Annotated in this window: 99 protein-coding genes, 2 pseudogenes and 1 CRISPR repeat array (2 of these 102 cut by a window edge); of the genes and pseudogenes, 63 read left to right on the top strand and 38 right to left on the bottom strand. The window is 66.3% G+C overall.

What is annotated here, in order from left to right; translation table 11 throughout:
- The 5 genes from lpxA to L2U69_RS02980 all read left to right on the top strand — a co-directional run.
- Positions 1-660, top strand: partial view of an acyl-ACP--UDP-N-acetylglucosamine O-acyltransferase gene (lpxA, locus tag L2U69_RS02960; protein WP_236104851.1) — the 3' portion only. The gene continues 144 nt to the left of window position 1, outside the view; only the last 660 of its 804 coding nucleotides appear in the window; the start codon falls outside the window, past its left edge; its stop codon occupies positions 658-660.
- Positions 647-1,501, top strand: a complete 855-nt coding sequence (locus L2U69_RS02965) for an LpxI family protein (RefSeq protein WP_236104852.1) — start codon at positions 647-649, stop codon at positions 1,499-1,501. The genes lpxA and L2U69_RS02965 overlap by 14 nt, the downstream gene beginning before the upstream one ends.
- Positions 1,498-2,700 (top strand): lipid-A-disaccharide synthase, encoded by a 1,203-nt coding sequence (gene lpxB / locus L2U69_RS02970; protein WP_236104853.1) that lies wholly within the window; start codon positions 1,498-1,500, stop codon positions 2,698-2,700. Before L2U69_RS02965 ends, lpxB begins: the two co-directional genes overlap by 4 nt.
- Before the next feature lie 68 nt (positions 2,701-2,768).
- The gene (locus tag L2U69_RS02975) at positions 2,769-3,848 is read left to right on the top strand and encodes a helix-turn-helix domain-containing protein (protein WP_236104854.1); all 1,080 of its coding nucleotides are present in this window, start codon (positions 2,769-2,771) and stop codon (positions 3,846-3,848) included.
- A gap of 58 nt (positions 3,849-3,906) precedes the next feature.
- Positions 3,907-5,292 (top strand): serine hydrolase domain-containing protein, encoded by a 1,386-nt coding sequence (locus L2U69_RS02980; protein ID WP_236104855.1) that lies wholly within the window; start codon positions 3,907-3,909, stop codon positions 5,290-5,292.
- Between the two features lie 9 nt (positions 5,293-5,301).
- Here L2U69_RS02980 and L2U69_RS02985 read toward each other — a convergent pair whose 3' ends face one another.
- The 3 genes from L2U69_RS02985 to gltX form a co-directional block, all read right to left on the bottom strand.
- Positions 5,302-5,517: a hypothetical protein gene (locus L2U69_RS02985; protein WP_236104856.1), complete on the bottom strand. Its 216-nt coding sequence runs from the start codon at positions 5,515-5,517 to the stop codon at positions 5,302-5,304.
- A gap of 15 nt (positions 5,518-5,532) precedes the next feature.
- Positions 5,533-6,828: a citrate synthase gene (gene gltA, locus L2U69_RS02990; RefSeq protein ID WP_236104857.1), complete on the bottom strand. Its 1,296-nt coding sequence runs from the start codon at positions 6,826-6,828 to the stop codon at positions 5,533-5,535.
- A 245-nt stretch (positions 6,829-7,073) separates the two neighbouring features.
- Positions 7,074-8,489 carry a glutamate--tRNA ligase gene (gene gltX / locus L2U69_RS02995; protein WP_236104858.1) on the bottom strand — a complete coding sequence of 472 codons (1,416 nt, stop codon included), beginning with the start codon at positions 8,487-8,489 and terminating at the stop codon, positions 7,074-7,076.
- 123 nt (positions 8,490-8,612) lie between these two features.
- On the opposite strand from gltX, the gene L2U69_RS03005 reads away from it, so the two are divergent.
- Positions 8,613-10,679, top strand: coding sequence for a ComEC/Rec2 family competence protein (locus L2U69_RS03005; RefSeq protein ID WP_329605357.1), 2,067 nt, complete (start codon positions 8,613-8,615; stop codon positions 10,677-10,679).
- Here the strand turns inward: L2U69_RS03005 and lexA are convergent.
- The 6 genes from lexA to L2U69_RS03035 all read right to left on the bottom strand — a co-directional run bounded on the left by lexA (position 10,673) and on the right by L2U69_RS03035 (position 16,573).
- The gene (gene lexA / locus L2U69_RS03010; RefSeq protein WP_236104859.1) at positions 10,673-11,392 is read right to left on the bottom strand and encodes a transcriptional repressor LexA; all 720 of its coding nucleotides are present in this window, start codon (positions 11,390-11,392) and stop codon (positions 10,673-10,675) included. The two genes, L2U69_RS03005 and lexA, sit on opposite strands and share 7 nt — an antisense overlap.
- Positions 11,393-11,510: 118 nt before the next feature.
- Positions 11,511-12,461 (bottom strand): prolyl aminopeptidase, encoded by a 951-nt coding sequence (gene pip / locus L2U69_RS03015; RefSeq protein ID WP_236104860.1) that lies wholly within the window; start codon positions 12,459-12,461, stop codon positions 11,511-11,513.
- Between the two features lie 14 nt (positions 12,462-12,475).
- Positions 12,476-13,678, bottom strand: coding sequence for a molybdopterin molybdotransferase MoeA (locus L2U69_RS03020; RefSeq protein ID WP_236104861.1), 1,203 nt, complete (start codon positions 13,676-13,678; stop codon positions 12,476-12,478).
- Complete coding sequence (moaC, locus tag L2U69_RS03025) at positions 13,675-14,151, bottom strand: cyclic pyranopterin monophosphate synthase MoaC (RefSeq protein ID WP_236104862.1); 477 nt, start codon at positions 14,149-14,151, stop codon at positions 13,675-13,677. The genes L2U69_RS03020 and moaC overlap by 4 nt, the downstream gene beginning before the upstream one ends.
- Positions 14,148-14,951, bottom strand: a complete 804-nt coding sequence (gene trpC / locus L2U69_RS03030) for an indole-3-glycerol phosphate synthase TrpC (protein WP_236104863.1) — start codon at positions 14,949-14,951, stop codon at positions 14,148-14,150. The genes moaC and trpC overlap by 4 nt, the downstream gene beginning before the upstream one ends.
- Complete coding sequence (locus L2U69_RS03035; protein ID WP_236104864.1) at positions 14,948-16,573, bottom strand: bifunctional anthranilate synthase component II/anthranilate phosphoribosyltransferase; 1,626 nt, start codon at positions 16,571-16,573, stop codon at positions 14,948-14,950. The genes trpC and L2U69_RS03035 overlap by 4 nt, the downstream gene beginning before the upstream one ends.
- 224 nt (positions 16,574-16,797) lie before the next feature.
- Between L2U69_RS03035 and L2U69_RS03040 the strand changes: the two genes are divergently transcribed.
- Positions 16,798-18,168 (top strand): divergent polysaccharide deacetylase family protein, encoded by a 1,371-nt coding sequence (locus L2U69_RS03040; protein ID WP_236104865.1) that lies wholly within the window; start codon positions 16,798-16,800, stop codon positions 18,166-18,168.
- On the opposite strand, the gene trpE is transcribed toward L2U69_RS03040, so the two are convergent.
- Complete coding sequence (trpE, locus tag L2U69_RS03045; protein ID WP_236104866.1) at positions 18,116-19,627, bottom strand: anthranilate synthase component I; 1,512 nt, start codon at positions 19,625-19,627, stop codon at positions 18,116-18,118. The genes L2U69_RS03040 and trpE overlap by 53 nt on opposite strands.
- 12 nt (positions 19,628-19,639) lie before the next feature.
- Positions 19,640-21,547 carry a SurA N-terminal domain-containing protein gene (locus L2U69_RS03050; RefSeq protein ID WP_236104867.1) on the bottom strand — a complete coding sequence of 636 codons (1,908 nt, stop codon included), beginning with the start codon at positions 21,545-21,547 and terminating at the stop codon, positions 19,640-19,642.
- Positions 21,548-21,670: 123 nt separating this feature from the next.
- Here L2U69_RS03050 and L2U69_RS03055 point away from each other — a divergent pair, with 123 nt between their 5' ends.
- The 6 genes from L2U69_RS03055 (at position 21,671) to eno (ending at position 27,941) form a co-directional block, all read left to right on the top strand.
- A complete protein-coding gene (locus L2U69_RS03055; protein ID WP_236104868.1) occupies positions 21,671-22,675 on the top strand; it encodes an NAD-dependent epimerase/dehydratase family protein in 1,005 nt (334 codons plus the stop codon).
- A gap of 105 nt (positions 22,676-22,780) precedes the next feature.
- A complete protein-coding gene (gene tpiA, locus L2U69_RS03060) occupies positions 22,781-23,527 on the top strand; it encodes a triose-phosphate isomerase (protein ID WP_236104869.1) in 747 nt (248 codons plus the stop codon).
- A 158-nt stretch (positions 23,528-23,685) separates the two neighbouring features.
- Complete coding sequence (gene secG, locus L2U69_RS03065) at positions 23,686-24,084, top strand: preprotein translocase subunit SecG (protein WP_236104870.1); 399 nt, start codon at positions 23,686-23,688, stop codon at positions 24,082-24,084.
- A 66-nt stretch (positions 24,085-24,150) separates the two neighbouring features.
- Complete coding sequence (locus tag L2U69_RS03070) at positions 24,151-25,776, top strand: CTP synthase (RefSeq protein ID WP_236104871.1); 1,626 nt, start codon at positions 24,151-24,153, stop codon at positions 25,774-25,776.
- Positions 25,777-25,794: 18 nt separating this feature from the next.
- The gene (kdsA, locus tag L2U69_RS03075; RefSeq protein WP_236104872.1) at positions 25,795-26,643 is read left to right on the top strand and encodes a 3-deoxy-8-phosphooctulonate synthase; all 849 of its coding nucleotides are present in this window, start codon (positions 25,795-25,797) and stop codon (positions 26,641-26,643) included.
- Between the two features lie 23 nt (positions 26,644-26,666).
- A complete protein-coding gene (gene eno / locus L2U69_RS03080) occupies positions 26,667-27,941 on the top strand; it encodes a phosphopyruvate hydratase (protein ID WP_236104873.1) in 1,275 nt (424 codons plus the stop codon).
- Between the two features lie 100 nt (positions 27,942-28,041).
- On the opposite strand, the gene L2U69_RS03085 is transcribed toward eno, so the two are convergent.
- Both L2U69_RS03085 and L2U69_RS03090 read right to left on the bottom strand, forming a co-directional pair.
- The gene (locus L2U69_RS03085; RefSeq protein WP_236104874.1) at positions 28,042-28,581 is read right to left on the bottom strand and encodes a DUF6436 domain-containing protein; all 540 of its coding nucleotides are present in this window, start codon (positions 28,579-28,581) and stop codon (positions 28,042-28,044) included.
- The gene (locus L2U69_RS03090; RefSeq protein WP_236104875.1) at positions 28,578-29,078 is read right to left on the bottom strand and encodes a hypothetical protein; all 501 of its coding nucleotides are present in this window, start codon (positions 29,076-29,078) and stop codon (positions 28,578-28,580) included. Before L2U69_RS03090 ends, L2U69_RS03085 begins: the two co-directional genes overlap by 4 nt.
- Positions 29,079-29,229: 151 nt before the next feature.
- On the opposite strand from L2U69_RS03090, the gene L2U69_RS03095 reads away from it, so the two are divergent.
- The 11 genes from L2U69_RS03095 (at position 29,230) to L2U69_RS03145 (ending at position 39,319) form a co-directional block, all read left to right on the top strand.
- Positions 29,230-29,814, top strand: a complete 585-nt coding sequence (locus L2U69_RS03095) for a TetR/AcrR family transcriptional regulator (protein WP_236104876.1) — start codon at positions 29,230-29,232, stop codon at positions 29,812-29,814.
- A 163-nt stretch (positions 29,815-29,977) separates the two neighbouring features.
- On the top strand, positions 29,978-30,454 hold the full coding sequence (locus L2U69_RS03100; RefSeq protein WP_236104877.1) for a hypothetical protein: 477 nt from the start codon (positions 29,978-29,980) through the stop codon (positions 30,452-30,454).
- A 100-nt stretch (positions 30,455-30,554) separates the two neighbouring features.
- On the top strand, positions 30,555-31,412 hold the full coding sequence (locus L2U69_RS03105; protein WP_236104878.1) for a hypothetical protein: 858 nt from the start codon (positions 30,555-30,557) through the stop codon (positions 31,410-31,412).
- On the top strand, positions 31,409-32,329 hold the full coding sequence (locus L2U69_RS03110) for a hypothetical protein (protein WP_236104879.1): 921 nt from the start codon (positions 31,409-31,411) through the stop codon (positions 32,327-32,329). Before L2U69_RS03105 ends, L2U69_RS03110 begins: the two co-directional genes overlap by 4 nt.
- Before the next feature lie 11 nt (positions 32,330-32,340).
- Positions 32,341-32,658, top strand: a complete 318-nt coding sequence (locus tag L2U69_RS03115; RefSeq protein ID WP_236104880.1) for an FtsB family cell division protein — start codon at positions 32,341-32,343, stop codon at positions 32,656-32,658.
- 183 nt (positions 32,659-32,841) lie between these two features.
- Positions 32,842-33,846: a pyruvate dehydrogenase (acetyl-transferring) E1 component subunit alpha gene (gene pdhA, locus L2U69_RS03120; RefSeq protein WP_236104881.1), complete on the top strand. Its 1,005-nt coding sequence runs from the start codon at positions 32,842-32,844 to the stop codon at positions 33,844-33,846.
- Positions 33,847-33,872: 26 nt separating this feature from the next.
- Positions 33,873-35,207, top strand: a complete 1,335-nt coding sequence (locus L2U69_RS03125) for a pyruvate dehydrogenase complex E1 component subunit beta (protein WP_236104882.1) — start codon at positions 33,873-33,875, stop codon at positions 35,205-35,207.
- A gap of 12 nt (positions 35,208-35,219) precedes the next feature.
- Positions 35,220-36,497, top strand: coding sequence for a pyruvate dehydrogenase complex dihydrolipoamide acetyltransferase (locus L2U69_RS03130; protein ID WP_236104883.1), 1,278 nt, complete (start codon positions 35,220-35,222; stop codon positions 36,495-36,497).
- 10 nt (positions 36,498-36,507) lie between these two features.
- Complete coding sequence (lpdA, locus tag L2U69_RS03135) at positions 36,508-37,905, top strand: dihydrolipoyl dehydrogenase (RefSeq protein WP_236104884.1); 1,398 nt, start codon at positions 36,508-36,510, stop codon at positions 37,903-37,905.
- Between the two features lie 9 nt (positions 37,906-37,914).
- Complete coding sequence (gene lipA, locus L2U69_RS03140) at positions 37,915-38,859, top strand: lipoyl synthase (RefSeq protein WP_236104885.1); 945 nt, start codon at positions 37,915-37,917, stop codon at positions 38,857-38,859.
- Between the two features lie 13 nt (positions 38,860-38,872).
- A complete protein-coding gene (locus L2U69_RS03145; RefSeq protein ID WP_236104886.1) occupies positions 38,873-39,319 on the top strand; it encodes a type II toxin-antitoxin system RatA family toxin in 447 nt (148 codons plus the stop codon).
- Positions 39,320-39,513: 194 nt separating this feature from the next.
- Here the strand turns inward: L2U69_RS03145 and murI are convergent, their stop codons facing one another.
- Genes murI through L2U69_RS03165 form a run of 4 tightly spaced genes read right to left on the bottom strand, consistent with a single transcriptional unit; the run spans position 39,514 to position 42,505 of the window.
- Positions 39,514-40,338 (bottom strand): glutamate racemase, encoded by an 825-nt coding sequence (murI, locus tag L2U69_RS03150; RefSeq protein WP_236104887.1) that lies wholly within the window; start codon positions 40,336-40,338, stop codon positions 39,514-39,516.
- Positions 40,335-40,841 (bottom strand): CinA family protein, encoded by a 507-nt coding sequence (locus L2U69_RS03155; protein WP_236104888.1) that lies wholly within the window; start codon positions 40,839-40,841, stop codon positions 40,335-40,337. Before L2U69_RS03155 ends, murI begins: the two co-directional genes overlap by 4 nt.
- A 5-nt stretch (positions 40,842-40,846) precedes the next feature.
- Complete coding sequence (locus L2U69_RS03160; RefSeq protein ID WP_236104889.1) at positions 40,847-41,308, bottom strand: phosphatidylglycerophosphatase A family protein; 462 nt, start codon at positions 41,306-41,308, stop codon at positions 40,847-40,849.
- Positions 41,309-42,505 carry a bifunctional 2-C-methyl-D-erythritol 4-phosphate cytidylyltransferase/2-C-methyl-D-erythritol 2,4-cyclodiphosphate synthase gene (locus tag L2U69_RS03165; RefSeq protein WP_236104890.1) on the bottom strand — a complete coding sequence of 399 codons (1,197 nt, stop codon included), beginning with the start codon at positions 42,503-42,505 and terminating at the stop codon, positions 41,309-41,311. It lies immediately after the preceding gene.
- A gap of 154 nt (positions 42,506-42,659) precedes the next feature.
- Between L2U69_RS03165 and dusB the strand changes: the two genes are divergently transcribed.
- The 7 genes from dusB to hflX all read left to right on the top strand — a co-directional run bounded on the left by dusB (position 42,660) and on the right by hflX (position 51,966).
- Entirely contained in the window at positions 42,660-43,664 is a 1,005-nt protein-coding gene (gene dusB / locus L2U69_RS03170; protein WP_236104891.1) for a tRNA dihydrouridine synthase DusB, read from the top strand.
- Positions 43,665-43,726: 62 nt separating this feature from the next.
- Complete coding sequence (locus tag L2U69_RS03175) at positions 43,727-44,815, top strand: two-component system sensor histidine kinase NtrB (RefSeq protein WP_236104892.1); 1,089 nt, start codon at positions 43,727-43,729, stop codon at positions 44,813-44,815.
- A gap of 15 nt (positions 44,816-44,830) precedes the next feature.
- Positions 44,831-46,300, top strand: coding sequence for a nitrogen regulation protein NR(I) (gene ntrC, locus L2U69_RS03180; RefSeq protein WP_236104893.1), 1,470 nt, complete (start codon positions 44,831-44,833; stop codon positions 46,298-46,300).
- A 120-nt stretch (positions 46,301-46,420) separates the two neighbouring features.
- Positions 46,421-48,676 (top strand): sensor histidine kinase NtrY-like, encoded by a 2,256-nt coding sequence (locus L2U69_RS03185; protein ID WP_408065796.1) that lies wholly within the window; start codon positions 46,421-46,423, stop codon positions 48,674-48,676.
- Positions 48,666-50,060, top strand: coding sequence for a nitrogen assimilation response regulator NtrX (gene ntrX, locus L2U69_RS03190; RefSeq protein WP_236104895.1), 1,395 nt, complete (start codon positions 48,666-48,668; stop codon positions 50,058-50,060). Before L2U69_RS03185 ends, ntrX begins: the two co-directional genes overlap by 11 nt.
- Before the next feature lie 323 nt (positions 50,061-50,383).
- Positions 50,384-50,638 (top strand): RNA chaperone Hfq, encoded by a 255-nt coding sequence (gene hfq, locus L2U69_RS03195; RefSeq protein WP_236104896.1) that lies wholly within the window; start codon positions 50,384-50,386, stop codon positions 50,636-50,638.
- Positions 50,635-51,966 carry a GTPase HflX gene (hflX, locus tag L2U69_RS03200; protein ID WP_236104897.1) on the top strand — a complete coding sequence of 444 codons (1,332 nt, stop codon included), beginning with the start codon at positions 50,635-50,637 and terminating at the stop codon, positions 51,964-51,966. Before hfq ends, hflX begins: the two co-directional genes overlap by 4 nt.
- Positions 51,967-51,988: 22 nt before the next feature.
- Here the strand turns inward: hflX and mazG are convergent, their stop codons facing one another.
- Entirely contained in the window at positions 51,989-52,810 is an 822-nt protein-coding gene (gene mazG, locus L2U69_RS03205) for a nucleoside triphosphate pyrophosphohydrolase (protein WP_236104898.1), read from the bottom strand.
- Between the two features lie 147 nt (positions 52,811-52,957).
- Here mazG and L2U69_RS03210 point away from each other — a divergent pair, with 147 nt between their 5' ends.
- From L2U69_RS03210 to L2U69_RS03220, 4 genes are all read left to right on the top strand, one after another.
- Positions 52,958-53,767: a class I SAM-dependent methyltransferase gene (locus tag L2U69_RS03210; RefSeq protein ID WP_236104899.1), complete on the top strand. Its 810-nt coding sequence runs from the start codon at positions 52,958-52,960 to the stop codon at positions 53,765-53,767.
- A gap of 240 nt (positions 53,768-54,007) precedes the next feature.
- Positions 54,008-54,751, top strand: coding sequence for an aspartate/glutamate racemase family protein (locus L2U69_RS03215; RefSeq protein ID WP_236104900.1), 744 nt, complete (start codon positions 54,008-54,010; stop codon positions 54,749-54,751).
- On the top strand, positions 54,751-54,876 hold the full coding sequence (locus L2U69_RS19110) for a hypothetical protein (RefSeq protein ID WP_268967206.1): 126 nt from the start codon (positions 54,751-54,753) through the stop codon (positions 54,874-54,876). Before L2U69_RS03215 ends, L2U69_RS19110 begins: the two co-directional genes overlap by 1 nt.
- 10 nt (positions 54,877-54,886) lie before the next feature.
- Entirely contained in the window at positions 54,887-55,783 is an 897-nt protein-coding gene (locus L2U69_RS03220) for a haloalkane dehalogenase (RefSeq protein ID WP_236104901.1), read from the top strand.
- A 9-nt stretch (positions 55,784-55,792) separates the two neighbouring features.
- Here L2U69_RS03220 and L2U69_RS03225 read toward each other — a convergent pair whose 3' ends face one another.
- Positions 55,793-56,122 (bottom strand): sterol desaturase family protein, encoded by a 330-nt coding sequence (locus L2U69_RS03225; RefSeq protein WP_329605369.1) that lies wholly within the window; start codon positions 56,120-56,122, stop codon positions 55,793-55,795.
- A 55-nt stretch (positions 56,123-56,177) separates the two neighbouring features.
- Entirely contained in the window at positions 56,178-59,150 is a 2,973-nt protein-coding gene (locus tag L2U69_RS03230) for a Tn3 family transposase (protein WP_236104903.1), read from the bottom strand.
- 637 nt (positions 59,151-59,787) lie between these two features.
- Here L2U69_RS03230 and L2U69_RS03235 point away from each other — a divergent pair.
- The 13 genes and pseudogenes from L2U69_RS03235 (at position 59,788) to L2U69_RS03300 (ending at position 72,976) form a co-directional block, all read left to right on the top strand.
- Positions 59,788-60,581, top strand: a pseudogene (locus tag L2U69_RS03235) (IS5 family transposase).
- Positions 60,582-60,833: 252 nt separating this feature from the next.
- The gene (locus tag L2U69_RS03240) at positions 60,834-62,372 is read left to right on the top strand and encodes a hypothetical protein (RefSeq protein ID WP_236104904.1); all 1,539 of its coding nucleotides are present in this window, start codon (positions 60,834-60,836) and stop codon (positions 62,370-62,372) included.
- Positions 62,373-63,625: 1,253 nt separating this feature from the next.
- Positions 63,626-64,627, top strand: a complete 1,002-nt coding sequence (locus L2U69_RS03250) for a ferredoxin--NADP reductase (protein WP_236104905.1) — start codon at positions 63,626-63,628, stop codon at positions 64,625-64,627.
- Positions 64,624-65,373 carry a MerR family transcriptional regulator gene (locus L2U69_RS03255; protein WP_236104906.1) on the top strand — a complete coding sequence of 250 codons (750 nt, stop codon included), beginning with the start codon at positions 64,624-64,626 and terminating at the stop codon, positions 65,371-65,373. The genes L2U69_RS03250 and L2U69_RS03255 overlap by 4 nt, the downstream gene beginning before the upstream one ends.
- A gap of 5 nt (positions 65,374-65,378) precedes the next feature.
- Entirely contained in the window at positions 65,379-66,620 is a 1,242-nt protein-coding gene (locus tag L2U69_RS03260) for a ferritin-like domain-containing protein (protein WP_236104907.1), read from the top strand.
- Positions 66,621-66,764: 144 nt separating this feature from the next.
- A complete protein-coding gene (locus tag L2U69_RS03265) occupies positions 66,765-67,433 on the top strand; it encodes a transglutaminase-like domain-containing protein (protein WP_236104908.1) in 669 nt (222 codons plus the stop codon).
- 190 nt (positions 67,434-67,623) lie between these two features.
- The gene (locus L2U69_RS03270) at positions 67,624-69,822 is read left to right on the top strand and encodes a DUF1302 domain-containing protein (RefSeq protein ID WP_236104909.1); all 2,199 of its coding nucleotides are present in this window, start codon (positions 67,624-67,626) and stop codon (positions 69,820-69,822) included.
- A gap of 257 nt (positions 69,823-70,079) precedes the next feature.
- Positions 70,080-70,376 (top strand): type II toxin-antitoxin system TacA family antitoxin, encoded by a 297-nt coding sequence (locus L2U69_RS03275; RefSeq protein WP_236104910.1) that lies wholly within the window; start codon positions 70,080-70,082, stop codon positions 70,374-70,376.
- Between the two features lie 3 nt (positions 70,377-70,379).
- Positions 70,380-70,856, top strand: a complete 477-nt coding sequence (locus L2U69_RS03280; RefSeq protein ID WP_236104911.1) for a GNAT family N-acetyltransferase — start codon at positions 70,380-70,382, stop codon at positions 70,854-70,856.
- 44 nt (positions 70,857-70,900) lie between these two features.
- Positions 70,901-71,052: pseudogene (locus tag L2U69_RS03285) on the top strand (IS3 family transposase); the annotation flags it as partial.
- A gap of 126 nt (positions 71,053-71,178) precedes the next feature.
- Complete coding sequence (locus L2U69_RS03290) at positions 71,179-71,679, top strand: PaaI family thioesterase (RefSeq protein ID WP_236104912.1); 501 nt, start codon at positions 71,179-71,181, stop codon at positions 71,677-71,679.
- The gene (locus L2U69_RS03295) at positions 71,676-72,161 is read left to right on the top strand and encodes a PaaI family thioesterase (RefSeq protein ID WP_236104913.1); all 486 of its coding nucleotides are present in this window, start codon (positions 71,676-71,678) and stop codon (positions 72,159-72,161) included. Before L2U69_RS03290 ends, L2U69_RS03295 begins: the two co-directional genes overlap by 4 nt.
- A gap of 236 nt (positions 72,162-72,397) precedes the next feature.
- Positions 72,398-72,976: a recombinase family protein gene (locus L2U69_RS03300; protein WP_236104914.1), complete on the top strand. Its 579-nt coding sequence runs from the start codon at positions 72,398-72,400 to the stop codon at positions 72,974-72,976.
- Between the two features lie 52 nt (positions 72,977-73,028).
- Here the strand turns inward: L2U69_RS03300 and L2U69_RS03305 are convergent, their stop codons facing one another.
- Entirely contained in the window at positions 73,029-73,637 is a 609-nt protein-coding gene (locus L2U69_RS03305; RefSeq protein WP_236104915.1) for a sterol desaturase family protein, read from the bottom strand.
- 86 nt (positions 73,638-73,723) lie between these two features.
- Here L2U69_RS03305 and L2U69_RS03310 point away from each other — a divergent pair, with 86 nt between their 5' ends.
- The 10 genes from L2U69_RS03310 (at position 73,724) to L2U69_RS03355 (ending at position 89,045) form a co-directional block, all read left to right on the top strand.
- Complete coding sequence (locus L2U69_RS03310) at positions 73,724-74,734, top strand: AraC family transcriptional regulator (protein WP_236104916.1); 1,011 nt, start codon at positions 73,724-73,726, stop codon at positions 74,732-74,734.
- A 72-nt stretch (positions 74,735-74,806) separates the two neighbouring features.
- Positions 74,807-75,571 (top strand): ImuA family protein, encoded by a 765-nt coding sequence (locus L2U69_RS03315; protein ID WP_236104917.1) that lies wholly within the window; start codon positions 74,807-74,809, stop codon positions 75,569-75,571.
- Positions 75,465-77,033, top strand: a complete 1,569-nt coding sequence (locus tag L2U69_RS03320; protein ID WP_236104918.1) for a Y-family DNA polymerase — start codon at positions 75,465-75,467, stop codon at positions 77,031-77,033. Before L2U69_RS03315 ends, L2U69_RS03320 begins: the two co-directional genes overlap by 107 nt.
- The gene (locus L2U69_RS03325; RefSeq protein WP_329605358.1) at positions 77,030-80,227 is read left to right on the top strand and encodes an error-prone DNA polymerase; all 3,198 of its coding nucleotides are present in this window, start codon (positions 77,030-77,032) and stop codon (positions 80,225-80,227) included. Before L2U69_RS03320 ends, L2U69_RS03325 begins: the two co-directional genes overlap by 4 nt.
- 588 nt (positions 80,228-80,815) lie before the next feature.
- Complete coding sequence (gene cas9 / locus L2U69_RS03330; RefSeq protein WP_236104919.1) at positions 80,816-84,019, top strand: type II CRISPR RNA-guided endonuclease Cas9; 3,204 nt, start codon at positions 80,816-80,818, stop codon at positions 84,017-84,019.
- Complete coding sequence (gene cas1 / locus L2U69_RS03335; RefSeq protein ID WP_236104920.1) at positions 84,016-84,915, top strand: type II CRISPR-associated endonuclease Cas1; 900 nt, start codon at positions 84,016-84,018, stop codon at positions 84,913-84,915. The genes cas9 and cas1 overlap by 4 nt, the downstream gene beginning before the upstream one ends.
- 79 nt (positions 84,916-84,994) lie before the next feature.
- The gene (gene cas2, locus L2U69_RS03340; protein WP_236104921.1) at positions 84,995-85,300 is read left to right on the top strand and encodes a CRISPR-associated endonuclease Cas2; all 306 of its coding nucleotides are present in this window, start codon (positions 84,995-84,997) and stop codon (positions 85,298-85,300) included.
- A gap of 73 nt (positions 85,301-85,373) precedes the next feature.
- Positions 85,374-87,124: a CRISPR direct-repeat array (repeat unit 36 nt; unit sequence ATTTTAGCGGTCTGGTGACTGGGGGCCAACCGCAAC).
- 288 nt (positions 87,125-87,412) lie between these two features.
- A complete protein-coding gene (locus tag L2U69_RS03345; protein ID WP_236104922.1) occupies positions 87,413-87,877 on the top strand; it encodes a MaoC family dehydratase in 465 nt (154 codons plus the stop codon).
- The gene (locus tag L2U69_RS03350) at positions 87,874-88,365 is read left to right on the top strand and encodes a MaoC family dehydratase (protein WP_236104923.1); all 492 of its coding nucleotides are present in this window, start codon (positions 87,874-87,876) and stop codon (positions 88,363-88,365) included. Before L2U69_RS03345 ends, L2U69_RS03350 begins: the two co-directional genes overlap by 4 nt.
- Positions 88,362-89,045, top strand: coding sequence for a dienelactone hydrolase family protein (locus tag L2U69_RS03355; RefSeq protein WP_236104924.1), 684 nt, complete (start codon positions 88,362-88,364; stop codon positions 89,043-89,045). Before L2U69_RS03350 ends, L2U69_RS03355 begins: the two co-directional genes overlap by 4 nt.
- Positions 89,046-89,082: 37 nt before the next feature.
- Here the strand turns inward: L2U69_RS03355 and L2U69_RS03360 are convergent, their stop codons facing one another.
- The 4 genes from L2U69_RS03360 to petA form a co-directional block, all read right to left on the bottom strand.
- Positions 89,083-89,949, bottom strand: coding sequence for an S-methyl-5'-thioadenosine phosphorylase (locus L2U69_RS03360; protein WP_236104925.1), 867 nt, complete (start codon positions 89,947-89,949; stop codon positions 89,083-89,085).
- Between the two features lie 91 nt (positions 89,950-90,040).
- A complete protein-coding gene (locus L2U69_RS03365) occupies positions 90,041-90,811 on the bottom strand; it encodes a cytochrome c1 (protein ID WP_329605359.1) in 771 nt (256 codons plus the stop codon).
- A gap of 17 nt (positions 90,812-90,828) precedes the next feature.
- The gene (locus L2U69_RS03370; RefSeq protein ID WP_236104926.1) at positions 90,829-92,061 is read right to left on the bottom strand and encodes a cytochrome b; all 1,233 of its coding nucleotides are present in this window, start codon (positions 92,059-92,061) and stop codon (positions 90,829-90,831) included.
- 8 nt (positions 92,062-92,069) lie between these two features.
- Positions 92,070-92,618 (bottom strand): ubiquinol-cytochrome c reductase iron-sulfur subunit, encoded by a 549-nt coding sequence (gene petA / locus L2U69_RS03375; RefSeq protein ID WP_236104927.1) that lies wholly within the window; start codon positions 92,616-92,618, stop codon positions 92,070-92,072.
- A 184-nt stretch (positions 92,619-92,802) separates the two neighbouring features.
- Here petA and L2U69_RS03380 point away from each other — a divergent pair, with 184 nt between their 5' ends.
- Positions 92,803-93,273, top strand: coding sequence for a tRNA (cytidine(34)-2'-O)-methyltransferase (locus L2U69_RS03380; RefSeq protein ID WP_236104928.1), 471 nt, complete (start codon positions 92,803-92,805; stop codon positions 93,271-93,273).
- The gene (hemF, locus tag L2U69_RS03385) at positions 93,270-94,115 is read left to right on the top strand and encodes an oxygen-dependent coproporphyrinogen oxidase (protein WP_236104929.1); all 846 of its coding nucleotides are present in this window, start codon (positions 93,270-93,272) and stop codon (positions 94,113-94,115) included. Before L2U69_RS03380 ends, hemF begins: the two co-directional genes overlap by 4 nt.
- A 2-nt stretch (positions 94,116-94,117) precedes the next feature.
- Here hemF and L2U69_RS03390 read toward each other — a convergent pair whose 3' ends face one another.
- From L2U69_RS03390 to L2U69_RS03400, 3 genes are read right to left on the bottom strand one after another with little or no spacing between them, the layout of a single operon-like run.
- The gene (locus L2U69_RS03390) at positions 94,118-95,356 is read right to left on the bottom strand and encodes an aspartate aminotransferase family protein (protein WP_236104932.1); all 1,239 of its coding nucleotides are present in this window, start codon (positions 95,354-95,356) and stop codon (positions 94,118-94,120) included.
- On the bottom strand, positions 95,353-96,396 hold the full coding sequence (locus L2U69_RS03395; protein WP_236104935.1) for a phosphotransferase: 1,044 nt from the start codon (positions 96,394-96,396) through the stop codon (positions 95,353-95,355). The genes L2U69_RS03390 and L2U69_RS03395 overlap by 4 nt, the downstream gene beginning before the upstream one ends.
- Entirely contained in the window at positions 96,393-97,571 is a 1,179-nt protein-coding gene (locus L2U69_RS03400) for a cytochrome-c peroxidase (protein WP_236104938.1), read from the bottom strand. The genes L2U69_RS03395 and L2U69_RS03400 overlap by 4 nt, the downstream gene beginning before the upstream one ends.
- Positions 97,572-97,721: 150 nt before the next feature.
- Between L2U69_RS03400 and L2U69_RS03405 the strand changes: the two genes are divergently transcribed.
- Both L2U69_RS03405 and L2U69_RS03410 read left to right on the top strand, forming a co-directional pair.
- Positions 97,722-98,057: a hypothetical protein gene (locus L2U69_RS03405; protein ID WP_236104940.1), complete on the top strand. Its 336-nt coding sequence runs from the start codon at positions 97,722-97,724 to the stop codon at positions 98,055-98,057.
- Between the two features lie 4 nt (positions 98,058-98,061).
- Complete coding sequence (locus L2U69_RS03410; RefSeq protein WP_236104941.1) at positions 98,062-99,273, top strand: hypothetical protein; 1,212 nt, start codon at positions 98,062-98,064, stop codon at positions 99,271-99,273.
- 5 nt (positions 99,274-99,278) lie between these two features.
- On the opposite strand, the gene L2U69_RS03415 is transcribed toward L2U69_RS03410, so the two are convergent.
- The 6 genes from L2U69_RS03415 to L2U69_RS03450 all read right to left on the bottom strand — a co-directional run bounded on the left by L2U69_RS03415 (position 99,279) and on the right by L2U69_RS03450 (position 111,293).
- Entirely contained in the window at positions 99,279-100,568 is a 1,290-nt protein-coding gene (locus tag L2U69_RS03415) for an HlyD family type I secretion periplasmic adaptor subunit (RefSeq protein ID WP_236104942.1), read from the bottom strand.
- Positions 100,565-102,307 (bottom strand): type I secretion system permease/ATPase, encoded by a 1,743-nt coding sequence (locus L2U69_RS03420; protein ID WP_236104944.1) that lies wholly within the window; start codon positions 102,305-102,307, stop codon positions 100,565-100,567. The genes L2U69_RS03415 and L2U69_RS03420 overlap by 4 nt, the downstream gene beginning before the upstream one ends.
- Positions 102,304-103,773 (bottom strand): TolC family protein, encoded by a 1,470-nt coding sequence (locus L2U69_RS03425; RefSeq protein WP_236104946.1) that lies wholly within the window; start codon positions 103,771-103,773, stop codon positions 102,304-102,306. The genes L2U69_RS03420 and L2U69_RS03425 overlap by 4 nt, the downstream gene beginning before the upstream one ends.
- 125 nt (positions 103,774-103,898) lie before the next feature.
- A complete protein-coding gene (locus tag L2U69_RS19115) occupies positions 103,899-105,749 on the bottom strand; it encodes a cadherin-like domain-containing protein (RefSeq protein WP_268967208.1) in 1,851 nt (616 codons plus the stop codon).
- A 159-nt stretch (positions 105,750-105,908) separates the two neighbouring features.
- The gene (locus L2U69_RS19120) at positions 105,909-110,348 is read right to left on the bottom strand and encodes a choice-of-anchor I family protein (protein WP_268967209.1); all 4,440 of its coding nucleotides are present in this window, start codon (positions 110,346-110,348) and stop codon (positions 105,909-105,911) included.
- A 114-nt stretch (positions 110,349-110,462) separates the two neighbouring features.
- The gene (locus tag L2U69_RS03450; protein WP_236104948.1) at positions 110,463-111,293 is read right to left on the bottom strand and encodes a metallophosphoesterase; all 831 of its coding nucleotides are present in this window, start codon (positions 111,291-111,293) and stop codon (positions 110,463-110,465) included.
- Positions 111,294-111,371: 78 nt separating this feature from the next.
- Here L2U69_RS03450 and L2U69_RS03455 point away from each other — a divergent pair, with 78 nt between their 5' ends.
- Positions 111,372-111,986: a tetratricopeptide repeat protein gene (locus L2U69_RS03455; RefSeq protein WP_236104950.1), complete on the top strand. Its 615-nt coding sequence runs from the start codon at positions 111,372-111,374 to the stop codon at positions 111,984-111,986.
- Here the strand turns inward: L2U69_RS03455 and L2U69_RS03460 are convergent.
- The 4 genes in view from L2U69_RS03460 to L2U69_RS03475 are tightly spaced (at most 4 nt apart) and all read right to left on the bottom strand, a layout consistent with a single transcriptional unit that may run on beyond the window.
- On the bottom strand, positions 111,965-112,669 hold the full coding sequence (locus L2U69_RS03460; protein ID WP_236104952.1) for a hypothetical protein: 705 nt from the start codon (positions 112,667-112,669) through the stop codon (positions 111,965-111,967). The two genes, L2U69_RS03455 and L2U69_RS03460, sit on opposite strands and share 22 nt — an antisense overlap.
- Positions 112,666-113,505: an ABC transporter permease gene (locus tag L2U69_RS03465; protein WP_236104954.1), complete on the bottom strand. Its 840-nt coding sequence runs from the start codon at positions 113,503-113,505 to the stop codon at positions 112,666-112,668. Before L2U69_RS03465 ends, L2U69_RS03460 begins: the two co-directional genes overlap by 4 nt.
- The gene (locus tag L2U69_RS03470) at positions 113,502-114,701 is read right to left on the bottom strand and encodes an ABC transporter permease (protein ID WP_236104955.1); all 1,200 of its coding nucleotides are present in this window, start codon (positions 114,699-114,701) and stop codon (positions 113,502-113,504) included. The genes L2U69_RS03465 and L2U69_RS03470 overlap by 4 nt, the downstream gene beginning before the upstream one ends.
- Before the next feature lie 4 nt (positions 114,702-114,705).
- A protein-coding gene (locus tag L2U69_RS03475) for an ABC transporter ATP-binding protein (protein WP_236104957.1) crosses the window boundary here: on the bottom strand, positions 114,706-115,343 show its 3' portion. The gene runs 475 nt beyond the window's last position; 638 of the gene's 1,113 nt are visible here — the last part of the coding sequence; its start codon lies beyond the right edge, outside the window; it ends in the stop codon at positions 114,706-114,708.

Raw genomic sequence — 115,343 nt, forward strand, 5'->3', positions numbered from 1 at the left:
CTGACGAAGATCGGCGCGGGCACGGAAATCCACTCCTTCGCCGTCATCGGCGGCCCGCCGCAGACCTTGAAGCCGGTCGGCGCCGACACCCGCATCACCGTCGGCGACAATTGCCAGATTCGCGAACATGCGACCATCCATCCCGGCACCGTGGGCGGCGGCGGCCTGACCTCGGTCGGCAACAACTGCCTGCTGATGGTCGGCACCCACATCGGCCACGACTGCCACGTCGGTAACAATGTGGTCATGGCCAACAACGGCACGCTGGGCGGCCATGTCAGCCTCGGCGACTTCGTCTATGTCGGCGGCCTGTCGGCCATCCACCAGAATGTCCGCATCGGCGCCCACGCCATGATCGGCGGCATGACGGGGGTCGAGCAGGACGTCATTCCCTATGGCTCGGTCATGGGCAACCGCGCGTTCCTCGCCGGGCTGAACATCATCGGCCTGAAGCGCCGGGGCTTCACCCGCGATCAGATCCACACGCTGCGCCGGGCCTATCGCATGCTTTTCGCGGACGAGGGCACGCTGGCCGAACGGCTCGCCGACGTGGTCGAGGAATTCGGCACCTCGGATGTGGTGATGGACGTCGTCGCCTTCATGCAGGCCGATTCCGCGCGCTCCTTCATCCTGCCGCGCGCCGACCGTGGCGGTGCCTGACCAGGCGCCGTCGGCGCCGCCGAAACTGGCCATCGTCGCCGGCGGCGGCGACCTGCCGGTCCGTCTCGTCGAGGCGTGCCGGCGCCAGGGCCGGGACTTTCATGTCTTCGGCCTGGTTGGATCGGCCGAACCGCGTCCGTCGGACGGTATCGCGGACGATTGGCTCTCCATCGGCTCCGTCGGCCTGCTGCTGAGCCGGCTGCGCGCCACGGGCTGCCGCCAGGTGGTCATGGCGGGCAATGTCGCCCGGCCGGATTTCGCCCGCCTGCGCCTCGACTGGAAGGGCCTGCGCGTGCTGCCCCGGGTGCTGACCGCGGCGCGGCGCGGCGACGACAGCCTGTTGCGCTGCCTCGTCACCATCTTCGAGGAGGAAGGTTTCACCGTGATCGGCGCCGATGCCGTGCTCGACGCCGGCCATCTGCTGGACGAGGGGCCACTCGGCGCGGTTCTGATGGACGAGGCGGCGACGGCCGATCTCGAGCGGGCGATCGAAGTCGTCGAGGCGCTGGGCCGGGTCGACGTCGGCCAGGGGGCCGTGGTCGCCGACGGTAATGTGCTGGCGGTCGAAGCCGTCGAGGGGACGGACCGGATGCTGGCCCGGGTCGCCGATCTGCGGGCGGGCTGGAGCCGGCGGGCCGGTCTTCTCCTGAAACTGCCGAAGCCGCAGCAGGAACGCCGTGTCGACCTGCCGGTGATCGGCGTCGCCACGGTCGAGGGCGTGGCCGCCGCGGGTCTTGCCGGCATCGCCGGGGCCGCCGGCGCGACCCTGGTGATGGATCGCCAGGCGGTCGCCGCGCGGGCCGACGCTCTCGGTGTCTTCGTCGTCGGAATCGCGCGATGACCTCCGACCTTCCCGCTCTTGATCCGCCGGCTTCGGCGCCGCTTCACGTCTACATCATCGCGGGCGAACCGTCGGGCGATGCCCTGGGGGCCCGTCTGATGGCCGCCCTGAAACGCGAGACCGGGGGCCATGTGCGCTTCTCCGGGATCGGCGGTGCCCTGATGGCGGGGGAGGGGCTGAACAGCTCGTTCCCCATGGCCGAACTGACCCTCCTCGGCGTCATGGAAGTCCTGCCCAAGGCCGCCCATGTCCTGCGCCGTGTGCGCGAGACGGCGGCGGAGATCCTGGCGCTTCGCCCCGACGTGGTGGTGACCGTGGATGCGCCCGCTTTCGCCTTCAGGACCGGCAAGAAGATCAGGGGCAGCGGCATTCCCCATGTCCATTACGTGGCGCCCACGGTCTGGGCCTGGCGTCCGCGCCGGGCCAAGATGGTGGCGGGCTTTCTCACCCATCTGCTGGCGCTGTTTCCCTTCGAGCCGCCCTATTTCGAGGTTCACGGCCTCGCCACCACGTTCGTCGGCCATTCCGTGGTCGAGGGCGTGGAGAATGTCGCTTCCATGCGCGCGGCGGGCGAGGCGCTGCGGCTGCGCCTCGGCATCGCGCCGGAACGCCCGATCCTGGTCGTGCTGCCCGGCAGCCGCTCCAGCGAGGTCCGGCACCTGGCGCCGGTCTTCGGCGAAACCCTGGGCCTTCTGGCCGACAAGGGCGTCGGATTCGATGTCCTGGTGCTCACCGTGCCCAATGTCGCCGACAGGGTGAAGGAGGCCGTCGCCGCCTGGCCGGTGCCCGTGACCGTGCTCGAGGACGCGGCGGACAAGCTGCCGGCCATGGCGACGGCGCGTGCCGCATTGGCGGCCTCGGGGACCGTCGCCCTCGAACTCGCCCTGACCGAGACCCCCATGGTCATCGCCTATAAGGCCAATCCCCTGTCGGCGCTGGTCTTCCGCATGATGGCCAAGGTGCGGTTCGTCAACCTGATCAACATCATGGAAAAGGCGCCGGTGGTGCCCGAACTGCTGCAGGGCGACTGCACGGCCGAGAAGCTGGCGCCGGCCGTCGAAAGCCTGCTGGCGGACGAGGCGGCGCGCGGCGAACAGGTCGCTGCCATGCGGCGGGTGACCGCCGCTCTCGGCCGCAACGGGCCCCCACCTTCGACCCGGGCCGCGCGGGCGATCCTGTCGCTCATCGGCCGGGGCTGACGGCCCCCTTGTTCACAGGACGCCGTCGCCGTGGTTTCCTGTGACGCTGGAACGGGGAGGAACGCGGGATGCCCCAGGATCTGATCATGGCCGGCGCGGTTCTGCTGCTAAGGGGGGGCGCCTTCGCCGCTCTCGCCCTGGTCGGCGGCGCTCTGCTCCGCGATCGTCGGCGGACCCCCGCCGCCCGCCTGGGCGCCGCCTTCGCCTTCGGTGCCGCGCTCTATGCGCTTTGCGCCGCGCCCGGCGTCCATGCGGTGCTCGGTCCCGTCGCGGCGCCCCTGCTGGCGCTTTCGGCCGGCAACAACATCCTGCTCTGGCTCTTCGCCCGCGGCCTGTTCGAGGACGGCTTCCGGCCGCGCCGTCGCCATCTGGTGCTTTGGGGCGCCGTCTTCGCCGTCGGCCTCGTCCATGGATTCCTTCCCGCCGGGGTGACGGGGCTGATCCTCCTGGGCCAGAATCTGGGCTTTGCCGTGCTGGCCCTCGGCTGGACGATTCGGGGCTGGGGCGACGACCTCGTCCAGCGACGGCGCCTGCTCCGGGTCTTCGTGGTGCTGGCGGCCGGGCTGCATACCGCCATCGTGGTGGTGCCGGCATTCTTCGGGCTGGTGTCCGACGGTCTGCAGCTTGGCCAGTCGGCGCTGCTGTTCGTCATCGCCGGGGCGATCGCCTTTGCCGCGATGCGGGTTGCGGGGGACGATCTCTTCGCCTTGCCGTCCCCGGCCACGGCAACACCCGCGATGGTGCCGGATCCGGATCGGGCCCTGGTCGGCCGGCTTGAACGGCTGATGACGGTCGAAAGGCTCCATCGGCGGGAAAGCCTGAGCATCGCCGATCTCGCCCGGGCGATGGATCTGCCGGAATATCGCCTGCGGCGCCTGATCAACCGCGAATTGGGGCACCGAAATTTTTCGGCCTTCCTCAACGGCTACCGCCTGGCGGAGGCACGGGCGGCGCTCGCCGATCCGGCGCAGGAAGCGGTGCCGATCCTGACCGTCGCCCTCGACGCCGGCTTCAATTCCCTCGGCCCCTTCAACCGCGCCTTCAAGGCCGCGACCGGCCAGACTCCCAGTGCCTATCGCAGGGCCCATATGGGAACCGCGGCGGACCATTCTTCGCTTTCGGCTGGCCGAATTTCGAAATCGGCGTGACCCGGACGGCGCGATCCGCAGAAATCGCCGGTGCCGCCGATCGAAGCCCGGAGCCACGATGAAAGCGAAGACGAGACGCCTGCTGATTCTGCCGTTGGTGCTGGCCGCGCTGCTCGGCGCCGGGCTCTGGGGCTGTGCCGATCTGCGCCGGGCGGTTGCCGTTCCGGTCCATTTCACCAGCCATGGCCTCTGTTCCGCCGTCTTCATCGGCGGTGCCGATGCCCGGCGCTATTTCGAGGATGCGATCGCGCCCCAGATCGCGCCGGCCGACGCCTTGATCGACTATGCCGTCGACCGCGAGGGGCGGGCCGTAAGCGCCGATCTGGCCGGCCTCGTCGAAAGCCGGGCGGTCTATCGCGGGGCGGCCGGCTGCATCGTGGTGCATGAGGGCATGGGCGTTCCCGCCGATACGGGGCCCCCCCCATCGTCACCGGCCGACATCGCCGCCGTCGAACCTGGGGACGCGAAATGGCAGGCGGCGCTGGCGCGTGCCTTCGCCGAAACCCCGAGGGCGCCGCACCGCCGTACCAAGGCCGTGGTGGTGATGGTGGACGGGCGGGTCGTCGCCGAACGCTATGCCCCCGGCGTGACGCCCGGAACCCCGCTGCCGGGCTGGTCCATGACCAAATCCGTCGCCAATGCCCTGATCGGGATCCTGGTGCGGGACGGGCGCCTCGATGTCGCGGCGCCGGCGCCGGTCGCCGCCTGGCTGGGGGCGGGAGACGGGCGGCGGCGGATCAGCGTCGAGCATCTGATGCGCATGACCGGCGGTCTCGACCTCGGCGATTCCGTCGCGCCCGGCTGGACGGCGATGTTCGACCGATCGGCGCAGATGGCATTCGACATGCCCGACACGGCGGCTTTCGCCGGGGCCGCGCCGCTGGTGGCGGAGCCCGGCACGCTCTGGGGCTATGCCGACGGCAGTACCCAGATCCTGGCCGGCATCATCCGCGATGCGGTCGGGGGCGATGTCGCCGGCTTCATCCGGCGCGAATTGCTCGATCCCCTGGGCATGACCGGCGTGACGATCGAGACGGACGCCGCCGGAACGCCGCTGCTCTACGCCCAGATGTGGGCGCCGGCGCGGGCTTGGGCGCGCTTCGGCATGCTCTTCGCCGACGACGGCATGGCGGGGGGAAGGCGCATCCTGCCGCCCGGCTGGGTCGACCTGAGCGCGCGACAGACCGAGGGCAGCGAGGATTTCGGCTATGGCGCCGGGTTCTGGACCAATCGGGGCGAGGGGCCGGCGATCCGCCATCGACTCGCCCTCGGCCTGCCGGCGGATTCCTTCATGGCGCGCGGCAATCAGGGGCAATATGTCGTCGTCGTGCCACGCCTGAAGCTGGTGATTGTGCGCATGGGCAGTGCCTTCACGCCGCGCGGCGACATCGAGACGGTTGCGCGGCTCGTCGCCGATGTGGTCGCGATCGTCGAGGGGCGTTGACGCCCGGATCTACCAGCCCTGCCAGACGCCATAGATCAGGGCGGCGGCCAGCGCCGGGAGCAGAAGACGCCGCCCCAGGGCGACGATCCGTCGGCCCAGGGGGGCCTTGTTGTCGTTGGCCGGCCGGTCCAGCCGGACCCAGCCCTGAGGCGAGCCCGGCGGCACGAGGCCGGCGCCCGGCGAACGCCCGCGGGCCCCGGGGCGCCGCATGTGTTCGCCGGACATCGCTGACACGCCCGATCAGCCGCGGGCCTCGACCGGCACGAAGGTCCGGCGGTCGGCACCCGTGTAGAGCTGGCGGGGACGGCCGATCTTCTGGGAGGGATCGGCGATCATTTCGGCCCATTGGGCGATCCAGCCGACGGTCCGCGCCAGGGCGAACAGCGGCGTGAACATGGTGGTCGGGAAGCCCATGGCCCGCAGGATGATGCCCGAATAGAAGTCCACGTTCGGGTAGAGCTTCTTCTCGATGAAATATTCGTCCGACAGGGCGATCTTCTCGAGCTCCATGGCGACCTGGAACAGCGGGTCGTTGTGCACGCCCAACTCCTCGAGGACGGCCTTGGCGGTCTGCTGCATCACCTTGGCGCGCGGGTCGTAGTTCTTGTAGACCCGGTGGCCGAAGCCCATCAGGCGGAACGGATCGTTCTTGTCCTTGGCCTTGGCGATATACTCGGGAATGCGGTCGGGGGTGCCGACCTGCTGCAGCATGTTCAGCGCCGCCTCGTTCGCGCCGCCGTGCGCCGGGCCCCACAGGCAGGCGATGCCGGCCGCGATGCAGGCGAAGGGATTGGCGCCCGACGAACCGGCGAGACGCACGGTCGAGGTCGAGGCGTTCTGCTCGTGATCCGCATGCAGGATGAAGATCTTGTCCAGCGCATTGGCCAGCGTGGGCGAGACCTTGTAGGGCTCGCACGGCACGCCGAAGGTCATGTAGAGGAAGTTCGAGCAGTAATCGAGGTCGTTGCGCGGATACATGAACGGCTGGCCCACCGAATATTTGTAGGCCATGGCGATGATCGTCGGCATCTTGGCGATCAGGCGGTGCGAGGCGACGACGCGCTGATGCGGATCGCTGATGTCGGTCGAGTCGTGATAGAAGGCCGACAGCGCGCCGACGACGCCGCAGATCACGGCCATCGGATGCGCATCGCGGCGGAAGCCGCGGAAGAACATCGAAAGCTGCTCGTGCACCATCGTGTGATAGGTGATGTTCTTCAGGAACTGGCTCTTCTGCCCCGCCGTCGGCAGTTCGCCGTTCAGCAGCAGGTAGCAGACTTCCGGGAAGTCGCTCTGTTCCGCCAGCTCGTCGATCGAATAGCCGCGATAGAGCAGGACGCCCTCGTCGCCGTCGATATAGGTGATCTTGGATTCGCAGGATGCCGTCGACGTGAAGCCGGGGTCATAGGTGAAATGACCGGTTTCGGCATAGAGCTTGCGGATGTCGATGACCTTCGGGCCCACGGACCCTTCCATCAAAGGCAACGATACTTTCTTGCCCGCATCCTCGAGAACCACAGAGGTCTGTTCGGCCATCTCGCTGCACTCCGTCTAACTTCGCGTGAGTCTAACTTCGCGTAAGATTGGGGATTTCGGCGCTCGGGACCGGCGTGAGGGGAGTGGTCCCGAGTCCAGGGAAGTGATGTTCCACGGTCAGTATAATGCCAAGCAATTCGGCACGAACAGGGCCGTGATGGTTGCACTGCATCTTTTCCGGACAAGGCGCCGGGGCAAGCCTGACATTGGTGCAATGCCTCGCCATGGCGCCATGTCCCACCGCGTCACCGTCCGAGCACGTCGGCGATGCGGCCGAGGGCTTCGTCCCGGCCCAGCGCCTCCGCCACCTCGAAGATCGGCGGCGAGACGGTGGAACCGCTGAGCGCGGCCCTGAGCGGCTGGGCATAGTCGCCGAGCTTGTCGCCCGTCGCCTCCGCGAGGCCACGGGCGGCACCCTCGATCTGCGGCGCCGAGAAACTGTCCAGGTCGGCGATCGCGCCGCGCAGTGCCGCCAGGCGATCGCGCCCCGGCGCACCCGCAGCCAACATCTTCTCCGCCTTGGGGTCAAGGGCGAGGGGGCGTTGCGCGGCCAGGAATTTCGACGAATCAACCAGTTGAACGAGTGTCTTCGCACGGGACTTCAGGCCGTCCATGCAAACCTCGATGCGCCTGATCACATCGTCCGACAGCGCATGGCCGAGATCCTTCACCAGTTCGGCGGCGACGAGACCGGTCAGGCGGTGGTTGTCCGCCTCGCGCAGATAGTGGCCGTTCAGATTGTCGAGCTTGGCGAAATCGAAGCGGGCGGGGGAGCGGCCGATGCTCTCCACCCCGAACCACTCGATCGCCTGGGCCGTCGAGATGATCTCGTCGTCGCCGTGGCTCCAGCCGAGCCGGAGCAGATAGTTGCGCATGGCTTCCGGCAGATAGCCGAGGTCGCGATAGGCATCGACGCCGAGGGCGCCGTGGCGCTTCGACAGTTTGGCACCGTCCGGCCCATGGATCAGCGGGATATGGGCGAAGGCGGGGATCTCCCAGCCGAGGGCCATATAGAGCTGGGACTGGCGCGCCGAATTGGTCAGATGGTCGTCGCCCCGGATGACATGGGTGATCCCCATGTCGTGATCGTCCACCACCACCGACAGCATATAGGTCGGCGTGCCGTCGGAGCGCAGCAGGATCATGTCGTCCAGTTCGGTATTGGAAAAACGGACCTCGCCCTGGACCAGGTCCTGCACCACCGTCTCGCCCTCGCGCGGCGATTTCAGGCGCACGGCCGGCGAAACGCCCGGCGGCGCTTCCGCCGGATCGCGGTCGCGCCAATAGCCGTTGTAGCGCGGCGGCAGGCCCTTGGCCCGTGCCTCCTCGCGCATCGCCGTCAGTTCCTCGGGCGTGCAATAGCAGTAATAGGCCTTGCCCTCGTCGATCAGGCGGCGGGCGGCGGCGGCATGGAGTGCCGCGCGGGAGAACTGGAACACCACGTCGCCGTCCCAGTCGAGCCCCAGCCAGCGCATGCCTTCGAAGATCTTCTCGATCGCATCCTCGGTCGACCGCTGGCGGTCCGTATCCTCGATGCGGAGCCGGAAGGTGCCGCCGAAGTGGCGGGCGAACAGCCAGTTGAACAGGGCGGTGCGGGCGCCTCCGATATGCAGATAGCCGGTGGGCGAGGGGGCGAAGCGGGTGACGACGGGAGAGGACATTTGGCGCGGGCGATGCTCGGAGAATTCGGGACGCGCCTTCTTACCATGGTGATTTGGCCGATCACACCCCCGTGAACTCTGCTAGCCTGCCGGAAATGCAACCCTTGGGCGGATATATCGTCGGTGTTCACCCTGAAATATTGGCGCGACTCCCTGATCGCCGACCGGGCGCGCTGGTTTCTGTGGTTCCCGGTCGGTATCGCCTCGGGTGTCGGCGTCTATCTGTCGCTGGGCCGGGAACCAGGACTCGCGGCATCCCTGTTGCCGCTCGCCGTCGTCGCTGGGGGGCTGGCGCTGGTCTGGCGCATCGGGCCCGCGCGGGTCCTGGCGCTGGCGCTCCTGGCCGTAACGCTCGGCTTGGCGGCGGCGAAACTGGCGACGGAGCGGGCCATGGTGCCGGTGCTCGCGGCCCGGGTCGGGCCGGTCGAGGTTTCGGGCCTGGTTCTCGAATTCGAATCGGGCCCGGGGCAGCGACCGCGAGCCGTCTTCGCCGCGCCGGAAGTCGCCGGGTTGGACGATGTGAACCTCGACCGGCTGCGCCTCAGCTTCGATCCGGACATGGACCTGTCGCCGCTCGCGCCCGGCGGCCGCGCGGCGGTGAGCGCCATCCTGCTGCCGCCCCCGGGGCCGGCGCTGCCCGGCGCCCCGGACCATGGACGGACCCTGTGGTTCGAGGGGATCGGCGCGGTCGGCTATGCCGTGAAGCCGCCCCGCGCCCTGGCACCGGCGCCCGACGGCGGCGGATTGGCGATCTGGCGCCAGCGGATCGCGGCCCGGGTCGAACGGGCTGTGGGCGGGGCCGAGGGTGCTGTCGCGGCGGCCCTGCTGGTCGGCATCAGGGGCGCCGTGCCGGAAGAGGTGGAGGAGCGCTGGCGCGCCGCCGGCATCTCCCACATCCTCTCGATCTCGGGGCTGCACATCGGGCTCGCGGCCGGGATCGTGCTCTTCGGTCTGCGCTTTCCGATGGCGCTGGTGCCGGCCTTGTCGCTGCGCCTGCCGGCGAAGAAATGGGCCGCCGCCGCCGCCCTGTTGGCGGCCGGCGGCTATACGCTGGTGGCCGGCATGGATGTGCCGGCGCTGCGCAGTTTCGTCATGACCGCCGTCGTCCTCCTCGCGGTGATGACCGACCGGCTGGCGATCACCATGCGCCTTGTTGCCATCGCCGCCGTCGCCGTATTGCTGCTTCGGCCGGAGAGCCTGGTGTCGCCCGGCTTCGGCATGTCCTTCGCCTCCGTCACCGGCCTCGTCGCCGGCTATGAGGTGCTGCGCGCGCCCTTCGGGCGCTGGCGGGCGGCGGGCGGCCCGGTGAGCCGGCTGGCGCTCGTCGTCGCCGGCATTCTGATCTCGAGCGTGATCGCGACCATCGCCACGGCGCCCTTCGCCATCGCCCATTTCGGGCGCCTGTCGGTCTATGGCCTGCTGGCCAATCTGGTGGCGGTGCCGGCGACCGCCTTCGCGATCATGCCGCTGCTGGTGCTCGGCGCCATCGCCATGCCCTTCGGGCTGGAGGCCTTGCCCTTCCATCTGCTGGGCCGGGTGATCGGTTTCGTCGACGGCATCGCGGCGGCGATCGCCGATATGCCGGGCGCCGTTCTCGCGATCCCGGCCATGGGGCAGGGGCCGCTCGTCTGTTTCGTGCTTGGTGGGCTGTGGCTCTGTCTATGGCGCCGGCCTATCCGCTTCGTCGCGGCGCCTTTGTTCCTCGCCCTCGGGTTCGGGCTCTGGTGGGCGGAGACGGCATCGCCGCCGCGTCTCCTGATCCACGAGGAAGGGCGCGCCGTCGCCGCCTTCGACGGCGGCCGGCTCGTGGTGCTGCCGCCGGCCGGGCCCGGTTTCGTGGTCGACCAATGGCGCGAACGTCTGGGGCTGCGCGAGGCGACGGTGCTGGCGCGCGCCGACGTCTGCCGAAATAGCGAATGCCGCATGGTGATTCCGCCCGGCCCCGGACCGGCCGGCGAGATCGCGGTGGTGGGCAAGGGCTGGATCCCCTGTGTCGCCGTCGTCGTCCTGCCGCGCATGCGGCTGCGCCCGCTGAACTGCCGGGACATGCCGGCGGCCTTCGACCGTGACCGGCTTCGAGGTGCTGGCACGATCATTCTGTCGGCGGACGGCATCTGGACGGATGTCGCCGCGGCGCGGGGCCTCAGGCCCTGGACGCCCGCCTGGTGGCGGGACGAAAGGCCTCAGTGATAGCGGCGATAGAGCCCGACGAGACGGCCCTGCACCTTCACCCGGTCGGGCCCGAAGATGCGCGTCTCGTAATTCGCGTTGGCGGGTTCGAGGGCGACGGTGTCGCCCTTGCGGCGCAGGCGCTTCAGGGTCGCTTCGGCATCGTCGATCAGGGCGACGACGATGGTGCCGTTCTCCGCCGTGTCGGCGCGGCGGATGATGACGATGTCGCCGTCGTTGATGCCGGCCTCGATCATGGAATCGCCCTGGACCTCGAGGGCGTAATGTTCGCCCCCGCGGCCGAGCATGGAGGCGGGCACGTCGACGCTGCGGGAATGATCCGCCAGCGCCTCGATCGGGGTGCCGGCGGCGATCCGTCCGTGCAGGGGCAGCGCGATCGCCGGCACCATGTCCTCGGGCAGGGCGGGCATCGGCCCGGGCGTCGGGATCGGCTTGGCGTCGGGCGCCACCACCTTGCCGTCGGAGGTCGCGATGCGCGGGCCCTTGGCCCCCTTCATCGGGTCGGGCAGGCGCACGACTTCCAGCGCGCGGGCGCGATGGGCGAGACGGCGGATGAAACCCCGTTCCTCGAGCGCGGTGATCAGGCGATGAATACCGGATTTGGACTTGAGGTTCAGGGCGTCCTTCATTTCGTCGAAAGAGGGGGAAACGCCGCGTTCGCGCAGCCGGGCGTCGATGAAGACGAGCAATTCATACTGCTTCTTGGTCAGCACGACGGGGCCCCCTTGACGTGATCACGATCCGCGATCGGATCGGAACATAAATGGAACGTGCGGGAATGTTCTATTTTGGTTCTTCGGCGCCGTCAAGAATTATGCGCCTATTGTCCCGTCACGCCCGCATTTTCTTGAATTTCTCGGTCGCCGCGACGAGGGCGGTGCGGATGCCCGGCTCGAAGGCGTTGTGGCCGGCGTCCGGCACGATCTGATAGCTCGCCTCGGGCCAGGCCTGGGTCAGGTCGTCGGCGGAACGGACGGGGCACACCATGTCATAGCGGCCCTGGACGATGACCGTCGGGATATGGCGGATGCGGTCGACGTCCTCGATCAATTGATCGGGGCGGAGGAAACAGTCGTTGATGAAGTAATGAGCCTCGATCCGGGCGAGGCCGAGCGCCGTGACGTCGTCGGCGAAACCGCGCACCGTGTCGGGGCTGGGCAGCAGGGTGGAGCAGGCCCCCTCATAGGTGCTCCAGGCCCGCGCCGCGGGCAGATGCACGGCCGGATCGGGATCGATCAGGCGCTTGTGGAAGGCGGCCAGGATATCGCCCCGTTCCTCGGCCGGCAGATAACCGCTGAAGCGGCGCCAGTTCTCGGGAAAGACTTCGCGCATGCCGTAGAGGAACCATTGGATCTCGCTCGGCCGGCACAGGAAGATGCCGCGCAGGATGAGCGCGAGCACGGCCGCCGGATGAGCCTCGGCATAGGCGAGGGCGAGGGTCGAGCCCCAGCTGCCGCCGAAGACCAGCCAGCGGTCGATGCGCAGATGCTCGCGCAGGCGCTCCATGTCGGCGACGATGTGCTGGGTCGTATTGGCCTCGAGCGAGCCGAGGGGCGTGGAGCGGCCGGCGCCGCGCTGGTCGAAGACGACGATGCAATAGACCTCGGGATCGAAGAAGCGGCGGTGCACCGGCTTGGCGCCCGCGCCCGGGCCGCCATGCAGGAAGACCACCGGCAGGCCCCGGACATTGCCCGAGACTTCCCAGTAGAGGGAATGGCCGTCGCCGACGTCGAGGTGGCCGGAGAGCACGGGTTCGATCTCGGGATAGAGTTCGCTGCGCATGGTTCGCTCATCGCTCAATAGGGATCGAGAAGGATGGCGGGGACCAGTTCGCCGGCCGCCGCCGCCTCGGCATGGGGCGGCCTGCGGATCAGGGCATGAGCCTTGGCGAGCGTGCGCAATTGCGCCGAGTCCTGAACCGGCGCCGGGGTCGCCAGTGCGATCCCGTCGCCGCCCGCGACCAGCCTGGCCCTTATGAAATCCTCGCGCCGGTCGTTGGCGCCGAGGGGCGCGGCCAGGCGCACCTCGGTCAGGGGCGGCGCCAGCGCCGGCAGGCCCGACAGGCGATCGATCGCCGGCCCGAGAAAGAGAATGGCGCAGACAAGCGCCGAGACCGGATTGCCCGGCATGCCGAGCAGCGGCACGGCGCCGTGGCGCCCGAACATCAAGGGCCTGCCCGGGCGCATGGCCACCTTCCAGAAATCGAGATCGGCGCCTTCCGCCGCCAGCACCCGCGCCGTCAGATCGTGGTCCCCGACCGAGGCGCCGCCGATGGTGACCAGCAGATCGGCGCCCGAGGCGCCCGCCGCCTTTTCCGCGATGTCGGCCGGATCGTCCCGGGCGATGCCGAGATCGACCACCTCGGCCCCGCGCGCGGCGATGAAGGCGGCGAGCGACGGGCGCGCGGCATCGACGATCTGGGCCGGGCCGCGCGGGGCGCCCGCCGCCGCCAGTTCGTCGCCGGTGGCGAGAAGGGCGATGCGGGGCCGGCGATGAACCTCGACCGTTCCGAGGTCGCCGGCCGCGATCAGGCCGATGTCCCGCGCGCCCAGTCGGCGCGGCGCTTCCAGCAGGGTCTGGCCTTCGCCGAAATCCTGGCCGGCCGGGCGGATGTGGCGGCCGGGCTGGGGGGCCGCGTTCAGGGTGACGCGGTCGCCGGCGCGGGTCGCGTTTTCCTGGATCACGATCGCATCGGCGCCGTCCGGCACCGGGGCGCCGGTGAAGATGCGGACGGCCTGGCCGGGCGGGAGCATGCCGGCAAAGCCCCGTCCGGCGGCGGACTCCCCGGCGATCGCGAGATCGGCGGGCACCGTGGACACGTCGGCGGCACGCAGCGCCCAGCCGTCCATGGCGGAAAGGGCGACGGGCGGCTGTGTGCGCCTTGCGACGACGGGGACGGCCAGCACGCGGCCGAGGGCGGCGGCAAGCGGAACGGTCTCCGCCGCGACCGGCGCCAGCGCCGCCGCGATCCGCTCCCGCGCCTCGGCAACGGGGATCATGGGGCCTTCCAGTCGCCCGATTTGCCGCCGGTCTTCGACAGCAGGCGGATCCCGGAAATGACAATGCCCTTATCCGCCGCCTTGGCCATGTCGTAGACGGTGAGGGCGGCGATCGAGGCGGCGGTCAGGGCTTCCATCTCGACACCGGTCCTTGCCGTCGTGCGGGCGGTCGCGGTGATGGTGATGGTGCCGGCATCGCGGTCGAGGGCGAAGTCCACGCCGACGAAGGCGACCGGCAGGCCATGGCACAGGGGGATCAACTGGTCGGTCCGCTTGGCCGCCATGATGCCGGCGATCCGCGCCGTGGTCAGCACGTCGCCCTTGGGCATCCGGCCCTCGGCGATCTGGTCGAGGATCGCGGGGCGCAGCGTCACCACCCCCTCGGCGACGGCGGTGCGCTCGGTCTCGGCCTTGCCGGAGACGTCCACCATGGTGGCGCGTCCCTGATCGTCGAGGTGGGAGAGGCGGGTCACGCCGCCGCCTCGAGCCCCAGCAGGCGCCGGGTGGCGATGGTGACGTCGGCCTCGCGCATCAGGGATTCGCCGACCAGGAAGGTCTTCACCCCGACCCGGGCGAGGCGCAGCAGGTCGTCGTGGGTGCCAAGGCCGCTCTCGCCGACGCAGATCCGGTCCGCCGGCACGCGAGGCGCCAGTTCCTCCGCCGTCGCCAGATCGACCTTCAGGGTCTTCAGGTTGCGGTTGTTGATGCCGATCAAGGCGGAAGGCAGCTTCAGGGCCCGGTCCAGCTCGGCACCGTCATGGACTTCGATCAGGGCGTCCATGCCGTAATCCCGTGCCGCCTGCACGAGGTCGAGGGCAAGCGCATCGTCGACTGCGGCCATGATCACCAGGATGCAGTCGGCGCCCAGCATGCGCGCCTCCGGCACCTGATAGGTATCGACCATGAAGTCCTTGCGGAGCACCGGCAGCGAAACCGCATCGCGCGCCGCCGTCAGATAGGCGTCGTCGCCCTGGAACGAGGGTTTGTCGGTCAGCACCGAAAGACAGGTGGCGCCGCCCGCCTCGTAAGCCCGCGCAAGGCTCGGCGGGTCGAAATCGGCGCGGATCAGGCCCTTGGACGGGCTCGCCTTCTTCACCTCGGCGATCAGGGCGAAGCGGCCCGCCGCATGGCTGGCGGCGATGGCGCGGGCGAAGCCGCGCGGCGGTGCGGCGGCGCGCGCCGCCGCTTCCACCTGCGCCAGGGACCGGGCGGCGCGGGCGGCCGCCACTTCGTCGCGCTTATAGGCGCAGATCCGGGCCAGGGTGTCGCTCATGACTTGCTCGACACCTTGACCAGGGTCTCGACCGCCTTCCGCGCCCGGCCGTCGTCGATGCAGGCCTGGGCGGCCTTAACGCCGTCGGAAAGGCTGGTCACCTTGTCGGCGACCATGAGGCCGGCGGCGACGTTGAGGCAGACGATATCGCGATAGGCATTCTTCACGCCGTCGAACAGGGCGCGCATGGCGAATGTATTGGCCTGCGGATCGCCGCCCTTCAATTCGGACGGATCGACCCGGGGCAGGCCCGCTTCCTCGGGCGTGATCTGGAATTCGCGGATCGTGCCGTCGGTCGCCAGTTCGGCGACGAAGGTCGGCCCCGTGGTGGTCACCTCGTCCAGCCCGTCGGCGCCATGGACGACCCAGGCCTTCTCCGTGCCGACGGCCTTCAGCACCTCGGCCAGCGGCTTCACCCAGGTGGGGCCGAAGACGCCGAGCAACTGGCGCTTCACGCCCGCCGGGTTGGACAGGGGGCCGAGCAGGTTGAACAGGGTGCGGGTGCCGAGTTCGGTGCGCACCGGGCCGACGAAGCGCATGGCGCTGTGGTGGTTGGGCGCGAACATGAAGCCGATGCCGGCTTTCGAAATGCAGCGGCTGATGGCGGCGGGATCGAGATCCAGCTTCACGCCGAGGCCGGCCAGCACCTCGGCCGAGCCGGAGCGGGACGAGAGCGCGCGATTGCCGTGCTTGGCGACCGGCACGCCGAGGCCGGCGAGGACGAAACTGGCGGCGGAGGAAATGTTCCAGGTGCCGGCACCGTCGCCGCCCGTGCCGCAGACGTCGATCGCGCCCGCCGGCGCCTCGACCCGCAGCATCTTGGCGCGCATGGTCTCGACGCCCGCCGCCAGTTCGTCGACCGTCTCGCCCCGGATGCGGAGCGCCATCAGGAAGGCGCCGATTTGGGCGTGGGAGGCATCTCCGGACATCATCAGCTCGAAGGCATCGCGCGCCTTCTGCCGGCCGAGCGGCTTGCCGGTGGCGACATCCGCGAGGATCGTCTTGAAGGCGGTGGTGGTCGGCGCGCGCATCTTGCGCTGGTTGCCGGGCAGGGCACCGGCCAGCACCAGGAAATTCTCCAGCAGCACCTTGCCATGCTCGCTGGCGATGCTTTCCGGGTGAAACTGCACGCCATGGACCGGATGGGTGCGATGGGCGACGCCCATGGCGATGCCGTCCTCGGTCTCGGCGGTGACGTCCAGCTCTTCCGGCATGTTCTCGCGCGCCACGATCAGGCTGTGGTAGCGCGTCGCCTTGAAGGGCGTGGGCAGGCCCTGGAACACCGACTTGTTGCGATGATGGACCGGGCTGACCTTGCCGTGCAGGGCCAGCGGCGCGCGCACCACGGTGCCGCCATAGGCCTGGCCGATGGCCTGATGGCCGAGGCAGACGCCGAGGATCGGGATCTTGTGACCCAGCCGGCGCACGGTCTCGAGGCAGATGCCGGCACGGTCGGGGTCGCAGGGACCGGGCGACAGCACGATGGCGCGCGGCTTCTCGTTCTCCAGTTCCTCGACCGTGATGGCGTCGTTGCGCCAGACCTGGACCTTCGCCCCCAATTCGCCGAGGAAGTGATAGAGGTTGTAGGTGAAGCTGTCGTAGTTATCGATCAGCGCGATCATCGGCACGATCCAGAAAAAGCGGGCCAGAAAAAGCGGGTCCAGACTTGACTATGCGCCCGGGGGGCGCGGCGGCGAATGGCGATCCAACCCCCTGCGCCTGTCGTCGTCAAGGCCCGCGAGCGCCGGAAACGGGGGAGATCCCGTCGGGGCGGGCGATCCCGGTCTTGTCGACCCGGCATGAAACTGGCGCTATCACTGGATGATGCAGAGCGAATCGAAAGCCCATGGCGACCAAGGCTAGAGGCAGGAAGGGCCGAGCGCCCTACGGCGCGCGCGGCACGCGGCGCGGCCGCACGGGTCCGCTCGGCCGGCCGGGGGTGCGCCGGGCGATCGTCGGGGCCTGGGCCGTTGTGGTCGCCGCCTCCGTCGGTTTTCTCGCCATGCGTGCCTTCGACGAGCGCGCCTTCGTGCCGTCGCAGCCCGTGAGCGAACCGTCGCGCCCGCCCGCCGTCGCCGCCGAGGCACCGCCCAGCGCCCAGCATCAGAGCCCGTCACGGCCCGCCGACCTGCCCCCCGCCGCCCGCGCGCCACTCGGCATCGCCGCGCCCGTCGACATGCCGGGCCAGACGGCGAGCAGCGTGCCGCCGCCGAGCGCCGTGACGGCGGACGAAATTCCCTACGACAGCCGGCCGGCGTGGGTCCGCTTCGCGGCGACGCCGCCCAAGGGGGCGAGCAAGCCGGCGATCGCCATCGTCATCGACGACGTCGGTGTCGCCAAGGGCGAATTGGGCGCCCTCCTGAAGCTGGAAGCGCCCGTCACCTTCGCCGTCATGGGCTACGCCGACAACATGCGCGACTTTTCGCGGAAGGCGCGGTCGGGCGGCCATGAATTGATGGTCCATGTGCCGATGGAGCCGATGGGCAAGGCCGATCCGGGCCCGAACGCGCTCACCGTCGGCCTGGCGCCGGAAGAGATCGTGAAGCGCCTGCGCTGGCATCTCGACCGGCAGGAGGATTACGTCGGCGTCAACAACCACATGGGCAGCCGCTTCACGGCCGACGGCGCCGGCATGGCGGTGGTCGCGGCGGAACTGAAACAGCGCGGCCTGCTGTTCCTCGATTCCCGCACCTCGGCCGACAGTGTGGGGGAGGCGGCCGCGCGGGAGGCCGGCCTGCCGACGGCGTCGCGCGACGTCTTCCTCGACAATGAGATCGGCGCCAGCGCGATCGAGGCGCAGCTCGTGCTGGCGGAACGCAAGGCGCGGGAGAGCGGCCTCGCCATCGCCATCGGCCATCCCCATGCCCTGACCGTCGAGGCGATCGCCCGCTTCATGCCGCAGGCGAAGGCGCGCGGCATCGTCTTCATACCGCTGTCGAGCGCGGTGGCGCGTCGTTCCGGCCTGCCGCCGCCGGATCAGGTCCGGGTGCCGGAAAAAGGGCAGGGCGGGGCGGTGATGCCGTCCAGCAGCTCTCCGGCAATCCCGCCACCGCCGCCCCGGCCGACCAGGGTCGCGGTGCCGCTGCCCGGGACCAAGCCGGTGCCGGCGCCCCTGCCGCCGACCCCGGCGGCCGGCGATACGGAAGCAAATGGCGATGCCGAAGCTACTGGCGCCGACGGGACGCGAAGCGGATCGCCTCTTCCGCCGCGCGGATGAGGGCCCGGGCCTTGTTGCAGCTTTCCTGATATTCGGCTTCCGGATCGCTGTCGAGGACGACGCCGCCACCGGCCTGAACCACCAGGGTGCCGTCCTTCACGACGCCGGTGCGCAGCGCGATGCAGGTATCCATCGAGCCGTTGGCCGAGAAATAGCCGACACCGCCCGCGTAGAGATTGCGCCTCTCGGGCTCCAGCTCGTCGATGATCTCCATGGCGCGGACCTTGGGCGCGCCCGAGACGGTGCCGGCCGGGAAACCCGCCAGCAAGGCGTCGACGGCATCGAAACCCTCGGCGATGCGGCCGTCGACGTTCGAGACGATGTGCATCACATGGCTGTAGCGCTCGATCACGTTGCGCTGGGTAACCTCGACCGTGCCGATCTCCGCGACCCGGCCGACGTCGTTCCGCCCGAGGTCGAGCAGCATCAGATGTTCCGCCAGTTCCTTCGGATCGTTCAGCAGATCCTTCTCGAGGGCGACATCCGCCTCCTCGGTCAGGCCGCGCGGGCGGGTGCCGGCGATCGGCCGGATGGTGACCTTGCCGTCGCGCAGACGCACCAGGATCTCGGGGCTGGAGCCGATCACCGTGAAGCCGTCGAGGTCGAGATAGAACATGAAGGGCGAGGGGTTCAGCCGGCGCAGCGCGCGATAGAGCGCGATCGGCGGCAGGCTGAAGGGCAGGCGGAAGCGCTGGCTGGGCACGACCTGGAAGATGTCGCCGGCGGCAATGTAGTCCTTCGCCCGGGTCACCATGGCGTGATAGTCGGTCCGGCTCATGTTCGACTGGGGCTGGCCCATGGTCTGGGTCGGCGTGTCGTCGCTGCGCGTCACCGGCAGGTCGCGTTCGAAATCGCTGACCGTGTCGGCGATCCGCTCGGCCGCGCGGTTGTAGGCGGCGCGGGCGTCGATGCCGGGATCGACCCAGACCGGCGAGACCACGGTCACCACGTCCTTCACGGAATCGAAGATCGCCATGATCGACGGGCGGATGAACAGGCTGTCGGGAATGCCGAGCTTGTCCGGATTGGCCGAGGGCAGGCGTTCGACGAGGCGCACCATCTCATAGCCGAAATAGCCGTAGAGGCCGGAGGCCATGGGCGGCAGTTCGGGCGGCAGGTCGATGCGGGATTCGGCGATCAGGGCCCGCAGCGAGGTCAGCGCGTCGCCCGGGCAGGGGCTGAAGCGGTGCCGGTCGGCGCGGGCGATGCGGTTGATCTCCGCCTTGTCGCCGGCTGCGCGCCAGATCACGTCCGGCTTCAGGCCGATGATCGAATAGCGCGCGCGCTGAGCCCCGCCCTCGACGGATTCGAAGAGGAAGCGATAGGGCTCGCCGTCGGTCAGCTTCAGGAGAGCCGAGACCGGCGTTTCCAGATCCGCGACCAGCGTGGTCCAGACGACCTGGGCCTTCCCTTCGTCATAGGCGGCGCGGAAGGTTTCGAAATCGGGCTGGATGGTCATGATCGCTGATCGTTACGGCGTGGCGCGGCCGAGAAGGCCGTTGAGGAGGGTTTCGTTGACGGTGACGCCGAAACGCTGGCGCAGGTCGGCCTCGAAGGTGGCGGCGAGATCGCCCGCCATGTCGGCGCGCAGCTTCTCGCGCACCGCCTTCACGCCTTCGCCGTCGGCGGCGGGATCGGCCGGCACTACCTCGGTGACGGTGCCGACGACGATGTCGCTGCCGTTGGTCGCGGCCATGCTGGCGGCCTTGCCCGCGGGCTTGTCGAACAGAAGAGTGATCAGGCCGGGGGGCAGGGCGGAGAACTGAGGATCGCCGGTTCGCGTGCCGGGCCCGACCGTCGCCAGTTCCGCGCCGACGCCCTTCGCCGCCTCGGCGATGGACTGGCCGCCGTCGATGGCCTCGACCAGACGGTTGGCGAGCGCCTGCTGGCGGGTGGCGCGTTCCTGCGCCGTCCAGGCGGCCGTCACCTCGGCCTTCACGGTGTCGAGCGGTTTCAGCGCAGACGGCGTGATGCCGTCGACCCGGGCGACGACATAGCCGCCCGCGTCGGTGTCCAGAATGTCGCCGTCCAGGCCGACATCGCTGGCGAACAGGGCCGGCAGCAGTTCGGTGCTGGCATCGAGGCCGGGCACGGTTTCACCGTCCGGAGTCTTGCCCTCGGCGTCGACGGCCGGGATCCTGGTCACGGGCACGCCCAGGCGCTCGCCCGCTTCCTCGAGGGTGGCGCCGCCGGCGATCTCGTCCTGCAGGGATTTGCCGAGATCGCTGACCCTGCCCAGCGCCTGATCGCCGGAAATCTGACGCACCAGTTCGTCGCGCACCTCGGCGAGGGGGCGGGCGCTGCCGGGAACCACGGCCTGGACCTTGAACACATGCCAGCCGAGCAGCGTCTGTACCGGGCCGCCCACGGTCCCCTCCGTCGCGGCGAAGACCGCATCGGCGAGTTCCGCCGGCAGGCCGTCGCGGGTGACGAGGCCGAGCTTGGTATCCGCCTCGTCGACGCCGGCGCGGGCCTTGGCGACGGCGGCGAAATCCTGGCCGGCGGCGAGGTCGGCGATCGCCTGCTGCCCCGTCGCCTCGTCCGACAGCACCATCTGGGCGACGTCGCGCTTTTCCGGGATCACATAGTCGGCCTTGTGCTCCTCATAGGCGGCGGCGACCGCCTCGTCGGAAACGGGGATCGACTTGGCGACTTCGGCCGGGTCGATGGCGAGCAGGGTCACGGCACGATATTCGGGGGCCGTGAAGGCTTCCGGGTGGGCGTCGTAATAGGCCTGGAGGGCGGCGGCGTCGGGGGTATCGATGGTGCCCGCCGCGTCCGGCGAAACCATGAAATAGTCGATCTTCCGCCGCTCGTTGCGATGGCGGTAGAGGGTTTCCGCCAGCACCGTGGGGGCCTGGGCGCCGGTCCCGGCCGGACCGTAGAGCTGGCGGCGCAGCATCTCGCCCCGGATCTGGCTGGTCAGCGCCTCTTCGGTCAGACTGGCCTGGGCGAGCACCTGGCGGAAACGGTCACCATCGAACTTGCCGGCGATGTCGTGGAAGGCCGGGATGGCCGCGATCTGCCGCGCCACCAGGCTGTCCGGCGCGCGCACGCCGAAGAGGCGCGCGGCTTCGCGAATCGTCGAATCGGAGACGAGCTGGCTGAGCACGGCGCCCTGGACGTTGAAGGCGAGCGCCTGTTCGCGGGTGAAGCTGCCGCCGAGCTGGGTCTGGAGCTGGCGCAATTCGCGATCGAAGGCCCGCTGGAAGTCCTGCACGCTCACTTCCGTTTCGCCGACCTTGGCGACGGCATCGTCGGATCCGCCCTGGAACAGGCTGTTGCCCTGCCAGATGCCGATGCCGAAGCTGACCATCAGAATGCCGAGGAAGATGCGGACGACCCAGGTCGAGGCACCCTTGCGGAGCGATTGGAGCATGATGAAACGAGGTCCTTGAGGCATGTACCGCCCTCGGGGCGGGCGGCGCATGATAGGGGGAGGCCTTGACTGTCGCAAGTTTTGGCGGCTGCCTGTGCCGGCAAACGGACGCGGGATTCTGTCATGCGCTTTCTGATCACCGGTACGGCCGGCTTCATCGGCTTCCACCTGGCCCGGCGGCTCCTGGCCGACGGTCACGAGGTCTTCGGCCTCGACGGCATGACGCCCTATTACGACCCGAAGCTGAAGGAGGCGCGGAACGCCATTCTGGCCGAAAGCCCGAACTATCACTTCGAGCAGATGATGCTGGAGGAGGGAGAGCGCCTGATCGCCCACGCCAAGGGCGTGCTGCCGGACGTGATCTGCCATTTCGCCGCCCAGGCGGGCGTGCGCTACAGCCTGGAGAACCCGGGCTCCTACGTCCGCTCCAACCTCGTCGGCTCGTTCAACGTGCTCGAGGCGGCGCGGGAGACGACGCCCGGGCATCTGATCATGGCATCGACCAGCTCGGTCTACGGCGGCAACCGCGAGATGCCGTTCCGCGAGAGCCATGCCGCCGACCATCCCCTGACGCTCTATGCCGCGACCAAGAAATCGTCGGAGGCGATGGCCCATTCCTATGCCCATCTCTGGAAGATCCCGACCACCATGCTGCGCTTCTTCACGGTCTATGGGCCCTGGGGACGGCCGGACATGGCGCTGTTCAAATTCGTCGACGGCATCATGAAGGGCAGGGCGATCGACATCTTCGGCGAGGGTCGCATGTCTCGCGACTTCACCTATGTCGACGATCTGGTCGAAGCGATCGCCCGCCTCGTGCCCTGCATCCCGCGCGAGGGCGAGCCCTGCGGCGACCATGATTCCCTGAGCCCGGTCGCGCCCTTCCGGGCCGTGAACATCGGCGGCGGCCAGCCCGTGCCGCTGCTCGAATTCGTCGACGCGATCGAGACGGCGCTGGGCCTTGCCGCCGAACGCAACATGCTGCCGATGCAGAAGGGCGACGTGACCGATACGTTCGCCAGCGCCGACCTGCTGCGCGACCTGACGGGCTATGTGCCCTCGACCCCGGTCGGGGTGGGGGTCAGCGAATTCGTCTCCTGGTATCGGGCCTATCACGGCAATCAGTAGGCCAATGTTCCCCAAGCGAGCCTTTCCCGAAGCCGGCCTTTCCCTGAACCGCAGCTTTTGCTAGACGAGCCGGACGTTTCAGAAACAAGCGCAGGAAAGATCGCCATGGCCCGTCGTCCTCTCGTTGCCGGTAACTGGAAGATGAACGGCGTCACCGTCGCGCTCGGCGAGTTGGAGGCGATCGGGGCCGGCGCGCCGCGCGCCGCCGGCGCCGAAGTGGCGATCTGCCCGCCCGCGACCCTGATCGCCCTTGCCGTCGCGACGGCGCGGGGCCGGATCGCCATCGGCGGCCAGGACTGCCATGCCGAGGAAAAGGGCGCGCATACCGGCGACATTTCGGCCGAGATGCTGGCCGATGCCGGCGCCGCCATGGTCATCGTCGGCCACAGCGAGCGCCGCACCGACCACGGCGAGACCGATGCCGTGGTGAAGGCCAAGGCGGAAGCCGCCTGGCGCGCCGGCCTGATCGCCATCGTCTGCGTCGGCGAGACCGAGGCGGAGCGGGACGGCGGCCAGACCCTGGCGGTGATCGGCCGCCAGCTCGCCGGCTCCATCCCCGACGGTGCGACCCCCGGCAATACGGTCGTCGCCTATGAGCCGGTCTGGGCCATCGGCACCGGGCGGACCCCGAACAACGCCGAGATCGTCGAAGTCCACGGCTTCATGCGCGCCGAACTGGAGAAGCGTTTCGGGGCCGAGGTCGCGGGCGGCATCCGCCTGCTCTACGGCGGTTCGGTGAAACCCTCGAATGCCGGCGAGATCCTGAAGCTGCCGGACGTCGACGGCGCCCTGGTCGGCGGTGCCAGCCTGAAGGCGGCGGATTTCCTGCCCATCGTCGCCGCCGCGGTCTGATCCTCACGCCGGCCCGGCCGGGCCATGAGCGCGGCGCAGGTCGTCACTGCGCCGCGAAACTGGCATTGCCGGCAACAAACGTGTAAGAACGCCCCGAATTCGTCGCCGGCCCCTGGTGTCCGGCCACGGTATCCCTTATCGCCCAACGCGGAATCGTCATGGACTATCTGCTCGTCCTGCACCTCGTCATTGCCGTCGTCCTGATCGGCGTCGTGCTCATCCAGAAGTCGGAGGGCGGCGCCCTCGGCATCGGCGGCGGTGGCGGCGGCGGTGGTTTGATGTCGGCGCGCGGTGCCGCCAATTTCCTGACCCGCCTGACGGCGATCCTGGCCGGCCTGTTCATGCTGACCTCGCTGGGGCTGACCATGCTCGCCGGCAACAGCACGCCGCGTTCGATCGTCGATCAGATCGAGGGCCAGCAGGCCCCCGCCCTGGTCCCGGGCGAGGCCCCGGTCCCCGCGTCGGAGGCGGCTCCGGCACCGACCGCCACCGGCGGCGAATCGGTCCCCGCACCGGCAGCGAGCCCGGAGGCCGTTCCCCCGGCCTCCGCGAACTGACGGAAACCCTTGGTCTAACGCGCCGTCGTTGTCCAGCGACGGCGCCCTTTGGTATGTTGTACACCCATGGCGCGGTTCATCTTCATCACCGGCGGCGTGGTTTCCTCGCTCGGCAAGGGTCTGGCTTCGGCGGCACTGGGTGCCCTGCTGCAGGCCCGTGGCTTTTCCGTGCGCTTGCGAAAGCTCGACCCCTATCTGAACGTCGATCCGGGGACCATGAGTCCCTATCAGCACGGCGAATGCTATGTGACCGACGACGGGGCCGAGACGGATCTCGATCTCGGCCATTACGAGCGTTTCACGGGCGTGCCGTCCCGCCGGTCCGACAACGTCACGACGGGCCGCATCTATCAGACCATCCTGACCAAGGAACGCCGGGGCGACTATCTGGGCGGCACCGTCCAGGTCATTCCCCATGTCACCGACGCGATCAAGGAATTCGTCCTGGCCGATACGGATGATACGGATTTCGTCCTGGTCGAGATCGGCGGCACCGTCGGCGACATCGAGAGCCTGCCGTTCCTCGAGGCGATCCGCCAGCTCGGCAACGATCTGCCGATGCATCACGCGGTCTATGTCCACCTGACCCTGGTGCCCTATATCCCCTCGGCCGGTGAACTGAAGACCAAGCCGACCCAGCATTCGGTCAAGGAACTGCGCTCCATCGGTATCCAGCCGAACGTCATCCTGTGCCGCTGCGACCGGGAAGTGCCCGAGGGCGAGCGCCGCAAGATCGCGCTGTTCTGCAACGTCCGGCCGGAGAACGTCATCCAGGCCCTCGACGTCGGCTCGATCTACGAAGTGCCGATCTCCTATCACGCCGAGAAGTTCGACGACCGCATTCTCGATGCCTTCGGTCTGTCGGCGCCGCCGCCGGATCTCTCGCGCTGGCACGAGATTCACCGCCGCTGGACCCAGCCGGAAGGCGAGGTCACCATCGCCATCGTCGGCAAGTATACCGGCCTGAAGGATGCCTATAAGTCGCTGGCGGAGGCGCTCTATCACGGCGGCATCGCCAACAACGTCAAGGTCAACATCGAATGGCTGGAGTCCGAGACCTTCGAGAAGGCCGACGCCATCGCCCATCTCGAGGAAGTGGACGCCATCCTGGTGCCCGGCGGTTTCGGCTATCGCGGTGTCGAGGGCAAGATCGCGGCGGCCAATTTCGCGCGCAATCATCGCGTGCCCTATTTCGGCATCTGCTTCGGCATGCAGATCGCGGTCATCGAGGCGGCGCGCAACCTGGCCGCTCTGCCCCATGCCTCGTCGACCGAATTCGGCCCGACGGACGAGCCTGTGGTCGGCCTGATGACCGAATGGGTGCGCGGCAATCAGCGCGAGACCCGTTCGCAGGACGGCGACCTGGGCGGCACCATGCGCCTCGGCGCCTACGACGCCAGCCTGAAACCCCACAGCCGCGTGGCGGAAATCTACGGCACCACCGCGATCAGCGAGCGCCACCGCCACCGCTACGAAGTGAACATCAACTACGTGCCGAAGCTCGAGGCCCAGGGCCTCGTGTTCTCCGGCCTGTCGCCGGACGGCCAGCTGCCGGAGATCGTCGAAATTCCGGATCATCCCTGGTTCATCGGCGTACAGTTCCATCCCGAGCTGAAATCGAAGCCCTTCGACCCGCATCCGCTGTTCGCGAGCTTCATCAAGGCCGCCCTCGACCAGTCGCGACTGGTCTGACCCTTACGGAGAAGCCAGATGACCGAGCCGCGTCACGTCACGGTCGGCGACCTCACCATCGGCAATGATCTGCCCTTCACCCTGATCGCCGGGCCCTGCGCCATGGAGGGGCGGGAACATGCCCTCGAAATGGCGTCGGCGCTGAAGGAGATCTGCGGCCGTCTCGGCCTCGGGCTGATCTACAAGTCCAGCTTCGACAAGGCCAACCGCACCTCGGTGAAATCGAACCGGGGCATCGGTCTCGACACCGCGCTGTCGATCTTCGCCGAGGTGAAGGAGAGCCTGGGCCTGCCGGTGATCACCGACGTCCATCTGCCCGACCAGTGCAAGCCGGTGGCGGAAGTGGTCGACGTCCTGCAGATCCCCGCCTTCCTGTGCCGCCAGACCGATCTTCTGATCGCCGCCGGCGAGACCGGCAAGGCGGTCAACGTGAAGAAGGGCCAGTTCCTGGCGCCCTGGGACATGAAGAACGTCGCCGCCAAGATCGAGTCGACGGGCAATCCCAACACCATGCTGTGCGAGCGCGGTGCGTCCTTCGGCTACAACACCCTCGTCTCCGACATGCGCTCCCTGCCGATCATGGCGGAGACCGGCTGCCCGGTGATCTTCGACGCCACCCATTCGGTGCAGCAGCCGGGCGGGCAGGGCACCACCTCCGGCGGCGATCGCCGTTTCGTGGCCCCCCTGGCGCGGGCCGCCATCGCCGTCGGCGTCGCCGGCGTCTTCATGGAGACCCACGAGACCCCGGACAGCGCACCTTCCGACGGGCCCAACATGGTGCCGCTCGCCAAGATCGAGGGCATTCTCTCGGGCCTCGTCGAGCTCGACCGCCTGACCAAGGCCTATAACGCGAAACAATCAGACTGACTGATCCTCGAGGAACCCTGAAAATGACCGGCATTGTCGACATCCACGCCCGCGAAATCCTGGACAGCCGGGGCAATCCGACGGTCGAGGTGGATGTCATCCTGGAATCCGGCGCCTTCGGCCGCGCCGCCGTGCCCTCGGGCGCATCGACCGGCGCCCATGAGGCGAACGAGAAGCGCGATGGCGGCGAGCGTTACATGGGCAAGGGTGTGCGCCAGGCGGTCGAGGCCGTGAACGGCGAGATCTTCGAAGCCCTGGTCGGCCAGGATGCCGAGGACCAGCTCTCCCTCGACGCCCAGATGATCGAGCTGGACGGCACCCCGAACAAGGCCCGCCTGGGCGCCAATGCGATCCTCGGCGTCTCCATGGCGCTCGCCAAGGCGGCGGCGGAAGAGCAGGGCGTGCCGCTCTATCGCTACATCGGTGGTCCGACCGCGCGCATCCTGCCGGTGCCGATGATGAACATCGTGAACGGCGGGGCGCACGCCGACAATCCGATCGACATCCAGGAATTCATGATCCAGCCGGTCTCGGCCGAAACCGTGGCCGATGCCGTGCGCATGGGCGCCGAGATCTTCCACAAGCTGAAGGCCGAACTGAAGGCCGCCGGCCATGCCACCAACGTCGGTGACGAGGGCGGTTTCGCCCCCAACCTGAACGGCACCGTCGCCGCCCTCGACTTCATCATGGCGGCGATCGAAAAGGCGGGCTACAAGCCGGGCGTGGATGTCACCCTGGCGCTCGACGCCGCCTCGACCGAATTCTTCAAGGACGGCAAATACCATCTGGACGGCGAGGGCAAGGTGCTCGAATCCGCCGGTCTCGTCGACTATTGGAAGGGCCTTGTCGAAGCCTATCCGATCGTCTCCATCGAGGACGGCATGGGCGAGGACGACTGGGAGGGCTGGGCCCTGCTGACCAAGGCGATCGGCGCCAAGGTTCAGCTCGTCGGCGACGATCTCTTCGTCACCAACCCGAAGCGCCTCGCGGACGGGATCGCGGCCGGCACCGGCAACGCCATCCTGGTCAAGGTCAACCAGATCGGCACCCTGTCCGAGACCCTGGAAGCCGTCGATATGGCGCACCGCGCCGGTTACAAGGCCGTGATGTCGCACCGCTCGGGCGAGACCGAGGATGCGACCATCGCCGACCTTGCGGTGGCCACCAACTGCGGCCAGATCAAGACCGGCTCCCTGGCGCGCTCCGACCGGACGGCGAAATACAATCAGCTCATCCGCATCGAGGAAGAACTGGGCACCATCGCCCGCTACGCCGGCCGCTCGATCCTGAAGGCTTGATCGACTCCCCCAGCGTCACCCCGGCGAAGGCCGGGGTCTCGTGGGCGAAAGGCGCCTCTTTCGGCCAAAGGTCCCGGCCTCCGCCGGGACGACGAGTCCTTCACAGGGCGCAATAGCAGCCCCGGTCCACGAAATTGAGGATCGGGGCCGTCGGCTTGCCGGCGATGGTGGCGAGGCCGAGCATGCGCTGCTCGGCCCCCGTGCAGGTACTGCCGCTGACGGCAGGCCCGACATAGAGCAGCGCATCCCCATCGGTTACAATCAGGGTCGGCGTCGCGGGAATTCCGTCAACTACGGCCGCGAATGCCGCTGAGGTCGGAGCGTCGAGATAGGCGATGCGGAGCGGCACGCGCTGTCCTTCGATCTCGTGAAGTGCCGCCTCGACTTTGGCGATGGTCGGGCGGGTGCAGGGGCAGTCGCGATCGACGATCAGGGTGACGCTTGGGCCGTCGTCTGCGCCGGCTTCGCTCCAGCGCAAGACGTCGCTGGCGAAATCACCGGCGAAGGCTATGTTTTCGGCACCTTTCGGAACGAAATACCAGGTTTCGAGCGACGCCTGCCAAGCGCCGAGCAGCACGAGGCAGAAAGGCCCCGCCCAGGCCAGGACGATCAGCAGCCGGTCGTAGAGACGTTCGATCACCAGACGTGCCACCAATCGCTGAAGCTGGACGGCCACAGGGTTTCGAGCACGGTGATCGCGACGGCATAAAGCACGAGATTCTTGGCCCAGGCCCGCCCGGTATAGCGCAGCGACTGGGGTGCGCGCCGGTATTGCAGCCAGAGCGCAAAGAGGAACAGGGCCGTCGCCAAGATGACCTGGATCGCGATGATGGCATTGATGCGGGGCAGGATCTGGTCCGGGCTGGCGAAGAGATAGTGGCCGAGCGACAGCCAACTGCCCGACACGAAACCATGAACCAGGGAATAGCTGCGATCCGCCTTGCCGACATAGATACGGTCGACCGCGCGATGGGCCAGCAGGATCAGCGGAATCAGCAGAAGAGCGACCGCCGTGGGGTTCAGCCAGGCGGGCTCCGGGTATTGGTCGAAGAAATAGACATTGTCGAAGAAATGCAGAATCGCGCCATAGAGCGACAGCCAGATGAGGGCCTTATAGAGTTTGAGAGAGCGGTCCATGGGGGTCTCTGTCTTAGCGTTTTCACGACATATGCCATGTGGCATAATCGCTCGGACGGTAGATTATGCCATGTGGCATAGTCAATGCCGATCGACGGCAATGCGAAGTTCAAGGAGACAGGCGGCGATGACGGGCGGGACCAGGGACCGAATGGTGCTGGGCGCAGTGGACCTGATCCGGCGGCGCGGCTTGAATGCGACGAGTGTCCGCGAAGTCGTGCGCCACACGGGCACACCCAGAGGATCGGTCGGCCATCATTTTCCGCGCGGCAAGCTGCAACTGGTCGAGGAAGCCCTGAATTTCGCCGGCACGGAGGTCGGTCAGCCCCTTGCCGCGCTGGTCGAGGCGCATGGTGTCGAGGCGGGCCTTCGTGCCTTCATCGCCGCTTGGCGCAAGGTTCTGGAGGCCAGTGCCTTCGAGGCCGGCTGTCCGGTCCTGGCGGTCTCGGTCGAGGAATTCGTCGCCGACGATGGTTTCCCGAACCCGGAAGCCCAAGCCCGCCTGCTCGACATTGCCGAGGCCATCTTCGCGCGATGGCGGGAGGTTCTGGTGCAGGGGCTGGAGAAGGAAGGCGTTCCGACGGCCCGCGCCGCTCGCCTCGCAACCCTCGTCATCGCCTCGGTCGAAGGAACGGTCGCCCTATGCCGCGCCTCGCGCAGCGCCGATGCCCTCGACGAGGTCGGGACGGAACTGACCGCCTTGCTGGCCGGCGCGATCGCGGCGGCGAGGGGCTGACGCATCGCGATTTGCACGGCGGCATCACGCCGGATCCATGGCATCGCCGGAAGAATGAATTCCGATCACGGCAGTGCAATTTGCCGCGAAAATCTGCACGGAAACGACATTGGCCAGGCCAAGACGGCATTCGTAGGCTTTCTCCGAAACGGAGAGAACTATGATGTTACGTCTACGCCAGTCGCTGCTGTTCGGGTCCTTGCTCGGCGCTATCTTGATGGCCGTGATGTCGTGTTACGTCTTAGGTGTCATCCTGTGGAAAGGCGAAGGCAGTGTGTCATTGTCGGACGCCACCATGATCTTTCCCTGCCTTTGGTTGGGCATCTCCTACACGGTGTCGGGATTTGCCGGCTGGGCGATCTTTTCGGGCCGAACAAATGGCCTGCGTCGCCGCCTGATGGCGAGCACCTTCGCCGCCGTCCTGGGCTGTATCATCTGCACGATGTTGCCGTTGATCGTGTTGGATATCGTCTACGACGACATCGATGATCCCGTGGGCCTGGCCATGATCGGGCGTTACACGTTTCTGATCGGCGTCGCCCTTGTTCCGATTGCCCTGATCGGCGTCGTCATCGGCTCGCAGCCGGTCTTTCGTGACCAGGGATATGGCCGCAGCCTGCCCGTCGATGCCGCAAAATGACATTTTTCAACCGCTATTTCGCCCGAATGCGTTCTCAGGCTGTATCACGCTGAGGATGACGCGGCGTTGGTTGCGCCCATGACATCGAGTGGAATTCGCCATGCGCCATCGCCTGCGCCAATCTGTCGTCTTCGGCGCCGTGCTCGCCGGCATTGCGGCAGTTCCATGGGGTTTTTTCTTCCGTGCCCCCTCCGTGAATGCCATAGGCCTCTGGCTGTGGATCGTTCTGTCCTATCTGGTGACCGGAATTGCCGCCTGGTTCGTCTTCGCCAGAGATCCGATGACTTGGTCGCGGCGCCTGTTGATCGGTGTCGCCATCGCCTATCTATCAGCCGCCGTGTTTATCGAGACCGCCCCCCTTCTTCTGGAAATTCTCGGCATGGACCGAGGCGAGATCATTACCCTGGCTCTTTTTGGAATCGCGGGGTTGGGGGCGTTTGCCGTCATCCCGGTTTCGCTGGTGACGATGGTGGTCGGCGCATTGCCCATCCTGCGGCCTTCCATGACCGAGTCCAGATTGATGCATCACGGCGCCATCGCAGGCGCCTATGCCTTGCTCGTCGGCATCGTTATGGCGATCAGTTTTTCGTTGCCTGACGTCCATCTGCAGAGCGATCCCGAAAAGGGCAGGGCCCTGATCATGGCGCTTGGCGGCGCCTTCAGCGCAGGCTTGCTTTGGTTCGGTGCCTTTCGGCGCCAGCGCCGGATCGATTTCGGCGGCGTGGTGCTGGTGGCCCTGCTGATCGTTCCGGTCATGTGCCAAATCTCGACACCGATCCTGACAATGTTCGACCGATTCTGGTTCGAGCACTGGAGCGATGCTTCGATCATGTCGCTTCTGGGCTCTATTCCGTACGATGGCGCAAGGAACGCTTTCATTATTGCGCCTTGGGCTATGCCCGTTCTGGGCGGGCTGACGCTTGCCTATGGGGCGTGGATTGACGGGAGGAGCGGGTGACGGCGGAAACATTGATCCGGTGGCTGCGGGGCACGGCGAACCGAAAATTGCCTGGAGCGGTTCTATTTGGCCTTTCGGTGGCTGCCGTCGTGGGATGCGCCTTCTGGCTTGTATTGGTTTTCGTCAGGAAGTCATCCGAGACCCCGCAATGGCCGATTGATTTCGCGTGGCACTATGGTGTTGCCGGCGCGGCCTGTTGGCTTGCCTTCTCGAAGGCTGCGGCGGGAATAGGACGCCGATTGGTTTTCGCCGCGCTCGTCGCTTTCGCCGCCGCAGCCGATCTATGGGTCTTCAATTGGATCACACTGGATCCGGGCTATCGCCATGGCATGGGATACGTCACACCCTTGGCGACGACCGTGCTCTCGTTCGTCGCGCTACCGATTGTCGTTCCCTGCGTATTTGTCTGCGGGCGGATGATCGGGTGGCCGACTTCGCCACGACGTGAAAGCGCCCTCACGTGGTCCTGGGGGCCAGCCGTCAGTCTTGGCGTTGCGGTCGCGCCGTTGGTCGGTGGGGCGGCCTTGATGGCCATTCCATCCGACGATGGTTATTGGCAGTCATACCCTCTGGTTGCCGGTGGCGCGTCGGCCGTTGCCGCATTCGGGCTCTGGGCCTCCGTTTTGGGCCGCGGCAAGCAGATTGACTGGCCCGGGGTGATGATGGTCGCGCTAGCCGTCTATCCCGTAACATTCTTGATTACCAATCTGTTCTTTATGATCGACGATGGGAACCTTGCATCCGCGCTCTCCGTCTTCGACAGACGCAAGATGTTGACGTCGCATTTATTCTCGGAGGCGGTACCAATGGCGTTTCCGGCGGTGGTGGCGCTGACCTGTCTCGTTGCTTGGCGCTGGAAAGAAATCGACAAGTCTCCGCCAGTCGTGAAATCGATTGACCCCCGAATCCGGCCGTGATTCATTGAGTCATGTCGATCGCCCAAGAAATTCGCCGCCGATTCCGTCAGGCCGTGTTCCCCACGGTCTCGATCTGTGTCGCCGCCTATTTCGGTTATCACCTGGTGCAGGGTGATTACGGGCTGGTGTCCTGGCTGCGCATGACCCATGAGATCGAGCAGACAAAGGCGGAATTGGCCCGCGTCTCGGACGAGCGGGAAGTGTTGGAGCGGCGGGTTTCGCTGCTGCGGCCGGAAAGCCTGGATCTCGATATGATCGAGGAACGCGCCCGCGTCACGCTCGGCTTCGCTGCCGAGAATGACGTCGTCATCCTGGAACCGACCCCCTGATCCGCACTGCCCGGCGCGGGATCTGACAATAAATCTTCCGGTTGCGCATGGCGTGCCCGTTTGCGGCGCACAACGTCATGCAAAAATGCATGCATTAGCCTTTAGGCAAGTTGTCCGTCATGCGGAGGTCACTATTGTACCCCTCAATGGTCGCGTCGGTCGCGACATTGACGGAGGAATCCCATGGCCAAAGCAGGGCAGAAGAAGCAGGCGGACGGCGCGGCAGGCAACGGGCCCGGGCCCGAACTGATCGACTATTACCGCGAAATGATGCTCATCCGCCGGTTCGAGGAAAAGGCCGGCCAGATGTACGGCATGGGCCTGATCGGCGGCTTCTGTCACCTCTATATCGGCCAGGAGGCCGTGGTGGTGGGCATGCAGGCGGCGCTCAAGGAGGGCGACGCGGTCATCACCGGCTATCGCGACCACGGTCACATGCTGGCCACCGGCATGGACCCCAAGGGCGTGATGGCGGAACTGACCGGGCGCATCGGCGGCTATTCCAAGGGGAAGGGCGGCTCGATGCACATGTTCTCCAAGGAGAAGCAGTTCTACGGCGGTCACGGCATCGTCGGCGCCCAGGTGCCGCTCGGCACCGGTGTCGCCTTCTCGATGAAATACCGCAAGACCGACAATGTCTGCCTCGCCTATTTCGGCGACGGTGCCGCCAACCAGGGCCAGGTCTACGAGAGCTTCAACATGGCCGAGCTGTGGCGCCTGCCGGTCATCTATGTGATCGAGAACAATCAATACGCCATGGGCACGGCGGTCGCCCGCGCCTCCGCCCAGACCAAGCTGCACCGCCGGGGCGACAGCTTCAACATCCCGGGCAAGGAAGTCGACGGCATGGATGTGCTGGCGGTCAAGGAAGCCGCGATCGAGGCGGTGAAATGGGCCCGCGAAGGCAATGGCCCCTATCTCCTCGAAATGAAGACCTATCGCTATCGCGGCCATTCCATGTCCGACCCGGCGAAATACAGGACCAAGGAAGAGGTCCAGAAGATGCGGACCGAGCATGACCCGATCGACATGGCGCGCAGCAAGCTGCTGGCCGCCGAACTGATCGACGAAGCGGGCCTGAAGGCGATCGACGCCGAGGTGAAGAAGAAGGTCGCCGAGGCGGCGGACTTCGCCCAGACCAGCCCCGAGCCGGATCCGTCCGAACTCATGACCGACATCCTGCTCTGACGCCGGGCGAAACGGGAAACAGAACCATGGCCATCGATATCCTCATGCCCGCGCTTTCGCCCACCATGACCGAAGGCAAGCTCGCCAAATGGCTGGTGAAGGAGGGCGACACCATCGCCGCCGGCGACGTCATCGCCGAAATCGAGACCGACAAGGCCACCATGGAGGTGGAAGCGGTCGATGAAGGCGTTCTCGAAAAGATCCTGGTCGCCGAAGGCACCGACAATGTCGCGGTGAACACCGTGATCGCCCAGATCACGGGCGAGGGGGACACGGCTGCCCCGGCGCCGGTGCCCGCCCCGGTCGCGGCGGCCGAGGCGCCGAAGGTCCATGCCGCGCCGATCTCGGCCCCGCCGGCAAGCGACCTGCCCGACGGCCCGACCGTGACCATGACCGTGCGCGAGGCGCTGCGCGATGCCATGGCCGAGGAAATGCGCGCCGATCCGGACGTCTTTGTGATGGGCGAGGAAGTGGCGCAATATCAGGGCGCCTATAAGGTGACCCAGGGCCTGCTCGACGAGTTCGGGGCGGAGCGGGTGATCGACACGCCGATCACCGAATATGGCTTCGCCGGTCTCGGCGTCGGTGCCGCCTTCGCCGGGCTGAAGCCGATCGTCGAATTCATGACCTTCAACTTCGCCATGCAGGCGATCGACCACATCATCAATTCGGCGGCCAAGACGCTCTATATGTCGGGCGGTCAGCAATCCTCGCCCATCGTGTTCCGGGGACCGAACGGCGCCGCCTCGCGCGTCGGCGCGCAGCACAGCCAGTGCTATGCCTCGTGGTACGCCCATTGCCCCGGCATGAAGGTGGTCTCGCCCTATTCGGCGGCGGATGCCAAGGGCCTGTTGAAGGCCGCGATCCGCGATCCGAACCCGGTCGTCTTCCTCGAGAACGAGATCCTCTACGGCAAGAGCTTCGAAGTGCCGACGGCGGATTACGTGCTGCCCATCGGCAAGGCCCGCGTGGCGCGTCCCGGCAAGGATGTGACCCTCGTGGCCTTCTCGATCTCCGTGATGCATGCCCTGGCCGCCGCCGAGGTTCTGTCGGGCGAGGGGATCGACGCCGAGGTGATCGACCTGCGTTCCGTCCGGCCGCTCGACATCGAGACGGTGGTGCGCTCGGTCCAGAAGACCAACCGCGCGATCACGGTGGAGGAAGGCTGGGCCGCCTGCGGCATCGGCTCCGAAATCGCCGCCCAGCTCATGGAAAATGCCTTCGACTGGCTGGATGCGCCGGTCGCCCGCGTCGCCGGCAAGGATGTCCCCATGCCCTATGCGGCGAACCTCGAGAAGCTGGCCCTGCCGAGCACGGCCGACATCGTGGCGGCGGCCAATGCCGTCCTCTACCGCGCCTGAGGGAGAGAGATCATGGCCATCGAAATCCTGATGCCCGCGCTTTCGCCCACCATGACGGAGGGCAAGCTGGCCAAATGGCTGGTGAAGGAGGGCGACACCATTTCGTCCGGCGACGTCATCGCCGAGATCGAGACCGACAAGGCGACCATGGAAGTGGAGGCGGTCGACGAAGGCACGCTCGCCAAGATCCTGATCGCCGAGGGCACCGACAATGTCGCGGTGAACACCGTGATCGCCCTGGTGGCGGAGGAGGGGGAGGACGTTTCCGCCGCCGCCAGCGCCGCGCCGAAGGCGGCCGCACCGGCCCCGACACCGGCTGCCGAGGAACCGGTGCCGGCCGTTGCTGCTCCCGCGCCGGCGGCCGCGCCTGCCCCGTCGCTCGCGCCCTCTACTGGCCGCATCTTCGCAAGCCCGCTGGCGAAGCGGATCGCGAAGACCGAAGGCGTCGACCTGGCGACGGTGAAGGGCTCCGGCCCCCATGGCCGTATCGTGAAGGCGGATGTGGAGGCGGCGGCCAAGGCGCCGAAGCCGGCTGCGGCCGCCGCGCCGGCGCCGGCCCCCGTCGTTGCACCGGCCCCGGCCAAGGCCCTTGTGTTCCCGTTCCCCGAAGGCTCCTTCGAGGCGATCCCGAACGACGGCATGCGGAAGACCGTGGCGAAGCGCCTGACCGAGGCGAAATCGACGATCCCGCATTTCTACCTGACCATCGACTGCGAGCTGGATGCGCTGCTGGCGCTGCGGGCCCAGTTGAATGCCAAGTCGCCGGCCAAGATCTCGGTCAACGACTTCATCCTGCGCGCCTCCGCGCTTGCTCTGAAGAAAGTGCCGGCGGCCAATGCCACCTGGACCGACGAGGCGATCCTGCGCCACAAGAACGCCGATGTGGCGGTCGCGGTCGCGATCGACGGCGGGCTGATCACCCCGATCGTCTTCGCGGCGGAGACCAAGGGCCTCGCCACCATCGCGGCCGAGACCAAGGATCTGGCGGAACGCGCACGGTCGCGCAAGCTGAAACCCACCGAGTATCAGGGCGGAACCTTCTCGATCTCCAATCTCGGCATGTTCGGGATCAAGGAGTTCGCCGCCGTGATCAACCCGCCGCATGGCGCCATCCTGGCGATCGGCGCGGGCGAGAAGCGCCCGGTGGTGAAGGATGGCGCGCTGGCCGTCGCCACCGTGATGAGCGTCACCCTGTCCTGCGATCACCGGGTGGTCGACGGGGCCGTGGGCGCCGAATTCCTGGCCGCCTTCAAGGGTCTGATCGAAGACCCGATGACCATGATGCTGTGAGGATACGAAGATGGCCGAGACATTCGACATCATCGTCGTGGGCGGCGGGCCGGGCGGCTATGTCGCCGCCATCCGCGCCGCGCAACTGGGCTTCAAGACCGCCGTGGTCGAGAAGAAGCATCTGGGCGGTATCTGCCTGAACTGGGGCTGTATCCCGACCAAGGCGCTGCTGCGTTCGGCTGAGGTCTACCACTACATGCAGCACCCCGGGGATTACGGCCTGTCCGCCACCGGGGTTTCCTTCGACATCAAGAAGATCGTCGAGCGGTCCAGGGGCGTTTCCAAGCGCCTCAACGGTGGCGTCGCCTTCCTGATGAAGAAGAACAAGGTGACCGTGATCGACGGCGTGGCCAAGCTGACCGGCGCCACCTCCCTGACCGTCACCAAGGATGGCGCCAAGGTCGGCGACTATTCGGCCAAGCATGTGATCCTGGCGACCGGTGCCCGGCCCCGTGCCCTGCCGGGGCTGGAGCCTGACGGTAAGCTGGTCTGGACCTATTTCGAGGCCATGGTGCCGGAAGCGACGCCGAAGAGCCTGCTGGTGGTCGGCTCCGGCGCCATCGGCATCGAATTCGCCAGCTTCTACCGGACGCTGGGCGTCGACGTGACGGTGGTCGAAGTGATGCCGCAGATCCTGCCGGTCGAGGACGAGGAGATCGCCACGATCGCCCGGAAACGCCTCGAGAAGCAGGGCATGAAGATCATGACCGGCGCCAAGGTGCTGGGCCTGAAGAAGGGCGCCGACAGCGTCACGGCGACGATCGAGGACGGCAAGGGCAAGCAGTCCGAACTGACCGTCGATCGCGTCATCTCCGCCGTCGGCGTCGTCGGCAATATCGAGGATCTGGGCCTGGAGGCGCTGGGCGTCGCGACCGAGAAAGGCTGCATCAAGATCGACGGCTATGGCCGCACCAATGTCGCCGGCCTCTATGCCATCGGCGATGTCGCCGGCCCGCCCATGCTGGCCCATAAGGCGGAGCATGAGGGCGTGATCTGCGTCGAGGCGATCAAGGGCCTGCATCCGCACCCGATGAAGAAGGAACAGATCCCGGGCTGCACCTATTGCAATCCCCAGGTCGCCTCGGTCGGTTTCACCGAGAAAAAGGCCAAGGAAGCGGGGTACGAGGTCAAGGTCGGGCGCTTCCCCTTCACCGGCAATGGCAAGGCGATCGCGCTCGGCGAGGATCAGGGCCTGGTGAAGACCGTGTTCGATGCCAAGACCGGGCAATTGCTGGGCGCCCATATGGTCGGCGCCGAGGTGACGGAGCTGATCCAGGGTTTCGTCGTCGCCATGGGCCTGGAAACCACGGAAGAGGAGCTGATGCATACGGTATTTCCGCATCCCACCCTCTCCGAAATGATGCATGAGGCGGTGCTTGACGCATACGGGCGCGCCATTCACATCTAGGGGATGACGATGAACGATCTCTCCGCCATCAAGGACGTCAGCGATCAGGTCCAGGCCCGCGTGAAGCGCCAGCCGAAGCCCGACTGGCTGCGCGTCAAGGCCCCGACCAGCCCGGAATATGCGGAAACGCGCCGGCTGATGCGGGATCTGCGCCTCAACACCGTGTGCGAGGAGGCGGCCTGCCCCAACATCGGCGAATGCTGGAAGAAGAAGCATGCGACGGTGATGATCCTGGGCGACACCTGCACCAGGGCCTGCGCCTTCTGCAACATCAAGACCGGCATGCCGGCCCATCCCGACCCGGACGAGCCGGAGAATGTGGCGGTCGCGGTCGGCGAGATGGGGCTGGAGCATGTCGTCATCACCTCCGTCGACCGGGACGATCTGGCCGACGGTGGCGCCGATCAGTTCGTGAAGGTGATCCGGCGCCTGCGCGAGACGGCGCTGAACACCACCATCGAGATCCTGACCCCGGATTTCCTCCGCAAGGACGGCGCGATCGAGGCCGTGGTGGCGGCGCGCCCCGACGTCTACAACCACAATCTGGAAACCGTGCCGCGCCTCTATCCGACGATCCGGCCGGGGGCGCGCTATTTCCATTCGCTCCGGGTTCTCGACCGCGTGAAGCAGATCGATCCGACGGTCTTCACCAAATCCGGCATAATGGTCGGCCTGGGCGAGACCAAGGCGGAGGTCTATCAGGTGATGGACGATCTGCGCTCCGCGGATGTCGACTTCATCACCATCGGCCAGTATCTTCAGCCCACGCCGAAGCATGCGCCGGTGGAACGTTTCGTCACGCCCGATGAATTCGCCGATTATGCCAAGATGGCGCGGGCGAAGGGGTTCCTGATGGTTTCCGCCTCGCCGCTGACGCGCTCGTCCCACCACGCGGGCGAGGATTTCGTGAAGCTGAAGGCCGCGCGGGAGGCAAAGCTCGCCGCCCGGGCGTGATCGAGCAGGGGTTATGCCGCGTTACACCGAAGTGAAGACTCTGCCCTATGACGCGGCAAAACTTTACGACCTGGTCGCAGATATCGCCAATTACCCGGAATTCCTGCCGTGGTGCGTGGGCGCGCGCATCCGCGCCCAGTCCGACGATCTGATCATCGCCGATCTGATGATCGGCTATAAGGCGTTCCGCGAACGCTTCACCTCGGCCGTCTCCCTCAACCCGCCGGACGAGATCGACGTCAGTTTCACCGAAGGCCCGTTCTCCTATCTGAAGAACCATTGGCGCTTCCTGCCGACACCGGACGGCAGCCCCGGCTGCGTCGTCGACTTTCTGGTCGACTTCGAATTCCGCAGCAAGGTCTATACCCAGGTCATCGGCGGCGTCTTCGAGGACGCCGCCCGCCGCATGGTCGCCGCCTTCGAGGCGCGGGCGCATGATCTATACGGGGAAGCGGCGTAGCCTTCTTTCCGTCGCTGCGGCGCAGGCGGGGATGAAATGCGCCTTATTCGTCGAAAGATCCCGGCCTTCGCCGGGATGACGATGGACTGGATTTTCTTTCTCGTCGTCCCGGCGAAGGCCGGGACCTTCCGCCGGAAAGGGCGCCATTCTCGTCTCGAGATCCCGCCTTCGCCGGGATGACGCCCTATAGAGAATCAGAGATCCACGATTTCCACGTCGCCCGGTTCGATCGGGCGATCGAGGAAGATGGTGGCGACGCGGGCGAAGCGGGGCGCGCTGTCGGTGGCCATGAAATGGACCTTGCCGCTGGGGGTGGGGGCATCGATGCCCTGGTCGGTCAGGGCTTGCGCGACGGCTTCGGCGGTTGTCGAGGCGCTGTCGACGATGGCGATGTCGGGGCCGGCGATCTTGGCGATGGTCGGGCGCAGCAGGGGAAAATGGGTGCAGCCGAGGACCAGGGCCTCGGGCTTGGGGCGGCCGTGGTTCAGGATCGGCTCGATATAACGCCGGGCGGCGGATTCGACCACTTCGCCCTCGATCCAGCCTTCCTCCGCCAGGGCGACGAAGACCGAACAGGCTTGCTGGCGGACATCAGCATCGCCGCGCAAGGCATTGATCGCCTTCTGATAGGCATTTGCGGAAACGGTTGATTCGGTGGCCAACACGCCGATCCGGCCTTCCGGTGCTGCGGCGACGGCGGCCGCGGCACCCGGTTCGATCACGCCGATCACCTGGATGTCCGGAAAAGCGGCGGAGAGTGCGGGGATGGCATGGGCGGAAGCCGTGTTGCAGGCGATGACCAGCATTTTCACGCCCCGGTCGACCAGATGCTGCGCCGCCTGGACGGCATAGCGCGCCACCGTTTCCGGGCTCTTGGTGCCATAGGGCAGGCGGGCGGTATCGCCCAGATAGAGCAGGTCTTCGCCCGGCAGGCGCGCGGCGATGGCGTCGAGCACGGAGAGGCCGCCGATGCCGGAATCGAAGATCCCGATGGGCAGGGCCGGATTGGGTCTGGTCATGCGAGTAGGGGGGCCGCGATCGCCTGTTCGAGGAGGGAGAGCGCCTGATCGACCGTGGCCAGGCGGACGGCGCCGCGCCCGAGGTCGCCGAAACGGCGTTCGAGGTGGAGCGTTGGCTGGCCTTCGCGGGCGAGCGCGAAATGGACGAGGCCGACGGGTTTGTCGGCGCTGCCGCCGCCGGGGCCGGCGATGCCGGTGACCGCGACCGCGACATGGGCGCGGCTACGCGACAGGGCACCTTCCGCCATGGCCCGCACCACGGGTTCGGACACGGCGCCATGCTGCAGCAATGTGTCCTTGGGCACGCCCAACAGTTCGGCCTTGGCATGATTGGAATAGGTGACGAAGCCGCGTTCGAGGACGGCGGAAGAGCCGGCGATTTCCGTCAGCAGCCCGGCGACCAGCCCGCCGGTGCAGCTTTCCGCCGTGGCGATGCGCTGGCCGCGCGCCGTGGCGGCGGCGATCAGGGCAGTGGCGCGGGTTTCGAGTTCGGGCGGAAACAACGACGTCACCATAATTCGACCAATGCCCCCATCAGGACGAGACCCATGAGACCGGCGATCACGTCGTCGACGACGATGCCGAATCCACCGGGCAGGTTGCGATCCGCCCAGCTTGCCGGCCAGGGCTTCAGAATGTCGAGCACGCGAAACACGACGAAGGCGAAGGCATAGAGCGTCAGGTCGTTGGGCACCAGCACCAGGGTGAACCATTGCCCGGCGAATTCGTCGGCGACGACGCTGCCCGGATCCTTCATGTCGCGGGCGGAAGCGTAAAGATCGGCGGCCCAGATCGCGACCACGGTCATGATCGCGGCGGCGACGGCAAGGCCGGTCTCGCCCGTCCAGGCGCGGATGAACCAGGCGGGGACGAGGGCGACCAGGGACCCCCAGGTACCGGCCGGGCCGGGCAGATAGCCGACATAGCCGCCGGTCGAGATGATGCGCGCCGGATGCCAGGGAGGGAGCATTTAGGGAAGCCTCACGGTTGCGATCGCCTGGGCGGCGATTCCCTCGCCCCGGCCGGTGAAGCCGAGGCCTTCGGTGGTGGTCGCCTTGACGCCCACGCGATCGGGCGAAAGCGACAGGATCTGGGCGATCCGGGCCGTCATCGCGGCGCGGTGCGGCCCGACCTTGGGCCGCTCGCAGATGATGGTCAGATCGACATGGGCGATCATGCCGCCGCGGTCCGACACCAGCTTGCCGGCATGGGCGAGGAAGCGGCTGCTGTCGGCGCCGCGCCATTGCGGATCGCTGGGCGGGAAATGCTGGCCGATGTCGCCGGCGGCGATGGCGCCGAGGATCGCGTCGGTCAGCGCATGAAGGGCGACATCGGCATCGGAATGGCCGATCAGGCTCTGGTCATGGGCGATGCGGACGCCGCCCAACCAGACCCCGTCGCCGGGGCCGAGGCGATGGACGTCATAGCCCATGCCCGTCCGGACGTCGCCGAGCCCCGCCAGCATCAGGCGCTCGGCACGGGCCATGTCGTCGGGCGTGGTCACCTTGAAATTCTCCTCCCGCCCGTCGACCAGGGCGACCGAATGCCCGTCCGCTTCCGCCAGGGCGGCATCGTCGGTCAGGGCGGCATCGGCGAGGCGGCGGTGGGCCGCGAGTATCGGTTCGAAGGGAAAGCCCTGGGGCGTCTGGGCCCGGAACAGGCCGTCCCGCGCCACGGTTTCGCCGGCGAGGCCGTCGGCGCCGCGCTTCAGGGTATCGACCACGGGCAGCGCCGGGATCGCCCCCCGCGCGGGCGTGATGGCGGCAAGCACCCGGTCGATCAGGGCATTGTCGACGAAAGGGCGCGCGGCATCGTGGATCAGGACCGTCTCGGGCGGGGCGGGCAGGGCGGCCAGCGCTTCGAGACCGGCGCGCACGCTGGCCTGACGTTCGGTCCCGCCGGCGACGAAGGGACCGGCCGAAAGGCCGTCCAGGGCCTCCTCCGCCCGGCTACGATACGCCGGATCGACCACAACCGCGATCGGCCCGATGGCGGGGTGGCGGCGGAGCGCCGCGACCCCATGGCGCAACAGCGGCGCACCGGCCAGCGGCAGAAATTGCTTGGGCGTGTCGCTGCCCATTCGCTTGCCACTTCCGGCTGCGACGACAACGGCCGCGACCCGCCGACTGGAGGCCGCGACGCGCGCTATCGGGGAGGATTCGGTCATGGCGAGACACTATCCTTGCCTTGCAGGCGGGCCTAGTGTCACCTTCGCAACAATCCATCAATCTGATGCCGATAGTTTGGCGTGACCATTGCGGTGCCCAAGCAATGGGCTTAGATTGCCCGTTTATCGTGCAGCTTTGAAAAGTGCCCAAGGAATGAACAGCCCGATCGGCCCCATCACCGTCGGACCGGTGAAGATCGACGAGCCGGTAATCCTCGCCCCGATGTCGGGTGTCACCGACATGCCGTTCCGCCGCCTGGTGAAGCGCCATGGCGCCGGTCTCGTGGTGTCGGAAATGATCGCCTCGGAGGCGATGATCCGCCAGACCCGCCAGACCATGAAGATGGCCAGCAATTGCGCCGAGGAATTCCCGATGGCGGTCCAGCTCGCCGGCTGCGAGGCGGGCCGCCTCGCGGAAGCGGCCAAGCTGAACGAGGACCGGGGCGCCGCCATCATCGACATCAACATGGGTTGTCCCGTCAAGAAGGTGGCGGTGAACGGCCATGCCGGCTCCGCCCTGATGCGCGACCTGAACCATGCCCGCGGCCTGATCGAGGCGACGGTGAAGGCGGTGAAACTGCCGGTCACCCTGAAGATGCGCACGGGCTGGGACCACGACAGCCGCAATGCCCCCGAACTCGCCCGCATCGCCGAGGATTGCGGCGTGCGGATGGTGACCGTCCACGGCCGCACCCGCTGCCAGATGTACAACGGCAGGGCGGACTGGAACTTCATCGCGCGGGTGAAATCGGTGGTGAAGATACCCGTGATCGCCAATGGCGACGTGACGACGCTGGATGACGCGCGCCAGATCCTGGCCGAATCCGGCGCCGACGGCGTGATGGTCGGGCGCGGCGCCTATGGCCGGCCCTGGTTCATCCGCCAGGTCATGCATTTCCTGAAGACCGGCGAACGCCTGCCCGATCCCTCGCTCGAGACCCAGATGGCGATGCTGCTCGAGCACTATGAGGCGATGCTGGAGCATTACGGCGACATCCCGGGCATGCGCATGGCGCGCAAGCATGTGAGCTGGTATTCGGCGGGCCTGCCGGAATCCGCCGCCTTCCGCTCGGAGATCAACCGCATGGACGATCCGGCGGCGGTCAAGGATCGTATCCGTGCCTTCTATTCGCCGATCGTGGAGCGAAGGGCGGCCTGATGGCGAGAATTTCGACGGCGACCGCGGGCAGCGGCTCGAGGGGACGCGTGACAGGGGGACGTGTGTCGGGGGGACGTGTGACGGGCGCCGGCCTCGATTTCGAGATGGTGCTGAACGCGCTGGGCAAGGCGATCCTGCTGGTCGATCAGGACGGCAACATCCGCTACGCCAATGCCACGGCGGAACAGTTCTTCGCCACCGGCGCCACGGTGCTCAGCCGCATGCGCCTCGATCAGGTGACGCCGTTCGCCCATCCGCTGCTGGCGGTGGTGGAACAGGTGCGTCAGCGCGGCATTTCGGTCTTCGAATACGAGGTCGATTTCGGCTCGCCCAAGACCGGCCACCGTTCCGTCGACATGCAGGTGACGCCGCTCGCCGACAATACCGGCCTGATGCTGATCTCGCTGCAGGAACGCGCCATCGCCCAGCGAATCGACCGCCAGCTCACCCATCGCGGTGCCGCGCGTTCGGTTACCGGCATGGCCGCCATTCTCGCCCATGAGATCAAGAACCCGCTGTCCGGCATTCGCGGCGCGGCGCAGCTGATCGAACAGGGCATCGGCGAGGGCGACCGCGATCTCATCCGTCTCATCTGCGACGAGGCGGATCGCATATGCAGCCTGGTCGACCGCATGGAGGCCTTCAACGAAGGCCAGCCCCTGACTCGCGACCCGGTCAACATCCACGTCGTTCTCGAACACGTGAAGAAGATCGCGATGAACGGTTTCGCCAAGGGCGTGCGTTTCATCGAAACCTATGATCCCTCGCTGCCGCCGGTGCCGGGCGACCGCGACCAGTTGATTCAGGTATTCCTGAACCTGGTGAAGAACGCGTCGGAAGCGGTACCGGCCAAGGGCGGGGAGATCACCCTGACCACCGCCTATCGCCACGGCGTGCGCATGGCCGTGCCGGGCACGCGCCGGCGCCTGCGCCTGCCGCTGGAAGTGACCGTCAGGGACAATGGCGAGGGCGTGCCCCCCGACCTGAAGCCCCATCTGTTCGAGCCCTTCGTGACGACCAAGTCCAGCGGCACCGGCCTCGGCCTCGCCCTGGTGGCCAAGGTGATCGGCGATCACGGCGGCATGATCGAATGCGAGTCCGAACCGCGCCGCACCGTGTTCCGGGTGCTGCTGCCGGTCGCGACCGAGTAATCTGTGAGTACCACCATGCCTGTCCACGGTGTTTCCGATGGCAATACCCCGACGATCCTGATCGCCGACGACGACCGCGCGATCCGTGAGGTGCTGGACCGCGCCATCGGCCGCCTCGGCTATCACGTCCGCTCCACCGCCAATGCCGCCACCCTGTGGCGCTGGGTCTCGGGCGGGGAGGGGGATCTGGTCATCACCGACGTGATGATGCCGGACGAGAACGGTCTCGACCTGCTGCCGCGCATCAAGCGCCTGCGCCCCGAACTGCCGATCATCGTCATGTCGGCGCACAATACGCTGATGACGGCGGTCAAGGCGGCGGAACGCGGGGCCTATGAATATCTGCCGAAACCCTTCGACCTGAAGGAGCTGATCACCGTCGTCCAGCGCGCCCTGACCCTGCCGAAGACCGGCGAGGCGGAGGGCAATCCGCTCGGCGACGGCGACGATCAGGTGCCGCTGATCGGCCGTTCGCCCGCCATGCAGGAAATCTACCGCGTGCTGGCGCGCCTGATGGGCACGGACCTGACGGTGATGATCACCGGCGAGTCGGGCACCGGCAAGGAGCTGGTGGCGCATGCGCTGCATCATTACGGCAAGCGCCGCAACGGCCCCTTCGTCGCCATCAACATGGCGGCGATCCCGCGCGAACTGATCGAAAGCGAACTCTTCGGCCATGAGAAGGGCGCCTTCACCGGCGCCAATGCCCGCTCCGTCGGCCGCTTCCAGCAGGCGGAGGGCGGCACGCTGTTCCTCGACGAGATCGGCGACATGCCGCTCGAGGCGCAGACGCGCCTGCTGCGCGTCCTGCAGCAGGGCGAATATACCACCGTCGGCGGCCGCAACCCGATCAAGACCGACGTCCGCATCATTTCCGCGACCCACCGGGATCTGCGCCAACTGGTGCATCAGGGCCTGTTCCGCGAGGATCTGTTCTATCGCCTGAACGTCGTGCCGCTCCGCCTGCCGCCGCTGCGCGAGCGGTCCGAGGACATTCCCGACCTGACGCGCCATTTCCTCGGCCAGGCGGTGTCCCAGGGCCTGCCGGGCAAGCTGATCGACGGCGAGGCGATGGAATTCCTGAAGCGCTATCGCTGGCCCGGCAACGTGCGCGAGCTGGAGAACCTGATCCGCCGCCTCGCCGCCCTCTATGCCGAGGAGATCATTGGCCTCGACGTCGTGAAGGCCGAGCTGGTGGAGCCGGAGGTCCAGTTCCGCAATGCCATGGGCGACGAGCCGGCCAGCCTGTCGATCGCCGTGGAGCGCCATCTGGCGCGCTATTTCGCGGCCCATGAGGAGGGGCTCCCGCCTTCCGGCCTCTATGACCGCATCCTGCGCGAGGTGGAAAGGCCCCTGATCGAGATCAGCCTGTCGGCGACGCGGGGCAATCAGATCAGGGCCGCGGAACTGCTCGGCCTCAATCGCAACACGCTGCGCAAGAAGATCCGCGATCTGGATATTCAGGTTCTGCGCAGCATCAAGTGATGCCTTTTCGACACCCTGTGATATTCTGACAACAGGATATCGAGTCTGCGAGGGACGCCACCCTGTCCCGCGCCACACGGCTGGTCGCCGATCCGGGGGGAACGGCAACCGGCCAGAGGGGTGACCTTGAACGAAGCCGTCGATACGCCACGGGTCAGTCGCGCCGCGCGCCTGGAGGCCTGGATCAGTCGCAGCCACATCAGCCGGCGCCTGGTCGTCTTCCTGGTGCTGATGGCGGCGGCCTCCGGCACCGGAACCTATCTCGCGCTGCGCGATCCGGCGGTGCAGGACGGCGATACGTCCTTCATCATTCCGTTGCTGCTTGTCGATCTCGTCCTGGTGCTGGCGCTCGCCGCGCTGGTGGCGACGCGGCTCGTCCGACTTTGGTGGGCGCGGCGTTCGGGCTTGGCGGGGGCAAAGCTGCATGTCCGCATCGTCGCCCTGTTCGGTGCCATCGCCGCGGTGCCGACGATCTTTCTGGGCGTTGCCTCGGCGCTGTTCTTCAATTTTGTCATCGATACCTGGTTCAGCGACCGGGTGCATGGCGCGGTTTCGGATTCCGTGGTCATCGCCAAGGCCTATGTCGAGGAACACGCCAAGACCATCGAGGCCGACATCCGCGCCATGGCCAACGACATCAACCGCCGCGCCATGATGATCGAGGCCAATCCCGACCTGTTCAACTCGCTGCTGGAGAGCCAGGTGGCGGTGCGCGGCCTGGCCGAGGCGATCGTGATCAATTCGACCGGCCGGGTGCTGGCGCGGACCGCGCTCTCCTTCGGCATGGAATTCGACCGCCTGCCGCCGGGCGCCCTCGACCGGGCGCGGGAGGGGGAGGTCGCGCTGATCACCACGGAGGACGACCGGGTACGGGCCCTGGTGCGGATCGACAGCTTCCTCGACGCCTATCTCTATGTCGGGCGTTTCGTCGATCCCCGCGTCATCGCCTATGTCGAGCGGACGGCGGCGGCGGCGGCGGCATACAACGAGCTGCAGAAACGCCGGCTCGGCATCCAGGTCACTTTCGCCTTCGTCTTCGTGCTGGTCGCCCTCCTGATCCTGCTGACCGCCATTCTCTCCGGCCTCTGGTTCGCGACCAAGCTCGTGGAGCCCGTGGCGCGCCTGTTCGGCGCGACCGAGCGGTTGCGCGAGGGCGATCTGGCGGCCCGCGTCGAAACCGGTACTTCGGACGACGAACTGGCGTCGCTGGGGCGCGCGTTCAACCGCATGGCCGGCCAGATCGAGGCCCAGCACGGCGCGCTTCGCGATGCCAACCACCAACTCGACGAGCGCCGCCGCTTCACCGAGGCGGTGCTGGCGGGCGTGTCCGCCGGCGTGCTCGGCGTCGACACCGAAGGCCGGATCTCGCTGCCCAACCGCTCCGCCCTCGAATTGCTCGATACCACGGCGGACGCCATCATCGGCCGGCCGATCGAGGATGTCGTGCCCGAGATCGCGGCCCTGCTGGCCGAGGCGCGGGAACGGCCGGAACGCGAGATCCAGGCCCAGATCAATCTGGCCCGGGGCGGCGTCACCCGCCATTTCAGCGTGCGTGTCGTCGGCGAGCGGACGGGCAGGGAAGTGCGCGGCTTCGTCGTCACCTTCGACGATGTGACCGATCTGGTTTCGGCCCAACGCACCGCCGCCTGGGCCGATATCGCGCGCCGCATCGCCCACGAGATCCGCAATCCCCTGACCCCGATCCAGCTTTCGGCCGAACGCCTGAAGCGGAAATACGGCAAGGAGATCGCGACCGATCCCGAGGTCTTCGCCCAATGCACCGACACGATCATCCGCCAGGTCGGCGACATCGGCCGCATGGTGGACGAATTCTCGGCCTTCGCGCGGATGCCGACGGCGGTCTTTCGCATGGAGGACCTGTCGGAGCAGGTGCGTCAGGCGGTATTCCTGCGCCACGTCGCGGCGCCCGCCATCATCTTCGAGACCGAGGCGCCGCCCGAAGCGGTGATCGCCCTGTTCGATACGCGGCAGATCGGCCAGGCCCTGGCCAATGTCCTGAAGAACGCGGCGGAGGCGATCGACGGCCGTCCGGCGCGCGCCGACCTGCCGCCCGGGCGCATCGTCACCCGGCTGTCGGCCGAGGACGGCACCATCCGGATCGAGGTCATGGACAACGGTCGCGGCCTGCCGGCCAACGAACGCGACCGGCTGACGGAACCCTATGTCACCACGCGGACAAAGGGGACCGGCCTCGGTCTCGCCATCGTCCGCAAAATTCTGGAGGAACACGGCGGCACCATCCATCTGGGCGACAATCCGGACGGCGGCGCGGTCGTGACGTTGAGTTTCCCCTGGCGGCGCGAAAGCACCGATGCCGCGGCGGAAACCGAGGCGAGGAAAGCGCATGGCTCGTGAAGTATTGATCGTCGACGACGAGGCGGACATCCGTGAACTCGTCGCCGGCATTCTCGAGGACGAAGGCTACGAGACGCGGACCGCCGGCAGCGCGGACGAAGCCTTCGCCGCCATCGAGGCACGCCTGCCGTCACTCGTCATTCTCGACATATGGCTGCAGGGCAGCCGTCTCGACGGACTCGAGATCCTGGAGGCGGTGAAGCGCGCGCACCCCGAGATGCCGGTGGTCATGATCTCCGGCCACGGCACGATCGAGACCGCCGTCGGCGCCCTGAAGCGCGGCGCCTACGACTTCATCGAGAAACCCTTCAAGGCGGACCGCCTGCTGCTCCTCGTCCAGCGCGCCATCGAGGCGGCGGAGCTGAAGCGCGAGAACAAGGCGCTGAAGGTCCGTTCCAACATCGAGGACGAGATGATCGGCCGTTCCTCGGCCATGAACACCGTGCGTGCCATGGTCGAGAAGGCGGCCCCCATGGGCAGCCGGGTCATGATCATGGGCCCGCCGGGCGCCGGCAAGGAAGTGGTGGCGCGCCAGCTGCACCGCCTGTCCAAGCGCGCCGAAGGGCCCTTTTCGGTGGTCAATGCCGCGACCATGGCGCCGGAACGCATGGAAGCGGAACTGTTCGGCGTCGAAGCCTCGGCCAGCGCCGACGGCATGCCCCGCATCGGCCTCTTCGAGAAATCCCACGGCGGCACCCTGTTCCTCGACGAAGTGGCGGACATGCCGCCCGAGACCCAGGCCAAGATCCTGCGCGTCCTCGTCGACCAGACCTTCGAACGCGTCGGCGGCCGCAACCGGGTGCAGGTCGACGTGCGCGTGGTCAGCGCGTCGTCGCGCGACCTCCATGCCGAGATCGCCGCCGGCCGCTTCCGCGAGGATCTGTTCCACCGCCTGTCGGTGGTGCCGATCCGGGTGCCGCGGCTGGCCGACCGGCGCGAGGACATTCCCGAACTCGCGACCCATTTCATCCAGCGCATCAGCCGCGCCAACGGCGTTCCGCCGCGCAACATCTCCAACGAGGCGATGGCGGTGATGCAGGCCTATGACTGGCCGGGCAACGTGCGGCAATTGCGTAATGTCTGCGAACGCCTGCTGATTCTGGCGACCGACGACGCGGAGGGGGCGATCGGCGCCGACATGCTGCCGGCCGAAGTGGGCGGGGCAGGGCCCAACACGCTGCGCGGCGACGGCGGCGAGGTGATCATGGCCCTGCCGCTGCGCGAGGCCCGCGAAGCCTTCGAGCGGGACTATCTGCTGGCCCAGGTGGCGCGTTTCGGCAACAACATCAGCCGAACCGCCAATTTCATCGGCATGGAACGGTCCGCGCTCCATCGGAAATTGAAGTCGCTGGGCATCAGCATCAGCGATCGGGGCCAGATCTAGACCCCGTTTCCGCCGCGTCCGCGACCATTTTGAGGCCACACCCCCCGAATGCGCTATTGAGCCCGGCGGGCAATCGCTTTATCCCGGTGCCGTGATCGGAATCGGTGCGGACCATCGCACCATTCGCCGGAAGGTCGCGGATTTCGCTTGCGAAGAGCCGAGAAGCTTGCGATATTTGTGCAGTGCAGCAATTTGTGTGTGTCGCTGCCTTCTGTTCCGGAATCACCGCTTGATCCGGTGGTCGTCGGGGGTGGCGCTGCCTCCCCCGGGCGAGAACGGGGTTGGGTTGAGAGTAAGACGCAACAAGAAAAAAAGGTTCCAAAATGTCGGAACGATCCCAAAACGTTCAGGACGTCTTCCTGAACTACGTCCGCAAGAACAAGACCCCTGTGACCGTGTTCCTGGTGAATGGCGTGAAGTTGCAGGGCGTGATCACCTGGTTCGACAATTTCTGCGTGCTGCTGCGGCGTGACGGGCACATTCAGCTCGTCTACAAGCATGCGATTTCGACCGTCATGCCGGCGGCGCCCATCCAATTGTTCGATCCGCAGGCGGCCGAGGCGTCCCGCGACCATTGAGCGACCCATCCGGGCCCGTCGCGGCGGCGGGCAGAGCGATCGTCGTCCATCCCTACGTCAGGGGGGCGTCGCCTGCCGATGAGGTGGGCGGCGCCGCCCTGCGCCTGCCCGAGGCACGCCTCGCGGAAGCGGTCGGCCTGACAGCGGCCATCGAGCTCGACGTCGTCGAGGCGATCGAGGCCCCGGTCGACCGCATCCGCCCGGCCACCTGGCTCGGCACCGGCAAGGTCGCCGAACTGCGCGGCGTGGTGGCCGAATACGCGGTCGACGTCGTGGTCATGAACTGCGCGCTTTCGCCGGTCCAGCAGCGCAACCTGGAACGGGAGCTGAAGACCAAGGTCATCGACCGCACCGGCCTGATCCTCGAGATCTTCGGGGCGCGGGCGGCGACGCGCGAAGGCCGGCTGCAGGTCGAACTGGCCCATCTGTCCTATCAGAAGAGCCGGCTGGTGCGGTCCTGGACCCATCTGGAACGTCAGCGCGGCGGCGTCGGCTTCCTGGGCGGTCCCGGCGAAACCCAGATCGAGGCCGATCGGCGCATCCTTTCCGAAAAGATCACCCGCCTGAAGCGCGAGCTGGAGACGGTGACGCGAACGCGCGAGCTGCACCGGCGCAACCGGCGCAAGGTGCCGCATCCGATCGTCGCCCTGGTCGGCTATACCAATGCCGGCAAATCCTCGCTGTTCAACCGCATGACGCGGGCCAAGGTGCTGGCGGCGGACCTGCTGTTCGCCACCCTCGACCCCACCATGCGCGGCATCGAACTGCCTTCCGGGCGTCAGATCATCCTGTCCGACACGGTGGGCTTCGTCTCCGACCTGCCGACCCATCTGGTCGCCGCCTTCCGCGCCACCCTGGAAGAGGTGCTGGAGGCGGACGTCATCGTCCATGTCCGCGACGTCGCCCATCCCGAGACCGAAGCCCAGAAGGCCGACGTGCTCGCCGTGCTCGACGATCTCGGCGTCGACGAGGCGGAACAGGACGCGCGCATGATCGAGGTCCTGAACAAGGTCGACCTGCTGCCGGACGACGAGCGCGCGGCCCTGTTCAACCGCGCGGCGCGTCTTCATACCGTGCTGCCGGTCTCGGCCCTGACCGGGGAGGGGGTGGACGGCCTGCTCGCCACCCTCGACGAGAAGCTGGGCGCCGCGCGGCGTTTCGTCGAACTGTCGGTGCCGCTGTCGGACGGCGCCGCGCTCGCCTTCCTCTACCAGCATGGCGAGGTGGTGGAGCGGCGCGACGGCGACGACGGACTGGCCCATCTGACCGTCGGCCTCGACCCCGCCGATCTCGGCCGCTTCGAGAAGCGCTTCGGCAGCGCGGCCTGATCGTCGGTCGGATGTTTCGCCGTCAGGTCCGTTTTTCGGCCGCCTTGGCTTCGTCCCAGAGCGCGTCGAGAAGATCGAGCGGCTGACGCCCGCCAAGGCCGCGTGCCGCCAGCCGCGCCTCGATATGGCGGAAGCGGCGCTCGAATTTGGCGTTGGTGGAACGGAGCGCGGTTTCCGCCTCCACCCCCAGATGGCGGCCGATGTTGGCGATGACGAAGAGCACGTCGCCCAATTCGTCCTCCAGCCGCGCCTTGGGACTGCCGGCGGCGATTTCCGCCTTCAACTCGCCGATCTCCTCCTCGAGCTTGTCGAGCACGGGCATCAGGTCCGGCCAGTCGAAGCCGATGCGGGCGGCGCGTTTCTGCAGCTTGGCGGCGCGCAGCAGGGCGGGTAGGGCGAGGGGGACATCGTCCAGCACGCCGCCCTTGGCCTTGGCTGCACGTTCGCCGGCCTTCATGTCTTCCCAGCGCGCGGCGTCATGGGCCGTGGCATCGCCGAAGACATGGGGGTGTCGCGCCACCATCTTTCGGGTGATCGAATCGGCGATGTCGGCGAAGGCGAAGGCGCCTTCCTCTTCCGCGATCCTGGCGTGGAACACGACCTGGAACAGGAGATCGCCCAGTTCCTCGCGAAGGTCGGCCCGATCGCCCCGGGCGATGGCGTCCGCCACCTCATAGGCTTCCTCGATCGTATAGGGCGCGATCGTGTCGAAGGTCTGTTCCACGTCCCAGGGACAGCCGTCGGCCTTGCTGCGCAGGCGCGCCATCAGGGCGAGCAGCGCGGCGAGAGCGGCCTCGGGCGTCGGTGGAGAAGGGGGGGCGGGGGCATTTTCAGGGTCGGACATGGGCGGAGCATATCGGCGCGCTCCAGGGATGTCAGCGCCCCATTGCCGGCGCTATGATGTTGGCCTGATGGGGTTGGGCCGGATGACATTGGATCAGATGGCATTGGACCAGATGACATTGGACCAGACCGGCTCCGGAGATCGGCGATGGATACGTCCACCTTCAGCTTCACCGCGCTCTACACCGGCGAGACCTGGGTCGCCAACGGTCTCTCCATGCCCGAATTGCGGACGCCGGCCGGCGATCTGATGTACAAGCTGGCGGCGCCGGCGGAATGGGCCGGCAAGGCGATCTTCGGCACCAATCTGCGCCACATGCTGGTGGCGCGCCATGCCCTGATCGACCGCCTGCTGGCGAGCCTGATCCAGGAGATGCCGGGGCTCCAGATCCTCGAGATCGCCTGCGGCCTGTCGGCCCGGGGCTGCCGCTTCACCCGGCAATATCCGGATCTGCGCTATGTCGAGGCCGACCTGCCGGCGATGGCGGCCCTGAAGGTGCAGGCGCTGGCGCGCGTGCCCGGCCTGTCGAGCCGCCACGCCGTGGTGCCCATCGACATCCTGGCCGCCGACGGCCCGAATGCCATTGCCAGCGTGCTTGCCAATGCCTTCGATGCCGAGCGGCCGATCGCCGTGGTGACGGAAGGCCTGATGAATTACTTCACCCTCGATACGGCGACCGATGTCTGGTGCCGCCTGGCGAATGCGCTACGCCGTTTCCCGGCCGCCGCCTATCTGACCGAAACCTATCCGCGCCCGAAGACGCGCCTGCTGCGCGCGGCGGCCATGGCCGGTGCCGCCGGCCTGCGCCTGATTTCGCGTTCCGACGCCGGCATCCACTTCAGGACCGCGGATGAAGGCGCCGACCATCTGCAACGCTGCGGCTTCGACGTCGCGGAAGTCGCTTGGCCGCCGGACGACAGGACGATCGCCGTGCTGACCGGGCGGGTGGCGCGATAGGGCCGGAGTTTCGGGCGGTCGGGTTCGTCCCGGTAGCGATATCAGATAGTCGCATAATATATATTATGGAAAATAATATGGCATTGAACATGGCGTTGGACAGATCCGCTCGAGATTGATGGAGCGAGGAAGTGCGCGGAATTTCAATCTCTTGCGGGGTTTTTCTGCTACAAGGCGCGCGTCCGGGCCGCTCCCTTCTCGGGCGATAATGCCGGACCTGTCTGGGCGACGATCGGAGGGATGATGAGACCGAAGGTGATCGGGCTGATCGGCGGCATGAGCTGGGAGAGCTCGGCCGAATATTATCGGATCATCAACCGCGCCGCGCGGGAGCGTCTGGGCGGTGTCCATTCGGCGCGCAGCCTGATGTGGTCCGTCGACTTCGGCGAGATCGAGCGCCTGCAACATGCCGGCGAATGGGCGGCGCTGGAGGCCGAGATGGTGGTTGCCGCGCGGAGGCTCGAGGCCGGCGGCGCCGATGTCGTGGTGATCTGCACCAATACGATGCATCGCATGGCGGATGCGGTGGCGGCAGCGGTATCGATCCCCCTGCTCCACATCGCCGATCCGACGGCGGCGGCGGTCAAGGCGGCTGGCCTGTCGCGGATCGGGCTCCTCGGCACCGTTTTCACCATGGAACAGGATTTCTACAAGGGCCGGCTTGCCGCGCGGCACGGGCTGGAGGTTCTGGTGCCCGACGCCGAGGATCGGCGGGTGATCCACGACGTCATCTATCGCGAGCTCGTGGCCGGCGTGGTGCGGGACGAGTCCCGCGCCGCCTATCGCGCCGTGATCGCGCGTCTGGCTGAGCGCGGCGCGGAGGCGGTGATCCTCGGCTGTACCGAGATCATGCTGCTGATCGGCCCGGCCGACAGTGCCCTGCCGCTGTTCGACACGACGGCGTTGCATGCGCTCGCCGCCGTCGATTTCTCGCTGGGCGGCGTCGACGCGGCGGGAAATAGTTTCGACAAGCCAATAAGTTGATGGATGTTCTTCAGGCGTTGATTTCAATCGATGAGCGCCGCGATCTCGCTTTCGTGACGATTGCTCATATTATGGCGGATGATATGGTTTCAGGTGATATGGTTCCAGGGCCGCACGAAAGCTGAGGAGACGGGCATGAAGATCCTTCGCACGCCCGAGGCGCGTTTCGCCGATCTGCCTGACTATCCCTTCGCGCCCCATCACGTGGAGTTGGGCCCCGTTCGGATGCATTACGTCGACGAGGGACCGCGCGACGGTCCCGTCGTCCTGCTGCTGCACGGAGAGCCGACCTGGTCCTATCTCTACCGCAAGATGATCCCGCCGCTGGCGGCCGGCGGGTGCCGCGTGCTGGCGCCGGACCTCATCGGTTTCGGCAAGTCGGACAAGCCGGCGGCCGCCTCCGCCTACAGCTACCAGGCTCATGTCGACTGGGTGCGCGAATGGCTGCTGGCGCTGGATCTTCGCGATGTGACGCTGTTCTGCCAGGACTGGGGCTCGTTGATCGGTCTGCGGGTGGCTGCCGAAATGGAAGACCGCTTCGCCCGCATCTGCGTGTCGAACGGCTTCCTGCCGACGGGCGAAGTGGCGGCCCCCCCGGCGTTCAGGCTGTGGCGGGCGTTCGCGCGCTTCACGCCGGTGTTCCCGGCGGGGCGCATCGTCGACTTCGGCAGCCTGACGAAACTGTCGCGGGCCGAGATCGCGGCCTATGACGCCCCCTTCCCCAGTGCCGGCTACAAGGTCTGCGCCCGCCTTTTCCCGAGCCTGGTGCCGACCGAGGCCGGCGATCCCGCCCTGCCCGCCAATCGCCGTGCGTGGCAGATCCTCGGCAAGTGGACGAAGCCGTTCCTCTGCATCTTCGGGGCCGACGATCCGATCCTGGGCAAGGCGGATTCCCTGCTGATCCCTCATGTACCGGGCGCCGCCGGCCAGCCCCACGACCGCATCCGCGGCGGTCATTTCATCCAGGAGGACCGGGGCGACGAGCTAGCGGCCCGTCTCCTGGACTGGCTGGGTCTGACGAGCGCGCCCTAGGGCGCCGGGTCAGGCCGCGCGATTGTCGACGGAGACGCCGGCGGACGGCAGCGCCCCGGGCCGGGTCCATTCGGGCGGCGCCCAGATGTGCTTCAGGCGCAGCCACAGGGGGCCCGGGCGGAGCACGTCGCGCATCATGTCCGCGAATTCATGCAGGTTCAGGGTCAGGATGTTGTGGCTGCGCACTTGGCGCACGATGCCGTAGTCCACCTTCTCCCCCTCGGGCTCGAAGGTGCCGAACAGACGGTCGAACAGGATCAGCACGCCGCCGTAGTTCTTGTCGATATATTGGGGATTGCGGCCGTGATGGGCCCGGTGATGCGACGGCGTGACGAAGATGGGGTGACGACACGAAAGTGATCAGATTGTCCGGTTCGTGAGAACGGACCAGCAACTATGCTGCCAGCAGCGACTGCGGCCGACGGAGAGGTCGCAATCCATCCATCGGAATTGAATCGTCGCCCCAGACGTAGTCCCCGGTCAGGCCGACATGCTCCCAGCCGAGCGGCGCGACGTGGCGCGCGAGTTCCGGCCGCACGTCGGCGCCGCGGCCGCCGAGATCTTCCATGGCAGCCTGAAGGTACCGGGTGTTCCACAGGATGACCGCCGACACGAGCAGATTCAATCCCGAGGCCCGGTAGGCTTGGTTCTCGAAACTGCGGTCGCGCATCTCGCCGAGCCGGTTGAAAAAGATGGCCCGCGCCAGTGCATTGCGCGCCTCGCCCTTGTTGAGCCCGGCGTTGGCTCGTCGGCGCAGCACCGGATCGCGCAGCCAGTCCAAGGTGAACATCGTGCGCTCGAGGCGGCCGAACTCGCGCAGTGCCAGAGCCAGGCCGTTTTGCCGGGGATAGGCAGCTAAGCGCCTCAACATGGCAGAAGCGGTCACCGTGCCGACGCGGATCGAGGTGGCCAGCCGCAGCAACTCTTCCCAGTGGGCAGCCAAGTGATCGAGATCGATCACACCGCCGATCAGGGGCCGGAGAGCCGGAGGCGCCTCGTCTCCCGGAAACAGATACAGGCGGCGGTCCTTGAGGTCCCGGATGCGTGGGGCGAAGCGGAAGCCCAGCAGATGGCACAGCCCGAACACATGGTCGGAGACGCCGCCGGTGTCAGTATAGTGCTCCTCGATGGACAGGCCGGTCTGGTGGTAAAGCAGGCCATCGAGAACGTGCGGCGCCTCGCTTGCCGTCGCCGCGATCACCTTGGTGTGGAACGGACCGTACTGGTCTGAGACATGGGTGTAGAAGGCGACGCCCGGCTCGTTGCCGTGCCGGGCGTTGACGTCACCGACCGCCTCGCCGCGGCCGCCGGCACGATAGAACTGGCCGTCCGAGGAAGAGGTGCTGCCGTCGCCCCAGATGGCGGCCAGCGGCAGGGCTCGATGGACGTCGATGATTTTGGCGAGTGCGGCAGCGTAGGTCTCTTCACGCACGTGCCAGTCATGCATCCAGGCAAGCTGCCGCATCGAAACGCCGCGGCAGGCCTCCGCCATCCGCGTCAGCCCAAGATTGATGCCGTCGGCGAGAATGGCCGTGAGCAGCGCCGCCCGATCCTCCGGCGGCCTGCCGCTCCGCTGGTGGGTAAAGCACGCGCTGAAGCCGACCCAGCTATCGACCTCCAGCAACAGGTCGGTGATCTTGACCCGGGGCAGCGTCTGGTAGGCGCTGTGGCCGAGCTCATCAGCCGCCTCGGGAGTACGGTCGCGGATGGGGGAGACCTTCAGTTCGCCCGTTGACAGATCGACGCTCTCCAGCTTTCCGGCCGCGGCCAGGCCGGCAACCTCCGCAATCCGCTCGCGCAGGGCCTGCCGCCGCGCGGGCAGGTAGACGGTTCTTTCCCTGCTGACCGCGACCGGCAGGGCGTTCTCGTCGCGCAGCGCGTCGAAAGTCGGCCTCGGCACCAGGCAGGACTCGAAGTCGCGAAATTGGCGACTTCCATCAACCCATATGTCGCCGGCGCGTAGCCGGTCGCGCAGCTCCGAAAGGGCGCAAATTTCGTAAGCCTTCCTATCGATCACGCCGCCAGGCATGACGAGCCGACGCCAGGAGCGACGGACGAACCCAATCGGCGCCTTGGGCGGCAGGCTGCGCTTGCCCGAGTCGTGCATGGCCCGGAGCACCTCGAGCGCCCGCAGTAGCGACGCAATGGCGGGGCCACCCTTGAAAACGAATGCGCCCAGCAAAGTCGGGGCAAAGGCACGGACAGTGGCGTACCGCCCCACCAGTTCGACCCGAGGGTCCATCGCGTCCGGCCGCGCCAAAGCCTCAACATCGGCGACGCTGGCGACGAACTTGTACCATCCAACACCCTTGTCCAGCGCCTCGAAAGGATTCCGGCCGGCCTCGCGTGCGTCGATCACAGCGCGGCAAGCAGCGATGATTGTCTGAAGCTGGCTCCTGGTCTCCTTCATCGTTTTGAGTGTCTTCTCCGACGTGCGGTTTTCTGCTCGGCGGCCGAGCGAGACCATGAGCTTATCGAACATGGCGAGTGCTGCGTCGGTCAACGCTGTCTCCATGCGGATCGCCACCGCGGCCAGCAGCGCATCCCGGCGTACAGGGGAGAGATCGCGGAGGTGCTGCACCGTCATCCGCACGCCCTCGGCGGCAAGCCGCTCGAACGCGGCATCAGGGACCTGGTCTTGGACGACGCGGTCGACGGCAAGGCCGCGCAGCGCTTCGAGGCGGTCAACGACCGCGACGAGATTGCGCGGTGCCGGTGCCTTTGGTGCTGAACGGAGCCAAGCCAGCATGGCAACGCCGGCATCGGCCCACGGCTCGAGTAGCGCCGCGACCCGGCCACCGCCGTCCCGTCCGAGCGCTTGCACGACAATGCGATAAATGATCCGCTCGGCCCGGCCTCGCGCCTGGTGCAGGATCAGCTCCAACACGGCCGCGGACGGCAGCAGGATGCGTCGCTGCCGCAGTTCGTTGACCAGCGCGGTCGCAAGCGCCATTGGATCCCGGTTCACCTGGGCGATGGACAACAGCCACGATGCCAGCGCCCCGAACGCCGCGCGATCGAAGCTCCGGTAGCCTGTCTGCTCCATGAGATCGGCCATCTGCTCGCGCCGGGTCTGGCCCCGGCGTCGATAGTCGGCATAATCATCGGCTTCGGCGCCAACCTGGCGAGCAACAAAGGCCAGCAAGGCCGACGGCGGGATTTCGTCAGGGTCGGGCATGCGACCGGGATAGCGCAGGTAGCAGAGCAGGACAGCATAACCAAGACGGTTGCGCGCGGTGCGCTTGACCGCGACAATGTCCAAATCGTCACGGTCGAACGTATAGTGGCGGATCAGTTCGCGCTCATCAGACGGAACAGCCAGGAAGTGTGCCCACTGGCCTTCGGTCAGGAGTCGCCGTCGCGCCATCGCCCTCTCCAATCCCGTCAAGGAAATCATAGCGAAAGTGGCGGGTGGCGGCGGGGCAGATCGCTACATGTTCGCGTATAGTCGAAATTCAGGCTAAAGCTCACCCGCGCTGCCAGCGCGGTGAGCTATTCCCGAATCAGTTTCACCGGTCGCCGAGCGACCGCCAAGCAAACCAAACAACAAAGAGTACGATGAGAGTGAGAGGCCAGCCCGGGCCACTCTCTATGAAATGGATCGTGATATCCATTAGATCCTGCAGCGTTAGCGCACCTGCAACTACGGTGGTCATCGAGAAACGTCCGTTGGTAAGCACGGCGCCGCCGCTTATGTGCCAAATTGGCGGCATTTTCATCCAATTTGGCATGATTTTCAAGGCTGACGTTATGCGACTGTTGAGGTCGCGCATAGGCCGAAAATTGCTCCCATAAATGTCGGCGGGGTCAGCGCCACCCGCCGGGCGGATGAACTGATGCGGTCCATGCGCGTGACCCGCACCTCTTAGTGTCTTTAGTGTCTGATCCGAAATTAAGTTGAGTGATATCAGCCGGTTAGCTTGACAGCGTTGGCCTGTCGCTGATTCTGGGGTTTCGCCAAAACCGACCAGGAATCAGCGACGTGGGCCGATACTGCCCGCGCCATTCATGCGCGAACCGAACTGGCTTTGCCAAGCGATTTGACCGATGCGGAATGGGCGGTGCTCGAACCACTTCTGCCGCCCGCTTCGCCAGTGGGACGTCCTCGCAAATGGTCGATGCGGCGGATTGTCGAGGCGATCCTGTTCTTGCTGCGGGGTGGTTTGCCATGGCGGATGCTGCCACCCTGCTTTCCGCCGGTCTCGACCGTCCGGCGTTGGTTCTACCTGTGGCGCGACAGCGGCCTGTGGCTGACGCTCAACCGCACCCTGCTCATGGCCTCGCGCGAGGCGCGGCCGGGAAGCCTTCCCCAGCGCCGGGGTGATCGACAAGCAGACCGTGGAAACCACCGAATCCGGCGGCCCTCGGGGTTATGACGCGGGCAAGAAGATCAAGGGACGCAAACGCCATATCCTCACTGACACGCAAGGAAATCTCGTCCACGCCGTGATCCACACCGCCGACATCCAGGATCGCGATGGCGCGCCGCTGGTTTTGGGCAAGATCGCCAAGCGCTTCCCCTGGCTCCGGCACATCTTCGCCGACGGCGGCTATGCTGGTGACAAGCTCAGGGACGCGCTGCGCCCTATCGGAAAATGGACCGTCGAGATCAACAAGCGTTCAGATGCCGTCAAAGGCTTCAAGGTCCTGCCTCGCCACTGGTGGTCGAGCGCACCCTAGCATGGCTCAACCGAAACCGGCGAAATCGGGCGCCACCCTGGACCGCAAAGGCACTAGGTCGACGGAGAAACGGCCGGCCACAAGCTCTCTACACGCTCTAACGAACCGGACGATCTGATCACTTCCGTGTCGTCATAAGCACGAACCACCCAAACCGCGTGACGGGTGGGATCAGATGGAGCCAATTGTAGATCCATGCTGCGTCGCCACAGGTGACAACAATGTCAGTTTCAAATACCGTACCAAAACGGTGCAAACTGTAGCCGATTTGGCAATTCGTGCGCCAGCCCGCTCACTCACGGGCGGTCGCCCTGAAGAGGGTGTCAGACGAGAGTGTTCTATTTTAAGTTTTGCATGAGGAACTTGCAATATGCGAAAAAGACCAACCGTTAAGGCCGTTATCTTCGGCACAACAGCGGTCGCCACTCTCGCGGCGGCGGCAAGCGCCACCGCGCAGGACGCCATTCAGGTTTCTGCATCGCAGTTTGGTTATACCAACCGCGCGGTTGCTGAAACCAACGTCAAGCTCGATATATTCGGCGGTGGCGATGAAAGTGGCGGTACTTATGGTGGCGCCCCCAGCCTGACGGTACCCCTCGGCGACAAGCTCGGCCTGCAGATCGACGGCGTGGCCGGCGTGACTGGGGACGAGACCGGCTTCGCCGGCGGCGCCGCCCAGCTATTCTACCGTGACCCACAGAAGTTCCTGATCGGCGTCGCCGGTGGCGGCGTCTATGTCGACAGCGTGGCGCAATATGGCGTCGCAGCGATCGCCGAATATTATCTCGACAATGTCACCCTCGAAGGCTTGGTCGGCTACGAGACCGGCGACGTGATCGATGGAGTCTACGGTCGTGCGGGCCTGTCGGTCTATGCCAATCCCAATCTCCGCCTCGGCGGTGGCGTCAGCTACTCGCGCAGCAACGATCTGGGTGGCGACATCCAGGTCGAAGCACTGCTGACCGACGTCCCAGGCATGGCCCTGTTTGCCACCGGCATCTTCGACCAGCAGGGCGCCATGGGCCTAGGTGGTGTTCGCTTCTACATGAATTCCGGCACCAATCTACTGACCACCGACCGCACCAAGCAGCAGTCGGCGCCAACCCTAATCGACATGCAGCGCCACATGAACAGGCCGAACTTCCTGTTCGCCGCCGGGTCTGGCTTCGGTATCCGCCAGATCAGCCTGACAGGCGACGCCACGTCGAATCCGCCGCCGCCGCCGCCGCCGCCCGAGCAGTGCAAGGATCACTCCCTGAAATGCAAGCTTCACGGCCTAGTCGACCGCCTGGTCGCTCACGAATATCGCGAGCATAGCGCCCTGACGACGCTGACGGGGTGGGTCGACGACCAGGTCAACGCCCGGGTCGACAAAGAGAATAGCGCCTTGGAGGCGCGGGCAGATCGGCTCCACGGCCTGATCGATGGCCTGGGCAACAAGTATCCCATCCTGGCGCCGCTGACGGGTCCGCTCGACGCTCTGATCAACGCCCGGGTCACTCATGAGTATCGCGAAAACAGTGCTCTGACAGCCCTGTCAGGGCGAATCGACGAACGGGTCAACACCCGGGTCGACAAAGAGAATAGTGCCTTGGCGGCGCTGGCAAATCGGCTCCACAGCCTGATCGATGGCTTGGGCAATCGCAAGCATCGCCCCCTGGTGGCGCTGACGGGGTGGATCGACGACCAGGTCAACGCCCGGGTCGACAAAGAGAATAGCGCCTTGGAGGCGCGGGCAGATCGGCTCCACGGCCTGATCGATGGCCTGGGCAACAAGTATCCCATCCTGACGCCGCTGACGGGTCCGCTCGACGCCCTGATCGACGCCCGGGTCACTCATGAGTATCGCGAAAACAGTGCTCTGACAGCCCTGTCAGGGCGAATCGACGAACGGGTCAACACTCGATAGGGCCTTCGTACCTAGGTGATATATTCTTGGGTGAGGTATGCCACACCCAAGAATATTCAAGATCTGACAGGCGTGATATCCGCTTTAGAATCTTTAAAGCGGCATTGTTACCGATGGATCTTCATTATGCTTTTCTTAACTTCATTCCCAATAACCATACAATATACTATAGATACAATAATTTATTTCATAGAAATCGGTCCTGGCTGGCCCCTCACTCTCATCGTACTATACGTTGTTTGGCTTGCTTGGGTATCATTCCGCTGAAATCTCCCTATCCAACTAATACCAGTTCCACGAATGGCTGACTCGTGAGGGATTGAACGAACCCACTGTGGCGGGATTTTGGAGAAGCTCCCCGTGACCTGACCCCCCCGTGCTTCATCCAGCGGGAAGCGGAGACCCGGCCCCGGCATCGCGAGGACGATCCCGCCGCCCAGAAGGCCCTCAAAAAAAGCTCCGCGCCCGGGTGAAAAGCATCGCCCGGCGCAAGGCTGCCGGTCGCAAGGTCGAGATCTGGTTCCAGGATGAAGCCCGCGCCGGCCGGGTATGGTTCGAGCGAGGGCAACGGCCGAGGGGGGCCCGCGACATGCGCCACAAGGCAGCCTGGATCTTCGGCGCCGTCTGCCCGGCCCGGGATACCGGCGTCGCCCTCGTCCTGCCGGTGGCGACGACCGAGGCGATGTAGGCCTTCCTCGACGAACTGGCCCTGGCCGTTCCCGCAGACCGATCACTCACTTTATTTCGGATCAGACATTAAGTTGTCGGAGCCAGAGTTGAGCGAAGACATCGACTGGCGCATAATTGCCTTCTATTAATAGTCGATAGAATTAAACGGATAGAACCAGCACGACTTAAAAAATGGGCGGATTATCGCCATTTCTTCCAGACGCTTTGGTTTGATTTTTATCGCTGTGCGCGCGCGGCCGGAATCACCCCGCCCTGGCGTCAGACCGCAATGACACGCAGCGACTTGCGGAACCATGCGTCGACCCCGCGGCAATCTCTGGCCGAGCTTCGACATGATCTGCTTACAAGATGTGTTGATAGCGTTGCGTTGAGTGCATAGTGTAGCTATGCGCAAAGCATCACTACACATTGCCCCCTGAGCCTTTCCTGCCCTCACGAGAGACCCCATCATGACAGCCCGCACGGCAACCCTGCATCCTGTATTGATTTCCTCAGGGCCTCGGCCGAGCGCTAGGCGTTGGTCCTTAATCGTTCGGCCTGATCAGCTTCACCACCGAGCCCAGGTGAAGCGCATCGTTAAGGAAACCGACGAGGCGGTGTCGGTCGTGCTCGCACCGGTCGACGGGATACCCAAAGACCTGCGGGCCGGTCAGTTTCTCACCCTGATCGCGCAGATCGATGGCCAGGCCGTGAAGCGGGCGTATTCCCTCAGCGAGCTTCCCAACGAAGGGACGATGACGATCACCAGCAAGCGGGTCGAGGGTGGGGTGATGTCCACCTATCTGAACACGCGCCTAAGAGAGGGTGCTTGGCTTCAGTTCGCCGGCCCCAGCGGCGACTTCGTTTTGCCGGCACGGGTACCGACACACTATGTGTTCGCCGCAGCGGGCTCGGGCATCACCCCGATCATGGCCATGGTTGAGCAATTGCTGGAGCATGAAAACAACCACGTACCCATTGCTGTTTTTTATGGCAATCGTCGCGAGCAAGACATCCTTTTCCGCGAGCGACTGGATGCATGGGCGAACCGACATGAAAACCTGACCATCCACTATGTACTCAGCCAACCAGCACAGGACTGGAACGGTCGCCGAGGCCGCATCAGCGCTGAAGAATTGCGTGGTGCTGCGCCCGGAACCGGAGCCATCTATTTTCTCTGCGGCCCGGATGACTTCAATGAGTCCCTTCGCCGCCAGTTGATCGCTCTTGCGATTCCCGCGCAGGCCATTGCCAGTGAACAGTTCACCACGCTCGCCCGCGAATCCCGCCCCCATCCCAAGGACTCTCATATCGTTGTGTTCCGCGTTGGCGGATCGGAAAGGGAGGTCACGGTGCGGCCGACGGAGACCCTGCTTGAGGCGGGTCTGCGGGCCGGCATCGCCCTGCCCTTCAGCTGCACCATGGGGGGGTGCGGGCATTGCAAGGTCAAAATACTTGACGGCGACGTCGCCACCGATGCGCCGAATTGCCTGACCGAACCCGAGCTTCAGGCCGGCTACGCGCTGGCCTGCTGTGCATATCCGCATCATCGCGCGACGGTGGCAATCGAAGAGAAAGTGTCATGAGCGCTTCCAAAAATTCGGTGTACCGGATAGCGGAAGTGGTCCGCCGATCCGGATTTACCAAGGAAACGATTCACTACTATCTGCGCGAAGGCCTGCTGCCGCCTCCGCAGAAGCCCACGCGCAATTCGGCACTCTACAGTGAAGAGCACCTACATCGGCTGCGCATGATCCGCTCGATGCGCGAGGAACATCTGCTACCGCTCAAAGCGATCAAGTGCCTACTCGCTGACCAGCCGCTACAGGAATTCAGCGCCGCACAGTTCGCGACCCTTCAGGCTTTGCGCCAACGGAAGCTGAATGAATTGCGCCTTCGAGGACCCGGTGGCAAGCCTGGGCTCACACGCGATCTGGCCCTTGAGCTAGGGCTGACAGTCGCCGAATTGCAGGAGCTGCGGGAAATCCAGTTGCTCACCGCGGCTGACGACGAGGCCCTCGATGCCGACGAAGTGGAGTGTCTGCGGCTATGGGCGCTGGTGCGCGACGCCGGCATCAATGCCGAAAAGGGCTTCAGCCCGCGCGACATCCGCTACATCGACCAATCTGCCAAGTTCCTGTTCGAGCAGGAATTGGCACTGTTCAAAGATCGCCTGCACCAGTTGCGTCCAGCGGAAATCGATTCGCTGTTGCACATCGTCCTTCCGGCCATTCATCGGCTGGTGGTCATCCGCCATGAACGAATGATTTCGGCACTGCTGGAGGTTTACGGGGCCTCATCGGTGCGAACGATCCCGACCCGTCAGGAGTAAGACGCATGAACACCACCACCGAGCAGGTCTTGGGCCGTATGCTGCAAGGCCTGCCCCTCAAGATGCAGAACAAGGTCACCCAGACGCTGGAGAATGTCTCGCTGGTTGCCGAGATTCGCGATCCCAGAGTCGGGGTGAGCATGTTGCCCTCGGCCTATCGCGGGTTGTGGCAGCGTAAGGGCAAGGGTGATGACTCTGTGCCGATGAAGTCGGGCCATGCCGTACATTTTGATCTGAACTACGGCACAGATTTCCCAGAGATGTACGAGCTTTACCGCCGGGCTGTCGCCAACCAGTGGGATGGGGAATGGCAGCTCGACTGGGGCACCGAGGTTGATCCAATGAATCCCGAAACCCCAATTCTCGGTCGGACGCCTTTCGCGCCATTCGAAGGGCTGGAGGCCGCCGGTGTGAAGCTCGACGCCGCGGAGAAGCAGCAACTCAACTACCACTTCGCGGCTTGGATGTTGTCCCAGTTCATGCACGGCGAACAGGGTGCCCTTTACGCCTCGGCGCAGTGCACGGAATCCGTTAGCTGGGTCGACGGCAAGCTCTATGGCGCCACACAGGTAATGGATGAGGCGCGCCATCTTGAGGTATTTCTCCGGTATCTGGAAACCAAGCTGGAGCGTGTATACAAGGTCAACGACAACCTGTTCGTGATCATCGACGACCTGCTCACCGACTCGCGCTGGGACATAAAGTTTCTCGGTATGCAAATCATGGTCGAAGGGCTCGCGTTAGGCGCCTTTTCCACCATGTACAATCAGACCGGCGAGCCGTTGCTCAAGAACCTGCTGCGTTATGTGATTCAGGACGAAGCCCGCCATGTGCATTACGGGGTGCTAGCCTTGCGCGAGCACTTCACAAAGAACCTTTCGGCAGCCGAAAGGCGTGAGCGAGAGGATTGGGCTTTTGAAGTGGCCATGCTGATGCGGAACCGCTTCTTTGCCCACGAAATCCACGATGAGTGGTTTGCGCATCGCGTCTCGCGCGCTACTTGGAACCGGTTGATGTCCGAGTCGCCGGCCATGACCAAGTTTCGCAGCATCATGTTCCAGCGATTGGTGCCGAATCTTCAATATATCGGCCTGCTCTCGCCGCGCATGGAAAGCTACTACGAAAAGGCCGGTCTGATGGCTTATGCCGGCGGCAAGAATGCTAGCCAGCTCTCTGAGCAGGACTTGCTGCGTGACAACGACACGCTCGCCGAACAGGCGATCGAAACGCTGCGTAAGTCGGCGTAAGTCCTGCCAACCGCCTGGGCTTGAGGTAAAAATCAATCAGCCCAGGCGCGCGGCACAGGCCCCCCCCCCGGATTTGTTGAGCCTCATCCCAATTCACCACCATGGCATTCAATATAACACTACAGCTGGGAGAAATCATCCGCTATGCAGCCAAGCTTCGGTGCGCTCCACCCGACCGCCATCATCGATGCGGATCACCCGGCAGTGGTAGAGTTCGCGCGCGTTCACCAGGGCGCTGGCCAGAGCGCTTTGGAACGGGCCGTGTCCCTCTATTACGCCGTGCGTGACGGCTTCCGCTACGACCCATACCAACTGGATCTGACCTCACGCGGGATGAGCGCAAGCCGCGTCCTGGAGACCGAACACGGCTGGTGTGTGACCAAAGCGGTGCTGCTTGCTGCTGCTTGCCGAGTGCTCGGCATCCCGGCAAGAGTCGGTTTTGCCGATGTGCGCAATCATCTCTCCACGGCGCGCCTGCGGGAAACGATGAAGACGGATGTCTTTTACTGGCATGGCTACGCTTCGATCCTGGTCGATGGCCGATGGGTCAAGGCGACGCCAGCGTTCAATATCGAGCTTTGCGAGCGCTTCGGACTGCTGCCGCTGGAGTTCGATGGACACAAAGATTCAATTTATCACCCCGTCGACAGCGCAGGCAACCGGCACATGGAATACCTGACGATGCGTGGTGAATTCGACGACGTTCCACTCGCCGACATGGTAGCGACGTTCAGCCAACACTACGGCCACATGAGCCGTCTCGATGAATTCAGTTTTGACGACGACGTTCGCGACGAGGGCTCTGCGGCGTAGCCGCCTTGCATCCACATCCGGACCACCGGCAATAATTGTACCGCGCAGTGGAAGTACGGCGCGCCAAGCGACGGTTCAAACGTCGTGATCGGATAGAAAAAGATCTTCGGCAGGTCAATGACTAAAGCCAAAGAGCGACCACATGCAATCATGTGGCGTAAAAACAAACAAAAACAGGGAGGAAAATAGAATGGCCAAATTCTGGGACGCAAATTCCAACCCGCAAAGTCTTGTGTGGTCTGTCGCTGCAATGACCGCAGCTGGTATCATCGCCTCCGCAACAACGGTAGCAGCCTACAATTTCGAAATCGGCGATGAGATCACTGGTTCAATCCAGACGACTCTTTCTGTCGGAGCGCAGATGCGGATGGCGGACAGGGATCCACGGAATTACGGATACTATTATGGCGGCTTGAGCAATGTATCAGATATTGATGACGGAAATCTCAACTACGACAAATATGATTTAATTAGTCAAGTCAGTACAGTATCCAGCGAGTTAAAACTGAAGTGGCGTAATTATTTTGCATTCTTCAGAGGGGCAGCATTCTACGACTCCATTGCCGCGAACAATGATCTCGCTGATTTCGAGCCTGAACTTCGTCCATATACAAGCGGTCGGTACCCAGAAGGGGCCGATAACAGGGCCGATTGGGACGCCAAGCTTTTGGATTATTATATCGGCGGTGATTTCGATCTGGGGGGCCGGAACCTTACCGTTAAAATTGGCAGTCAGATCCTGAATTGGGGCGAAGCCCTGTTCACGATCAATGGCATTTCCATCGTCAATCCTATCGATGTGAAGAAGATTCGTGTCCCAGGCGCGGAACTGAAGGATGCTCTTATCCCCGTGCCTATGATCTATGTGGGGCTAGATCTAGCAGACAATCTTTCTATGGAAGCATTTTATCAACTGGACTTCGAGCCGTTCATATTGGATGCTTGTGGCAGTTTCTTTTCGACTACGGACAATATTTGCGATGGAGTGAAATACGCTAGTACATTGCAAGATCCGTTTGATCCGAGATCGTATACCGCTGGCACCGGAATGAAAACGACTGACTATGACAATCCCAACAAGAGCCTGATGGCTGCCAATTTTCCGATTTATGTTAAAGATGATCCGGATATTCATGACTGGGGTGTATCGCTCAAATATTTCTCACCTGATTTGAATAATACGGAATTCCAGTTCTATTTCGCACGCTATACTTCTCGCCTGCCTTCCGCCTACTGGCAGTCACCAGAGAAGTTTGCAACTGGAACTGGCCAGATAAACGCCGCCGCATTGCCGGTGCCCTTGGTTCAAGGACTGCTAGACCAGCTCGGCATTGACCAGCTAAATGCGCTGACGTCAGCGCTCTCCGGCTTACTCGGCGGGCCGGTTACGGATCTTGTCGGAGCGCTAACGAATCCCCTAACAGGGGCCTTGATCCAGCCGCCGTTCGGAACGTCACCCCGATCAAAGGTTCTTGAGAATCTGGATAATGGTCAGTTCACGCTCTACTATCCGGGCGGGCTGAACATGCTTGGTTTTGCTTTAAATACCACCTACGACCCACTTGGCATTGCCATTAATGCTGAGATCAGCTGGAAACATAATGTTCCCATTCTGATTTCGGAATCGGCAATCGTAACTACGCAATATAATGCCGCCGGCGGTGCCCCCATAAGTCAAGCTACGGGGGTAAAGACACCCATCTGCGTTGGAGCCATTTGCGTACCGAACCCGGGCATAGCGCCTTTTGTCGATCCCGGTTTCCACAATCCAGACAATCAGTTCATTGCAAATCGGCGCATCGATTTCGCCGAAGAGCACGAAGTCTGGCAGGCAGCAGTACGTTTTACCAAGATTTTTGGCGGATCCGATTTCATTACGCGCCTGCTCGGCGCAAACCAGCTCTTCGCCTTCGTGGAGTTGGGAGCGATTCATGTCGATCTGGATCCCAACGTACAATATGCCGGCTACGGTCAGACAGGATTCACGGGATTTGCGACCCGACCGTTGCTCGGGGTCGTGCCCTCCATTGCGGCCACCGATCTGGGTGTTCCGTTCTATGCGACGGCAAAGGAACCAACCCAATGGTCGGGCGGTGTTCAAGGTTTGTTCTTTTGGGATTATCCGGGGGTTTTTGACGGAGTAACATTGACGCCATCTATCGGATTTTCTCACGGCATCTTTGGGAACACCCCGGCTTCGCTCCCAGGTTTTACAAAAAGTGTAACATCGATGAACTTTGGCCTTAAAATCAACTACCTTGAGAATTGGGCGATGAACGTGAATTACTTCAAGAGTTGGGGAGCTGGCTCGGGTGGGTCTGGCGGCGCTTCAAGAAATCCGTACATTGACCGTGACTTTATAGGCATGAACATTTCCTATTCATTCTGATACTTAATGCATACCGTGGGGCCCCCCCTAGACGGTATGCTGACTGACCCCGGGGCGCACACGTTCGCGCCTCGGGGTACTTTTTCGGTATCCCTCCGCCGGGCACAGCCTTTCGGCGATGCGACTGATTGCCGATAATGATGCGACGTCAGGCATATGAGGGTGGCAAGTGTTGACCTCCTTGAAACGCAGGCACACGGAAATTAGATACACAATGTGTATCTGTCATGCTATGCCAGAAGGAAAGGAGATTCGCCATGGCGACGACGACAACCAAAGAGGCGGCCCCGCCGGCGGTCACGCGCGCCGTGAACCTGCGCGTGCGCGAGGACGTGCGCGACCTGATCGACCAGGCCGCGCGGGCGCACGGCAAGACGCGCTCGGATTTCATGATCGAGGCGGCCCGGCAGGCGGCCGAGAGCGCGCTGCTGGATCAGACCTTCGTGCGGGTCGATGCCGCGACCTATGCCCAATTCCTCGCCGTGCTGGACAAGCCGCCATCCGGCGTGGGCTATGAGCGGCTGATGCGGGCTCCAAAGCCCTGGAAAGCCTGAAGCGTGGAGCTACAGGCGCCAGAGCTGCTGACGGACGCGCATATCCTGACGGATTTCGATTCCGGGGTGGCGTCGCTGGACGACTGGCTGCGCCGGCGGGCCATGGGAAACCAGCTCTCCGGCGCATCGCGCATCTATGTCGTCGCACCGCCCGACAAGCGGGTTGCGGGATACTACGCGCTGGCCTCCGGGGCACTGGCTCATGTCGACGCCCCCGGCCGGATCAAACGGAACATGCCCGATCCGGTTCCCATGGCCGTGCTCGGCCGCCTCGCTATCGACCGCTCGATGCAGGGGAGGGGGCTCGGCGTGGCTCTGTTGCAGGATGCGGTGCTGCGCGTGAAGCAGGCGGGCGCGATCATGGGGATTCGCGGCGTGCTCGTTCATGCGATTTCCGAAGAGGCGCGGGCCTTCTACGAGCACCACGGCTTCATTCCGTCCGTGACCAGCCCGCTGACGCTCCTTCTCTCCGTGGCGTGAGGGCCGGCGTCATGACCGACAGACAAACACAAGAATGCCGCGTGTGGCGTAACTTTGAAGCCATCGAGCTCGCCACGCTCGAGTGGGCCGACTGGTTCAACACAAGAGACTACTGGCACCGATCTGAAACATTCCGCCGGCCGAGGCCGAAGGGCGCTACTATGCGCAAATCGAGGAGCCCGCCATGGCGGCGTGACTCAAATGAAATGGCCTCCGGCAAACCCGGGGCGGCTCAGGTCAAAGCCCTGATCAACCGTTTCCTCGATCAGCGCGACGCGCAGCAGGCGGAACCGGTAGGCAAGCAGGAAGGAACCGGGAACGCATGAGCGAGGACAACGGGGAAGAACCCGCAAAGGTCATCGGCGAACTGATCGGCAAGAACAAGCACCTGCTGCTGTCCGCCGTGCCCTTCGCCATGGCAGTGGGCATGGAGGTGGTGGAGGTCGGCCCGGCCCGCGCTACCCTGTCCCTGCCCTGGCGCGAGGATCTGGTAGGCAATCCCGAGACCGGCGTCCTGCACGGCGGCATCGTCACCGCGCTGATCGACAATGCCTGCGGTACGGCGGTGATCTGTGCCCTGACGCGCATGACCAGCGTCGCCACCCTCGACCTCCGCATCGATTATCTGCGCCCGGCTACCCCGGGGCAGACCGTGTTCGTCGATGCCGAATGCTATCACAAGACCCGCAGCATCGCCTTCATCCGAGCGCTGGCCCATCACGGCGACTGCGGCGATGCCATCGCCCATTCGGTCGCGACCTTCATGCTGGGCGCCAACCAGACCGGGCCTTCGCGCCAGATCGCCGAAAAGGTGGGCCAATGACCGACCGCCAGCGCCTGCCCCGCCTCACCCACCCGGTAAGCAACGAGGACATCGGCCGCCTGATGCAGGCCATCCCCTTCGCCCGCCTGCTCGGCGTCACCGCGACGAACGACGAGTCGGGCAGGGTGATCGCCCATATGCCCTATGCCGATCACCTGATCGGCAATCCGCGCCTGCCGGCGCTGCACGGCGGCACCATCGGCGCCTTCCTCGAAATGACGGCGATCGCCCAACTCGTGGCCAACATGGCCGAGCCGGGGATCCCGAAGACGATCGACATCACCGTAGACTACCTACGCTCAGGCCGGCCGCGCGACACTTTCGCCAAGGCCATCGTCGCCAAGCATGGCCGGCGCATCGCCAATGTCAGGATCGAAGCCTGGCAGGACGATCCCACCCGGCCGATCGCCACCGCCCACGGCCATTTCATGCTGCCCGAAGGGGGCGAAGCCGCAGCGCCCCCCGGCAACGACGAAGGCTGAGGCCCGACCTCAACGACCTCGTCAGCGGCGCCGGGCGGCCGGCCACGGCACCATCCAAGACCGGATCTGCTTGGGGCCTCGCGACCGAAGTAGGAAGGGAGCCGCCCGTCTCTTTTTTTGGTCCGCCAATGGACCGTTTGACGGCCAAACCTCAAACTGTCCGTAAACGGCATTGACGATGGCTTTCCGGACAAATAGATTGTCGGACGGGTTTCCGGACAACGGGCAGTGTCGACATGGCGGCGGTCGGTTATGCAAGGGTGTCGACGTCAGACCAGGATCTCGCGCTGCAGCTCGACGCTCTTGCCAAGGCCGGCTGTGCACGGGTATTCGAGGACAAGGCGTCCGGGGCCAAGACCGACCGGCCCGGATTGACCGCTGCCTTGGCCTTTGTCCGGAAGAGCGATGTGCTGGTCGTGTGGAAGCTTGATCGCCTCGGTCGTTCACTGCCGCACCTGATTGAAACCGTCACTGCCTTGGAAATCAGCGGCGTCGGTTTCCGCTCCCTCACTGAGGCGATCGACACGACGACACCCGGCGGGAAGCTCGTTTTCCACATCTTCGGTGCTCTTGGGCAATTCGAGCGCGATCTCATCCGAGAGCGAACCCGCGCCGGTCTCGATGCTGCAGAAACCCGCGGTCGTCGAGGTGGCCGGCGGCCGGTGGTGACCGAAGACAAGCTTCGCCGCGCCAAGGCGTTCATTGCCCAAGGCCTGACAGTTCGCGAAGCTGCAGCGCGCGTAAAAGTGGGCAAAACCGCGCTCTATGCGGCACTTGGCGAAGAGACCTTGCCCGCGACTAGTCGGCCTGCGTGATCAGTTCCGCATACGTGCTCGCAAACCGGACAATATGATCACTTCCGTGTCCTCACCCCAAGATGTATTCGATCCAGGCCGGCAATCTGTCCACAGCCTCGGTGTGGACGAAATATTGATAAGCCAGATTGCCGGCATAGAGCGCCATGGTCACTTCCGGGCGGACGCCGATCAGCATCAGGGGTGCGAAGAACAGCCAGTAGCCGGTCAGGGAATAGAGCATGCTCTGACGCATCGCCGTGGTCAGATTCATGTGCTCGCCCGAGTGATGGACCACATGGGCGCACCAGAACCAGCGGATCCGGTGCGAGGCGCGGTGGAACCAGTAATAGCAGAATTCGACCAGCAGGAAGAGCAAGGGCACGGTCCAGACCGTCAGCGGCACGTCCATCACCCGGTGGTCATGGATCCAATGCATCGCCGCCATGAAGATCAGCGCATGGCCCACCAGTTCGAAGAGCTGATAGCTGCCGCCCAGATTGAGATTGGTCATCACGTCGCGGAGCGCGAATTGCTGCCCGAGGCGCTTCTGGCGCCGCATCCACCAGAATTCGACGGCGAAGGCGCCGAGGAACACGGGCGTCAGCCCGATCAGGATGATCTGCTTCCAGTCCACAGGGCCGCCGATCCAGGGTTCGATGAGGGCCGCGATCTCTTCCATGGTCTCTCCTCCACTCAGGGGGAAGACTAGCCCGTCCCGTCCAGCGCATCTTGACGGGCCCGGCCATTTTTTTGACATTTCTCGCCATGACGGGGGAGATGCTCGAAGGCCATGTCGGCAGCGCCTATGTCCAGGTCCTGGCGGACTGGCTGGCGGCGCGGGGCCATGGGCTCGACGATTTTCCGGGCGGGGCGGCGCTCAGGGCGGCGGCGGGGGCTTCCCATGTCGTATCCGTCACGGCCTGGCGCGATCTCCTGACCGCCGTCGCCGCCGCGCTGTCCCTGCCGACGCTCGGGCTGGCGGTCGGGGGCGCCTTCACCATCGCCCATCTGGGGCTTCTCGGTTATGCGCTGCAATCCTGTCCGACGCTCGGCGCCGCGCTCGCCCGGCTGGCCCGTTACGAACGCCTGATCAACGACGTCAATCCCCTGCACTGGCGGATCGCGGGCGATGTCGTCGAGCTCGAATGGGGCTGGGAACGGGGCCGGCCCGGGCCCCTGGTGGACGAAGGCGCCATCGCCACCTTCACGCAGATGACGCGCCGGATGCTGGGGCGGGACGATCTCGGCCTTCGGGCCGTCGACTTCATCAATCCGCCGCCGCCCGACGTCGCGCCCTATGACGCCTTCTTCGGCTGTGCCGTGCGTTTCGGGCGGGACAGGACCCGCCTCTCCTTCCCCGTGGCCCTGCTGGCCGAACCGCTGGAACGCCATGATCCGGTGCTGGCCGACCTGCTCGCGGCCCAGGTCGATGCCCAGCTCGCCGCCCTGCCGGCCGAGGCGGACATCGTGCAGCGGGTGCGCCGCGCCCTGGCGCATCGCCTCTCGGAAAGCGTCCCCAGCCTGGAGACGGTCGCCGCCGACCTCGGCCTCTCGCCGCGCAGCCTGCACCGGCGACTGGAGGCGGCCGGTCACGGCTTCCGTGCGCTTTGGGAAGACACGCGCCTGCATCTGGCCCGCACCTATCTGGGCGATCCCCGCCTGACCCTGACGGAGATCGCCCATCTCCTCGGCTATTCGGACCAGAGCGCCTTCACCCGCGCCTTCCGCCGCTGGACCGGCGAGGCGCCGGGCACCTGGCGGCGGCGCCAGGCGTGACGGGGGCACGGGGGCGGCTTGACTCCCGACACGGGTGGAGGGATAAAGGAACAAATAGAGAACATTTTGGCCATGACCCTGCAAACCCTCCTCCGCCGGCGGATCGCCCGGATCGAAAGAGGCGACGATATCCGTTCCTCTTGCCGCGCGCCGGACGATGCCGCCTTCGGCCTTCCGGCACTGGACGGCGTGCTGGGCGGCGGGCTGGCGGCCGGGGCGCTGCATGAATTCGCGGGCGCGGCCGGTGCCGGTATCGGCCTGGGGCTGGCGGCGGGGCGGTCCGGCGCCCTGCTCTGGATCGCGGCGGGCGACGTGTTCCGCCGGGGTGGCTGGCCCTATGGCCCGGGGCTTGCCGGCCTCGGCCTCGACGTCGGGCGCCTGCTGCTGGTCGTGGCGCGGGACGCGGTCGAAAGCCTCTGGGCGGCGGAGGAAGCGATGCGCTGCAAGGCGGTTGCCGCCACCATCATCGAACTGGCGGGCGACGGCCGCACGGCCGACCTGACCGCCACCCGCCGCCTGTCGCTGGCCGCGCGGGAGGGCGGCGGCCTCGGCTTTCTCATGCGGGAACGACCGTTCCTCGGCACGTCTGCGGCCGTGACGCGCTGGACCGTGGCGCCGGTGCCGGGCCCGGCGGACGGCTGGGGCGGGCTCGGCGATCCGGCCTTCGACATGAGGCTGACCCGCAATCGGCGCGGCCCCGCCGGCCGCTGGACCATCCTGTGGAGGTGCGATGAGCGGCGATTTGCGCTTGCGGCGCCATCTCTCGATCTGGCTGCCCCGCCTGCCGAGCGACCGCATCCGCCTGCGGCGGCTCTCGGCTGGCGCCGCGCCGGCTGAGGCCGCCGCCCCCCTGGTGACGGTGGCGCGCGTCGGCAATGCCACGCGCCTGATCGCGGTCGATCAGGCGGCGGCGGCCCTCGGCCTCGCCCCCGGGCTCGCCCTTGCCGATGCCGAGGCGATGTATCCCGGCCTCGACGCCGTGCCGGCCGATCCTGGCGCCGACCGCGCCCTGCTCGAGGATCTTGCCGACGCCATGGAACTATGGACGCCCCTCGTCGCCCCCGATCCGCCGGACGGGCTCCTGCTGGATATCACCGGCTGCGCCCATCTCTTCGGCGGCGAGGCGGCGATGGCGGGGGCGATCCGCCGGCGCCTGATGGAACGGGGCTTCGCCGTCCGTCTCGCCAGCGCGGCGACGGTCGGCTGCGCCGCCGCGCTCGCCCGTCATGGCGCGGAGATCGTGGCCGCCGCCGGGCGGGAGGCCGCCCTCCTCGCCCCCCTGCCGGTCGCGGCGCTGCGCATCGGAGCGGAGATCGTCGCGGGTCTGCGCGATGCCGGGCTGGAGACCGTGGGCGACCTGATGACCAGGCCGCGCGCGCCCCTGGCCGCCCGTTTCGGCGCCGGCCTCATGCGCCGCCTGGATCAGGCCCTGGGCACGGTGGACGAGCCGATCTCGCCCCGCCGGCCGGTCCCCGACCATATGGTCGAACGCCGCCTGATGGAGCCGATCCAGCGCGAGGATCATGTGCTCGACGCCCTGACCCTGCTCGGCGACGGGCTGGGGGCGCGGCTGACCCTGGAGGGGCTGGGGGCCACCCGGCTGGAAGCGGTCCTGTTCCGGGTCGACGGCGCGGTGCGCCGGCTCGCGATCGGGGCCGGCCGGCCGCTGCGCCGGGGCGACGAGATGCGCCGCCTGTTCGCCGATCGCCTGGCCGGTCTGGCGGAACCGGTCGAGGCCGGCTTCGGCTTCGAGGCGATCCGCCTTTCGGCGCCGGAGACGCGGCGGGTCGAACCACGCCAGCCCGGCTTCGACGGCGGCACCGCGATCGAGGCGGAAACCGCCCTCGCCGCCCTGACCGATCACCTGGCGGCCCGCCTCGGCCCCGGCCGCCTGCGCCGTCTCGCCCCGCGCGACAGCCATGTGCCCGAACGGGCCATGCAGCTTGCCGAGGCCGCCGCCGCGCCGCCCCCTTTCGCGCCTCCTGATCAGGACAGTCTGGGGCCGGCGCGCCCGCTCCGCCTGCTCGAACGCGCGGTGCCGGTGGAAGCCCTGGCGGAAGTGCCGGACGGCCCGCCCCGCCGCCTTCGCTGGCAAGGAGAATGGCACGACGTCCGCCGCGCCGAGGGGCCGGAACGGATCGCCCCCGAATGGTGGCGCGCCGACACGGAGGAAGCCGCGACGCGCGATTATTTCCGCATCGAGACGGCGGCGGGGCTGCGCCTCTGGCTCTATCGCGACGGGCTCTATGGCCGGGAGACGGACCGGCCGCGCTGGTATCTCCATGGTTTCCTGCCGTGAGTGACGCTTATGCCGAAATGGCGACCGCCACCTGTTTCTCCTTCCTGCGCGGGGCGTCCCAGGCGGACGAACTGGTGCTGACGGCGAAGACACTGGGCATGGCCGGCATCGGCATCGCCGACCGCAACTCGGTCGCGGGCGTGGTGCGCGCCCATGTCGCCGCCAAGGAGATCGGGCTTCGCCTCGCCGTCGGCGCCCGCCTCGTCTTTCGCGACGGCACGCCCGACATTCTCGCCTATCCGGCCGACCGGGCGGGCTGGGGCCGTTTGTGCCGCCTGCTGACGGCGGGCAATCTGCGGGCCCCCAAGGGCGAATGCCATCTCGATCGGGCCGATCTCGAACAATGGCGCGCGGGACTGAACCTCGTGCTCTGCCCGCCGGATAGGCTCGACGCACGCCTGCTGGAAGACGTGCTGGCGCGTTTCCGGGGCCAGATCCGGCTCGGCGCCACCATGCTCTATCGCGGCGACGATCATCGCCGCCTCGCCCGCCTGAAGGCCCTGGCGGCGCGTTGCCGCGTGCCCCTGACCGCCCTCAACGACGTGCTCTATCACGGGCCGGAGCGCCGCCGGCTCGCCGACGTCGTGACCTGCATCCGCGAGCATGCGACCCTGGAGGATGCGGGCCATCGCCTGGCCGCCCATGCCGAACGCCACCTGAAGCCGCCCGGCGAAATGGCCCGCCTGTTCCGCGACGCGCCCGGGGCGGTGACGGAAAGCCTGGCCCTGCTCGAAGCCTGCGCCTTTTCCCTCGACGAATTGTCCTACGACTATCCGGACGAGGTCCTGGAAGGTTACCCGGATGCCCAGACCGCCCTGGCGGCCCTGGCCCGGCAAGGTGCCGCGACACGTTACCCCCGGGGCGTGCCCGCCCGGGTCACCAAGGCGCTCGAAGCCGAACTGGCGCTGATCGGGCGGCTCGGCTATGCGCCCTATTTCCTCACGGTGCACGACATCGTGCGCTACGCCCGTTCCAGGGACATTCTGTGCCAGGGGCGGGGTTCGGCCGCCAATTCGGTGGTCTGCTACCTGCTCGGCGTGACCGAGGTGAATCCCCAGGAAGTCGATCTCCTGTTCGAGCGTTTCGTGAGCGAGGAGCGGCGCGAACCGCCCGACATCGACGTCGATTTCGAGCACGAGCGCCGGGAAGAGGTGATCCAATATATCTACGACCGTTACGGCCGCGAGCGCGCGGGCCTGACCGCCACCGTGATCCGCTATCGCGGGCGGAGCGCGGTGCGCGAGGTCGGCAAGGTCTTCGGCCTGTCGGCGGATGTCGCGGCCCGGCTCTCCGGCATGCTCTGGGGCTGGAGCCGCAAGGGGGTTTCCGACGAGGACGCGGTCACGGCCGGGCTCGACCCCGGCGAGAGGCGCCTCGGCCAGACCCTCGACCTCGCCCGCGAACTGGCCGGCATGCCCCGCCATCTGTCTCAGCATGTCGGCGGTTTCGTGATCACCAGGGGGCGGCTCGACGAATTGGTGCCGATCGAGAATGCGACCATGAAGGACCGCACCGTGATCGCCTGGGACAAGGACGACATCGATGCGCTGCGCATCCTGAAGGTCGACGTGCTCGCCCTCGGCATGCTGTCGTGCCTGCGCCGCTGCCTGCATCTGATGCGCGACCATTACGGCCTGCCCGCCGACATGGCGGCGATCCCGCGCGACGATCCGTCGGTCTACGACATGCTGTGCCGGGCGGATTCGACCGGCGTCTTCCAGGTGGAGAGCCGGGCCCAGATGACCATGCTGCCGCGCCTGAAACCGCGCACCTATTACGACCTGGTGATCGAGGTCGCGATCGTCCGCCCCGGCCCGATCCAGGGCAATATGGTGCATCCCTATCTGCGGCGGCGAAACGGCGAGGAAGATGTGCATTACCCGGGCCCGACCGATGGCGGCGACCCGGACGAATTGCGCCATGTGCTGTCGAAGACCTGCGGCGTGCCCCTGTTTCAGGAACAGGCGATGAAGATCGCCATCGTCGCCGCCCATTTCACCCCGAGCGAGGCGGACCAGCTGCGCCGCGCCATGGCCACCTTCCGCCGCATGGGCACGATCCAGCATTACCGCGACAAGCTGGTGGGCGGCATGGTCGCGCGCGGCTATCCCCCGGATTTCGCCAGGGATTGCTTCTCGCAGATCGAAGGCTTCGGCGAATACGGCTTCCCGGAAAGCCATGCCGCCAGCTTCGCCCTTCTCGTCTATCTCTCGGCCTATGTGAAATGCCGCTATCCGGACGTCTTCGCCGCCGCCATCCTGAACAGCCAGCCCATGGGCTTCTATGCGCCCGCCCAATTGGTGCGCGACGCGGCCGAACACGGCGTCGAGATCCGCCCCGTCGACATCAATGCGTCGGCCTGGGACAACACCCTGGAACCAGGCGGTCAGGGCAGCCCCCATCCCCGCTTTGCCGAAGGCGCGCGGGACAGCAAGGCCAGCCATGCCCTCCGCCTCGGCTTTCGCCAGATCGATGGGTTCCGCGAGGATGATGCCCGCCGGATCGAGGCAACGCGGGGCACGGGCTTCGACTCGATCCGCGATCTCTGGCTGCGCAGCGGCCTTGCCCCCGCCGCCCTCGAACGCTTGGCGCTTGCCGATGTCTTCCGCTCCCTCGGCCTCGACCGGCGCGACGCGCTCTGGGCGGTGAAGGGGTTGCGCCGGGCCGGCGACAAGGACGACCTGCCCCTCTTCGCCGCCGCCACGACGGCGGTGGAGCCGGATGCCGACCTGCCCCCCCTCACCCCGGGCCAGCAGGTGATCGAGGATTACCGCCGCCTGCATCTCTCCCTGAAGGGTCATCCGGTGGCGTTCCTGCGCCCCCGCCTCGATGCCGCCGGCGTCACCCCGAACGGCCGCCTGCCCACCCTGAAACCGGACCGGCGCCTGACCGTCTCCGGCCTCGTCCTGGTCCGCCAGCGCCCCGGCACCGCCAGCGGCGTGATCTTCATGACGCTGGAGGACGAGACCGGCATCGCCAACATCGTGGTCTGGCCCAAGACCTACGAGGCCTACCGCCCCATCGTCCTCGGCGCCCGCCTCGTCACCGTCACCGGCCGCCTGCAATCCGCCGAATCCGTCATCCACGTCATCGCCGACAAGATCGAGGACCGAACCCCCTGGCTCGCCCAGATCGCCCAGGGCAAGGACAGGGAGACGGCTCGCGTGCTGCCGAAGGGCCGGAATTTCCAGTGAGGGTGGAAGGAAGCAAGAAGGGCGACAGGCCGCGGCCCGTCGCCCATTTTGCGCCTTTAGGCTTGTTAACGAGAGGACCCTGCCAAAAGGATCCACTCGCAACTCAGCGATGTTCGCATTGGCAGAATTCATTGCGAATGATGCTGATGTCTCATTCTGGCACATCCATCTCATTAAAGAAAGAACATCGCTGAGCAAACTTTATATTGCATCGCTTCCGATTCGCGAGATACCTCATAGATAAGGTTCGGGCTCCAAACCCGGCTCAGGTGGCGAGAAGGTACGGCGCTCCTCATCCAAACAGAGGAATACGCAACCGTTCCTTCTCGTCCCCGCTCCTGCGCATGTGCGCTTCAGCAGGGTGCATTTACCGAGCGCAAAAAACAAGAAGGGCGACAGGCCGCAGCCTATCGCCCATTTGGTGCCTTTCGGCTTGTTAACGGGAGGCCCCCAGTCACCAGACCGCTAAATCTTGTGAATTGCCTACCATTAATGGTCAGTGGAAAAACATTTCCACTTGGAGGGGCTGGAGTCAAGACGCATCCTGCGAAGTGAGGTTTCACCGCATACAACCGTGAAGAGGCGCCAATGCCCCCCATCCGTCGCCCCTATCGTCTCGGGCTCGATCTCGGCTCCAATTCCATCGGCTGGTTCGTCGTCTGGCTGGATGCCAAAGGCAATCCGAAGGATCTCGGGCCCGGCGGCGTGCGGATCTTTCCCGATGGGCGGGATGCAAAATCGAAGGAATCGAATGCGGTGGCGCGGCGGCTGGCGAGGGGCATGCGGCGCCGACGCGATCGCTATGTCCGGCGCCGGGCGGAACTGATGCAGGCGCTGGTCGATGCCGGGCTGATGCCGGCGGAGGAAGCCGGGCGAAAGGTGCTGGAGGGCCTGGATCCCTATGCGCTGCGGGTGGCGGCACTGGCGGCCCCCCTGCCCCTGCACCACTTGGGCCGCGCGATCTTTCATCTGGATCAGCGCCGGGGTTTCCAGTCCAACCGCAAGACCGAGAAGAAGGGCGGCGAGGACGGTGTCATCAAGCAGGCCGCCGGCCGCCTGGCGGAAGCCATGGCGGCGACGAAAACCAAGACCCTCGGGCAATTCCTGGCCGAGCGTCACGCCCGGCGCGAGCCGGTCCGGGTGCGCAATCAGGGCAGCGGCACCAAGACCGAATATGATTTCTATCCCACCCGCGATCTGGTGAAGGAGGAATTCGAGGCGCTGTGGCAGGCCCAGGCCCCGCATCATCCCGAACTGACCGACGCGGCCAAGGCCACACTGCATCGGATCATCTTCTTCCAGCGGCCGCTGAAAAGCCCGCCGGCCGGCAAATGCACCCTGTCGCCCGCACGGAACAAGGACGACCTGGAAGGCTTCCGCGCGCCGCGCGCCCATCCCCTGGCCCAGCAATTCCGCATCTGGCAGGAAGTGCGGAATCTGCGCATCGACGTCTCGGGAGAACCGTCCCGCCCCCTGACGCCCGAAGAGGGCGACCTGATCGGCAAGGCTTTGCTGGCCGCCAATTCCCTGTCGTTCGACAAGATGCGCGCCTTGCTGAAGCTTTCGCCCGCCGCCCACTTCAATCTGGAAAGCGAGAAGCGCGACCGCCTGAAGGGCGACGAGACGGCGGAAAAGCTGTCGGCGAAGAAGGTCTTCGGCAAGGACTGGCGCCATTTCCCCTTAGAGAAGCAATGCGCCATCGTCGACCGCCTGCTGAACGAGGAAGACGAGCCGCGCCTGATCGATTGGTTGATGAGCGAAGCCAAGGTTCCCGAACAGGCGGCACTGGCCGCCGCCGGCACCCTTCTGCCCGATGGCCATTCGCGCCTGGGGCTTCGCGCCCTGAAGGCGATCGTGCCCCTGATGGCGGGCGGCTTGAGTTACACCGATGCCTGCATCGAGGGCCTGGGCGTGCCCCATTCGCCCCGCCCCACGGGCGAGCAATGGCCCCGCCTGCCCTATTACGGCCAATGGCTGGAGAACGACGTCGTCGGCACGGGCGAGCCCACGGACCCGCCGGAAAAACGCTTCGGCCGCCTGCCCAATCCGACCGTGCATATCGGCCTTGGCCAGTTGCGGCGCGTGGTCAATATCCTGATCGAGCGTTTCGGCCCGCCCGACGAAGTGGTGGTCGAGATGACCCGGTCCTTCAAACTCTCGCCCATGGAACTGGCGCGGATGGAGAAGGAACAGGCTGCGTTCCAGCGAAAGAACGACGCGCGCCGCGAACGACTCCATGAACTCGGCCATCCGGCCAATCACCGCAACCTGATGAAACTGCGCCTGTGGGAGGAATTGAGCCCCAGGGACGCCCTGGAGCGTGAATGCCCCTTCACCGGCGAGCGGATCTCGGTCCCGCGCCTGCTGTCCGACGAGGTGGAGATCGAGCATCTGATCCCCTTCCGCGTCAGTTTCGACGACAGTGCCGCGAACAAGACCGTGGCGCTGCGCGAGGCCAATCGTCACAAGGGCAAGCGGACACCGTTCCACGCCTTCGGCGCCAGCCCGACCATCGCCGGGCGCCACTACGACTGGGCGGCGGTCGCAGCCCGCGCCGCCAGCCTGCCGAAGAACAAGCGCTGGCGCTTCGGCCCCGACGCGCTGGAACGCTTCGGCGATCTGGACGGTTTCCAGGCCCGGCAATTGAACGAGACCGGCTGGCTGGCGCGCATGGCCAAGGATTACATGGGCGCGGTGACCGACCCCAACCGGGTCTGGGTCATCCCCGGCCGCCTGACCGCCATGATCCGGGCCAAATGGGGTCTGAACGACATCCTGCCGGATCACAATTTTTCGGATGCCAAGAACCGGCTAGACCATCGCCATCATGCCCTCGACGCCCTGGTCGCCTGCCTGACCGACCGGCGCCTGCTGCAGGCCATGGCGAGCGCCTATGACGACGAGCGCGATCGGATCGAGGTTCCGGTGCCGATCGACGGCTTGCGCGACAAGCTGATCGCCTGGCGCGACCGCATGACCGTTTCGGTTAAGGCGGATCACGGCGTGGGCGGGCGCCTGCACGACGAGACCGCCTATGGCCTCGTCAAGGACAAGGCGGCGGCGGACGGCCGCAATCTCGTCTATCGCAAGGCCTTCGGCACCCTGACCGAGAACGAGTTGGGCGAAATCCGCGACCGCCGCCTGCGCGACAGGGTGGCGGCCCATTGGGCGGAAGCGAAGATGCTGGGCATCAAATTGCCCGAAGCCCTGGCCTCCTTCGTGCGCGACGCGAAGGATCCCCAATGGGCGAACGGCATCCGCCACGTCCGCCTGCTGAAACCCATCGATCCCGCCTATCTGGTCCAGGTGCGCGACGGCGACGGCACGCCCTACAAGGCCTATGCGGCGGGCGAGAATGCCTTCGTCGACATCCTGGAGACGCCGGAGGGCAAATGGATCGGTCAGGCCGCCACGGTGTTCCAGGCGAACGATGACACCTGGACGCCCGCCTGGCTGTCGGACGCTACGCTTCGTTTCGTCATGCGCGTCTTCAAGGGCGACATGCTCCGTCTCGAGCGGGACGGCGGGGTGGAAATCATGGTGGTCCGCCAGTTGGAGGCGTCGAACAATCGCATGAAGCTGGCGGGCCACAACGAGGCCGGGTCTCTCCAGGATCGCCACAACAGTGTGGATGATCCCTTCCGTTGGCTGATGGCGTCCTACAACAGGCTTCGCGCCTTGCAGGCGGTCCGTGTCCGGGTCGATCCCGTCGGTACGGTGTGGACCGTCGATCCCGTGGAGGACGCGGTCCGCATCAAGGGGGCCATTCGCAAGAGGGAGCAGGCACGATGATCGGTCAGGTCGTCGAGATCGCCACCGACGGGCGCCATGTCGCGCTTCATCGCGGCTTCCTCGTCGTGTCGGAGCATGGCGAGGAAGTGGGGCGCGTGCCGATCGATCAGGTCGCGGCCCTGATCTCCAACGCCCATGGCCTGACCTTCAGCAACAATGTGCTGGTCGAATGCGCACGCCAGGGCGTGCCCGTCGTACTGTGCGGCCCGAGCCACAAGCCGGAGGCGATCGTCTGGCCGGTGGACGGCCATCATCAGCAATCGGGCCGCATGGCCGATCAGATCGCCGCGGCACTCCCCTTGAAGAAACGGCTCTGGGCGCAGGTCGTGCGGGCCAAGATCCTCGCCCAGGGCGCGACACTGGCGGCGGTGGGGGCGCGTCACGGCGGCTTTCATCTGCTGTCGCGCAAGGTCCGCAGCGGCGATCCCGACAATGTCGAGGCGGAGGCGGCGCGCCGCTATTGGCCCCTCCTGCTCGGCGCCGAGTTCAGGCGCGACAGGGATCTGCCAGGGATCAACGGCCTGCTGAACTATGGTTATGCGGTGCTGCGCGCCGGTGTGGCGCGGGCAGTGATGGCAGGCGGTCTTCATCCCGGTCTCGGCCTGATGCACGCCAATCGCGGCAATCCCATGGTGCTGGTCGACGACCTGATGGAACCCTTCAGGCCCACGGTGGATCTGGAAGTACGCCGCCTGGTCGATGCCGGGGTGGAGACGGTGGACCGCGCGGCCAAGGCGGCCCTCGCCCGCGTGATGATCTTCGACTTGCCGACAGCCCAGGGCCTCAGCCCGGTGATGACCTGCGCCGAACGTCTCGTGACGTCTCTCGCCCGCGCCTATGCCGGCGAAGGCGACGATCTCGCCCTGCCCTTGCCACGCCTGCCACTGGAGGGATGACGTGAATGACCAGAAACGCAACCGTCGCACGCACGATCGCGCAGCCGATCGTCCGCCGGCCCTTTCGGGGTATCGCATCATGTGGATGATCGTGCTCTTCGACCTGCCCGTGGGCACCAAGGCCCAGCGCAAGGCCGCCACCGCCTTCCGCCACCATCTCCTCGATCTGGGCTTCGAAATGTCCCAGTTCTCGGTCTACGCCCGTTTCGTCGCCGGCAAGGAAAAAGTCGAATCCTTCTGCCGCAGGATCGAATTGGCGATGCCATCGGCCGGCAAGGTGCATATCATCCAGATCACGGACAAGCAGTTCGAGATGATCCGTACCTATCGCGGAAGAAAACGTGAACCCGCCCCGAAAAACCCGGACCAACTGACCCTGTTCTGACCCCCATGACCCTGGACCGCTGCCACTCGGACACGAAAAAAGGCCCTGTTTCCAGGGCCTTGATCCGAGTTGCATTTTAGCGGTCTGGTGACTGGGGGCCAACCGCAACCCGCCACGACGTCGTCCGCGAAGCGGAGGGATTTTAGCGGTCTGGTGACTGGGGGCCAACCGCAACGATGCGGTTATCTCGAACACGGGATCCAACATTTTAGCGGTCTGGTGACTGGGGGCCAACCGCAACATTGGGAAAAGGCGCTCGCTGGTTATGGGAATTTTAGCGGTCTGGTGACTGGGGGCCAACCGCAACAGGTCGATATATTGAGTTAGATATGTCGGGATTTTAGCGGTCTGGTGACTGGGGGCCAACCGCAACGTGGGCCGTGCCCGGGCGTGCGGCGCGGCCATTTTAGCGGTCTGGTGACTGGGGGCCAACCGCAACGAACGCTATGGCGTCGCCAAGGGCGGGAAGATTTTAGCGGTCTGGTGACTGGGGGCCAACCGCAACAGGCCGGTGTCAAGCGGACCTATAAGATCAATTTTAGCGGTCTGGTGACTGGGGGCCAACCGCAACTGCACCCACAGCCTACGGATCTCGACCGCCATTTTAGCGGTCTGGTGACTGGGGGCCAACCGCAACACCTTGTTTTGCCCATCGCCAATTCTGGAATTTTAGCGGTCTGGTGACTGGGGGCCAACCGCAACGCAAATGCAGCGCAGGCTATGGCTGCCGTTATTTTAGCGGTCTGGTGACTGGGGGCCAACCGCAACAATTTTAACGAGCGCGGTTACAATGCGATAATTTTAGCGGTCTGGTGACTGGGGGCCAACCGCAACATATCGCCGGGCGCTGGAACAGGCGAGATTATTTTAGCGGTCTGGTGACTGGGGGCCAACCGCAACACCTTGTTTTGCCCATCGCCAATTCTGGAAATTTTAGCGGTCTGGTGACTGGGGGCCAACCGCAACTTAGACGGATTGATCGTATTGGTGGGATACATTTTAGCGGTCTGGTGACTGGGGGCCAACCGCAACGCGCCGGCCGTCGGGCCCGTCACGACCTTGATTTTAGCGGTCTGGTGACTGGGGGCCAACCGCAACAGGTCGCCGGCGGTGGAGTTACCGAAGAGAATTTTAGCGGTCTGGTGACTGGGGGCCAACCGCAACAGGTCGCCGGCGGTGGAGTTACCGAAGAGAATTTTAGCGGTCTGGTGACTGGGGGCCAACCGCAACGCACTGGACCGGACCGATGCCATCGGCAAAATTTTAGCGGTCTGGTGACTGGGGGCCAACCGCAACCGCATGATCCACATGATCCGCCAGCTGTCGATTTTAGCGGTCTGGTGACTGGGGGCCAACCGCAACGGCGCCGGTCTGGACGACAAGGCGGCGCGAATTTTAGCGGTCTGGTGACTGGGGGCCAACCGCAACTGGTTTCAGAGGATCATAGAGGCCCGCGAAATTTTAGCGGTCTGGTGACTGGGGGCCAACCGCAACACTGACAACCCCACGGCCGCCATGGAGGGGATTTTAGCGGTCTGGTGACTGGGGGCCAACCGCAACGCCTCGACCGCAATGGTGTGGGAGACGAAAATTTTAGCGGTCTGGTGACTGGGGGCCAACCGCAACCAGCCGACGTAGCAGCCGGACCAGGCCGTCATTTTAGCGGTCTGGTGACTGGGGGCCAACCGCAACGGACAAGTGGATACCCGAGGCGTGGCTTTCATTTTAGCGGTCTGGTGACTGGGGGCCAACCGCAACTATCAGGCCGCCAATTTCCTCTATCTCGGCATTTTAGCGGTCTGGTGACTGGGGGCCAACCTTCGCGGGTCGCTCGATCAACTGGAGAGCAGATTGCTTAGGGGTTTCTGACGTTGGTTCTCTTGCGAATGAGGCTGGATCAGCCTATTCGGAGGTTGAAACGCGTGACACGGTGTAATTCTCCCGGCCGTAGCACGAGCGAGTATCGCTCGGAGCGCGATGTGGGGTTCGTGGGAGGCCCCACCGTGTTTCACCTCTTCGCCGGGAGGCGAAACCGGCCCTCTTTCCCAGGGCGCCATTGCGTCCATCGCCGTCGGCGGTCTAGATTGCGGCCGACGCGGGATGAGGGATGGTATGGGCGATCGGCTCTACTTCGAGGATTTCGAGGTCGGCGGTTGCGCCGTCCATGGCGAGAAGACGGTGTCAGAGGCGGAGATCATCGCCTTCGCCCGGGAATTCGACCCGCAGCCCATCCATGTCGATCCGGCCGCCGCCGCCCTGTCGCCGTTCGGCGGGCTGATCGCCTCCGGCGTCCATTCCTGTTCCATGATGATGCGCCTGATGTGCGACGGCTACATGCTGCGCTCGGCCTCGCGCGGGTCGCCCGGGATCGACGAGGTGCGCTACCTGCTGCCGGTCCGGCCGGGCGACGTGCTGCGGGTGCGCATGACCGTCGTCGACCGCCGTCGCTCCGCCTCGCGGCCCGAGATGGGCATCGTGCAGGCGCGCCACGAATTGCTGAACCAGAAGGACGAAGTGGTGCTGGAGATGACCAGCAAGGTCATGATGGGCTGCCGCGTGCCGGAGGCCGGCGCATGACCGCGGCCCCGCATGTCGAGAGCCCGTCGCCGCGCGACTGGCTGGAGGATTTCGTGCCCGGCACGCGCGAGCGCCTCGGCACCATCAGCTTCACGGCGGGGGAGATCGTGGCCTTCGCCCGCCAGTTCGATCCCCAGGCGTTCCACATCGACGCGGAGGCCGCCAAGGCCTCGCCCTTCGGCGGGCTGGTGGCGTCGGGCTGGCATACGCTCGCCAAGATCATGCGCCTCGTCTCCGGCCGTTCGGTCGCGGGCGGCGGGCGCGGTTTCATCGCATCGCCCGGGTTCGAGGATCTGCGCTGGATCAAGCCGAGCCGGCCGGGCGACGTCTTCGAAGTCTTCGCCGAGGTGATCTCGGTGACGCCTTCGGCCAGCAAGCCCGATCGCGGCCTGATCGTGCAGCGCTTCGAGGCGATCGACGCCGAGGGTGCGACGGTGTGCAGCCTGACGGGCAAGGTTTTCTTCAAGCGGCGTGGGGATCGGGCATGAGCGGCGGTTGGATCGAACTCGAGGCGAGCGACGGGCACCGCTTCCAGGCCTGGCACGTGGCGCCCGAAGGGGAACGCCGCGCCACCCTCGTCATCGCCATGGAGATCTTCGGGGTGAACGGCCATATCAGGGCCGTCGCAGAGGGTTTCGCCGAGGCCGGCTTCGAGGTTCTGGCGCCGCAGCTCTACGACCGGGCGGAACGGGGCATCGACCTGCCCTATGACGCCGAAGGGATCGCCAGGGGACGCGAACTGGCGATGAAGATCGGCATGGACGGCCCCATGCTGGATGTCGCCGCCTGCGTCGCCCATCTGCGGCGCGACGATACCGAGAAGAAGCCGGTCGGCATCGTCGGCTATTGCTATGGCGGCGCCGTCGCATGGGCAGCGGCGGACCGGGTCGCCGGGCTCGGCTGCGCCGTCGGCTATTACGGCACGGCGATCCTGCAGTTCATGGGCGCGGAACCGAAATGTCCCACCATGCTGCATTTCGGCGCGAAGGACGCCAGCATCCCCCTCGACAAGGTGGAACAGCTGGCGGGGCGCCATCCGGAAGTGGCGATCCACGTCTATGACGCCGACCACGGCTTCAATTCCGACCGCCGCGCGAATTACGACGAAGCTGCCGCGTCCCTCGCCCGCGAACGCACCCTCGACTTCCTGTTCGCCCATCTGACCTGAAACCGGGGTCGTGTCGGTCCCAGAGCCCCCGGGATTCCTAGAGTACCCGGCCGGCGACGGCATCGAGCATGGCGACCAGTTGCGGGTCGCGGGCTTCGGGGGCGGTGATCAGGGCATTGTCGAGGGCATGATCGCAGCCCTTCGGGCAGAGCGCCGGGCGGCCGGCCGCAAGAAGGGGGGCGATGGCCCGGACCAGGTCGCGCGCGGCCGCGGCGTTCCGCTGCAGGACGGCGATGATGGCCGAAACCTCGACCGCGCCATGGTCGGCGTGCCAGCAGTCGTAATCGGTGACCATGGCGACGGTGGCGTAGCAGAGCTCGGCCTCTCGCGCCAATTTGGCCTCGGGCATGTTGGTCATGCCGATCACGTCGCAGCCCCATTGGCGGTACAGCTCGGATTCCGCCTTGCTGGAGAATTGCGGGCCTTCCATGGCGAGATAGGTGCCGCCCCGGTGGAGCGCGATGCCCGCCCCCTGCCCCGCCACCTCGATCACGTCGCCGAGACGGCCGCAGACCGGCTCCGCCATCGAGACATGGGCGACCAGGCCGTCGCCGAAGAAACTCTTGGTCCGGGCGAAGGTGCGGTCGATGAACTGGTCGACGATGACGAAGGTGCCGGGCGACAGGCCTTCGCGGAACGAACCGCAGGCGGAGAGCGAGATCACGTCGGTCACGCCGATGCGCTTCAGGGCATCGATGTTGGCGCGATAGTTGATGCCGCTGGGGCTGAGCCGGTGGCCCTTGTCGTGACGCGGCAGGAAGGCGATGGGTAAGCCGCCCAGCTCGCCCGTGACGATCTCGCCCGAGGGCGCGCCGAAGGGCGACGCCACCTGGATCGACTTCCGCCCGGTCAGGCCGTCGAGATCGTAGAGACCGCTGCCGCCGATCACCCCCAGCATCGCCATGTCGTCACCCTCTCCTGTCCGTGCGGTACCAATGAAAACGGGGGGACCCGTCGGATCCCCCCGTGATCATGTCGCCGATGGACGGCGTCGATCAATGGCCGTGGACCGCCTTCCGCACCTTCCGGTAGGTCAGGAAGGAGAAGATGGTCAGGATGGCCAGGAAGCCCATGACCTTCACACCGGCGCGCTTGCGCTCCTCCATCTTGGGCTCGGCGGCCCACATCAGGAAGGTGGAGACGTCATGCGCCATCTGGTGCACGGTCGCCGGGGTTTCGTCGGCGTAGGTCACCTGATCGTCGCTGATCGGCTTCGGCATGCCGATGACATTGCCCGGGAAGGCGGCGTTGTAATACTTGCCTTCCGGCACCGTGAAGCCGGCCGGCGCCTCGTGGTAACCCACCAGGACCGAATAGATGTAGTCCGGCCCGCCCTCACGCGCCTTGGCCAGCAGCGACAGGTCCGGCGGCAGGGCGCCGCCATTGGCCGCCTTGGCCGCGTTGTCGTTCGGGAACGGCGAATGGAAGTGGTCGGACGGCTTGGCCGGCACCATTTCCTCGTCACCGGCGTCGTCGATCTGCGCCACCTCGTACTGGGCCGCCAGCGCCTTCACTTCGGCTTCGGAGAAGCCGATGTCCTGAAGATTGCGGTAGGCCAGATACTTCATCGAATGGCAGGAAGCGCAGACCTCCTTGTAGACCTGATAGCCGCGCTGGAGCGAAGCCCGGTCGAAGGTGCCGAAGGCGCCCGCGAAGCTCCATTCCTGGGCCTCGATATGGCCACCTTCGGAAGCGACGGCGATACCGGTGCCGAGGCCGAGACCGAGCAGCGCCGCGGCGCCGATCTTGAGAGCACGCATCTTCATGGTTCCTCTCCCCTCCCTCAGGCCTTGGCGCCGTCGCCGAGGACCGCCTTGGCGATCGAGTCCGGCACGGGCAATGGCTTCTCGTACCAGGAGATCAGCGGCACGATGATCAGGAAGTGGGCGAAGTAGTAGATCGAGGCGATACGACCGATCAGGATCCAGTCGCCTTCCGCCGGCTTGGCACCGACCACGCCGAGGATCACGGCGTCGATCAGGAACAGCCAGAAGGCCTGCTTGTAGATCGGCCGGAACTTCGCCGAACGGACCTTCGAGAAGTCGAGATACGGCATGAAGAACAGGATCAGGATCGCGCCGCCCATGGCGATGACGCCGCCGAGCTTGTCCGGCACCGCGCGCAGGATCGCGTAGAACGGCAGGAAGTACCATTCGGGCACGATGTGCGGCGGGGTCACCAGCGGGTTCGCCTCGATGTAATTGTCCGGGTGGCCCAGGTAGTTCGGGCTGAAGAAGACGAAGAAGGCGAAGACCATCAGGAAGACACAGAGACCGAAGGCATCCTTCGCCGTGTAATACGGGTGGAAGGGCACCGTATCCTGCGGCCCCTTGATCTCGATGCCGAGGGGGTTGCTCGACTTCGTGGTGTGCAGCGCCCAGAGGTGCAGGAAGACGACGGCGCAGATCACGAAGGGCAGCAGGTAGTGCAGCGAGAAGAAGCGGTTCAGGGTCGCGTTGTCGACCGAGAAGCCACCCCACAGCCAGGTCACGATGTCGGGACCGACCAGCGGCAGGGCGCCGAACAGATTGGTGATCACGGTGGCGCCCCAGAAGGACATCTGGCCCCAGGGCAGCACATAGCCCATGAAGCCGGTCGCCATCATCAGGACGAAGATCACGATGCCGAGCCACCACAGCAGTTCGCGGGGCGCCTTGTAGGAGCCGTAATAGAGGCCGCGCATGATGTGGATATAGACGACGACGAAGAACATCGAGGCGCCGTTGGCATGGGCATAGCGCAGCAGCCAGCCGTAGTTCACGTCGCGCATGATGTGCTCGACCGACGAGAAGGCCAGCGTGACATGCGGCGTGTAGTGCATGACCAGGACGATGCCGGTCACGATCTGGGCGACCAGCATGAAGCCGGCCAGCGAACCGAAGTTCCACCAGTAGTTGAGGTTGCGCGGCGCCGGATAGGACACCAGCGCGCCGTCGACCGTCGAGATGATCGGCAGGCGCGCCTCGATCCACTTGACGACCTTGCTGTTGGTCTGGAACGGGGTCGAAGAGCTCATGGGGTGCCTCAGCCGATCTTGATCTTGGTATCGGACAGGAACTGATATTCGGGGACCGCCAGGTTCAGCGGCGCGGGACCCTTGCGGATACGGCCCGAGCTGTCGTAGTGCGAACCGTGGCAGGGGCAAAACCAGCCGTCATAGTCGCCCTGCTGGCCGAGCGGGATGCAGCCGAGGTGGGTGCAGACGCCGACCATGACCAGCCATTCGGCCTTGCCCGGCTTCACGCGGTCGGCGTCGGGCTGCGGATCCTTCAGTTCCGACATGGGAACCTCTTCCGCTTCCTCGATTTCCTTGGGCGTGCGGTGCCGGACGAAGACGGGCTTGCCCCGCCACTTCACGGTCATGCTCTGACCCACGGCCAGTTTTGAAAGATCGACCTCCGTCGACGACAGTGCGAGCACGTTCGCCGCGGGGTTCATCTGGTCGATCAGCGGCCATACGGTGGCACCGACCGCGACCGCGCCGAGACCGACAGTCGCGACATAGAGAAAGTCGCGCCGGGTGGCCTGACCCGATCCATGTGCGTCATGGCCGGCTGTGCTGGACGTCGCCATCTAAAGACCCTCTGACATAGGAGAAATCCGCCCTCTTAGTGGCATCCAAAATCTTGATTGTCCAGCACCCCTCGTCTTGTGACACGATGCCGCAGCCCCTTTGCGCCAGCGCAATGACACCCCAAATCTGGCCGCCGCAACACCTTGGGCCGCGCCCCTCGAGGCGCCCGCCGCCGGGAAGCCCATGCGCCTAGCCCTCTATTGCCCCGACATTCCGCAGAACGCCGGCACCATCATCCGCCTCGGTGCCTGCATGGGGGTTCCGGTCGACGTCATCGAACCCTGCGGCTTCACCTTCTCGGATTCGTCCCTGCGGCGTGCCGGCATGGACTATCTCGCGCGCGCCGCGATTCGCCGCCACGACGATTTCACCGCCTTCGAGAGGTTTCGCGGCGGGAACGGCGGGCGCCTGATCGCCCTGACCACGGCGGGCGAGACACGGCCCGACCGTTTCGCCTTCCGGCCCGACGACACCCTGATCCTGGGGCGCGAGAGCGCGGGCCTGCCGGACGAGGTCCATGCCCTGGCGGACGCGCGGCTGCGCCTGCCCATGGTGGCCGGCGCGCGCAGCTTGAATGTCGCGGTCGCAGCGGCCATGGTCCTGCACGAAGCCCTGCGACAGACCCGTCTCCTGCCCGAAGATCCGAGTTCATGAGCACCGAAGACCTGAAACACCGTGCCGCCACCTGGTTTGAGAGCCTGCGCGACCGGATCTGCGCCGCCTTCGAGGCGCTGGAGGACGATTATGCCGGGCCGGAAGCGCCCTGCCCCGCCGGCCGCTTCGAACGCAAGGCCTGGGACCGCCCGGGCGGCGGCGGCGGCGTGATGTCGGTGATGCACGGCCGCGTGTTCGAGAAGGTCGGCGTCAACATCTCGACGGTCGACGGCACTTTCAGCGCCGATTTCGCCAAGAACATCAGGGGTGCCGCCGAGGATGGCCGCTTCTGGGCCAGCGGCATCAGCCTGGTCGCCCATCCGCGCTCGCCCCTGGTGCCGGCGGCCCATATGAACACGCGGCGGATCGAAACCACCCTCGGCTGGTTCGGCGGCGGCGGCGACCTGACCCCGACCTTCCCGGTCGAGGAAGACACGGCGGATTTCCATGCCGCCTTCAAGGCGGCCTGCGACCGTTTCGATCCGGCCTATTACCCGCGCTTCAAGGCATGGTGCGACGACTATTTCTTCCTGCCCCACCGGGGCGAGGCGCGGGGCGTGGGCGGCATCTTCTACGACAGTCTCGACAGCGGCGACGCGGAAGCGGATTTCGCCTTCACCCGGGCCGTCGGCGAAGCCTTCCTCGAAGTCTATCCGAGGATCGTCGCCCGGCGCATGAATGACGCCTGGACGCCCGAACAGCGTCACGCCCAATTGGTGAAGCGCGGGCGCTACGTCGAATTCAACCTGCTCTACGACCGGGGCACCACCTTCGGCCTGAAGACCGGCGGCAATACCGAGGCAATCCTCATGTCCCTGCCCCCTGAAGTCGCCTGGCCCTGAGATCAAAGGGCCGCCAGCGCCGCCGCCATCGTCTCCAGGAAGAGGTCCGCGTGAGCCTCGGTGAAGACCAGGGGCGGGCGGATCTTCAGGGTGTGGCCTTCGGGGCCGGTGGCGCTGATCAGCACCCCCCTCTCCCGCAGATCGTCGACCAGGCGCGCGGCTTCGGCCCGGGCCGGACGACCGTCGCGCATGATGTCGGCGCCGACGAAGAGGCCGGCACCCCGCACCTCGCCGAGAGTGTCGCAGCGGCTGGCGAGGTCGCGCAGCCCCGCCGCCAGATAGGCGCCGACGCGACGGGCGTTGCCGGCCAGATCGTCGCGCTTCACGATGTTCAGCACGGCATCGGCCGCCGCGACCGAGACCGGATTGCCGCCGAAGGTGTTGAAATAGCGGATGTCGCGGCCGAAATCGGCCACCACCTCGGGCCGCATGACGACGCCGGCGACGGGATGGCCGTTGCCCATGGGCTTGCCCAGGGTGACCAGATCCGGCACCACGCCATGGCGCGCGAAGCCCCAGAGCGCCTCGCCCGTGCGCCCGAAGCCGGGCTGCACCTCGTCCGCGATGAAGAGGCCGCCGGCGGCCCGGACGGCATCGACCGCGGGGGCCAGGAACCCCGCCTCGCCCGGCACCACGCCGTCCGACGAGAAGATCGTGTCGACCAGCAGGGCGGCGGGCTTCGTGCCGGTTTCCGCCATCCGCGCCAGGGCCGCCCGGACCCCGGCCGCGAAGCCGTCGCCCGTGCCCGTCGGGGCCGGTACCAGATGGACGTGGGGACCCCGCTCGATCGCGGGGCCGAGGGACGGCGAGAGTTCCGCCAGGGCGGCGGTGACGCCGTGATAGGCGTGCGCCGTGACGATCACCCCCGTGCCGCCGGTGAACCGCCGCGCGATGCGAAGCGCGAGGTCGTTCGCCTCGCTCCCCGTGCAGGTCATCATCAGATGGCCGATGGCGGCCGGGAATTCCGCCAGCAGGCGTTCGGCATAATCGAGGATGCCGTCGTGCAGATAGCGTGTATGGGTGTTGAGAACGGCGGCCTGACGGCTCGTCGCGTCCACCACTTCGGGATGACAGTGGCCCAGGCTGGCGACATTGTTGTAGACGTCGAGGTAACGCCGGCCGTCCGCATCGAACAGCCATACCCCCTCGCCCCGCACGATGTGCAGGGGATGGCCGTAGAACAGGCGGTAGGCCGGCCCGAGCAGGCGGCGCCGGCGCTCGATCATCGCATCCTCGGTCATGATGCCTCTTCCATCGCGGCGACCAATCCGTCGCGTGCCGCCGCCGGCGACAGGAGCGCCAGCCGCTCCAGCCCGCGCAGGGCACCCGGATAATTGCGCAGTATATAGTCGCGATTGTCCGGCTCCCGCGCCGCGCGCCATTGCCCGATGGTGACGGTCAGGGTGAGACGCGCCGCGATCAGCACCGGCAAGACCTCCATCTCCTCGGGCCGAAGCGGCATGATCTCGGAAAAGCCGGCCAGGAAGGCCCCCGCCCTGGCGAAGGGATCGTCGCCACCGTCGAGCTGATAGGCAAGCGCGGTGCCCACATCGCCGATCAAGGCGCCGAACAAGGCGTCGCCGACGTCGATGATGCCGGCGACCTCGGCCGCCCGCCCCGGCACCGTCAGCACATTGTGGGGGTTCAGGTCGTTGTGGATGACCTGCGCGCGCAGGCCGTCGCGGCGGGGCACCACCAGATCCTCGAAGCGATCCAGCACCCTGTGAACAAGCCCGCGCGCGTCCGGATCGGGAATATGGTCCGTCAGGGGCCGCACCCGTTCGAGACGGCCGGCATCCCAGAGCAATTCGCGGCGGGCGGCCGGATGCCCGAAATCGGCGAGTGCCCGGTCCAGCCGGCCGAGGGTCCGGCCGATGGCGCGGGCCTGGGCCGGCGACGGCGGTGCCCGGTGAAGCGGCTCTCCTTCCAGATAGGTCAGGACACGGACTGTCGCGGTTACGCCGTCCAGGTCGAGGCGAAGGGTGAAGGCGCCGTTCTTGGCCGGCACCATGCGCGACAGGGGCAGGTCGGGATCCGCCGCCTCGACATGGCGCAGCAGCGCGACCTGGAGGTCGGTGACCGCCGCGTCCTCCGCCGGATTGGCGATCTTCAGGATATGGGCCCCGCCGTCCTCGGCGCGCAGCAGGAGATTGCGGTCCCGCTCCCCCGGCAGGGGCGAGAGCGCGCCGCGAAGGCCGTAATGGCGTTCGAGGAGCGCGGCCGCCGCGGCTTCGCTCAGGGTCGGCGCCGGTGTGGTCAGGACGTCGTCTGTCCCGCTCATGGCGGCGGCATCAGGCTTTCATAGCGCGCGTCGGTCAGGGTCCGCATGAAGGCGACCAGGGCATCGACGCGCTTGTCGTCCAGGGCCGGGCCGGTTTCCAATTCCTTCAGGGAGAGATTGTCCGCGACTTCAGGCGCGCCCCAGGCTTCGCCCGTCTCAGGGTCGATCTGCCGGCGCGGTGCCTTGCTGTTGTACTTGTTGTAGAACAGCACCACCGTCCGCAGGTCCTTGAACACGCCATTATGCATATAGGGGCCGGTGACCGCGACATTGCGCAGGCTCGGCACCTTGAAACGGCCGAGCGCCGCCGCCTTGTCCTCGACAGCCGGATTGTCGGCGAGGCCGTGATCCGCGATGGCCTTGCCATGGGCGGCTTCGAGGGCGGGATTGGCGGGCACGCCGATATTGTGGAACTCGTAGTTGCTGAACGTCTCCTCCGGCGTGCCGGCTTGGGCGTTCAACTGGTGGCACAGGTTGCAGTTGGTGAACTGCTGGGAGAAGAACAGGACGCGGCCCAATTCCTCCTGATCCGTCAGCTTCACCTCGCCCCGCAGATAGCGGTCGTATTTCGAATCGAAGGGGCTGAATTCGGGGGTGCGCTCGAAGGCGGCGATCGCCTCGGTCATGGCGCGATAGCCGCGCGCCGGATCATCGAGGATGTCCGCACCGAAAATCGCCTCGAAGCGGGTGACGTAATCCGCCTTCTCGCGGAGGCGGGCGACCACGGCCGCTTCGTCGGGCATGGCCATTTCGACCGGATTCAGGGGCGGCCCGCCCGCCTGATCGGCCAGGGTGGCGGCACGGCCGTCGAGGAATTGACCGCCGACGAATTTGCCTTCCGCCGTCTCGTGGAACGCCGGCGCGAAGGCTGCATAGGCAGCCGTCGGTGCGTTCCGCGTGCCGATCGACGCGCCGTCGTCGCCGAGCGAGACGGTATTGCCGAGATCGCCGGTCGCGCGCGGATCGGTGAAGGCGAAATCGGGCATGTGGCAGGAGGCACAGGCCTGGGTCCGGTTCATCGACAGATCGGTGTCGACGAAAAGATCGGCGCCGAGTGCGACCAATGCCGCGTCATCCCGGGACACATCCGGCGCGGCACCCCGCGCCATCGGCAACAGCGCCGACGTCGCGGCCAGGACGGCGGCGCCGGCAAAGACGAAGAATTTGCGATCCATTCTCATAAGTACCAGTTGACGCCCATTTTCACCGGGCCGCAATGCGACCGAATGGACGCCGCGACACGATCCCCTTCACCAAAATCGCGACCCGGCGTTGCGCGTGGCACCGATCGGGACCACATAGGACCGACGAAAGGGCCGAGGGGCATGGCGAAAGACATCAGCAAACCCATCAAGACCGGCTGGACCGACATCGTCCTCGTCTGCGGCAAATGCCAGCGCAAGATGAAGGGCGGATTCGGCCCGAACGGCAAGCAGGATCTCGACAAGGCATTGTCCCGCGCCCTCCGCCCCGAACGCAAGACGGAGCCCACGGTGGGCATCGTGGAAACCCGTTGCCTCGACGTCTGTCCCCGGGGCGGCGTCACCGTCGCCTGTTCCCGCGATCCCGGCACCATGACGGTCGTGATGGCCGGCACGCCCGTGGAACGGGTGATCGAACGTCTCGGCCTGCAAGCGCCGCTCGCCGCCACCGGAAGCTGACACCATGACTCTCGCCGATTTCATCCTGCGGCCGATCGGCTTCTTCTACCTCGTCACGGCCTTTCTCACCATTCGCGCCATCGTCGTCGGCGGCTTCCTGGACCGGGCCCTGGCGGCGATGAATGCCGGCGGGCCGACCCGGGCCGGCCGCCTGCGGCAATGGTGGCTGGTGGTCGCAACCGTGCTCATCGCCATCGGCGGGGCCGCCCTGATGCTGCTGTGGGAAGGTGCGATAGTGCTCTTCCTGATCAATGCCGCGGCCCAGGCGTTCTACCTGTTCGTCGCGGCGCCGCGCTGGTTCGATCCCGGCGATCCGCCCAACCCGCTGGGCCGGGTGGCCAGCCAGCGCGCCCTGGTCATCTATCTTGCGTCCACCCTGCTCGTCCTCACCGCCGGTCTCCAGGGGGAACTCCTGCCCTTCTCCGCTCTCACCCCCTTCGGCCTGACGGTGACGGCGCTCATGCTCGTCTTCGGGCTGCAGCGTCCGATCCGCCAGCATCTGGCCGCCGTCTCGGTGGCGCCCGTCGAAACCGTCGTGACGCCCAGCGGTCCGGCCGATCCCGGTCTCGGCGACGAGATCCCGCCGCCGCCCCTGCCCGCCCGCATCGTGCTCACGCCGTCCTTCACCGGCAGCGGCGTGCGCGACGACGAGAGCGGCGAGGACGTGCCCCTGCATGTGCTCCAGGCTCATCTGCCCTTCGACCTGTGCCAGCGGATCGACGATTGGGTGTTCCAGTTCACCGAGGTCGCCGACCGCGACGACCCGCGCCGCTGCAGCGTGAAGAACGACGTCGCCTGGGACCGCATGGTTTCGGAGGGCGAGGCGATCTTCGGCCAGATGGTCCGCCGGCTGGGCCCCGATCGGGTCCATTTCATGCCGATGCCGAGCCCGGTCGAGCCCGCCGTCGAGATCGGCGACCGGCTGGAACTGGGCGTGCGTCATCTGGCCTGGCCCACGTGGGATCAACTGCCGGACGGCGAAGTCGAGGTGGCGCCCGCCGATCTCGGCCTCTCCTACGGGCTGGTGCAGGACCTCGGTGCCTGGGCCACGGCCTATGACGACGGCGTCGACGCGGAAACCGGCGGCCCGCCGCGCTGGACGCCGGAACGGAAAGCGGCTCACGACAGCGCCGGCGAGATTCTGGCGGCGCGGCTGCGCCGCGAACTGGCGGCGACCGGTCGCGGCAATGTGGAGGTGGTCTTCCGGCCCGCCTGAACGCCTCAGCTTTCCTTGAACGCCGTGTCGCGCACCCGCGTGATCGGGGTCAGGATGTAATCGAGGATGGTGCGCTTGCCGGTCAGGATATCCACCTGGGCGATCATGCCCGGCAGGATCGGCAGCTCGCCCTTGTCGCTGGGCAGGCTGGGGCGCGTGGTGCGGACCTGGGCCAGGTAGAAATGCTCGCCCTTGTCGTCGGTGATGGCGTCGGCGGAAATATGCTCCAGCGTTGCCGGCAGGGCGCCGAAGACGGCGAAGTCATAGGCCGTCAGCTTCACCCGTGCCTCCAGCCCAGGCGCCAGGAAGGCGATGTCTTCCGGCCGGATGCGCGCCTCGATCAGCAAGGTATCGTCCAGCGGCACCACTTCGACCAGGGGCATGCCCGGCTGGGCGACGCCGCCGATGGTATGGACCAGGACGCGGTTGACGATGCCGCCGAGGGGAGAACGGACCTCCGTCCGCTCCACCCGGTCCTCCATGGCCGGCATGGCCTGGGACAGGAGGTCGCGCTGGCGCTTCACCTCGGTCAGGGCCTCCAGCGCCTCGGCCTTGAACTGCAGGCGCGTACCCTCGATCTCGCGTTCGGTCTCGACGATCGACTGCTGGTTCCGCTCGACCCCGAGACGGGCGAGGTCGCGGTCGCCCTGGGCGGCGGTCATGCGCTGCTGGGCGCGCACCAACTCGACGCGCGGCTGCAGGCCGCGTGAAACGAGTGGTTCGATGATGCCCAGTTCCTCCCGCGCCAGCGCCATGGCGCGCTCGGCATTGGCGAGCGCGGTCTCCGATTCCGCCAAGGCCTGACGGCGCTGTTCGAGACGGGAGTCGAGGATCGACAGGCGGGCGTCGAGATCGTTCTTGCGCCCGGCCGACAACGCCTTTTCGGTCGCGACATATTCGGGGGCGTCGCGCAGCAGCGCCGGCTCGAATTCCGGCGCGCGCAATTCCGATTCCGCCTCCAGCCGCGCGTAACGCGCGGAAAGGCCGAGGAATTCCTCCCGTGCCTTGCGGTATTCGGCATCGAAGGCGACACCGTCCATGCGCAGCAGGACGTCCCCCGCCTCCACCCGGTCGCCCTGGCGTACCAGGATGTCCTTGACGATGCCGCCTTCGAGGTTCTGCACCACCTGGATCTGGCGCGACGGGATCACGCGGCCGTCGCTGCGCGTCACCTTGTCCAGTTCGGCGGTCGCCGCCCAGAACACGAAGAACACGAGGAACAGGGCGACGATGGCGACCAGCAGGCTGGCGGAGACGGCCGGCTTGATGTCCTCGGCATTCTGGATCGTGCTCATGCCACGGCCTCCCGCGCCGGACGCGGCGTCTGATTGGCGAGCGCCGCCAGCACCCGGTCGCGCGGGCCCGCCGCCACGACCTTGCCCCGGTCCAGCACGATCACCTTGTCGACCAGTTCCAGCATCGCGGTGCGATGGGTGACCAGCAGCATGGTGCGGCCCTCGACGATGGTCTTCATGCGTTCGATGAATTGGGCTTCGGTGCGGACGTCCATGGCACTGGTCGGTTCGTCCATGACGAAGACGGCCGGCTCGCGCACCAGGGCGCGGGTCAGCGCGATCGCCTGGCGCTGGCCGCCCGAAAGCCCCTCGCCCCGTTCCTCGATCTCGAGGTCGTAGCCCTGGGGCATGCCGCCGATCATGTCGTGCAGGCCGCTCGCCTCCGCCGCCGCGAGCAGGCGGTCGTCGCCGACGCCCTCGACGCCGATGCAGACATTGTCGCGGATCGTGCCCGAGAACAGGCAGACGTCCTGCAGGGCAACGCCCATGGCCTTCCGCATCAGGTCGGGATCGAGCTGGCGCACCTCGGTGCCGTCGATGGTGACCGTGCCGTCCTCCGGCGCATGCAGGCCGAGGACGAGGCGCGCCACCGTGCTCTTGCCCGAGCCGACACGGCCGAGCAGCGCCACCCGCTCACCCGGCTCGATCCGGAAGGAGACGTCGTCGAGAGCGCGGTAGGGCTTGCCCGGGTAGCGGAAGATGACGTTGCGGAATTCGATGGCGCCGTCGAAGCTGGTCTTCGCGAGGCCGGTCGGTGCCGCCTCGGTCGGCGCGCCCATGATCTCGGTCAGGGTCTTGTAGGCGGCGGCGGCGTGATGGGCCCGCGCCAGCACATTGGCAAGCTGCGCCAGCGGCGCCAGCGCCCGGCCCGAGAGGATCGAACAGGCGATCAGCGCGCCCATGGAAAGCTCGCCGTCGCGGATCAGGAAGACGCCATAGGTGACGACGCCGACCTGCACCGCCTGCTGGGCGAAGCCGGCGGCATTGACCGCGAGCTGCGACCAGAAGCGCGATTGCTGGCCGATCTCCGCGCCATGGGCGACGCCGTCGCGCCAGCGCGCCGCCATGGCATCGCCGGCGCCGACCGCCTTCACCGTCTCCATCCCAGCCAGGGTCTCGACCAGCACCGCCTGCTTGGTCCGGGCGCTCTTGAGGCCGAGGCGCGAGAGCCGCGACAGGGCGGGCTGGGAGGCGAGCGCGGCCAGAAGCACGAGGGGCAGCGCCAGGGCCGGCACCAGCACCAGCCAGCCACCGACCATCCAGATCACGAAGAGGAACAGGAGGATGAACGGCAGATCGACGATGGCGACCAGGGTCGCCGAGGTGAAGAAATCGCGCAGCGTCTCGAATTCGCGCATGGTCGAGGCGAATGCGCCGCTGGCACCGCGCCGGGCCGCGAGCGGCATGCGCAGGACCTGATCGAACACGCGCTCGCCGATGTCGAGATCCGCGCGGCGGCTGGCGATGTCGATGAAATAGGCCCGGATCAGCTTGATCACCATGTCGAAGGCGACGACGATGCACATGCCGATGGCGAGCGCGGCCAGGCTCTCCATCGCATTGTTGGGGATGACCCGGTCATAGACCGTCATCGAGAACAGCGAGGTCGAAAGAGCGAAGACATTGGTCACGGCGGCGGCCAGCACCACCTGGGCATAGATCCAGCGGCTGCGCCAGAACGCGCCCCAGAACCAATGCTCGCGCCAGGGCTTGTCCCTTGCTTCGGTCGTCTCGGTCATGGTGTCACCTCCAGGCCGAAATAGGATGCGAGGCCGCCCGAGGCCTCGAGCAGGCGGAAGCGCGAGATTTCTCGGTTCACCATGACCTCGACCCAGGCGATGGCGGCGCCATGGGCATCGACTTCGGCATTCAGGACGTTGAGAAGATTGCCGCCCACCGCCTCGAAGCGTTCGCGGGTGGCGACGCGGGAGGCGGCGGTGGCGGCAAGGGCGCCGTCGGCGGCCCGCGTCTCCGCCTCCATCAGTTGGAGCGCGTCGAAGGCGGCGCCGGTACGCCGTTCGATCGTGCGCATCGCCGTCATCTCGTCGAAGCGGGCCTTCCGCAATTGGGCGGCCGCCCTGCCCTCGCGCGCGTCCGACAGGCCGCCGTCATAGAGCTTCAGCGAACCGACGAGGCGCATGGAGACGCCGTCCACCGGATCGCTGGCCATATCGTAGCGCGCACCGTCGACCTCGAAGCGAAGGCCCGGCATCCGTTCCGCCTCGATCGCGGAAAGGCCCAGGCTGCCGGCCCGCACCTTCTCGCGCGCGGCGGCCATGGCGGGATGAACGGCGATCGCGGTCGACAATGCGTCTTCCCGGGTCGCCGGAACGACCGGGCGAAAATCGGGCCAGGGCAGCATCTCCGGCGCGTTCTCGCCGAAGAGTTCGCGGTAGCGGTTGCGGGCGTCGGACAGGCGCCGGCGCAGCGAGACATGATGGGTCTCGGCATTGGCGCGTTCGGCCCGGACTTCGGCAAGATCGCCGAGATCGCCGCCGCCACCCTCGCGCCGTGCATCGACCATGTCCTCGAGCTGCGCCAGATTGGCCAGATGCTCCTCGCCGAGGCGCACCAGCATGGTGAAGGCCAGCACTTCGTAATAGCTGGAGATGGCATCCACCGCGAGGGCGGAACCGGTCGATTCCTGGGTCAGCCGGCCGGCTGCCTGCTCCGCCTCGCCCTGGGCGATGCGATCGAAGGTGGCGCCGGCGTCGAAGATGAGTTGGCGCGCGCGGACATAGACGTCCGCGTCCGTCTCGAACCCCTTGTCGCGGCTGGTCCCCGACAGATCGCTTCGCGTGTTCGAGAATTGGGTGGCGCTGCCGGTCAGGCCGAGGTCGATCTGCGGGAACAGGCCGGCCCGCGCCTCGTCGACCGCGAAGCCCGCGATCTCGGCCTCGGCCGCGCTGCTGCTCCATTGCGGGTGGGAGACCACGGCATCATGGACCAGGGCGACGAAGCGATCGGCACCGAGGCGGGCGCGGGCGCCGAAACGGTCCCGCACCTCGATGCGATCGACGATGCCGAGGTCGTCCTCCACCAGGGCGATGTCGTCGAGAATGGCGTCGCCGGGTTCGAGCACGGGCGCCGATGTCGCCGGCGGCACGGCCCCCATCAGGCCGGGCTCATCATCGCCGGCTTGCGGTTCCGCGACTTCCGGCGACACGGCGGAATCCGGTGCCGGGCTTTCGAGCCCGGCTTCCATGGCCCATTCGGCCGGTGCTTCCCATCCCTCGGGCAAGGTCTCGCAGCCAGCGAGCAGAAGGAACCCGCCGATCAGGGAAAGTCTGGCCCGCGCCGGCAACGGCCGGCACCTTCGGGATGGGGACGTCATGCGGCCGCGGGTGCGGACAGCAATTCGTCCAGGCCGGCATGCCACTCGACCCCGGCCTCCAGCACGAAATCACTCGCGCCGAGACTATCGGCATCGACGCCGACCAGAACGATTTCGGCGTCGACCGGATCGCTGCCCACCGGCACGAGCGCACCAAGGTCGATCACCGCGTCGCCATCGACATTGCTTGTGTTGCTCAGAATGTCGTCGATGGTGAGCGGTGTGCCGATGGTCTCGAAGATCGACAGGTCGATCTTGTCTTCCCCCGGAGCGAAATCGACGATCGAAAGGGCGATGTCCAGGCCGCTGTCGGTATCGCCCGGCGCCAGGACGAAATAGTCGTTGCCGGAACCACCGCGCATCACCATGTCGCTGCCCAATTCGCCGGTCGCGACCAGGATGTCGTCGCCGCTGCCGCCGTCGAGTGCGTCGTTGCCACCGAACGAAATGAGACGATCGTCATCGCCGGCACCGATCAGAAGATCGTCGCCTGCGCCCGAAATCAGAAGGTTGCGGGCATCATCGCCGATCAGGACGTCGTCACCCGGTCCATCCGTGATCAGCGCGCTGCCGACGTCGACCAGGACGACCCCGGTGAATGCATTGCCCTCGGCGTCCTCGCCCGAATATTCGAACATGGTGATGCCCGAGAAGCCGGCTGCCGGCGTGACGGTGACCGTGCCGGTCGCGGCATCGAAGACGACGGACAGATCGCCGGCGCGGACGGGATCGACCGAGACCCCGGTCAGGGTCAGGGCGTCACCGTCCAGGCTGACGTCATTGGCGAGCAGATCGGCGCCGTCGAAGGCGAGATCGCGGCCGATCTGGGTCTCGAGAAAATCGACCGCCGCGACGACTTCGTCGCCGACCTCGCCCGGCAGCGCGGCTTCGGCCCCGGCCAGCAGGGCGTCGAGGCTGGCACCGTCGTAGCGGCTCTGCAGCTGCGACCACAGCTCTTCGGTCGGATTGGCGGCGAGACTGGCCAGATCGGCGAGCAACAGGGTCTGGCCGATCAGCGAGGCGGCCTGCATGGCGGGATCGAGGGGCGCGCCCATCTGGTCCGCGACGACGCCGTTGACAGCGGCGAGCAGGCTGGCGGCACGATCCGCCAGGGTCGCGTCGAGGCCCGCGAGCAGGCCTTCGACCGTCGCCTTGTCGGTCAGGTCGAGCGCGCCGCCGGCAATGGTATCGGCAAGCCGCGTGGCGGCATCGGTAAAGCTGCCGCCGGTCAGGGCGGCGATGGCGCGCATGGAGATCATGGCCATCTGGCCGGCGCCCAGCACGGCGGCGGCATTCGCATCCCCGCCGAGGAAGCCGGCCTGCGGATCATAGCTCAGGAGATCGATCGACGGATCAAGCCCGAAGGCGGCGGCGACGTCCGCCGCGCTGGCGCCCGCCACGATGAGGGTCGTGAGCGGCGAGATCACGGTGCCGCCGGCCGGCGTCTGGAGGATCACCCCCTCCATCGACACGCCGCTGCCCGTGTCGACACCGCCGGTCGCCGTGCGCGCGAAAGCATCGTTCAGGATGTCGGGCACCTCGAACGCGCCGTCCGCATCCGTCGTCGTGCCCGCCTCGCCCGGGTCCATGACACCATTGCCGTTTCCGTCGACGAAGACATCGGCGCCGGCGACGTAATCCTTCACGACACGGCCGGTGCCGGTCAGCGCATCGTCGGAACTGCAGGCACCGAGCAGAAGGCCGAGGGACGCGATGCCGACACCGGCACCGGTCTTGCCGCGTGGCGCCGGCTTGCGGCGGTCGGCTCGCGCCGTCGCGACCGCCGCCTGGTGCGGCCGGCCGAAGAACAGACCGTCGTCGGTTTCGATCGTGACGAAAGCGTTCATCTACCTGTCCCCTGCTGCCGGACCATGCGGGTTGGCCGCCGGTGGCCCGCTACCTGATAAGTGTCGCCCGTTACGGTCTCTTGGCCGGGCGATGACATTTGGATGAAGGCGCCGAAAGAAGTCCGGGGGGCGTAGCGCGCCCCCCGGTTTCCGTCAGCTTCAGGCGGCCATGGCGGCCGGGTCGATGACGTCCTGGAACGCCATGCCTTCCGGCACCACCAGGGCGGCGAAGTCGAACTGACCGGCGGTCAGGTCGGTGGTCGCCACACCCGCCAGGGTGATGCTGCCGTCGACACCGTTGCCGTCGGCCGTGGTGAAGGCCGAGAGGTCGATCACCGCGTTGCCGTCCATGTCGTCGGCGGTCACCGCCAGGACGTCGGCCAGAGACAGGACCGCGCCGTCGGCGGTGCGCAGACCGCCCAGGTTGATCATGTCCTCGGCGCCGAGGTCGGCGATGATGGCATCGACGTCGAGGCCGAGGTCCGGACCGCCCGCCATGAAGGCGAAAACGTCGGCACCCGAGCCGCCGAGCATGGCGACCGAAGCGCCGTCGATACCGAGAGCGACCAGGATGTCGGCTTCCGAGCCGCCGATCAGGTTGTCGTTGCCCTGATCCGCGACCAGGACGTCGCTGCCGGCACCGCCGAACATGTCGTCGTCGCCGGCATTGCCGACCAGCAGGTCGTTGCCGCGGAGGCCGTCGAGCAGGTCGTCGCCGGCGCCGCCCGCCATCGCGTCGGACTTGGTCCCGCCGGTCAGCGTGTCGTCGCCGGCGTCGAACACCAGCACGCCGTCGACGATCCGCACCGTGGCGTCGGCGAAGCGCAGTTCCTCGGCCTGGACCACGTCCGTGCCGTCCGGACCGACCACCTTGAAGGCGGCCTGTTCGGTGTCGAGGGCGACGTCGCGAGCCGAGAGCAGACGGTTGTAGAGGTCGATGTCGCCGGCCGACATGCGGGTGATGGTGACATCGGTGAAGGCGGCGTCGAAGCTGACCGCGTCCATGCCGGCGTCGCCGATCACGATGTCGTCGTCGCTGCCGCCCGCGAGCACGTCGTCGCGGGTGCCGCCATTGACGACGTCGTCGCCCATGCCGCCATCGTAGTCGTCGATGCCGACGGTACCGGCGATGACGTCGTCACCATTGGTGCCTTCGACCACATGGTCCTCGATGCCGGCGCCGTCCAGTTCGTAGATCGCGGTGGTGCCGCTGATCTCGTTGGCGGCGATCAGCAGCGGCTTGTGGGTCGGGCTGTCCTCGGCCGAGACGACCTGCAGGGTTTCCGGCCCGATCTGGTCGAGCGAGAGGCCGTCGATATAGGTGACGAAGCTGGCATCGGCCGGCGACGTCACGTTGTAGACCATGATGCCGCTGTCGCGTTCCAGGCCGACGAAGGCGTAGATCTGGCCGTCGATGGTGGCGATGGTCACGCCTTCGGGCTCGGGGCCCTTGTTGTCCGAGCGGCCGTCGAATTCGCCGTTATCCGCGTTGAACAGTGCCGGGTGACGCTCGGCGATGATCTTCTCGAACTGATCGCCGCTGTCGAAGACGAGGTTGCCCTCGGCATCGAAGATGGTGAAGGAGCGGGTACCGTAAGTGTAGAGGGCGTCATAGTCGCCGTCGCCGTCGGTGTCGCCATCGATCGACGAGACGTTCAGGCGGCCGATGTTCTCGTCCTCCTGCAGGGCGTCGGCATCCGGGAAGGCATCCGGGTCGAGATCCAGGTCCTTCACGCGCTCGTTCTCGCCGCGGTCGTCGCCCTCGTTCGCCGTGACGAAGTAGGTCTGACCGCCCACGGTGAAGTTGGCGATGGCGTCGGGCATGAACATGCCCAGCACCGGGTGGGTCGCGATGTTGATCGCGTCGTCACGGTCCGAGGCGTCGATGCCGAAGCCGTCGACGCTGTGGTCGATCGTGCCGAGCGGCAGGATGTCCGTGATCTCGTTGGTGGTGAGATCGAGGACCGCCACCGAGTTGGCCTCCTGCAGGGTGACGAAGGCCTTGGAGCCGTCGGCCGAGACCGTGATGTATTCCGGCTCGACGTCGTCGGAGAAGGTTTTGCCCGGGAAGATCCGCACACCCTCGGCGCGGAGATCGTCCTCCATGCCGTCGAAGGCGGTGAAGCCGACCTGGGTGACCACGGCCGCATCGACGCCGCCGCTGATGTCGACCACGGTGACCGAACCCTTCGGATCACCCGCGTCAACCGGCTCGCCCTCGTTGGCCGAGAGGATCTTGGTGCCGTCCGGCGAGAAGGTCACCATGTCCGGCAGGGCGCCGGCCTCGAAGCTGCCGAGGAAGGTGCCGTCGACGTCGAACAGGGCGATCTGGCCGTTGGCGGTGCCGTCCGCGTTCGGCACCGCCGCCGCGACCAGGCCGCCCTTGGTGGCGACCGAGGTCACGCCGCCGAAACCGTCGAGGTGGGAGAGATCCATCTCGCCGATCTTCACCGGGCTTTCCGGATCGCTCAGGTCGAAGACGTCGATCCGCTCCTCGGCGCCGTTGGTGACGAAGAGGCGCATGGTCTCGGTGTCATAGGCGGAAACTTCGGAGCCCGCCTCGCCCGAACCGCTGTCGGCGACGCCGAGCAGGGTGGCGCCGATTTCCTTCGTGCCCACCGGGGCGTCGACGGTGTCGGAGCGCTCGGCGAGGTTCTGGATGCGCGAGTCGAGACCCATCGAGGTGTCTTCGACGTCGAACGGGGTCTCGCTGTAGTTCTCTTCGAGATAGTCGGCGAAGGCCGCCTGCTCGGCCATGGCGACCGGCATGTCGACACGATCGCTGATCAGCTCGGGGAACGGATAGCTGTCGCCGCCGTCGGCCAGGAAGCCGAGGGTGACCATGCGGATTTCCTGGGCCGGATCGGCCACCAGGACACCGTCCTGAACCAGGACCTGGGTCGGGATGCCGTCCTGGTCCACCAAGGCGACCGACTGCACGCGCGAGCCGACCTCGGCGTCCGGATCATAGGAGAAGTGGACGCCCGCGACCTGGGCGAAGCTGCCCGGGGTGGCGCCTTCGGCGACGCCGGCCACCGCATGCTCCAGGATCTGGAACAGGCCCTCGGCGGTCACGGTGACGATCGACAGCGCATTGTTGAAGCGCAGCGAGTTCTCGAGGTCGAGCTGGCTGATGTCGCCCGCTTCCTTGCCCGCCTCCGGATTGGCCGACGGCGGCAGGAATTCCGGATCGCCGGTGCCGATGACCTGGATCTCGCCGATCGGGGCGCGGATGCCGCCGCCGTTCTTCAGCGAGACCTGGACGGTGTCGTCGATTTCACGGGCGGCCGCCAGATTGGCGTCGGCGGTCAGATTGCCGAGATTGGTCTCCTCGGTGCGGACCGCTTCGCGACGGCCTTCGAGGAAGACGTCGGTCTGGCCGTAGATTTCGCCGTCCTTCGCGACGATCAGCTCGTTGACCGCCTCGGTCAGGGTGCCGACCAGATCGCCCTTGGTGCCGTCGGCGAAGGCGGCGTCGGTGTCACCCCAGAGCTCCTCGACCGTCTGCTCGTCGGCGACATAGGCGCCCGAGACGTCCGCGTCGATGCTCTCGGGAATGATCACGCCGTTGTCGTCGAAGGTGACGACCAGGCGACCGACGTAGGAATATTCATTGGCGGTCGAGACGATGGCGACCGGGTCGCCGTCGGCATTGGTGGTCATGAACGGGTAGTCGTCCTGCGCCGTGTCGCCCGGCGCCAGACGGTCGGTGCCGTCGGCCGAGAGGGTGTGGGAGCCGGCGGCGACGATCACGTCGATCCCGCTCATCAGCGGCGCCAGTTCCTTCTCGAGGTTGATGTCCTGCAGGTGGGTCAGCAGGACGATCTTGTCGATGCCCTGGGCGATCAGGTCGTCGACATAGGGCTGCAGCACGGAGGCGAGCTGGGCCATGTCGTTCTCGACGTCGCCGATCACCTCGGTCGCGCCCGGCGACGAGATGTCCTTCAGGATCTGGGTCGTCGCACCGACGACGCCGATCTTCTCGCCGTTTTCTTCGATGATGGTGGCGGGAGCGATCTTCGGGGGCGCCTCGCCGGCCAGCGATTCCGCCGGGCCGCTGGCGAAATCCTCGGCCGGCAGGATCTCGTCGGTGTAGAGCGACGAGAGGTTCGGGTCGTTGGAGAAGTCGAAATTGGCGGACAGATAGGGGAACAGGGTGCCCATCCAGCGATCGTCGCCGAGTTCGGCGCCGCGGTAGTCCTGGCGGATCAGTTCGGCGAGGACGCTGGTGCCCTGGTCGTATTCATGGTTGCCGAGGGCCGAAGCCTGGAAGCCCATGATGTTGAGCATGGCGATGTCGACGCGGCCCAGACCCTCGCGCAGATCGGCGTAGGAGTCGGCGTCGCCGTCGCCGTCGACATCCGCCGGCAGACCGTAGAATTCGTTCATCACCTCGTTCAGGACGCCGCGCAGGGCGCTATCGGCGCCGGCATTGAAGAACGGGCTGGGCAGGATGTTGTCACCGCCCGAAACCGTGATGGAATTCTCGTAGGTGTCTTCGAGCCAGTCGATGATGGCAGCGAAATTGGGCGCGCGCTCGATCGCGGCGAGGCCGGCTTCCTGGTCCGAAGCGTGCAGGATCTGCAACGTATAGGTCATTTGAACTCCACCCCCATAACTTTGGCGTCATGTGGCGGGAAGAGTGCCAAGGTCGTTTGACGGTCTGGTGACGGTTCCGGAACAGTCTCGCTAAATCTGGCCGGGCGCTTTTCCTCAGTCCGCCACCCATCCGCTCTCGTCCGCCTCGAGCCAGCGGACGCTGTCCTCGAGCAGGAAATCGATGGCGTGGACCACCGTGCCCCGCTCGTTCAGGAAGCATAGATTGTAACAGGGTGTCTGCACGCCATAGCCGACCCGAAAGGCATCGCCGGAGAAATCGGGCCAGCACGGGTGATTGGTCGAGCGCGGCGCCGAGAACGGAATCCCGGCGACGGCGCCGCTGAGCGTATAGTGGCAATGGCCGAAGAAGATGTGGCGCAGGACGTCGCGATGCGCGGCGAGCAGCGCCGTCATCTCGCGCTCGTGGACGAGACCGATGGTATCCGCATTGGCGACATGGACCGGCAGGGGATTGTGATGCATGAACAGGAACGCCGCCTGCCCCGCCGCCCGCGCCCCGTCGAGCACATGGCCGAGCCAGGCCCGGCGCCTTTCGCAATAATGTCCGGCATGGCTGCCGGCGGTCACCGTGTCGAGATAGACGAAGAGGCCGGCGGGCGTCTCCTCCGTCCACTGCAGGAAACCGTCGGCGTCCCGCGCCGTCTCTGGAAAGACCGCGGCGAAGGTCTCGCGATCGTCGTGATTGCCGATCAGCAGCCGGGGCGCCTGGTCGCCGGCGAGGCCGCTCGCCTCGATCATCGCGCGCAGCCGGCGGTAGCTTTCCGCATCCCCCTTGTGGGTCAGATCGCCCGTGATGACGACGCGGTCGGCGTCGCCGTGAAAACTCTTCACATGGGCGAGGCAAGCGGCGAAATTCCGAACCGGATCGGCATCGAGGATCGGTCCGTCATGGATATGGACATCGGATATGTGGACGAGCTTCATGGCCGGCCTCCGAATGTGGTCGGCCTCCATGCATAGGAAATTTGCGTTGCAGTCCCGTTACGGCCGGGTTCCCGCACCATGACCGGGCACGAGCGGACGGACGCGGCCGGGCTGGCCGCGCGCTTCCAGGCCGCCCTCGCGCGAGGCGCCCATGGCGAGGCGCTGCCCCTCGCCGAACGCCTGCTGGTTCTGATGCCCGATCATGCCGGACTTCATTACAATCGTGGCCTCCTCCTCCGGAAACTCGGGCGCGACGCCGACGCCGTGCCGGCCTTCGACGCGGCGCTGGCGCTGGACCGCCATCACGCCAATGCCCTCTTCGAGAAGGCAGCCGCGCTGTTCGATCTGGGGGCCGTCGAGACGGCGGCGGCGCTGTTCACCGCCTATCTCGACATGCGGCCGGAAGATGCCGACGCGCGGCTCAATCTCGGCAATGCCCTGCTGGGCCTCGGCCGGGCGGGTGACGCCCTCGGCCATCTGCGCCGGGCCCATGCCCAGGCCCCCTCGCCCCTCACGATCCGGGCGCTGGCCGTGGCACTGCGCGATACCGGCGACCTCGCGGGCTGCCGCGCCATGCTGGGCGAACTGCCGGCGGACGAGCCCCAGGCGGCGGCGCTGCGCCTCAAGATCCTGACCCAGGGGGCCAAGGGCGCGCTTCGCCTCGATCCCGCTCAGTTCCCGCCGGCGCGGTAGTGGCGGCGGTAGAAGCCGCGCTCTTCCTGCAGGCCGTCCTCGATCGCGAGGTGACGTTCGAAACCCTCGGCATCGAAGGCGCCGGTCTCGATCTCGATGGCTTGGCGCTTCACCGGCCAGCCCTGGGCGACGGGGGTGCCGGCGGGCAGCACGCCTTCGAAAGCCGGATCGGTCCAGAGCGCCGGGAAATGCACGAAACCGTCCCTGAAGCGGTCGCAGTCGACGATGCCGGTCAGGGTGCGAAACGGCAGGTCGGTCCGGTTCGCCGGATGGCCGAACAGCATGGACCAGCCTTCGGGCAGGTCGACGGTCCAGAAATTGGTGAACTTCAGGACGAATTGGCCGGTCGGCACGGCGGGCACGCCCGTCGCCTGTTCCGGCACATGGAGGCCCAGGGGGGATCGGGTCAGCCGGCTGCGGGGGTCGCGCGGCGGATCCCAGTCCCAGGAGAATTCGCCGTTCGCGACCGTCACATCGGTCGCCAGCGGGAACAGGATGCCGGCCTGCATGGCATCGACGAAGGGCGGACATTGCTTCACCGTCCGCACCTCGGCCCCGGCGAGGGCGGCGCTTTCGGCCGTCGCCGGCATCCGCTTCAGCCAGTCCGGCAGATGGCCGGCGGCCAGCGTCGGCTTCGGCAGGATCGTTTCGTATCCGGGCAGGCAGGCGAAGCGGATCTTCATCCCTTGCGTCTCGTCAGCAGCGTATGCGTGACGGCGACGATAATGGTGATGGCGACGAAGATCACGCCGATCGCGTTGATCATGGGCGAAAGCCCGAAGCGCATGCGCGAACCGATCTCCGTGACCAGGGTCCAGGAACTGCCGATGGCGAAGAAGGTCGTGTTGTAATTCTCGATCGACTGCAGGAAGGAGATCACGCAGGCGGTCAGGATGGTCGGCATCAGGAACGGCAGGGTCACGCGGCGGAACAGGAACAGCGGCGAGGCCCCGAGGTCGAGGGCCGCCTCCTCCAGCGTGCGGTCCTGGCGCTGCAGGCGCGCCATCAGCATCAGCATGCAATAGGAGGCGATGAAGGAGGTCTGGGCGATGGCGGCGGTAAAGAGCCCGGCCTGGACCGAGAAGAAGTCGCGCCAGAAGATCATTGTGGTGACGCCGAGGACGACACCGGGCATCAGCACCGGCGAGACCAGAACGGTATAAAGCAGCGTATTGGCCCGCGACTGCATGCGCGTCAGGATCATGGCGCCGGCGACGCCGAGGGGAATGGACAGCACGATGACGCCGCCCGCGATCAACAGGGAATGCATCAGGCCCTGGACGAAGCGGGTATCGCCCGGCAGTTCCTCGAACCACTTCAGCGTGAAGCCCTGCCAGTCGGTGACGGACGGCATGGGCGACTGGTTGAAGGCCGCCGCCACCATGAACAGCAGCGGCAGGAACATATAGGCGAAGAAGACGACGACATAGAGATTGAGAACGGCATCGCCCCATTCGACGCGGCGGCGGCGATGGGCGGGGGCGGCGGCCTGGCCGGCGGCGGAAACGGAGACGGTCATTTCGCGATATCCCGGATGCCGACCTTGAAGATGCGCATGGTCGCGAAGATGAAGATCACGCAGGCGACCAGCAGGGCGAGGGAATAGGCCGAACCCTGGTTCCAGCTGTCCGCCTCGAAGAAGCGCCGGTAGATGAGCTGGCTGAACCAGTCGGGATGCAGGCCGCGGCCGACGATTTCCGGCGCCGCGATCGAACCGGCCGAGAGCATGAAGGTCATGATCGCGCCGACGGCGATGCCGGGCTTGGCATGGGGAATGACCACCCGGGTGTGGATACGCCAGCTCGACGCGCCGAGATCGCGCGCGGCTTCGAGCTGATTGGGGTCCAGGGTGTCGATCGTGTTGTAGATCGGGAACACCATGAACAGCACATAGGCATAGACCATCACCAGGAACACGGCGCCGTTGGAGGCGACGAAGCGGATCCCCTCCCCGGCCTCGAGGTCGATGAAGCCGAGGGCATCGAACAGCGAATTCAGGATGCCGTTCTTCTCCAGGATCATGACCCACGAGAAGATGCGCAGCAGCTCGTTGATGGCATAGGGAATGACCAGCAGCAGCAGCATGACCGTCAGCTTGCCCTTGCTCCGGGTCGTCGCGGCGACGAAGGCGACCGGATAGCAGATCAGGAAACTGAGCACGGTGACGCAGAGGGCATAGAACAGCGTCAGCACGAAGATACGGACGTGGACCATGCTCATCGTGGTGAAATTCTCGAAGGAATAACGCTCCTTCATGCCCGCCTCGCCGGAGGACGTATCCTCCCGGGCTTCGAGGTCCGCGATCCGGCCTTCGAGCGTCGCGACCTTGGCCGCGATCTCGGCCAGCCGCGCGTCGCGATCGGCCGGGGACAGGCGCGCCGCGGCGCCGCCCGAAGGCCCGGCCCCCGGAACGCCGATGGTCGGGCCGCCCATCGAAGGCGCACCGAAGGACGGCACCCCGGACGATGGCGCGCTTTCCGCCTCGGCCTGGGCGTGAAGGTCCGCCGCTTCCTGGTCGAGCTGGAATTTCTCGGTATAGGCGCGGTCGATTTCGATGGCGATCATCGCCGTCTCGCCCGCGCGATCCTCGTAGATGAAGGCGCGCTGGATGGTGCGGACGCCGGGGACCAGGATCATCAGCAGAACCCAGGCCGCGACCAGGGCGACGAAGAGGACCGTCAGGCCCCGGCCGTAGGTCTTGATCAGGGCGTGCATGGCGTCACGCCCTTTCCTTGGCCAGATTGCCCGGCCGCATCATCACCGTATGGCGCCAATGGAAGCCGAGGGCGATGGCCTGCTCGCCCGGCACATGGGTTTCGCCGGTATTGTGCATGTTCACATGGACCGGATAGTCGCCGGCGCGGAGGTAGAGGTTGATCAGCGCGCCTTCGAGGTCGCGCCGTTCGAGCCGGGCGCTCAGCGTGTTCAAACCCCGTTCGGCGGCGCCCATGGCATTGCCGTTCATCAGTTCGATCTGCTCCGGCCGCACCATGACCAGCGCCTCCTCGCCCGGGGTCAGGGCGTTGCGGTTGACGCCGTGCAGTAGGCCGTGCTCGGTCTCGACCGAGATCCCCTCGCCTTCGGTGGCGACGACGCGGCCGCGGAACACGTTCTGTTCGCCGACGAAGGTCGCGGCGAAGGCGGTCTCCGGCCGGTTGTAGATGCCTTCGGCGCTGGAGACCTGTTCGATCCGGCCCTCGTTCATCACCGCCACGCGGTCGGACATGGCCAGCGCCTCGCCCTGGTCGTGGGTGATGTAGATGAAGGTGACGTTGGTCTTGCGCTGGATCGCCTTCAGTTCCGCGCGCATGTGCTGGCGCAGCTTGAGATCGAGGGCGGAGAGCGGTTCGTCGAGCA

The sequence above is a fragment of the Zavarzinia marina genome (assembly GCF_021568905.1).
GTDB lineage: Bacteria > Pseudomonadota > Alphaproteobacteria > Zavarziniales > Zavarziniaceae > Zavarzinia > Zavarzinia marina.

What these genes read in the sequence shown, in the direction of transcription:
- lipA (WP_236104885.1), top strand. Translation starts at nt 37,915, where the DNA reads ATGAACGATCTCTCCGCCATCAAGGACGTCAGCGATCAGGTCCAGGCC.
- L2U69_RS03055 (WP_236104868.1), top strand. Translation starts at nt 21,671, where the DNA reads ATGCGCTTTCTGATCACCGGTACGGCCGGCTTCATCGGCTTCCACCTG.
- kdsA (WP_236104872.1), top strand. Translation starts at nt 25,795, where the DNA reads ATGACCGAGCCGCGTCACGTCACGGTCGGCGACCTCACCATCGGCAAT.
- L2U69_RS03220 (WP_236104901.1), top strand. Translation starts at nt 54,887, where the DNA reads ATGAAGATCCTTCGCACGCCCGAGGCGCGTTTCGCCGATCTGCCTGAC.
- L2U69_RS03265 (WP_236104908.1), top strand. Translation starts at nt 66,765, where the DNA reads ATGCAGCCAAGCTTCGGTGCGCTCCACCCGACCGCCATCATCGATGCG.
- ntrC (WP_236104893.1), top strand. Translation starts at nt 44,831, where the DNA reads ATGCCTGTCCACGGTGTTTCCGATGGCAATACCCCGACGATCCTGATC.
- dusB (WP_236104891.1), top strand. Translation starts at nt 42,660, where the DNA reads ATGAACAGCCCGATCGGCCCCATCACCGTCGGACCGGTGAAGATCGAC.
- L2U69_RS03380 (WP_236104928.1), top strand. Translation starts at nt 92,803, where the DNA reads ATGCGCCTAGCCCTCTATTGCCCCGACATTCCGCAGAACGCCGGCACC.
- L2U69_RS03320 (WP_236104918.1), top strand. Translation starts at nt 75,465, where the DNA reads ATGAGCGGCGATTTGCGCTTGCGGCGCCATCTCTCGATCTGGCTGCCC.
- L2U69_RS03415 (WP_236104942.1), bottom strand. Translation starts at nt 100,568, where the DNA reads ATGAGCACGATCCAGAATGCCGAGGACATCAAGCCGGCCGTCTCCGCC.
- L2U69_RS19110 (WP_268967206.1), top strand. Translation starts at nt 54,751, where the DNA reads ATGGATGTTCTTCAGGCGTTGATTTCAATCGATGAGCGCCGCGATCTC.
- L2U69_RS03095 (WP_236104876.1), top strand. Translation starts at nt 29,230, where the DNA reads ATGGTGCTGGGCGCAGTGGACCTGATCCGGCGGCGCGGCTTGAATGCG.
- L2U69_RS03230 (WP_236104903.1), bottom strand. Translation starts at nt 59,150, where the DNA reads ATGGCGCGACGGCGACTCCTGACCGAAGGCCAGTGGGCACACTTCCTG.
- L2U69_RS03465 (WP_236104954.1), bottom strand. Translation starts at nt 113,505, where the DNA reads ATGACCGTCTCCGTTTCCGCCGCCGGCCAGGCCGCCGCCCCCGCCCAT.
- L2U69_RS03360 (WP_236104925.1), bottom strand. Translation starts at nt 89,949, where the DNA reads ATGGCGATGCTGGGGGTGATCGGCGGCAGCGGTCTCTACGATCTCGAC.
- L2U69_RS19115 (WP_268967208.1), bottom strand. Translation starts at nt 105,749, where the DNA reads ATGAACGCTTTCGTCACGATCGAAACCGACGACGGTCTGTTCTTCGGC.
- L2U69_RS02975 (WP_236104854.1), top strand. Translation starts at nt 2,769, where the DNA reads ATGCCCCAGGATCTGATCATGGCCGGCGCGGTTCTGCTGCTAAGGGGG.
- L2U69_RS03100 (WP_236104877.1), top strand. Translation starts at nt 29,978, where the DNA reads ATGTTACGTCTACGCCAGTCGCTGCTGTTCGGGTCCTTGCTCGGCGCT.
- L2U69_RS03315 (WP_236104917.1), top strand. Translation starts at nt 74,807, where the DNA reads ATGACCCTGCAAACCCTCCTCCGCCGGCGGATCGCCCGGATCGAAAGA.
- L2U69_RS03260 (WP_236104907.1), top strand. Translation starts at nt 65,379, where the DNA reads ATGAACACCACCACCGAGCAGGTCTTGGGCCGTATGCTGCAAGGCCTG.
- L2U69_RS03215 (WP_236104900.1), top strand. Translation starts at nt 54,008, where the DNA reads ATGATGAGACCGAAGGTGATCGGGCTGATCGGCGGCATGAGCTGGGAG.
- L2U69_RS03240 (WP_236104904.1), top strand. Translation starts at nt 60,834, where the DNA reads ATGCGAAAAAGACCAACCGTTAAGGCCGTTATCTTCGGCACAACAGCG.
- L2U69_RS03395 (WP_236104935.1), bottom strand. Translation starts at nt 96,396, where the DNA reads ATGAGCGGGACAGACGACGTCCTGACCACACCGGCGCCGACCCTGAGC.
- L2U69_RS03400 (WP_236104938.1), bottom strand. Translation starts at nt 97,571, where the DNA reads ATGGATCGCAAATTCTTCGTCTTTGCCGGCGCCGCCGTCCTGGCCGCG.
- L2U69_RS03300 (WP_236104914.1), top strand. Translation starts at nt 72,398, where the DNA reads ATGGCGGCGGTCGGTTATGCAAGGGTGTCGACGTCAGACCAGGATCTC.
- L2U69_RS03305 (WP_236104915.1), bottom strand. Translation starts at nt 73,637, where the DNA reads ATGGAAGAGATCGCGGCCCTCATCGAACCCTGGATCGGCGGCCCTGTG.
- L2U69_RS03270 (WP_236104909.1), top strand. Translation starts at nt 67,624, where the DNA reads ATGGCCAAATTCTGGGACGCAAATTCCAACCCGCAAAGTCTTGTGTGG.
- L2U69_RS03290 (WP_236104912.1), top strand. Translation starts at nt 71,179, where the DNA reads ATGAGCGAGGACAACGGGGAAGAACCCGCAAAGGTCATCGGCGAACTG.
- L2U69_RS03425 (WP_236104946.1), bottom strand. Translation starts at nt 103,773, where the DNA reads ATGGAAGCCGGGCTCGAAAGCCCGGCACCGGATTCCGCCGTGTCGCCG.
- L2U69_RS03165 (WP_236104890.1), bottom strand. Translation starts at nt 42,505, where the DNA reads ATGACCGAATCCTCCCCGATAGCGCGCGTCGCGGCCTCCAGTCGGCGG.
- trpC (WP_236104863.1), bottom strand. Translation starts at nt 14,951, where the DNA reads ATGAGCGACACCCTGGCCCGGATCTGCGCCTATAAGCGCGACGAAGTG.
- gltA (WP_236104857.1), bottom strand. Translation starts at nt 6,828, where the DNA reads ATGGCCGAACAGACCTCTGTGGTTCTCGAGGATGCGGGCAAGAAAGTA.
- L2U69_RS03295 (WP_236104913.1), top strand. Translation starts at nt 71,676, where the DNA reads ATGACCGACCGCCAGCGCCTGCCCCGCCTCACCCACCCGGTAAGCAAC.
- hemF (WP_236104929.1), top strand. Translation starts at nt 93,270, where the DNA reads ATGAGCACCGAAGACCTGAAACACCGTGCCGCCACCTGGTTTGAGAGC.
- cas1 (WP_236104920.1), top strand. Translation starts at nt 84,016, where the DNA reads ATGATCGGTCAGGTCGTCGAGATCGCCACCGACGGGCGCCATGTCGCG.
- L2U69_RS03460 (WP_236104952.1), bottom strand. Translation starts at nt 112,669, where the DNA reads ATGAAGATCCGCTTCGCCTGCCTGCCCGGATACGAAACGATCCTGCCG.
- gltX (WP_236104858.1), bottom strand. Translation starts at nt 8,489, where the DNA reads ATGTCCTCTCCCGTCGTCACCCGCTTCGCCCCCTCGCCCACCGGCTAT.
- L2U69_RS03090 (WP_236104875.1), bottom strand. Translation starts at nt 29,078, where the DNA reads ATGGACCGCTCTCTCAAACTCTATAAGGCCCTCATCTGGCTGTCGCTC.
- L2U69_RS03310 (WP_236104916.1), top strand. Translation starts at nt 73,724, where the DNA reads ATGACGGGGGAGATGCTCGAAGGCCATGTCGGCAGCGCCTATGTCCAG.
- L2U69_RS02985 (WP_236104856.1), bottom strand. Translation starts at nt 5,517, where the DNA reads ATGTCCGGCGAACACATGCGGCGCCCCGGGGCCCGCGGGCGTTCGCCG.
- L2U69_RS19120 (WP_268967209.1), bottom strand. Translation starts at nt 110,348, where the DNA reads ATGACCTATACGTTGCAGATCCTGCACGCTTCGGACCAGGAAGCCGGC.
- petA (WP_236104927.1), bottom strand. Translation starts at nt 92,618, where the DNA reads ATGGCGACGTCCAGCACAGCCGGCCATGACGCACATGGATCGGGTCAG.
- L2U69_RS03365 (WP_329605359.1), bottom strand. Translation starts at nt 90,811, where the DNA reads ATGAAGATGCGTGCTCTCAAGATCGGCGCCGCGGCGCTGCTCGGTCTC.
- L2U69_RS03470 (WP_236104955.1), bottom strand. Translation starts at nt 114,701, where the DNA reads ATGCACGCCCTGATCAAGACCTACGGCCGGGGCCTGACGGTCCTCTTC.
- L2U69_RS03035 (WP_236104864.1), bottom strand. Translation starts at nt 16,573, where the DNA reads ATGATCGCGCTGATCGATAACTACGACAGCTTCACCTACAACCTCTAT.
- cas2 (WP_236104921.1), top strand. Translation starts at nt 84,995, where the DNA reads ATGTGGATGATCGTGCTCTTCGACCTGCCCGTGGGCACCAAGGCCCAG.
- L2U69_RS03020 (WP_236104861.1), bottom strand. Translation starts at nt 13,678, where the DNA reads ATGATCCCCGTTGCCGAGGCGCGGGAGCGGATCGCGGCGGCGCTGGCG.
- L2U69_RS02980 (WP_236104855.1), top strand. Translation starts at nt 3,907, where the DNA reads ATGAAAGCGAAGACGAGACGCCTGCTGATTCTGCCGTTGGTGCTGGCC.
- tpiA (WP_236104869.1), top strand. Translation starts at nt 22,781, where the DNA reads ATGGCCCGTCGTCCTCTCGTTGCCGGTAACTGGAAGATGAACGGCGTC.
- L2U69_RS03275 (WP_236104910.1), top strand. Translation starts at nt 70,080, where the DNA reads ATGGCGACGACGACAACCAAAGAGGCGGCCCCGCCGGCGGTCACGCGC.
- trpE (WP_236104866.1), bottom strand. Translation starts at nt 19,627, where the DNA reads ATGACCATCCAGCCCGATTTCGAAACCTTCCGCGCCGCCTATGACGAA.
- eno (WP_236104873.1), top strand. Translation starts at nt 26,667, where the DNA reads ATGACCGGCATTGTCGACATCCACGCCCGCGAAATCCTGGACAGCCGG.
- ntrX (WP_236104895.1), top strand. Translation starts at nt 48,666, where the DNA reads ATGGCTCGTGAAGTATTGATCGTCGACGACGAGGCGGACATCCGTGAA.
- L2U69_RS03455 (WP_236104950.1), top strand. Translation starts at nt 111,372, where the DNA reads ATGACCGGGCACGAGCGGACGGACGCGGCCGGGCTGGCCGCGCGCTTC.
- L2U69_RS03390 (WP_236104932.1), bottom strand. Translation starts at nt 95,356, where the DNA reads ATGACCGAGGATGCGATGATCGAGCGCCGGCGCCGCCTGCTCGGGCCG.
- L2U69_RS03115 (WP_236104880.1), top strand. Translation starts at nt 32,341, where the DNA reads ATGTCGATCGCCCAAGAAATTCGCCGCCGATTCCGTCAGGCCGTGTTC.
- L2U69_RS03370 (WP_236104926.1), bottom strand. Translation starts at nt 92,061, where the DNA reads ATGAGCTCTTCGACCCCGTTCCAGACCAACAGCAAGGTCGTCAAGTGG.
- L2U69_RS03345 (WP_236104922.1), top strand. Translation starts at nt 87,413, where the DNA reads ATGGGCGATCGGCTCTACTTCGAGGATTTCGAGGTCGGCGGTTGCGCC.
- L2U69_RS03070 (WP_236104871.1), top strand. Translation starts at nt 24,151, where the DNA reads ATGGCGCGGTTCATCTTCATCACCGGCGGCGTGGTTTCCTCGCTCGGC.
- L2U69_RS03145 (WP_236104886.1), top strand. Translation starts at nt 38,873, where the DNA reads ATGCCGCGTTACACCGAAGTGAAGACTCTGCCCTATGACGCGGCAAAA.
- L2U69_RS03210 (WP_236104899.1), top strand. Translation starts at nt 52,958, where the DNA reads ATGGATACGTCCACCTTCAGCTTCACCGCGCTCTACACCGGCGAGACC.
- L2U69_RS03355 (WP_236104924.1), top strand. Translation starts at nt 88,362, where the DNA reads ATGAGCGGCGGTTGGATCGAACTCGAGGCGAGCGACGGGCACCGCTTC.
- L2U69_RS03125 (WP_236104882.1), top strand. Translation starts at nt 33,873, where the DNA reads ATGGCCATCGATATCCTCATGCCCGCGCTTTCGCCCACCATGACCGAA.
- cas9 (WP_236104919.1), top strand. Translation starts at nt 80,816, where the DNA reads ATGCCCCCCATCCGTCGCCCCTATCGTCTCGGGCTCGATCTCGGCTCC.
- L2U69_RS03040 (WP_236104865.1), top strand. Translation starts at nt 16,798, where the DNA reads ATGGCGACCAAGGCTAGAGGCAGGAAGGGCCGAGCGCCCTACGGCGCG.
- L2U69_RS03160 (WP_236104889.1), bottom strand. Translation starts at nt 41,308, where the DNA reads ATGCTCCCTCCCTGGCATCCGGCGCGCATCATCTCGACCGGCGGCTAT.
- L2U69_RS03450 (WP_236104948.1), bottom strand. Translation starts at nt 111,293, where the DNA reads ATGAAGCTCGTCCACATATCCGATGTCCATATCCATGACGGACCGATC.
- L2U69_RS03410 (WP_236104941.1), top strand. Translation starts at nt 98,062, where the DNA reads ATGACTCTCGCCGATTTCATCCTGCGGCCGATCGGCTTCTTCTACCTC.
- L2U69_RS03255 (WP_236104906.1), top strand. Translation starts at nt 64,624, where the DNA reads ATGAGCGCTTCCAAAAATTCGGTGTACCGGATAGCGGAAGTGGTCCGC.
- L2U69_RS03350 (WP_236104923.1), top strand. Translation starts at nt 87,874, where the DNA reads ATGACCGCGGCCCCGCATGTCGAGAGCCCGTCGCCGCGCGACTGGCTG.
- L2U69_RS03105 (WP_236104878.1), top strand. Translation starts at nt 30,555, where the DNA reads ATGCGCCATCGCCTGCGCCAATCTGTCGTCTTCGGCGCCGTGCTCGCC.
- pdhA (WP_236104881.1), top strand. Translation starts at nt 32,842, where the DNA reads ATGGCCAAAGCAGGGCAGAAGAAGCAGGCGGACGGCGCGGCAGGCAAC.
- lpxB (WP_236104853.1), top strand. Translation starts at nt 1,498, where the DNA reads ATGACCTCCGACCTTCCCGCTCTTGATCCGCCGGCTTCGGCGCCGCTT.
- L2U69_RS03130 (WP_236104883.1), top strand. Translation starts at nt 35,220, where the DNA reads ATGGCCATCGAAATCCTGATGCCCGCGCTTTCGCCCACCATGACGGAG.
- secG (WP_236104870.1), top strand. Translation starts at nt 23,686, where the DNA reads ATGGACTATCTGCTCGTCCTGCACCTCGTCATTGCCGTCGTCCTGATC.
- lpdA (WP_236104884.1), top strand. Translation starts at nt 36,508, where the DNA reads ATGGCCGAGACATTCGACATCATCGTCGTGGGCGGCGGGCCGGGCGGC.
- L2U69_RS03405 (WP_236104940.1), top strand. Translation starts at nt 97,722, where the DNA reads ATGGCGAAAGACATCAGCAAACCCATCAAGACCGGCTGGACCGACATC.
- L2U69_RS03050 (WP_236104867.1), bottom strand. Translation starts at nt 21,547, where the DNA reads ATGCTCCAATCGCTCCGCAAGGGTGCCTCGACCTGGGTCGTCCGCATC.
- pip (WP_236104860.1), bottom strand. Translation starts at nt 12,461, where the DNA reads ATGCGCAGCGAACTCTATCCCGAGATCGAACCCGTGCTCTCCGGCCAC.
- hfq (WP_236104896.1), top strand. Translation starts at nt 50,384, where the DNA reads ATGTCGGAACGATCCCAAAACGTTCAGGACGTCTTCCTGAACTACGTC.
- murI (WP_236104887.1), bottom strand. Translation starts at nt 40,338, where the DNA reads ATGACCAGACCCAATCCGGCCCTGCCCATCGGGATCTTCGATTCCGGC.
- L2U69_RS03420 (WP_236104944.1), bottom strand. Translation starts at nt 102,307, where the DNA reads ATGACCGAGACGACCGAAGCAAGGGACAAGCCCTGGCGCGAGCATTGG.
- mazG (WP_236104898.1), bottom strand. Translation starts at nt 52,810, where the DNA reads ATGTCCGACCCTGAAAATGCCCCCGCCCCCCCTTCTCCACCGACGCCC.